Source organism: Mesorhizobium sp. M0663, assembly GCF_040320585.1.
Taxonomy (GTDB): Bacteria; Pseudomonadota; Alphaproteobacteria; order Rhizobiales; family Rhizobiaceae; genus Mesorhizobium.
In genome coordinates this window covers 509,533-615,160 of the sequence record NZ_JAMYPX010000002.1, presented here as the reverse complement: position 1 = coordinate 615,160, position 105,628 = coordinate 509,533, and the positions used below count along the sequence as shown (strand labels likewise).

At 62.8% G+C, this 105,628-nt stretch carries 143 protein-coding genes (2 of these 143 running past the window's edge); 83 read left to right on the top strand and 60 right to left on the bottom strand.

What is annotated here, in order from left to right; translation table 11 throughout:
- The 7 genes from NKI54_RS06455 to NKI54_RS06425 form a co-directional block, all read left to right on the top strand.
- A protein-coding gene (locus NKI54_RS06455) for an FAD binding domain-containing protein (protein ID WP_352638164.1) crosses the window boundary here: on the top strand, positions 1-640 show its 3' portion. Its footprint begins 155 nt before the window's first position; only the last 640 of its 795 coding nucleotides appear in the window; its start codon lies off the left edge, out of view; its stop codon occupies positions 638-640.
- 49 nt (positions 641-689) lie between these two features.
- Positions 690-1,172 (top strand): (2Fe-2S)-binding protein, encoded by a 483-nt coding sequence (locus NKI54_RS06450; protein WP_352622417.1) that lies wholly within the window; start codon positions 690-692, stop codon positions 1,170-1,172.
- A 13-nt stretch (positions 1,173-1,185) separates the two neighbouring features.
- A complete protein-coding gene (locus NKI54_RS06445) occupies positions 1,186-2,550 on the top strand; it encodes a xanthine dehydrogenase family protein molybdopterin-binding subunit (protein WP_352638166.1) in 1,365 nt (454 codons plus the stop codon).
- Between the two features lies 1 nt (position 2,551).
- Positions 2,552-3,556: a xanthine dehydrogenase family protein molybdopterin-binding subunit gene (locus tag NKI54_RS06440; protein ID WP_352638168.1), complete on the top strand. Its 1,005-nt coding sequence runs from the start codon at positions 2,552-2,554 to the stop codon at positions 3,554-3,556.
- A 9-nt stretch (positions 3,557-3,565) separates the two neighbouring features.
- On the top strand, positions 3,566-4,447 hold the full coding sequence (locus NKI54_RS06435) for an AAA family ATPase (protein WP_352638169.1): 882 nt from the start codon (positions 3,566-3,568) through the stop codon (positions 4,445-4,447).
- Between the two features lie 235 nt (positions 4,448-4,682).
- On the top strand, positions 4,683-5,819 hold the full coding sequence (locus tag NKI54_RS06430) for a vWA domain-containing protein (protein WP_352638170.1): 1,137 nt from the start codon (positions 4,683-4,685) through the stop codon (positions 5,817-5,819).
- Positions 5,819-6,706, top strand: coding sequence for an amidohydrolase family protein (locus NKI54_RS06425; RefSeq protein WP_352638182.1), 888 nt, complete (start codon positions 5,819-5,821; stop codon positions 6,704-6,706). The genes NKI54_RS06430 and NKI54_RS06425 overlap by 1 nt, the downstream gene beginning before the upstream one ends.
- Before the next feature lie 220 nt (positions 6,707-6,926).
- Here the strand turns inward: NKI54_RS06425 and NKI54_RS06420 are convergent, their stop codons facing one another.
- The 21 genes from NKI54_RS06420 to NKI54_RS06320 all read right to left on the bottom strand — a co-directional run bounded on the left by NKI54_RS06420 (position 6,927) and on the right by NKI54_RS06320 (position 30,650).
- Positions 6,927-7,334: a carboxymuconolactone decarboxylase family protein gene (locus tag NKI54_RS06420; RefSeq protein ID WP_352638172.1), complete on the bottom strand. Its 408-nt coding sequence runs from the start codon at positions 7,332-7,334 to the stop codon at positions 6,927-6,929.
- A 355-nt stretch (positions 7,335-7,689) separates the two neighbouring features.
- A complete protein-coding gene (locus NKI54_RS06415; RefSeq protein ID WP_352638173.1) occupies positions 7,690-9,186 on the bottom strand; it encodes a sugar ABC transporter ATP-binding protein in 1,497 nt (498 codons plus the stop codon).
- A complete protein-coding gene (locus tag NKI54_RS06410; protein ID WP_352690967.1) occupies positions 9,186-10,244 on the bottom strand; it encodes an SMP-30/gluconolactonase/LRE family protein in 1,059 nt (352 codons plus the stop codon). The genes NKI54_RS06415 and NKI54_RS06410 overlap by 1 nt, the downstream gene beginning before the upstream one ends.
- Positions 10,241-12,364: an ABC transporter permease gene (locus NKI54_RS06405; protein WP_352638175.1), complete on the bottom strand. Its 2,124-nt coding sequence runs from the start codon at positions 12,362-12,364 to the stop codon at positions 10,241-10,243. The genes NKI54_RS06410 and NKI54_RS06405 overlap by 4 nt, the downstream gene beginning before the upstream one ends.
- A gap of 83 nt (positions 12,365-12,447) precedes the next feature.
- Positions 12,448-13,473, bottom strand: a complete 1,026-nt coding sequence (locus NKI54_RS06400; RefSeq protein WP_352638177.1) for a sugar ABC transporter substrate-binding protein — start codon at positions 13,471-13,473, stop codon at positions 12,448-12,450.
- A gap of 57 nt (positions 13,474-13,530) precedes the next feature.
- Positions 13,531-14,517, bottom strand: a complete 987-nt coding sequence (locus NKI54_RS06395) for an ABC transporter permease (protein WP_023675789.1) — start codon at positions 14,515-14,517, stop codon at positions 13,531-13,533.
- Between the two features lie 280 nt (positions 14,518-14,797).
- The gene (locus NKI54_RS06390) at positions 14,798-16,240 is read right to left on the bottom strand and encodes a DHA2 family efflux MFS transporter permease subunit (protein WP_023675788.1); all 1,443 of its coding nucleotides are present in this window, start codon (positions 16,238-16,240) and stop codon (positions 14,798-14,800) included.
- 225 nt (positions 16,241-16,465) lie between these two features.
- Positions 16,466-17,266, bottom strand: coding sequence for a 3-methyl-2-oxobutanoate hydroxymethyltransferase (locus NKI54_RS06385; RefSeq protein WP_023675787.1), 801 nt, complete (start codon positions 17,264-17,266; stop codon positions 16,466-16,468).
- 37 nt (positions 17,267-17,303) lie between these two features.
- The gene (locus NKI54_RS06380; protein WP_023675786.1) at positions 17,304-17,618 is read right to left on the bottom strand and encodes a MocE family 2Fe-2S type ferredoxin; all 315 of its coding nucleotides are present in this window, start codon (positions 17,616-17,618) and stop codon (positions 17,304-17,306) included.
- Between the two features lie 44 nt (positions 17,619-17,662).
- Positions 17,663-18,751: a fatty acid desaturase family protein gene (locus NKI54_RS06375; protein ID WP_023675785.1), complete on the bottom strand. Its 1,089-nt coding sequence runs from the start codon at positions 18,749-18,751 to the stop codon at positions 17,663-17,665.
- Between the two features lie 91 nt (positions 18,752-18,842).
- Positions 18,843-20,024 carry an aldose 1-epimerase family protein gene (locus tag NKI54_RS06370; RefSeq protein WP_023675784.1) on the bottom strand — a complete coding sequence of 394 codons (1,182 nt, stop codon included), beginning with the start codon at positions 20,022-20,024 and terminating at the stop codon, positions 18,843-18,845.
- Between the two features lie 34 nt (positions 20,025-20,058).
- A complete protein-coding gene (locus tag NKI54_RS06365; RefSeq protein WP_023675783.1) occupies positions 20,059-20,841 on the bottom strand; it encodes an ATP-binding cassette domain-containing protein in 783 nt (260 codons plus the stop codon).
- Complete coding sequence (locus NKI54_RS06360) at positions 20,838-21,842, bottom strand: ABC transporter permease (RefSeq protein WP_245274659.1); 1,005 nt, start codon at positions 21,840-21,842, stop codon at positions 20,838-20,840. The genes NKI54_RS06365 and NKI54_RS06360 overlap by 4 nt, the downstream gene beginning before the upstream one ends.
- Before the next feature lie 61 nt (positions 21,843-21,903).
- The gene (locus tag NKI54_RS06355) at positions 21,904-22,845 is read right to left on the bottom strand and encodes a sugar ABC transporter substrate-binding protein (RefSeq protein WP_023675781.1); all 942 of its coding nucleotides are present in this window, start codon (positions 22,843-22,845) and stop codon (positions 21,904-21,906) included.
- A 37-nt stretch (positions 22,846-22,882) separates the two neighbouring features.
- Positions 22,883-23,797, bottom strand: a complete 915-nt coding sequence (locus NKI54_RS06350; RefSeq protein ID WP_023675780.1) for a sugar phosphate isomerase/epimerase family protein — start codon at positions 23,795-23,797, stop codon at positions 22,883-22,885.
- A gap of 42 nt (positions 23,798-23,839) precedes the next feature.
- Entirely contained in the window at positions 23,840-24,928 is a 1,089-nt protein-coding gene (locus tag NKI54_RS06345) for a Gfo/Idh/MocA family protein (protein WP_023675779.1), read from the bottom strand.
- 50 nt (positions 24,929-24,978) lie between these two features.
- Positions 24,979-26,052: an ABC transporter ATP-binding protein gene (locus NKI54_RS06340; protein ID WP_352458307.1), complete on the bottom strand. Its 1,074-nt coding sequence runs from the start codon at positions 26,050-26,052 to the stop codon at positions 24,979-24,981.
- 1 nt (position 26,053) lies between these two features.
- A complete protein-coding gene (locus NKI54_RS06335) occupies positions 26,054-27,145 on the bottom strand; it encodes an ABC transporter ATP-binding protein (RefSeq protein WP_352638179.1) in 1,092 nt (363 codons plus the stop codon).
- Positions 27,142-28,101, bottom strand: a complete 960-nt coding sequence (locus NKI54_RS06330; RefSeq protein ID WP_352458309.1) for a carbohydrate ABC transporter permease — start codon at positions 28,099-28,101, stop codon at positions 27,142-27,144. Before NKI54_RS06330 ends, NKI54_RS06335 begins: the two co-directional genes overlap by 4 nt.
- On the bottom strand, positions 28,098-28,958 hold the full coding sequence (locus NKI54_RS06325; protein WP_254820511.1) for a carbohydrate ABC transporter permease: 861 nt from the start codon (positions 28,956-28,958) through the stop codon (positions 28,098-28,100). Before NKI54_RS06325 ends, NKI54_RS06330 begins: the two co-directional genes overlap by 4 nt.
- Before the next feature lie 78 nt (positions 28,959-29,036).
- Positions 29,037-30,650: an extracellular solute-binding protein gene (locus NKI54_RS06320; protein ID WP_352458310.1), complete on the bottom strand. Its 1,614-nt coding sequence runs from the start codon at positions 30,648-30,650 to the stop codon at positions 29,037-29,039.
- A gap of 372 nt (positions 30,651-31,022) precedes the next feature.
- Between NKI54_RS06320 and NKI54_RS06315 the strand changes: the two genes are divergently transcribed.
- Positions 31,023-32,054, top strand: coding sequence for a LacI family DNA-binding transcriptional regulator (locus NKI54_RS06315; RefSeq protein ID WP_352571254.1), 1,032 nt, complete (start codon positions 31,023-31,025; stop codon positions 32,052-32,054).
- Positions 32,055-32,226: 172 nt separating this feature from the next.
- Entirely contained in the window at positions 32,227-32,445 is a 219-nt protein-coding gene (locus tag NKI54_RS06310; protein ID WP_352458312.1) for an SIP domain-containing protein, read from the top strand.
- On the opposite strand, the gene NKI54_RS06305 is transcribed toward NKI54_RS06310, so the two are convergent.
- The 3 genes from NKI54_RS06305 to NKI54_RS06295 all read right to left on the bottom strand — a co-directional run bounded on the left by NKI54_RS06305 (position 32,442) and on the right by NKI54_RS06295 (position 34,549).
- Complete coding sequence (locus NKI54_RS06305; protein ID WP_023675772.1) at positions 32,442-32,864, bottom strand: aconitase X swivel domain-containing protein; 423 nt, start codon at positions 32,862-32,864, stop codon at positions 32,442-32,444. The genes NKI54_RS06310 and NKI54_RS06305 overlap by 4 nt on opposite strands.
- The gene (locus NKI54_RS06300) at positions 32,861-34,111 is read right to left on the bottom strand and encodes an aconitase X (RefSeq protein WP_352690965.1); all 1,251 of its coding nucleotides are present in this window, start codon (positions 34,109-34,111) and stop codon (positions 32,861-32,863) included. The genes NKI54_RS06305 and NKI54_RS06300 overlap by 4 nt, the downstream gene beginning before the upstream one ends.
- Positions 34,112-34,297: 186 nt before the next feature.
- Positions 34,298-34,549: a hypothetical protein gene (locus NKI54_RS06295; RefSeq protein WP_352579118.1), complete on the bottom strand. Its 252-nt coding sequence runs from the start codon at positions 34,547-34,549 to the stop codon at positions 34,298-34,300.
- Positions 34,550-34,824: 275 nt separating this feature from the next.
- Here NKI54_RS06295 and NKI54_RS06290 point away from each other — a divergent pair, with 275 nt between their 5' ends.
- Positions 34,825-35,157 (top strand): hypothetical protein, encoded by a 333-nt coding sequence (locus NKI54_RS06290; protein WP_352690963.1) that lies wholly within the window; start codon positions 34,825-34,827, stop codon positions 35,155-35,157.
- A 213-nt stretch (positions 35,158-35,370) separates the two neighbouring features.
- Here the strand turns inward: NKI54_RS06290 and NKI54_RS06285 are convergent, their stop codons facing one another.
- From NKI54_RS06285 to NKI54_RS06245, 9 genes are all read right to left on the bottom strand, one after another.
- Positions 35,371-35,697 (bottom strand): hypothetical protein, encoded by a 327-nt coding sequence (locus NKI54_RS06285; protein ID WP_352614491.1) that lies wholly within the window; start codon positions 35,695-35,697, stop codon positions 35,371-35,373.
- Positions 35,694-35,873, bottom strand: coding sequence for a hypothetical protein (locus tag NKI54_RS06280; RefSeq protein ID WP_352614490.1), 180 nt, complete (start codon positions 35,871-35,873; stop codon positions 35,694-35,696). Before NKI54_RS06280 ends, NKI54_RS06285 begins: the two co-directional genes overlap by 4 nt.
- Complete coding sequence (locus NKI54_RS06275) at positions 35,870-36,364, bottom strand: type II toxin-antitoxin system VapC family toxin (RefSeq protein ID WP_352690961.1); 495 nt, start codon at positions 36,362-36,364, stop codon at positions 35,870-35,872. The genes NKI54_RS06280 and NKI54_RS06275 overlap by 4 nt, the downstream gene beginning before the upstream one ends.
- Before the next feature lie 4 nt (positions 36,365-36,368).
- Positions 36,369-37,223 (bottom strand): hypothetical protein, encoded by an 855-nt coding sequence (locus NKI54_RS06270; RefSeq protein WP_352614488.1) that lies wholly within the window; start codon positions 37,221-37,223, stop codon positions 36,369-36,371.
- A gap of 8 nt (positions 37,224-37,231) precedes the next feature.
- Positions 37,232-38,161 (bottom strand): IS1595 family transposase, encoded by a 930-nt coding sequence (locus tag NKI54_RS06265; protein WP_352614486.1) that lies wholly within the window; start codon positions 38,159-38,161, stop codon positions 37,232-37,234.
- A gap of 164 nt (positions 38,162-38,325) precedes the next feature.
- Positions 38,326-38,559 (bottom strand): DUF2934 domain-containing protein, encoded by a 234-nt coding sequence (locus tag NKI54_RS06260; RefSeq protein ID WP_352571257.1) that lies wholly within the window; start codon positions 38,557-38,559, stop codon positions 38,326-38,328.
- Between the two features lie 86 nt (positions 38,560-38,645).
- On the bottom strand, positions 38,646-38,858 hold the full coding sequence (locus tag NKI54_RS06255; protein WP_023675767.1) for a hypothetical protein: 213 nt from the start codon (positions 38,856-38,858) through the stop codon (positions 38,646-38,648).
- 124 nt (positions 38,859-38,982) lie between these two features.
- Entirely contained in the window at positions 38,983-39,288 is a 306-nt protein-coding gene (locus tag NKI54_RS06250) for a DUF1236 domain-containing protein (RefSeq protein WP_023675766.1), read from the bottom strand.
- A gap of 342 nt (positions 39,289-39,630) precedes the next feature.
- A complete protein-coding gene (locus NKI54_RS06245; RefSeq protein WP_352571258.1) occupies positions 39,631-39,927 on the bottom strand; it encodes a hypothetical protein in 297 nt (98 codons plus the stop codon).
- 167 nt (positions 39,928-40,094) lie between these two features.
- Here NKI54_RS06245 and NKI54_RS06240 point away from each other — a divergent pair, with 167 nt between their 5' ends.
- On the top strand, positions 40,095-40,367 hold the full coding sequence (locus NKI54_RS06240) for a hypothetical protein (protein ID WP_352690957.1): 273 nt from the start codon (positions 40,095-40,097) through the stop codon (positions 40,365-40,367).
- A gap of 54 nt (positions 40,368-40,421) precedes the next feature.
- Here the strand turns inward: NKI54_RS06240 and NKI54_RS06235 are convergent, their stop codons facing one another.
- The 6 genes from NKI54_RS06235 to NKI54_RS06210 form a co-directional block, all read right to left on the bottom strand.
- Complete coding sequence (locus NKI54_RS06235; protein ID WP_023675763.1) at positions 40,422-40,721, bottom strand: hypothetical protein; 300 nt, start codon at positions 40,719-40,721, stop codon at positions 40,422-40,424.
- A 171-nt stretch (positions 40,722-40,892) separates the two neighbouring features.
- Positions 40,893-41,216 carry a hypothetical protein gene (locus NKI54_RS06230; RefSeq protein ID WP_023675762.1) on the bottom strand — a complete coding sequence of 108 codons (324 nt, stop codon included), beginning with the start codon at positions 41,214-41,216 and terminating at the stop codon, positions 40,893-40,895.
- Positions 41,216-41,419, bottom strand: a complete 204-nt coding sequence (locus tag NKI54_RS06225) for a hypothetical protein (protein ID WP_023675761.1) — start codon at positions 41,417-41,419, stop codon at positions 41,216-41,218. Before NKI54_RS06225 ends, NKI54_RS06230 begins: the two co-directional genes overlap by 1 nt.
- Complete coding sequence (locus NKI54_RS06220) at positions 41,404-41,673, bottom strand: hypothetical protein (RefSeq protein ID WP_023675760.1); 270 nt, start codon at positions 41,671-41,673, stop codon at positions 41,404-41,406. The genes NKI54_RS06225 and NKI54_RS06220 overlap by 16 nt, the downstream gene beginning before the upstream one ends.
- Positions 41,673-41,885 carry a hypothetical protein gene (locus tag NKI54_RS06215; protein WP_023675759.1) on the bottom strand — a complete coding sequence of 71 codons (213 nt, stop codon included), beginning with the start codon at positions 41,883-41,885 and terminating at the stop codon, positions 41,673-41,675. The genes NKI54_RS06220 and NKI54_RS06215 overlap by 1 nt, the downstream gene beginning before the upstream one ends.
- 1 nt (position 41,886) lies before the next feature.
- On the bottom strand, positions 41,887-42,690 hold the full coding sequence (locus NKI54_RS06210) for an N-acetylmuramidase family protein (RefSeq protein ID WP_352690955.1): 804 nt from the start codon (positions 42,688-42,690) through the stop codon (positions 41,887-41,889).
- A gap of 152 nt (positions 42,691-42,842) precedes the next feature.
- Here NKI54_RS06210 and NKI54_RS06205 point away from each other — a divergent pair, with 152 nt between their 5' ends.
- The 6 genes from NKI54_RS06205 (at position 42,843) to NKI54_RS06180 (ending at position 45,041) form a co-directional block, all read left to right on the top strand.
- Positions 42,843-43,028, top strand: a complete 186-nt coding sequence (locus NKI54_RS06205; RefSeq protein WP_031211530.1) for a hypothetical protein — start codon at positions 42,843-42,845, stop codon at positions 43,026-43,028.
- A gap of 140 nt (positions 43,029-43,168) precedes the next feature.
- On the top strand, positions 43,169-43,351 hold the full coding sequence (locus tag NKI54_RS06200) for a hypothetical protein (RefSeq protein ID WP_031211529.1): 183 nt from the start codon (positions 43,169-43,171) through the stop codon (positions 43,349-43,351).
- A gap of 177 nt (positions 43,352-43,528) precedes the next feature.
- Positions 43,529-43,696 carry a hypothetical protein gene (locus NKI54_RS06195; protein ID WP_023675755.1) on the top strand — a complete coding sequence of 56 codons (168 nt, stop codon included), beginning with the start codon at positions 43,529-43,531 and terminating at the stop codon, positions 43,694-43,696.
- Positions 43,697-43,863: 167 nt separating this feature from the next.
- The gene (locus tag NKI54_RS06190) at positions 43,864-44,037 is read left to right on the top strand and encodes a hypothetical protein (protein WP_023675754.1); all 174 of its coding nucleotides are present in this window, start codon (positions 43,864-43,866) and stop codon (positions 44,035-44,037) included.
- A 229-nt stretch (positions 44,038-44,266) separates the two neighbouring features.
- A complete protein-coding gene (locus tag NKI54_RS06185) occupies positions 44,267-44,488 on the top strand; it encodes a hypothetical protein (protein WP_352579388.1) in 222 nt (73 codons plus the stop codon).
- Between the two features lies 1 nt (position 44,489).
- The gene (locus tag NKI54_RS06180) at positions 44,490-45,041 is read left to right on the top strand and encodes an acyltransferase (RefSeq protein WP_352579389.1); all 552 of its coding nucleotides are present in this window, start codon (positions 44,490-44,492) and stop codon (positions 45,039-45,041) included.
- Here NKI54_RS06180 and NKI54_RS06175 read toward each other — a convergent pair.
- From NKI54_RS06175 to NKI54_RS06160, 4 genes are all read right to left on the bottom strand, one after another.
- A complete protein-coding gene (locus NKI54_RS06175) occupies positions 45,030-45,743 on the bottom strand; it encodes a class I SAM-dependent methyltransferase (RefSeq protein WP_352452700.1) in 714 nt (237 codons plus the stop codon). The two genes, NKI54_RS06180 and NKI54_RS06175, sit on opposite strands and share 12 nt — an antisense overlap.
- Positions 45,744-45,776: 33 nt before the next feature.
- Positions 45,777-45,998 (bottom strand): hypothetical protein, encoded by a 222-nt coding sequence (locus tag NKI54_RS06170; protein WP_352579390.1) that lies wholly within the window; start codon positions 45,996-45,998, stop codon positions 45,777-45,779.
- Between the two features lie 3 nt (positions 45,999-46,001).
- Positions 46,002-49,205: an SGNH/GDSL hydrolase family protein gene (locus NKI54_RS06165; RefSeq protein WP_352690952.1), complete on the bottom strand. Its 3,204-nt coding sequence runs from the start codon at positions 49,203-49,205 to the stop codon at positions 46,002-46,004.
- Between the two features lie 155 nt (positions 49,206-49,360).
- Positions 49,361-49,735, bottom strand: a complete 375-nt coding sequence (locus tag NKI54_RS06160) for a hypothetical protein (protein WP_352690950.1) — start codon at positions 49,733-49,735, stop codon at positions 49,361-49,363.
- 284 nt (positions 49,736-50,019) lie between these two features.
- On the opposite strand from NKI54_RS06160, the gene NKI54_RS06155 reads away from it, so the two are divergent.
- From NKI54_RS06155 to NKI54_RS06145, 3 genes are all read left to right on the top strand, one after another.
- On the top strand, positions 50,020-50,232 hold the full coding sequence (locus NKI54_RS06155; protein WP_352690949.1) for a KTSC domain-containing protein: 213 nt from the start codon (positions 50,020-50,022) through the stop codon (positions 50,230-50,232).
- A 111-nt stretch (positions 50,233-50,343) separates the two neighbouring features.
- Complete coding sequence (locus NKI54_RS06150; protein WP_502898199.1) at positions 50,344-51,180, top strand: ATP-dependent DNA ligase; 837 nt, start codon at positions 50,344-50,346, stop codon at positions 51,178-51,180.
- A gap of 112 nt (positions 51,181-51,292) precedes the next feature.
- Positions 51,293-52,474, top strand: a complete 1,182-nt coding sequence (locus NKI54_RS06145; RefSeq protein WP_352690948.1) for a hypothetical protein — start codon at positions 51,293-51,295, stop codon at positions 52,472-52,474.
- A 74-nt stretch (positions 52,475-52,548) separates the two neighbouring features.
- Here the strand turns inward: NKI54_RS06145 and NKI54_RS06140 are convergent, their stop codons facing one another.
- Together NKI54_RS06140 and NKI54_RS06135 are read right to left on the bottom strand one after the other, a co-directional pair.
- Positions 52,549-52,749 carry a hypothetical protein gene (locus tag NKI54_RS06140; RefSeq protein WP_352690947.1) on the bottom strand — a complete coding sequence of 67 codons (201 nt, stop codon included), beginning with the start codon at positions 52,747-52,749 and terminating at the stop codon, positions 52,549-52,551.
- Positions 52,750-52,832: 83 nt separating this feature from the next.
- Positions 52,833-53,546: a hypothetical protein gene (locus NKI54_RS06135; RefSeq protein ID WP_352690946.1), complete on the bottom strand. Its 714-nt coding sequence runs from the start codon at positions 53,544-53,546 to the stop codon at positions 52,833-52,835.
- Positions 53,547-53,744: 198 nt separating this feature from the next.
- Between NKI54_RS06135 and NKI54_RS06130 the strand changes: the two genes are divergently transcribed.
- Positions 53,745-54,014 carry a hypothetical protein gene (locus NKI54_RS06130; protein WP_352690944.1) on the top strand — a complete coding sequence of 90 codons (270 nt, stop codon included), beginning with the start codon at positions 53,745-53,747 and terminating at the stop codon, positions 54,012-54,014.
- A 132-nt stretch (positions 54,015-54,146) separates the two neighbouring features.
- Here the strand turns inward: NKI54_RS06130 and NKI54_RS06125 are convergent, their stop codons facing one another.
- The 9 genes from NKI54_RS06125 to NKI54_RS06085 form a co-directional block, all read right to left on the bottom strand.
- Positions 54,147-55,205: a hypothetical protein gene (locus NKI54_RS06125; RefSeq protein WP_352690942.1), complete on the bottom strand. Its 1,059-nt coding sequence runs from the start codon at positions 55,203-55,205 to the stop codon at positions 54,147-54,149.
- Between the two features lie 176 nt (positions 55,206-55,381).
- A complete protein-coding gene (locus tag NKI54_RS06120) occupies positions 55,382-56,170 on the bottom strand; it encodes a hypothetical protein (protein ID WP_352690940.1) in 789 nt (262 codons plus the stop codon).
- A complete protein-coding gene (locus NKI54_RS06115; RefSeq protein WP_352571271.1) occupies positions 56,170-56,661 on the bottom strand; it encodes a hypothetical protein in 492 nt (163 codons plus the stop codon). The genes NKI54_RS06120 and NKI54_RS06115 overlap by 1 nt, the downstream gene beginning before the upstream one ends.
- 2 nt (positions 56,662-56,663) lie before the next feature.
- On the bottom strand, positions 56,664-57,332 hold the full coding sequence (locus NKI54_RS06110) for a hypothetical protein (protein WP_352571272.1): 669 nt from the start codon (positions 57,330-57,332) through the stop codon (positions 56,664-56,666).
- A gap of 215 nt (positions 57,333-57,547) precedes the next feature.
- Positions 57,548-60,001, bottom strand: a complete 2,454-nt coding sequence (locus tag NKI54_RS06105) for a phage tail protein (protein ID WP_352690937.1) — start codon at positions 59,999-60,001, stop codon at positions 57,548-57,550.
- Entirely contained in the window at positions 59,998-60,600 is a 603-nt protein-coding gene (locus NKI54_RS06100) for a phage connector family protein (protein ID WP_352690935.1), read from the bottom strand. The genes NKI54_RS06105 and NKI54_RS06100 overlap by 4 nt, the downstream gene beginning before the upstream one ends.
- 286 nt (positions 60,601-60,886) lie before the next feature.
- A complete protein-coding gene (locus NKI54_RS06095) occupies positions 60,887-61,132 on the bottom strand; it encodes a hypothetical protein (protein WP_352579398.1) in 246 nt (81 codons plus the stop codon).
- 210 nt (positions 61,133-61,342) lie between these two features.
- Positions 61,343-61,516, bottom strand: coding sequence for a hypothetical protein (locus NKI54_RS06090; RefSeq protein WP_352516715.1), 174 nt, complete (start codon positions 61,514-61,516; stop codon positions 61,343-61,345).
- Positions 61,517-61,931: 415 nt separating this feature from the next.
- On the bottom strand, positions 61,932-62,144 hold the full coding sequence (locus NKI54_RS06085; protein ID WP_352690933.1) for an Arc family DNA-binding protein: 213 nt from the start codon (positions 62,142-62,144) through the stop codon (positions 61,932-61,934).
- Between the two features lie 259 nt (positions 62,145-62,403).
- Between NKI54_RS06085 and NKI54_RS06080 the strand changes: the two genes are divergently transcribed.
- The gene (locus NKI54_RS06080; RefSeq protein ID WP_352690930.1) at positions 62,404-62,676 is read left to right on the top strand and encodes a hypothetical protein; all 273 of its coding nucleotides are present in this window, start codon (positions 62,404-62,406) and stop codon (positions 62,674-62,676) included.
- On the opposite strand, the gene NKI54_RS06075 is transcribed toward NKI54_RS06080, so the two are convergent.
- Entirely contained in the window at positions 62,628-63,026 is a 399-nt protein-coding gene (locus NKI54_RS06075; protein ID WP_352690984.1) for a helix-turn-helix domain-containing protein, read from the bottom strand. The genes NKI54_RS06080 and NKI54_RS06075 overlap by 49 nt on opposite strands.
- An 87-nt stretch (positions 63,027-63,113) precedes the next feature.
- Between NKI54_RS06075 and NKI54_RS06070 the strand changes: the two genes are divergently transcribed.
- From NKI54_RS06070 to NKI54_RS05770, 61 genes are all read left to right on the top strand, one after another.
- Complete coding sequence (locus NKI54_RS06070) at positions 63,114-63,311, top strand: hypothetical protein (RefSeq protein WP_352690928.1); 198 nt, start codon at positions 63,114-63,116, stop codon at positions 63,309-63,311.
- Positions 63,308-63,511: a hypothetical protein gene (locus NKI54_RS06065; protein WP_352690926.1), complete on the top strand. Its 204-nt coding sequence runs from the start codon at positions 63,308-63,310 to the stop codon at positions 63,509-63,511. The genes NKI54_RS06070 and NKI54_RS06065 overlap by 4 nt, the downstream gene beginning before the upstream one ends.
- Positions 63,511-64,347 (top strand): ParB/RepB/Spo0J family partition protein, encoded by an 837-nt coding sequence (locus NKI54_RS06060; RefSeq protein WP_352690924.1) that lies wholly within the window; start codon positions 63,511-63,513, stop codon positions 64,345-64,347. The genes NKI54_RS06065 and NKI54_RS06060 overlap by 1 nt, the downstream gene beginning before the upstream one ends.
- Positions 64,348-64,409: 62 nt before the next feature.
- A complete protein-coding gene (locus NKI54_RS06055) occupies positions 64,410-64,805 on the top strand; it encodes a hypothetical protein (RefSeq protein ID WP_352690922.1) in 396 nt (131 codons plus the stop codon).
- Between the two features lie 11 nt (positions 64,806-64,816).
- Positions 64,817-64,948: a hypothetical protein gene (locus tag NKI54_RS06050; protein ID WP_352452373.1), complete on the top strand. Its 132-nt coding sequence runs from the start codon at positions 64,817-64,819 to the stop codon at positions 64,946-64,948.
- Entirely contained in the window at positions 64,945-65,109 is a 165-nt protein-coding gene (locus tag NKI54_RS06045) for a hypothetical protein (RefSeq protein WP_352690920.1), read from the top strand. The genes NKI54_RS06050 and NKI54_RS06045 overlap by 4 nt, the downstream gene beginning before the upstream one ends.
- Positions 65,106-65,399 carry a hypothetical protein gene (locus NKI54_RS06040; protein WP_352690919.1) on the top strand — a complete coding sequence of 98 codons (294 nt, stop codon included), beginning with the start codon at positions 65,106-65,108 and terminating at the stop codon, positions 65,397-65,399. Before NKI54_RS06045 ends, NKI54_RS06040 begins: the two co-directional genes overlap by 4 nt.
- On the top strand, positions 65,396-65,608 hold the full coding sequence (locus NKI54_RS06035) for a hypothetical protein (protein ID WP_352690918.1): 213 nt from the start codon (positions 65,396-65,398) through the stop codon (positions 65,606-65,608). The genes NKI54_RS06040 and NKI54_RS06035 overlap by 4 nt, the downstream gene beginning before the upstream one ends.
- Positions 65,601-65,891 carry a hypothetical protein gene (locus NKI54_RS06030; RefSeq protein WP_352690917.1) on the top strand — a complete coding sequence of 97 codons (291 nt, stop codon included), beginning with the start codon at positions 65,601-65,603 and terminating at the stop codon, positions 65,889-65,891. The genes NKI54_RS06035 and NKI54_RS06030 overlap by 8 nt, the downstream gene beginning before the upstream one ends.
- Positions 65,892-65,897: 6 nt before the next feature.
- The gene (locus tag NKI54_RS06025; RefSeq protein ID WP_352546959.1) at positions 65,898-66,179 is read left to right on the top strand and encodes a hypothetical protein; all 282 of its coding nucleotides are present in this window, start codon (positions 65,898-65,900) and stop codon (positions 66,177-66,179) included.
- Positions 66,176-68,425 (top strand): DDE-type integrase/transposase/recombinase, encoded by a 2,250-nt coding sequence (locus NKI54_RS06020; protein ID WP_352690915.1) that lies wholly within the window; start codon positions 66,176-66,178, stop codon positions 68,423-68,425. The genes NKI54_RS06025 and NKI54_RS06020 overlap by 4 nt, the downstream gene beginning before the upstream one ends.
- A gap of 78 nt (positions 68,426-68,503) precedes the next feature.
- Positions 68,504-69,250, top strand: a complete 747-nt coding sequence (locus tag NKI54_RS06015; RefSeq protein WP_352453377.1) for an AAA family ATPase — start codon at positions 68,504-68,506, stop codon at positions 69,248-69,250.
- Positions 69,247-69,846: a hypothetical protein gene (locus tag NKI54_RS06010; RefSeq protein ID WP_352690913.1), complete on the top strand. Its 600-nt coding sequence runs from the start codon at positions 69,247-69,249 to the stop codon at positions 69,844-69,846. The genes NKI54_RS06015 and NKI54_RS06010 overlap by 4 nt, the downstream gene beginning before the upstream one ends.
- A complete protein-coding gene (locus tag NKI54_RS06005; RefSeq protein ID WP_352690912.1) occupies positions 69,843-70,232 on the top strand; it encodes a transcriptional regulator in 390 nt (129 codons plus the stop codon). Before NKI54_RS06010 ends, NKI54_RS06005 begins: the two co-directional genes overlap by 4 nt.
- Positions 70,233-70,234: 2 nt before the next feature.
- Positions 70,235-70,555, top strand: a complete 321-nt coding sequence (locus tag NKI54_RS06000) for a hypothetical protein (RefSeq protein WP_352690910.1) — start codon at positions 70,235-70,237, stop codon at positions 70,553-70,555.
- The gene (locus NKI54_RS05995) at positions 70,552-70,833 is read left to right on the top strand and encodes a hypothetical protein (protein ID WP_352690908.1); all 282 of its coding nucleotides are present in this window, start codon (positions 70,552-70,554) and stop codon (positions 70,831-70,833) included. Before NKI54_RS06000 ends, NKI54_RS05995 begins: the two co-directional genes overlap by 4 nt.
- Positions 70,820-71,152, top strand: coding sequence for a hypothetical protein (locus NKI54_RS05990; RefSeq protein ID WP_352690906.1), 333 nt, complete (start codon positions 70,820-70,822; stop codon positions 71,150-71,152). Before NKI54_RS05995 ends, NKI54_RS05990 begins: the two co-directional genes overlap by 14 nt.
- Positions 71,136-71,783, top strand: coding sequence for a DUF3164 family protein (locus tag NKI54_RS05985; protein WP_352516694.1), 648 nt, complete (start codon positions 71,136-71,138; stop codon positions 71,781-71,783). Before NKI54_RS05990 ends, NKI54_RS05985 begins: the two co-directional genes overlap by 17 nt.
- A complete protein-coding gene (locus NKI54_RS05980; RefSeq protein ID WP_352690904.1) occupies positions 71,783-72,154 on the top strand; it encodes a hypothetical protein in 372 nt (123 codons plus the stop codon). The genes NKI54_RS05985 and NKI54_RS05980 overlap by 1 nt, the downstream gene beginning before the upstream one ends.
- Entirely contained in the window at positions 72,151-72,498 is a 348-nt protein-coding gene (locus NKI54_RS05975; RefSeq protein ID WP_352546940.1) for a hypothetical protein, read from the top strand. Before NKI54_RS05980 ends, NKI54_RS05975 begins: the two co-directional genes overlap by 4 nt.
- Positions 72,495-73,100: a regulatory protein GemA gene (locus NKI54_RS05970; RefSeq protein ID WP_352690902.1), complete on the top strand. Its 606-nt coding sequence runs from the start codon at positions 72,495-72,497 to the stop codon at positions 73,098-73,100. The genes NKI54_RS05975 and NKI54_RS05970 overlap by 4 nt, the downstream gene beginning before the upstream one ends.
- The gene (locus NKI54_RS05965) at positions 73,100-73,342 is read left to right on the top strand and encodes a hypothetical protein (RefSeq protein ID WP_352690901.1); all 243 of its coding nucleotides are present in this window, start codon (positions 73,100-73,102) and stop codon (positions 73,340-73,342) included. Before NKI54_RS05970 ends, NKI54_RS05965 begins: the two co-directional genes overlap by 1 nt.
- Positions 73,342-73,782 carry an ASCH domain-containing protein gene (locus NKI54_RS05960; protein WP_352690900.1) on the top strand — a complete coding sequence of 147 codons (441 nt, stop codon included), beginning with the start codon at positions 73,342-73,344 and terminating at the stop codon, positions 73,780-73,782. The genes NKI54_RS05965 and NKI54_RS05960 overlap by 1 nt, the downstream gene beginning before the upstream one ends.
- Entirely contained in the window at positions 73,779-74,024 is a 246-nt protein-coding gene (locus tag NKI54_RS05955; RefSeq protein ID WP_352690898.1) for a hypothetical protein, read from the top strand. Before NKI54_RS05960 ends, NKI54_RS05955 begins: the two co-directional genes overlap by 4 nt.
- Positions 74,021-74,395, top strand: coding sequence for a hypothetical protein (locus NKI54_RS05950; RefSeq protein ID WP_352690896.1), 375 nt, complete (start codon positions 74,021-74,023; stop codon positions 74,393-74,395). The genes NKI54_RS05955 and NKI54_RS05950 overlap by 4 nt, the downstream gene beginning before the upstream one ends.
- Positions 74,396-74,497: 102 nt before the next feature.
- The gene (locus tag NKI54_RS05945) at positions 74,498-75,019 is read left to right on the top strand and encodes a peptidoglycan recognition protein family protein (protein ID WP_352690894.1); all 522 of its coding nucleotides are present in this window, start codon (positions 74,498-74,500) and stop codon (positions 75,017-75,019) included.
- The gene (locus tag NKI54_RS05940; protein ID WP_352516685.1) at positions 75,019-75,306 is read left to right on the top strand and encodes a hypothetical protein; all 288 of its coding nucleotides are present in this window, start codon (positions 75,019-75,021) and stop codon (positions 75,304-75,306) included. Before NKI54_RS05945 ends, NKI54_RS05940 begins: the two co-directional genes overlap by 1 nt.
- A 103-nt stretch (positions 75,307-75,409) precedes the next feature.
- Positions 75,410-75,829, top strand: coding sequence for a hypothetical protein (locus NKI54_RS05935; RefSeq protein WP_352516684.1), 420 nt, complete (start codon positions 75,410-75,412; stop codon positions 75,827-75,829).
- A complete protein-coding gene (locus NKI54_RS05930) occupies positions 75,807-76,100 on the top strand; it encodes a hypothetical protein (RefSeq protein ID WP_352690891.1) in 294 nt (97 codons plus the stop codon). The genes NKI54_RS05935 and NKI54_RS05930 overlap by 23 nt, the downstream gene beginning before the upstream one ends.
- Positions 76,097-76,339: a TraR/DksA C4-type zinc finger protein gene (locus NKI54_RS05925; protein WP_352516682.1), complete on the top strand. Its 243-nt coding sequence runs from the start codon at positions 76,097-76,099 to the stop codon at positions 76,337-76,339. The genes NKI54_RS05930 and NKI54_RS05925 overlap by 4 nt, the downstream gene beginning before the upstream one ends.
- Positions 76,339-76,704, top strand: a complete 366-nt coding sequence (locus NKI54_RS05920) for a DUF2730 family protein (protein WP_352690888.1) — start codon at positions 76,339-76,341, stop codon at positions 76,702-76,704. The genes NKI54_RS05925 and NKI54_RS05920 overlap by 1 nt, the downstream gene beginning before the upstream one ends.
- On the top strand, positions 76,701-77,015 hold the full coding sequence (locus NKI54_RS05915; RefSeq protein WP_352516680.1) for a VpaChn25_0724 family phage protein: 315 nt from the start codon (positions 76,701-76,703) through the stop codon (positions 77,013-77,015). The genes NKI54_RS05920 and NKI54_RS05915 overlap by 4 nt, the downstream gene beginning before the upstream one ends.
- A 9-nt stretch (positions 77,016-77,024) precedes the next feature.
- Positions 77,025-77,618, top strand: a complete 594-nt coding sequence (locus NKI54_RS05910) for a DUF3486 family protein (protein ID WP_352690886.1) — start codon at positions 77,025-77,027, stop codon at positions 77,616-77,618.
- A complete protein-coding gene (locus NKI54_RS05905; protein WP_352690884.1) occupies positions 77,615-77,836 on the top strand; it encodes a hypothetical protein in 222 nt (73 codons plus the stop codon). The genes NKI54_RS05910 and NKI54_RS05905 overlap by 4 nt, the downstream gene beginning before the upstream one ends.
- Positions 77,833-78,042: a hypothetical protein gene (locus tag NKI54_RS05900; protein WP_352690882.1), complete on the top strand. Its 210-nt coding sequence runs from the start codon at positions 77,833-77,835 to the stop codon at positions 78,040-78,042. The genes NKI54_RS05905 and NKI54_RS05900 overlap by 4 nt, the downstream gene beginning before the upstream one ends.
- Positions 78,039-78,233 carry a hypothetical protein gene (locus NKI54_RS05895; RefSeq protein WP_352690880.1) on the top strand — a complete coding sequence of 65 codons (195 nt, stop codon included), beginning with the start codon at positions 78,039-78,041 and terminating at the stop codon, positions 78,231-78,233. Before NKI54_RS05900 ends, NKI54_RS05895 begins: the two co-directional genes overlap by 4 nt.
- Complete coding sequence (locus NKI54_RS05890; RefSeq protein ID WP_352690879.1) at positions 78,230-78,544, top strand: hypothetical protein; 315 nt, start codon at positions 78,230-78,232, stop codon at positions 78,542-78,544. The genes NKI54_RS05895 and NKI54_RS05890 overlap by 4 nt, the downstream gene beginning before the upstream one ends.
- Positions 78,545-78,835: 291 nt before the next feature.
- Positions 78,836-80,518, top strand: coding sequence for a terminase large subunit domain-containing protein (locus NKI54_RS05885; RefSeq protein WP_352690877.1), 1,683 nt, complete (start codon positions 78,836-78,838; stop codon positions 80,516-80,518).
- The gene (locus NKI54_RS05880) at positions 80,518-82,095 is read left to right on the top strand and encodes a DUF935 domain-containing protein (protein ID WP_352690875.1); all 1,578 of its coding nucleotides are present in this window, start codon (positions 80,518-80,520) and stop codon (positions 82,093-82,095) included. The genes NKI54_RS05885 and NKI54_RS05880 overlap by 1 nt, the downstream gene beginning before the upstream one ends.
- 11 nt (positions 82,096-82,106) lie before the next feature.
- Positions 82,107-82,259: a hypothetical protein gene (locus NKI54_RS05875; protein ID WP_352453352.1), complete on the top strand. Its 153-nt coding sequence runs from the start codon at positions 82,107-82,109 to the stop codon at positions 82,257-82,259.
- Between the two features lie 4 nt (positions 82,260-82,263).
- A complete protein-coding gene (locus NKI54_RS05870; protein WP_352690873.1) occupies positions 82,264-83,064 on the top strand; it encodes a phage head morphogenesis protein in 801 nt (266 codons plus the stop codon).
- A 297-nt stretch (positions 83,065-83,361) separates the two neighbouring features.
- The gene (locus NKI54_RS05865; protein WP_352690871.1) at positions 83,362-84,522 is read left to right on the top strand and encodes a phage protease; all 1,161 of its coding nucleotides are present in this window, start codon (positions 83,362-83,364) and stop codon (positions 84,520-84,522) included.
- Positions 84,522-85,256, top strand: a complete 735-nt coding sequence (locus NKI54_RS05860; protein ID WP_352690870.1) for a hypothetical protein — start codon at positions 84,522-84,524, stop codon at positions 85,254-85,256. The genes NKI54_RS05865 and NKI54_RS05860 overlap by 1 nt, the downstream gene beginning before the upstream one ends.
- Positions 85,257-85,269: 13 nt before the next feature.
- Positions 85,270-86,163, top strand: a complete 894-nt coding sequence (locus tag NKI54_RS05855) for a Mu-like prophage major head subunit gpT family protein (protein ID WP_352690869.1) — start codon at positions 85,270-85,272, stop codon at positions 86,161-86,163.
- 104 nt (positions 86,164-86,267) lie between these two features.
- Complete coding sequence (locus NKI54_RS05850) at positions 86,268-86,441, top strand: hypothetical protein (protein ID WP_352690867.1); 174 nt, start codon at positions 86,268-86,270, stop codon at positions 86,439-86,441.
- Between the two features lie 97 nt (positions 86,442-86,538).
- Entirely contained in the window at positions 86,539-87,093 is a 555-nt protein-coding gene (locus NKI54_RS05845) for an HI1506-related protein (protein WP_352690865.1), read from the top strand.
- Between the two features lie 2 nt (positions 87,094-87,095).
- Positions 87,096-87,305 (top strand): hypothetical protein, encoded by a 210-nt coding sequence (locus NKI54_RS05840; RefSeq protein WP_352690864.1) that lies wholly within the window; start codon positions 87,096-87,098, stop codon positions 87,303-87,305.
- Positions 87,305-87,733 (top strand): gp436 family protein, encoded by a 429-nt coding sequence (locus NKI54_RS05835; RefSeq protein ID WP_352690863.1) that lies wholly within the window; start codon positions 87,305-87,307, stop codon positions 87,731-87,733. The genes NKI54_RS05840 and NKI54_RS05835 overlap by 1 nt, the downstream gene beginning before the upstream one ends.
- Positions 87,733-88,317, top strand: a complete 585-nt coding sequence (locus NKI54_RS05830) for a phage virion morphogenesis protein (RefSeq protein ID WP_352690862.1) — start codon at positions 87,733-87,735, stop codon at positions 88,315-88,317. The genes NKI54_RS05835 and NKI54_RS05830 overlap by 1 nt, the downstream gene beginning before the upstream one ends.
- Complete coding sequence (locus NKI54_RS05825; RefSeq protein ID WP_352690859.1) at positions 88,314-88,751, top strand: phage tail terminator protein; 438 nt, start codon at positions 88,314-88,316, stop codon at positions 88,749-88,751. The genes NKI54_RS05830 and NKI54_RS05825 overlap by 4 nt, the downstream gene beginning before the upstream one ends.
- A gap of 1 nt (position 88,752) precedes the next feature.
- On the top strand, positions 88,753-88,932 hold the full coding sequence (locus tag NKI54_RS05820) for a hypothetical protein (protein ID WP_352690858.1): 180 nt from the start codon (positions 88,753-88,755) through the stop codon (positions 88,930-88,932).
- Between the two features lie 3 nt (positions 88,933-88,935).
- Positions 88,936-89,859, top strand: a complete 924-nt coding sequence (locus tag NKI54_RS05815; RefSeq protein WP_352571317.1) for a phage tail tube protein — start codon at positions 88,936-88,938, stop codon at positions 89,857-89,859.
- A gap of 52 nt (positions 89,860-89,911) precedes the next feature.
- On the top strand, positions 89,912-90,286 hold the full coding sequence (locus tag NKI54_RS05810; protein ID WP_352690857.1) for a hypothetical protein: 375 nt from the start codon (positions 89,912-89,914) through the stop codon (positions 90,284-90,286).
- Positions 90,287-90,324: 38 nt separating this feature from the next.
- Complete coding sequence (locus tag NKI54_RS05805; RefSeq protein WP_352690854.1) at positions 90,325-90,690, top strand: DUF1799 domain-containing protein; 366 nt, start codon at positions 90,325-90,327, stop codon at positions 90,688-90,690.
- Positions 90,687-94,652: a phage tail tip lysozyme gene (locus tag NKI54_RS05800; protein ID WP_352690853.1), complete on the top strand. Its 3,966-nt coding sequence runs from the start codon at positions 90,687-90,689 to the stop codon at positions 94,650-94,652. The genes NKI54_RS05805 and NKI54_RS05800 overlap by 4 nt, the downstream gene beginning before the upstream one ends.
- Positions 94,649-95,080 (top strand): hypothetical protein, encoded by a 432-nt coding sequence (locus tag NKI54_RS05795; RefSeq protein ID WP_352690851.1) that lies wholly within the window; start codon positions 94,649-94,651, stop codon positions 95,078-95,080. Before NKI54_RS05800 ends, NKI54_RS05795 begins: the two co-directional genes overlap by 4 nt.
- Entirely contained in the window at positions 95,077-95,595 is a 519-nt protein-coding gene (locus NKI54_RS05790) for a DUF1833 family protein (protein ID WP_352690850.1), read from the top strand. The genes NKI54_RS05795 and NKI54_RS05790 overlap by 4 nt, the downstream gene beginning before the upstream one ends.
- Positions 95,592-96,023: a C40 family peptidase gene (locus NKI54_RS05785; RefSeq protein ID WP_352690849.1), complete on the top strand. Its 432-nt coding sequence runs from the start codon at positions 95,592-95,594 to the stop codon at positions 96,021-96,023. The genes NKI54_RS05790 and NKI54_RS05785 overlap by 4 nt, the downstream gene beginning before the upstream one ends.
- Complete coding sequence (gene gpJ, locus NKI54_RS05780; RefSeq protein WP_352690848.1) at positions 96,020-98,731, top strand: TipJ family phage tail tip protein; 2,712 nt, start codon at positions 96,020-96,022, stop codon at positions 98,729-98,731. Before NKI54_RS05785 ends, gpJ begins: the two co-directional genes overlap by 4 nt.
- 9 nt (positions 98,732-98,740) lie before the next feature.
- On the top strand, positions 98,741-99,451 hold the full coding sequence (locus tag NKI54_RS05775; protein WP_352690846.1) for a hypothetical protein: 711 nt from the start codon (positions 98,741-98,743) through the stop codon (positions 99,449-99,451).
- Between the two features lie 19 nt (positions 99,452-99,470).
- Positions 99,471-101,978: an SGNH/GDSL hydrolase family protein gene (locus tag NKI54_RS05770; RefSeq protein WP_352690845.1), complete on the top strand. Its 2,508-nt coding sequence runs from the start codon at positions 99,471-99,473 to the stop codon at positions 101,976-101,978.
- Positions 101,979-101,988: 10 nt separating this feature from the next.
- Here NKI54_RS05770 and NKI54_RS05765 read toward each other — a convergent pair whose 3' ends face one another.
- The 5 genes from NKI54_RS05765 to NKI54_RS05745 all read right to left on the bottom strand — a co-directional run.
- Complete coding sequence (locus tag NKI54_RS05765; RefSeq protein WP_352571326.1) at positions 101,989-102,669, bottom strand: SGNH/GDSL hydrolase family protein; 681 nt, start codon at positions 102,667-102,669, stop codon at positions 101,989-101,991.
- A gap of 357 nt (positions 102,670-103,026) precedes the next feature.
- Entirely contained in the window at positions 103,027-103,287 is a 261-nt protein-coding gene (locus tag NKI54_RS05760) for a hypothetical protein (RefSeq protein WP_502898202.1), read from the bottom strand.
- Between the two features lie 189 nt (positions 103,288-103,476).
- Entirely contained in the window at positions 103,477-104,292 is an 816-nt protein-coding gene (locus NKI54_RS05755; RefSeq protein ID WP_352690843.1) for a Coat protein, read from the bottom strand.
- Positions 104,293-104,315: 23 nt separating this feature from the next.
- A complete protein-coding gene (locus tag NKI54_RS05750; RefSeq protein WP_352690842.1) occupies positions 104,316-105,224 on the bottom strand; it encodes a hypothetical protein in 909 nt (302 codons plus the stop codon).
- 218 nt (positions 105,225-105,442) lie between these two features.
- Positions 105,443-105,628 carry the 3' end of a hypothetical protein gene (locus NKI54_RS05745; RefSeq protein ID WP_352690841.1) on the bottom strand. Its footprint extends 387 nt past the window's final position, so only the last 186 of its 573 coding nucleotides appear in the window; its start codon lies off the right edge, out of view; it ends in the stop codon at positions 105,443-105,445.

Genomic DNA, 105,628 nt, shown 5'->3' with positions numbered 1-105,628 from the left:
GGCGTTGTCGGCCATCAGCGTCTCCGGCGGCACGGTCCGCATCGGCGCGTCGGTGACCATGGCGGCGATCGCCCGCCATCCGGATCTCGCCCCGCTGGCCCACGCCGCGCGCGCCGTCGGCGGCCCGGCGATCCGCAACATGGCGAGCGTCGGCGGCAATCTCTTCGCGCCAGCGCCTTACGGCGATTTCACCGTTGCACTGCTGGCCTTGGACGCAACCGTCAACACCGGCGACGGCGAACTGCCGATCGAAACCTTCCTGGCGAAACGCGAAAGCAACCACGCCATCGTCACTGCGGTCGGCTTCACGCTTCCGAAGGAAGGCGGCTTTCGCTTCCTGAAAGTGTCGAGGGTCAAGCCAAAGGGCATTTCGGTGCTGAGCATCGCGACCGTGCTGGAGCACGCACCGGACGGCACTGTGTCGTCCGCGCGGATCGCGCTCGGCTGCATGGCCGACCGGCCGATCCGTGCCAGGGCGGCGGAGAAGGCCCTGATTGGCCGGGAACTCACGAGCGAGGGCATCGCACCGGCACTGGCTGTTGCCCGCGACGGCACTTCGCCGCGAACCGATCCGATCGCCAGTGCCTGGTATCGCAACGAAGTCCTGCCGGTCCATCTCGGCCGGCTGCTGCTCGCCTGAAAGACCGTGGCGCGTATGTCCGCCTGGCTGCGGCGCAAGGAGTAAAAAGATGGCAAAGGTCCCGGTTCAGTTCACGCTCAATGGTGCCGAAAAGGCCGAATTCATCGACAGCGGCACAACGCTGCTTCATGCGCTGCGCGACAAGATCGGCGACACCTCGCCAAAAGGCGGCTGCCACCAGGGCACTTGCGGCGCGTGCTCGGTCATCATCGATGGCGAGCTCAGGCTCTCCTGCCTGACGCTGGCCGAGACCTGCAACGGTGCGGCCATTACCACGACCACGGGGCTGGCGGAAGGCGGCGTGCTGCATCCGCTGCAACGCGCTTTCCTCGATGCTTTCGCGACCCAATGCGGTTTCTGCACGCCGGGCATGATCATGGCCGCCAAGGTGCTGCTCGACCAAACCCCGAACCCCAGCCGCGAGGACGTGGTCGAGGCGTTGTCGGGCAATATCTGCCGCTGCACCGGCTACGAACCGATCATCCAGGCGGTGCTGAGCGCTGCGCGCTCCAATTCGCAGAACGCGGCTTGAGGGAGTCAAAAAGATGGAACTCCGCAAGAACTACTTCGCCGACCAGCGCAAGGACGATCTGCACGAGATCGGCCAGCCGCGGCCGCGTTCGGATTCGCCCGGCCATGTCACCGGCAAGACCGCCTATTTCGCCGACCGCAATTTTGCCGGCATGCTGCACCTGAAGATGGTGCGCAGCCCGCATCATCACGCCCGCATCCGCAGCATCGATACGTCGGAGGCCGAGAGGCATCCGGGCGTGGTGAGAATCCTGACCGCCAAGGATGTGCCGCACAATGTCTACACCATCCTGATCCTGATCCAGATCGGGCCGGAGGACGAGACGGTGCTGGCCGACGGCAAGGTGCGCTGGAAGGGCGAGGCAGTTGTGGCGGTGCTGGCCGAGACCGAGCGCGCCGCCCAGGAAGCCGCCGCCAAGGTCAAGGTCGACTACGAAGTGCTGCCGGCCGTCTTCGACATGGAGGAAGCGCTGAAGCCCGGCGCGCCGATCGTCAATGAGTACCATGGCCGGAACTACTATCTCTACGATAGCGGCGAATGCCGCAAGGTGCGCTTCGGCGATGTCGAAGTCGGCTTCGCCGAGGCCGACCACGTGCTCGAACAGACCTACCAGTCTTCACCGATCGAGCATGCGCCGACCGAGACGACCGGCTGCATCGTCGCACCCGAGGGTAACGACCGCTTCACCTGCTACACCAACACGCAGGCGATGTTCTTCACCCTCGATAACGCCTCGATCATCCTGCAGATGCCTGGCAACAAGCTGCATTTCGTCGGCGGCACTGTCGGCGGCGGCTTTGGCGGCAAGGTCGACGTCATCGTCGAGCCGATCGCCATCCTTGGCGCCAAAATAACAGGACGACCGGTCTGTTTTATCTACAGCCGCGAGGAAGAGATGCAGATTTCCTCGCCGCGCGCCGCCGAGAAAGTCATCATCAAGGACGGCGTCATGAACGACGGCCGCATCGTCGCGCGTAAAGTCACGGGCTACACCGATGCCGGCGCCTATTCGCGCCATTCGCCCTACGGCGCGCAGAAGGGCGCCGGCCATTATCCCGGCCCCTATACGATCCCGAACGTCTGGATCGACACCTACTGCGTCTACACCAACCGCACCCCGTCCTCGGCGATGCGCGGCTTCGGCGTCACCATCGGCGATTTCGCGCTGGAGGTACAGATGGACAAGCTCGCCCGGCTGATCGGCATGGACCCGCTCGAATTCCGTTTCATCAACGCCTATCGCGATGGCGACATGAAAGCACATCGGCAGCCGACCGAGGGTGCTGCGCTGATCGAGTGCATGCAGGAAGCCTCGCGCGCCAACTGGCCCGTGGCAGAAAAATTCATGGCGATGTCGTCCTACGCGAAGGGAGCTTGAGATGGCGATCAGGCGCGGACGCGGCGTCGCCGCGATCAACTACCCGACCGGCATGAATCTCGGCGGCGACCCGACCCAGGCGCTGGTGCATTCGACGCCGACCGGCAATTTCATGGTCACGCTGTCGAGCGTCGATCTCGGCCAGGGCATGAAGCAGATCATGGCGCAGATCTGCGCCGAGACGATCGGCGTGCCGACCGACCGTGTCGTCGTAGACACCGCCGACACCGATACCGGTCCGCACTGCATGGGCACCTTCGCCTCGCGCGGCACGCATCGCGCCGGCAACGCCGTCATCCAGGCGGCCAGGGAAGCCCGCCAGGTGATGCTGGAAGTGGCGGCCGAGGAGCTTGAAGTCAATGCGTCCGACCTCGAGACCGATGGCCAGGGCAACATCCTGGTCAAGGGCGCGCCGCAGAAATCGATCTCGATCTTCGATGTCGCGCTGTCGGCGCATTTCAAGCGCGGTCGTTCGATTTCCGGCCGAGGCATGTTTTTGATCCCGCGCTCCTATCCCGAAAAGGAAACCGGCGCGATGAAGCCGTCGACCTGCTACGCGCACGCCTGCACGGTTGCCGAGGTCGAAGTCGACGACGAGACCGGCGAGGTCACCGTGCTGACGGTGAAGAACGTGTTCGAGATCGGTCGCGCGCTGAACCCGAAAATGGTCGAGCAGCAACTCGTCGGCGGCTCGTGGATGGGCATCAGCCATGCGCTCTACGAGACGACCGAACCCTATTACCCCGACCGCGATCACGGCGGCACCGACTTCAACCAATATCTGATGCCGGGTCCTGGCGATCTCGCGCAAACCGAGATCATCGTGCTGGAGAGGCCCTCGGCCGACGGGCCGTACGGCGCCAAGGGGCCGGGCGAAATGTGCGCCAACCCGCAGATCCCGGCGGTCGCCAATGCCGTCTTCGACGCCGTCGGCGTGCGCATCGACACGCTGCCGATCACGCCGGAGCGCATCCTGCGGGCGCTGAAGGCGCAAGCATCGAACTGAGTGTTGGAAATGCCCAAGAGAAGTGCCGAGACAGTCGCGACATCGCCGGAGGCGGTGGCGTCGCGGCTCGCCGCCTCGCGCTATCTCGCCGATGAAAGCCTGGCCACCGCAATCTTCCTGGCGATCAGGCTGGGTAAGCCGCTGCTGCTCGAAGGCGCGCCCGGCGTCGGCAAGACCGAAGCGGCGAAGGCGATAGCCGAACTGCTCGGGCGTGAGCTGGTGCGACTGCAATGCTATGAGGGCATCGACGCCGCGCATGCGCTCTACGAATGGAACTACCAGCGCCAGTTGCTCGCCATCCGCCATGCCGGCGAGCATGAGATCGACATCTACGACGACCGCTTCCTAATCGCGCGGCCGCTGCTGCAGGTGCTGAAGGCGCCGGAAAAGCGCGTGCTGCTGGTCGACGAGATCGACCGTTCCGACCATGAATTCGAAGCGCTGCTGCTGGAATTCCTGTCCGATTTCCAAATCAGTATTCCCGAGCGCGGCACCATTCGCGCGACGGCGCAGTCGATCGTCATCCTGACCTCGAACCGCACCCGAGAACTGGCCGAAGCGCTGCGGCGGCGCTGCGTCTACCACTGGATCACCTATCCCGACGCCGGGCGCGAGGCCGAGATCATCATGCTGCGCGCCGGCGATGTCGCCGAGGCCACAGCGCGCGCGGTGGCTGCCGCCGTGCGCGATATTCGCGCGCGTCCGCTGGCGAAGCCGCCCGGCATCGCCGAGGCGGTCGAATGGGCCAATGCCGCGACCATCCTCGAAAAGGGCGGCAGCCCGTGGCCGGAAGCGTTTCGCCGCGCCATTGGCGTGCTGATCAAGGACGAGGAGGATCTATCCTGCATCGCGCCGGAGCTCGGCAAGATTGTCGAGGAGGCGCTGGCGTGAGCCGGGAAGTCGGCAATCCCCTCCTCCCGTCCATTCCGCAACGTTGGCGGGACAGCACCCCCCTCTGTCCTGCCCTCTTTGCCACCACTTGGCATCTCCCCCTCAAGGGGGGAGATCAGATGTCATCCCGGCTTTCGCTAAACTCCAACATTGCAGGGCTGAGCGGAGCGTCGAAGCTGCCAATCTCCCCCTTTGAGGGGGAGATGTCCGGTAGGACAGAGGGGGGCGCGAAGGAATGATGCGGGGAGAAAGCTTGCCCTGCGCCGCAGCACCCTTCCTCGGCTTCGGCCGGCTGCTGCGCCGCTACGGCTTCCCGGTAGCGCCCGAGCAGGTCTCCGGCTTCATGCAGGCCGTAACCCTGCTCGGGCCGCGCTCGATGGCCGACATCCACGAGGCGGCCCTTGCCACGCTGGCGCCGCCGCCCGACCGCCGCGACGAATTCGAGGCGCATTTCCGGAGCCATTTCTATGGGGACGCCGCGGCGCTGGTCGAAGGCGAGGCCGACGAGGAAACCCGCATCAAGGACGATGGTGCAACGGGCGAAGAAGAAATCGAGGTGGTCCGCCAGGAGGAAGGCGGCGAACTGTCTTCGGCCAGCGAACAGTTGAGCGTCCGCGAGTTCCATCGCGATAGCGACGGGCTTGCCGCCTTCCGCCGCAAGCTCGCCACCGCGTTGCCCGCCCGCCGCTCCTTCCGCACCGTGCGCACGAATGCCCGCGGCAAGCTCGACCTGCGCCGCTCGCTGCGCGAAATCGTCAGTGCCGACGGCGATATCCCCTCGCCGCTGCTGCGCCGGCGGCAGACAGTGCCGCGCAAGCTTCTCATGCTGATCGACGTGTCGGGCTCGATGAAGCTCTACACATCGGACTATCTCAAGCTGGCACACGCGGCGGTGCAAGGCGCCGACCGGGCGGAGGTCTTCACTTTCGGCACACGGCTGACCCGTATCACCTCGGCGCTGCGCATTCGCGACCGCAATCAGGCGCTGGCCCACGCCGCTGCCCAGGTCGACGACTGGGACGGCGGCACCCGTATGGGACCGACGCTGCTCGCGTTTCTATCGGTGCCGCGCTTCTCCGCCTTTGCACGCGGGGCGGCAATCGTCATCCTGTCCGATGCGCTGGAGCGCGGCGATCATGCCGAGCTGGAGACCGCGATGCGCCGGCTGAGCGCCCGCGCCTTTCGGCTTTCGCTGGCGACGCCACTGGCCGGCGATCCGCGCTTCCGGCCGGCCACGGCAGCACTTAGCGCCATCCTGCCGGTGCTCGACGATCTGGTCGACGGCTCGTCGATCGCCGGTCTCGCCGATTTCATCCTGTCGCTCGCCCGCCCAGCTCCGGCGGCCGCGGCAATCTGGACGAGGGTTTCATGATGCAGAAGGCGATCGACGCGCATTTCCACATCTGGCGCCGAGAGGACCAACCCTGGCTGCGCGGGCCGATGGTGCCGCGCATCTTTGGCCCCTACGAGCCGATCCGCCGCGATTATCCGATCGAGGAATTCCTCGCCGACCAGCAAGGTTCGGGCGTCGAGAAGGCGGTCTATGTCCAGACCAACTGGGCGAAGGAGGATTTCGAGAACGAGGTGGCGTTCCTGCAGAAGACCGCGGAAGAAACCGGCTGGCCGCACGCCATCGTCGGCTATGCCGACATGACGGTGGACGACGTGCGTCACCAGATCGACCGGCTGAAAAAATATCCGCTGCTGCGCGGCGTGCGCATGCAGCTGCACTGGCACGGAACGCCGGCCTTCCGCTTCGCCGCCTCGGCCGATCAGGTCATCGACCCGAAGGTGCGGGCCAATGTCGCGCGGCTCAAGGATTACGGCCTGTCCTTCGACCTGCAGCTTTTCCCCGCCCAGATGAGAGACGGGTTGACGCTGGTCGGCGACAATCCGGAGACCAATTTCATTCTCACCCACGCCGGCATGCTGACCGACATGGAGCCGGAGACCACCGAGGCCTGGAAGTCCGGCCTGCGCACGCTGTCAGCGGCGCCCAACCTCTATGCAAAGCTGTCCGGCCTCGGCACCTTCGTCCACCGCAACGACCCGGCGCTGATCGGCTATATCGTCGACAACGCCATCGACATTCTCGGCAGCGACCACCTGATGTTCGGCTCGAACTTCCCGATCGAGAAACTGTGGACCAGCCATGCCGAGCTGATCAAGGCGCACCGCGAGGCGGTGGGCAAGCACGGCACGGCGGCAGAGGCTGATATTTTCTGGAACACGGCGGAGCGGGTCTACCGGCCGGTGTGAGGCGCGCACGCCTCCCCTTCTCCCCCTGTGGGAGAAGGTGGATCGGCGCGAAGCGCCGAGACGGATGAGGGGTGTTGGAAGGAACGCGACGGAGGAAATGTAAAGCAATTTAAGCACTTACGTCTCCAAGGCAGCGATCCGTCCAGCACCCCTCATCCGACCGAGCTTCGCTCGGCCACCTTCTCCCACAAGCGGAGAAGGGAAGGCGCCGCGCCTCACCTCACCGCACCTCGAACTCCGGATCGACCGGGATCTGCAGCGCTGTCACCATCTGGTTGGTTTGCCCGGCCAGCCCGATGATCGACACCAACTCGCCATGCTGCGCGTCGGTCATGCCTTTGGCCCGCGCTGCGGCGGTGTGCGAGTGGACGCAATAGGAGCAGCCATTGGCGGTCGAGACGGCGATGTAGATCATCTCCTTGGTAAGCGGATCGATGGCGCTGTCAGCGACCATCACCGCCTTGAGCTGCTCCCACACCCGCCTCAGCGAGACCGGATCATTGGCCAGCCCGCGCCAGAAATTGTTGACGAAATCGGATTTGCGCGTCGCACGGATGTCGTCGAATACCGCCTTCACGGCGGGAATCGCCTGGACCTCGGCATCGGTCAGAAGTCTTGTGGTGGCCATGGCAGGCTCCTTTCGTTTGAATCATTATGCGAGGTCGTTGAATCAGGTCTGGAGAAAAAGCGGCTAACCTGCCCGGGTGATTCAGTTTTGCAGGCCGGCCCAGAACCCTGGAATGCACAGCCCCTCACCTTCGTCATCCCTGGGCGAAGCAGGAGCGAAGCTCCGTTGCGGAGACCCTGGGATCCATGCCGTGACCTCCGCCGATGGGTGCAGCGGAGCAGGATGCTGCACCGCAGCAGCGCTCTGATGTAGCGGCATGGATCCTGGGGTCTGCGCCGCGTCGCTTCGCTCCTTGCTTCGCCCCGGGATGACGAAACGACGGGCGACTCGGCCAATTGTCGAAGTTCGCATCGCCCTAATGCACCGCTGCGTACATGATCTTCTCCTCCGTGGCCTCCGCAGGCGAGAACTCCTCGACGATGCGGCCCTGCCGGCAGACCAGGATGCGGTCGGACAGGTTCATAATCTCCGGCAGGTAGGACGAGATGACGACGACTGCGAGGCCTTCATCGGCCAGCCGGTTGATGATCTGGTGGATCTCGGCGATCGCACCGACATCGACGCCGCGCGTCGGCTCGTCGAAGATGACGATGCTCGGCTTTTGCACCAGCCCCTTGCCGATCACCACCTTCTGCTGGTTGCCGCCGGAAAGCTCGACCACGCGCGCATTGTCGTTGATCGCCTTGACGTTCAGCGTCTTGGTCCATTCGGCCGACAGCGCCCGCATCTCCTGCGCATTGATCACCCAGCCCTTTTCCCGCCCTGCCGCCAAAAAGCCGCCGAACAGGTTCTCGGCGACGTCCATCGTCTCGAATATCCCCTCGCTCTTGCGGTCTTCGGTGACATAGACGATACCGTCCGCCACCGCCTCGCTCGGCACGAGATAGCGCACCGGCCGGTCGTCCAGTTCGATGGTGCCGCCGCGCAGGAAGTCGCGCTTGTAGATGCCGGAGACGATCTTGAACGTCTCGGTGCGGCCTGAGCCGATCAGCCCGAAGACGCCGGTGATCTGGCCCTCGAAGATCGAGAAGGAATTGTTGCGCACGACGTTGCTCATCGAGATGTCCTGCACCGACAGCACCTTCTTGCCGGGCTTGCGCAGCTTGGTCTCGTCGCGCTGGCTGTAGAGCTGCCCCGACAGCGTCCGCCCGACCATCGCCGCGACGATCCTGTCGCGATCGAAAGCGGCGGTGTCGTCGGTGATCACCAGCTCGCCGTCGCGCAGGATGGTGATGCGGTCGGCGATATCAAGCGCCTCTTCGAGCGCATGGCTGATGAAGACGATCGATACGCCCCTTGCCTTGAGCCGGCGGATCAGCGCGAAGAAGTGCCGCTTTTCCTCTGGCGTCAGCGTCGCCGTCGGCTCGTCGAAGATGATGATCTCGGCATTGTGGTGGACGGCGCGTGCAATTTCGACCATCTGCCGCTTGGCGGCGCCCAGCGTCGCCACCATGGCATTGGGGTCGACAGGAAAATTCAGCGACTGCAGGAACTGCTGCGCCGAGATGTAGGTGCCGCGCAGCCGGTTGAGAAAGCTCTCGGTGCCGAGATAGAGGTTCTGCGCCACGGTCATCGACGGCACCAGGCTGGTCTCCTGGAACACCATGGCGATGCCGGCTTGAAGCGCCGCATGCGGCGAGGCGTAGGCGATCTCCTGGCCCTTGTGGAACATCTTTCCCGATGTCGCGTCGACAACGCCGGCGATGATCTTGGTCAGCGTCGATTTTCCCGCACCGTTCTCGCCGAGCAGCGCGTGGATCTCACCCTTGCGCAGCCCGAAGCTGACATTCCTCACCGCGGGCACGCCCCGGTAAGTCTTGGTCACGTTCTCCAGGCGGACGATCGGTTCCATCAGCGATGCCCTCCTGAAGCCAGATCGATGGCCAGCAGACAATCGCCGCCTTTCGAGGCAATGAACAGGCGACCGTCTTTCTCCGCCACGCTGCAGATGCCGTGGCGCGTGCCGTTGGCGCGGCTGTGCAGGCTGTACTGCGGCCGCATGTCCCGATCGAGCCTGACCACCAGCCCGTAGGAGCGGCTCGGCGACCATGGCTTGTGGATGCCCATGGTGCGGATGCCGCCGCATTGCAGCGGCTCGAGGAAGCTGCGGTTGGAGGCGAGCGCCGGCGCGATCCAGTGTTGCGGCGGCACTTGCGCGAGCATGTCGTTTCGGTAGTGCGTTTCCTGCAGTACGAATTCGATCAGCCGGTTGCGCGGCGCAAACAGCGCCAGCCAGGCGCCACCGTCGGCGGCAGGCGACAGCCGTGCGGGATAGCCGGGGAGATGCGCCAGCACCGTCGAGCGGCTGCCCGTCGCGCCATCGAAGCGGACAACTTGATGGCGCCAGCTCTCGCTGACCAGCACATCCTTGCCGGCAGGATGCAGCCCATAGGGAAAGGCGATGTCACCGGCGAGCTTGCGGAATTCGCTGCCTGCCGGATCGCGTTTCCACAGCGAACCCGACGCACCCTTCTTCATCAGATCGGCGGCCCATTGCGACGGCGCGTGGTCGGCCGAGCCATTGGCCAGCCAAAGCGTGCCATTTTCCGCATAAGCGAGTGCTGTTATGCAGCGGATCTCGGCCGGCAGGGCGGCCTCCTTGCCTGCAATCAGCAGCCTGCCGCTTTCGAGCCCGACCGTCAGTTCGCCGGCGGGCGAGCGCGCGAGCGCTGTGACCGCGGCCGGAAATGTCTCGACCAGAACAGGCGCGCCACCGGCGGCGAGCGCGTAGACGGCATTGGCACTGGAAACCAGCAGCCGGCCGTCGGCGGCCAGCAGATTGTCGGGCTCGGTCAGATCGGCAAAAGCCGGCGCATCGTCCAGCAGCGTGTTCGGCCTGAAGGCACCGTCGAGCGGCGGGATGGTCACCGCCTTGCCGCGGAAGATGTCGAGGATCGGATCCAGCATCATGCCTTCGCCCCCCAGTAAGAAGCGGGGCTGGTCCAGTTCGGGTCGGCGCCGGCAATCCGGTAGCGGCCGATCCGGTTGTTGAGGATGCCGCCCACGAACAGAAAACCCTTGTGCTCGCGCATCGAAGTCACCATCGGATGCGCGGCGCCCGACAGGTCGCCCATCGCCTCGACGATGCCGCCCTTCTCGTTGAATTTCACCACACCGCCGGTGTTGATGTTGGGGAACAGCCATTCGTCCTGCGGCAGCCGGCGCGTCATGCGCTTGCGCATGTCGGGATGGCGCAGCGACAGGTCGAAGCTCGGCGTGCGCATGCCGAGCCAGGCCATCCAGTAATTGCCGTCGGAGGCACGGTTGATGTTGTCGGGGTAGCCCGGCATGTCGCGGATGACGCATTCGGCGCTGCCTGCCTTCGGCCCTTCCAGCCAGTAGCGGTGCACGCGGCAGGCCCAGCTTTCGGCGAAGAACAGCGACTTGCCGTCATGCGCCATGCAGACGCCGTTGGTATAGCGGTAGCCGTCGAGTAGCGTTTTCGTCGAGCCGTCCCTCGGGTCATAGACAAGCAGCCGCCCCGTGGCGCGGTTCTCGATCGAGTCGAGCGCCCAGTCATGCGCATCATAGCGCTTGGTGGAATCGGTGAAGTAGATGCGGCCGGCCGGCGCGATGTCGCAATCATTGGGATCGCGCAGCCGTGCATCGTCGACGATCGAGGTCCAGGAGCGCGACGTTTCCGCCGAAAGCCGCTTCACCTCGCGCTGCGGCGAGACCGAATAAAGGCCCATGGCGCCGACGCAGCTGATCAGATTGCCTGTTTTGTCGAAGGCCAGGCCGAGCGGAAAGCCGCCAATATGGGCAAAGACCTCCGAGCGTTTGTAGTCCGGCGCGAAGAAGCGGACGATCTCGCCATGCCTGGTGCCGCAATAGAGATGGTCGTCGCGGTCGAGGATGACGTCTTCCGGCCCTTCCAGCTCGCCGAGCCCGATATGGTCGGCCTCCGACAATCGGTTGTCGAGTTCGTAAGGGGTGCCCGAGCCCGGTGCAGCCGACTGCGTTGCCCCCATCTTCAGGTAGACCGGTGCGACATAGACCTCGTCCAGAACCTTGTGGCGGTTCTTCAGCCAGCGAATGTCGATGGTGACGGCGACGGCCAGCATGATGCCCAGTACCATCTGGTTGGTGCCGGTGCCATAGCCCAGCCGGATCAGCCCGTTGGTCATCGTCAGCACGATGATCGCGCCCATCAGCCCCTTGATCACCGAACCGCGACCGCCGCCCAGGCTGACGCCGCCGACGACTGCTGCTGTCAGTGCCATGACCTCGAGGTTGAGGCCTGTGCCCGGCCCTGCCCCGCTCAGCCGGCAGGCGATGAGGAAGCCGCCGAGCGAGGCGCAGAAGCCGGAAAACACATAGGTCATGAATACGGTGCGGCGCACGCGGATGCCGGCATTGTGGGCCGATCGCCGCGACCCGCCCACCGCCTGCACATGCCAGCCGGGCCGCGAGCGCGTCAGCGCGACATGCGTAATAATCGCCAGGATAATCGCCGCCCACACCGCAACCGACAGGCCCCAAAAGGTATCGTCGCCGATGAAGTCCAGCACATCCGATGTGGCATCGGAAAGCTGCACGTCGGCGGCATAGGTGGTGACCAAAATGTCGAACAGCGCCCGCCCGAAGATGAAGGTGACCAGTGTCGTCAGGAAAGCGCGCAGGCGGAAATAGCCGATCAGGTAACCGTTGATCGCGCCGAACAGCAGGCCGGTGGCGATCGAGGCGGCCAGCGCCAGCCACACCGATTGTTCGAGGATGAAGAAGACGAACACGGCGGAAAAGCAGGACAGCGCGAAGATCGAGCCGACCGAAAGGTCGATGCCGCCGCCAAGCATGACCACCGTCATGCCGGTGACGACCAGCGAGAACTCGCCGAGCTGGCGGGTCGATTCCTGCAGCGCCATCGGCTTGAAGAAGCCGGGGATGATCGAACCGAACACACCGAGCGTCGCCACCAGCGCCAGGAACGGAATGGCGTTGTCGGTCCAGCGCTTGCTCAGGATCTCGCCGACGAGGTGGTCGGGCACGAGATTGTAGCGCCAGGATTGAAGGCGTTCGCGAAAGGACATCGGTTGCTGCTGCCACTCAAGAGAGAAAGAGGCGGCCGAACCCGGTCCGGCCACCTCGTCGATGCTTGCAACGGACCCGCGGTTTACTTGGCCGCAGCTTGGGCTTGCAGTGCCTTCAAGTCCCAGCAGCTGTCTGGCTTGAGGTCGGGCTTGGTTGTCGCCTTCTCCAGCGTATAGATGTAGGTGTGCGAGGTGCCGGCCGGCTGGCCACTCTGCAACAGGAACTTGATGACGGCGTTCATGTCGCCCGACTGGCGGGCAAGGTCGGTCATCACCACCGCGCCATAGGTGCCGTCCTGCAGCTTGTCGCAGTCGGCGGTCTTTTCGCCACCGCCGGTGGTGACCAGAAAGACTTTGCCTTCGAGCTTGGCATCGCGGATCGCAGCCGATGCGCCGGTCGCGTCGCCGTCCCAGAAATCGATGATGGCGCAGATGTCGGGGTTCTGCTGCAGCATCGTCGTCGTCACGTTGCGCGAGGTCGTCGCATCCCAGTTGGAGTCCGGCTTGGCCACGACCTTGAAGTCGGGGTTCTTGTCCAGCACCTTCATGATGCCGGCATACTGGTAGAGGCTCGACGAGTTGGCCTGGTCGCCCTGCACCAGCCCGATCTTCTTGGACGAGTTCGGCCCACAACCCTTGATCGCCGCTTCGGCTTCCAGCTGGCCGAGGCGATCCCAGTCGCTGCCGACAAAGGCATCGGCCGGGAAGTTCGCCGGATTGTCGACCAAAAGCACATAGGTGCCGGCCGCCTGCGCCTTCTTCATCAGCTTGGCATAGGAGTTGAGGTCGGGCGAGTGGATGATCAGCACGTCCGGCCTGGCGTCCGACGAGATCGCGTCGGTTATCGCCTGCGCGCCGGCATCGACCACCCAGTTCGGGTCACGCGTCTCGAACACGCCACCCCAGGCCTCGATCTCCGTCTTCAGGTAATGCGCCCAGCCCTGTGCCAGGTCGAAGCCCATCGCCATCGGGACCAGCATCACGCGCTTGCCCTTGAGCGCTTGCGAATAGGCGGCCGGACCCGGATCTTCTGCAGCGAAGCCCGGCGCCACGAAGGCGGAGACGGCAAGCGCTGCCGCGGCAGCCATAAATGTCCTGATGATTTTCATGTCACATCCTCTGGTTTGGTATGTCGTTCGCGGCCGGCCCCAACCGTTCGCGTCAGTCTAAATGTCGCCTTGCTGCGCGGTCTGCTCGTCGCGCGGATTGATGAACCCGTCGACGATGATTGCCGCCAGAAGGATCGCGGCCTTGATCAGGTTCTGATAGAGCAGCGGAATATCGATGATGGTCATGGCGTTGAGCAGGATGCCAATCAGCGCGGCACCCACCAGCACGTTGCGCACCCCGCCCCGCCCGCCAGACAGACCGATGCCGCCGATCACCGCCACCAGCACGATGTCGTAGAGCAGCGTGGAATTGACGATGCGGGTGTTGATCGAATGCAGGCTGGCGGCGGTGAGCAGGCCGGCCACCAGCGAGACCAGGGCCGACAGCACGTAGCGCAGCACCAGCATCGGGCGCACTGGAATGCCGATGTTGCGCGCGGCGACCGGGTTGTCACCGGCGAAATAGACGTAGCGGCCCCATTTGGTGTAGCGCAGGAACAGGAAGAAGGCGAAAGCCAGCCCGGCGAAGACAAACACCTCGACCGGGATGTCGAGGAAACGCAGCCCGCCCAGAAGCTCGACCCAATGGCCGGGCGGCACCGGCACGGCGTCCTGCGTGATCAGTTGTGAACGCACATAGCCGAAGACGAAGGATGCGGTCGCCAGCGTCACGAAGATCGCCGGAACCTCGGCGTAGGCGACCAGGATTCCGTTCAACAGCCCGATGGCGAGAACGCCAGCGAGCACATAGGCGAAGGCCAGCCCGTCGGATGTTCCCGAATTCAGCAGTTGCAGATACCACGCGACCGACATCGCCATGATCGCCACCGCCGACAGGTCGATGCCCCTGCCGATAATGACGACCGCCATGCCAAGCGCCAATATGCCCAGCACCGAGACCGAGCGTACGATGGCAACGAGATTGTTCGAGTTGATAAACCCGGGCAGTCCGATGGCGGCGGCAATGAACAGCACAACCGCGATGGCAAAGACAATGCCCTCCTGGTTCAGGCTTCTCCAGTTTAGCCAGCCGGTCGCGTTCATTGCCCGCTTTCACCCGCGATGGCTACGCCCTGCTCCCTCTGCGGCCATCGGAACGAAAGCTAATCGGCTCAAGACCAATTCGTCAAATGAATCCGCGCATTGCAGGCCGGCTTGCGAGGAAATTCTGCGGTTGGACGCGCCGATTGGCGAGGCTGGCGCAATGCCAGGAACTCAAGCACTTTTGCAATTAACCGTGCCGATCGGAGCGCTCGCAAAAGTTTGTTCCACAACGAGCGAAGCAGGCAGAATTTATGTCCGCGATCGCCGCTGGATTCCCGCGTCAAATCCGCGAAACATGGCCCGAGACCTCGGCGCCGGCAGCGTTCGACAATGCGAGAAAGCGGAACGAGGCGACGAGACCGATTGCGCCGATCACCAGGAAGGCAAGGCGGAAGTCGACGAGATCGAGCGCTGCCGCGCCCCTGGCGATCTGTGACAGGTTGAGCAGCGCCGCCGCCACCGCCACGCCGAACAGCATCGCCACCTGCTGCAGCATGCTGGACAATGTCGCCGCCGAGCTGCGCTGCTGTGAGGCCACATCGGCGAAGGCCAGCGTGTTGAGCGCGGTGAACTGCATCGAGCGCGAAAGGCCGGCGATCAGCATCAGCACCACCACCAACGCTTGCGGCGTCTGCGGCGAAAGCGCCGCGCAGGCCATGATCGACAAGGAAGCGATCACCCCGTTGACGATCAGCACCGAACGGAAGCCGAAGCGCCTCAGCGTCGGCGTCGTCACCGCCTTCATGCCGAGATTGCCGAGGAAATAGGTCAGGATCATCATGCCCGCATCGACCGGGCTCAGGCCGAAGCCGACCTGGAACAAAAGCGGCAGCAGGAATGGCGTGGCGTTGATGGCGATCCGGAAGATCGTGCCGGCCGACAGCGTCGAGATGGCGAAGGTCTGCACCTTGAAAGCTGTGAGATCGAGCAGCGGATGGTTGGCGCGTCGCAGATGCCGCACCGCCAGCCAGCCGACCAAAATGCCCGTGCCGAGCAGTGCCACGGTCGGCAACACACCCTCCTGCGGATGCGCGATGCGCTCGAGGCCATAGAGCATCGCGGCGAGCCCCACCGAGGTCAGCAGGAAGCCCGGCCAGTCGAGCGGCTTGGCCCCAGCTTCGCGGTCCCCAGGAATGAAGCGGGCAACCAGCGCCAAACCGGCAACCCCAAGCGGAATGTTGATGAAGAAATTCCAGTGCCAGGAGAGATAAGTGGTGATGAAGCCGCCAAGCACCGGCCCGACCACCGGCGCAAACAGCGCCGGCCAGGTGATCAGCGCCGTGGCGTTGAGAAGCTCGGATTTCGGCGCGTTGCGCAGCACCAGGATGCGGCCGACCGGCGTCATCAGCGCGCTGCCCAGGCCCTGAACCGCGCGTGCGACGACGAACTCGGCCAGGTTCTGTGAGATGCCGCAAACGAGCGAGGCCAGCGTGAACAGGGCGATCGCCACGAGGAAGATGTTGCGCGCGCCAAAACGGTCGGCAAGCCAGCCGGACAGCGGCACGAACACCGCCATGGTCAGCATATAGACGGTGATGCCGATGCTCATCGCCACCGCCGGCACGCCGAAGGATTCTCCCATCTGCGGCAGCGAGGTCGAGATGATGGTCGAATCCAGAAGCTGCATGAAGAAGGCGACGGCGACGATCAGCGCCACCCGCCGGGCTTGCCGCGCCGCCGGCGCGGTTTCGGGCAAGGCTTTGTTTTCGGGAATGGCGGTCATGCGCAGAACTGTCCGAAGGGGAATCTTCTCCCGCTCCATCGGCAACCGCCCAATTGTCCGGCAAACCGATGACGCACCGGTTTCAACAGCATCTGGCCGGTGCCGTCCAGACCTAGTCCAACAAACTTTCGTGTGGCATCGCAGCCGGTTATGCGATGACTTGGCCCTGCCGCGAACCGGCCTTTTACGATCCGCGATGACGCTTCGTGCCGCTGCCGGGGCGTCTTATGCGGCTTCGATCTTCTCCAGGAACAGGCTGAGCTGGTCCGGGTCCATGTGCACGACGTGCCTGTCTTCGGGATAGGCCAGGCTGTTCACATCGGCGACATATTCGGAAAAGGCGGCGATGCGTTCGGCCTGCAGGCGATCGTATTCGGCGGCGAAATTGCGATAGACCTTGGAATGCCGAGGCATGTGGCCGCGGTTCTGGCCGAGGATGTCGTCGGCGAACAGATACTGCGCGTCACAGCCGGTGCCCGCTCCCATCGACAGCATGATCAGCGACGTGCGTTCCGAAATCGCCTTGGCCACCTCGACCGGCACCACTTCGATCTCGGCGCCGATCGCGCCGGCGGCCTCCAGTTGCTTCACCGCTTCGAACACCTGCATGGCGGTGTCGGCGGTCTTGCCGACGGCCTTGAAGCCGCCGGTCCAGGTGGCGCGTGACGGGATGAGGCCGACATGGCCGATTACCGGAATGGCATCGTCGGCCATCCGCTTGATGGTGGCGTACCCGGCGCTGCAGTAGACCGCATCGGCGCTGGCCTTGTAGAGCCGGAACGCCCAGCGGACGAAATCGTCGGCGGTGCCGATCTCGAAGAAATTCTCGCCCGGCATGGTGAACAGGCTGGGTGCCGCATCGCGGTATTGCGGATTGAGCACCAGCTCCGGCGGCACCGAGACGATATCGACGCCGGCGCGTTCGGCGGCCTCGGCCTCGTCCATCGTCAGCACGCGCAGCATGGTCAACTGCCGCTTGCCCTTCATGGCCCGCAGGTCTGCGACGGTCGGTCTTTTCCGGCTCATGGATTTTGGTCCCCTTTGCTACGTGACAGAAGGCCGGTCAGGCGATCTGGATCATCACCTTGCCAGCTTCGACCTTGACTGGATAGGTCGCGAGATTGACGCAAACGGGAGCGCCCTTCGCCTGGCCGGTCTTATAATTGAAGCGGCCATTGTGCTTGGGGCATTCGATGATGTCGTCCATGACAAGCCCGTCGGCCAGATGCGCCTTCTCATGCGTACAAAACCCGTCGGTGGCGAAGAATTCATCGTCCGGCGAACGGTAAATCGCGAAGGTGCGGCCGCCATGGTCGAAGCGGATGACATCTTCCTCTTCGACATCGTCCACGGCGCACGCTTCGACCCAATCGGCCATTCTATATCTCTCCTGAAATTTTCTGCATGGCGCCGGTGCGGTGCCTATTCAGCCGCCGCCGACATGTTCACTTCGTGGAACTCGCCACGATAGGGCCTGGCCGTTGGCGGCAGTTCGCGCTTGAGGAAATGATCCTCGTATTTGAGCTGCCTGAGCAGGACAGGCCAGACCTCGCGATAGGCATGCCATATCGACGGGTTCGGCTCCGGCAGATCGTGCTTGATCAATTCATGCAGCTTGGGCAGCGCGTGATAGGGCACCATCGGAAACATGTGGTGCTCGACGTGGTAGTTCATGTTCCAGTAGATGAACCGGCTGATCGGGTTCATGTACACGGTACGGGTGTTGAGCCGGTGGTCGACGACGTTGTCGGCCAGACCGATGTGTTGCAGCAGGCCGGTCATCACCATGTGCCAGGTGCCGTAGAGGCGCGGCACGCCGATGAGCACCACCGGCACCCACGACTGCATGTAGAGGGCGAGTGCTATCGTGGCGATGTAGATGGCAATATGCCAGCGCGCCGCGATGACGGCCTTGTGCTGTTCCATCTCGGGAACGTAGCTTTTCTCGTCGGGCGTCAGCTTGCCGAGCGCCTGGCGTACCAGCGCCGGAAGCGAATAGCGAAAATCAAGGATGCCGGTGAAAGCCAGCGCCGCACGCAAAAGGTCCGGCGGGCGCATCACGGCGATCTCGGCGTCGCGGCCGACGATGATCGTGTCTGTATGGTGCCGGGCATGGCTCCAGCGCCAAGTCACCGGGTTGCGCATCAGCATGAAGCTGGCGATCTGGTAGACGACATCGTTCATCCAGCGCGTGCGGAAGGCAGTGCCATGGCCGCATTCGTGCCAGCGCGAGTCGCTGGAGGAGCCGTAGAGCACGCCGTAGACGAAGAAGAACGGCACGCACCACCAGGTGCCCCAGAAATAGATGGCGCCGGCGGCGGAGCCGAGGATGGCGACGATCCAGATGATCGTGTCGCGGATCGCCGGGCCGTCTGAGCGCTGCATCAGCTCCTTGATCGCCTTGCGAGGGACATCCGTGTGGTACCACTCCGCCGAGGCCAGTCCCGTCTCGATCGCCCTGCGCGTGCTTTCGCCGACCAGGCTGTAATCGCGCTTTACCGTGCCAGCCATTGTGACCTCCGATTCCCGATCTGCCGCGAGCCCTCCCCGCTCCGGCCGGAGCCAGCCTCCCAACTGGTGTCCCGTATCTTGTTCGCCATTATCACGACCTGCCTCCAAGAACAGGAAAACGGCCCGACGGCTGCGGGTAGTCCTCTCGCGGCTGCCTGGCGATTGCCGCGATCCGGCTCTCCGCATCGGCGATCTCGCCGGCGCCGTCGAGAACCCGGAACACGGCATCGTAGGAGCGGCTCTCGCCGTGCTCCAGCCAGATCATCTCGCCGCGTTCGCGCGCGGCCAGATTTCCCAGCACATGATGCGTCGAGGGCTCGATGCCAAGCGCGTACTGCCCGGCCTGGAAATTCTGCCATTGATAGGCGCAAGGCAACTGGTCCTTGCGCGTGACCACCTGCAAGCCGAGGCCGAGCCTGTCGTTGACCACCGCGACCGGCACTTCGCCGGCGCTGTCGGCGCCGAGCTCGTGCTGCCAGACCTGTTCCTTGAATCCCGGTTGCGGCGCCGGCACCGTGCGGTAGCCGACCTTCTGCACTTCATAGCGCTCGCCGGCATGGCCCGCCCAGACGACGTCGCGGATCGGCGCCAGGTAGCGCGATCCTTCGTCGAGCACCGGATGGCTGATATTGATGTGGTAGAAATACATATGCGGCGTACGGTTGAAACCGTGATTGACGACACGGTCCGAAAGCCGGATCTCGTTGCCGCCGACATCGGCCTCGATCCGCCGCAGCAGGTGCAGATCCTCGCCGAATACAGTCGATTGCTGAACGATGCCTTCGGCCCACAACACGCAGCGGTCGCCGTCCCAGGTCTCGCCATAGCCGGTCAGCCGCGCCGGGATGGTGCTGATGCGGCCGTGCAGCGAATGGCGCACCATCGTCTTCGGCGGGTAGTTGTAGGTATCGGCCGGTACTTCGTTCATGAACAATATATGGTCGAGGCCGCAGGTCAGCAGAAGGCCGGAAAACGACCGCGCCCACGCCAATCCCTCCTCGCCTTCATATTCGTGCAGGCCGGGATGGCGAAAACCGCTCGGCGAGTGCCAGCCGATCGCCTGGCCCCTGAAATCGCAATCGGCGATATCGAGCGCCCGGTCGACCAGCGCGGTGAAGCGCAGGCCGGAGCCGGTGCGGAATTCGAGCATGCGGATGCCGCGCTCGACGCCGTCGCCAAGCGTCATCAGCCGCACGCCGGCGAACTGCGACAGCATGCCCGAGCGTTCCGAGACCTGCCGGCGCGACAGCGTCTTGCCGTAAAGCTCTACCATGTGACGGCCAGTTCTTTCACTTTGCTCCCGTCCTTCACTTCGCTCTCGTCTCCTTGAGCAGGGCCGACATGTCGGCGCCGGTGATGATGCTTTCCACGGTCAGCAGATCGGTGCCGGCGACCGTCTGCTCGGCGACGATCTCGCCGCGGCGCATAACGATGATGCGGTCGGCGACCTGGAAGACGTGATGGATGTTGTGGGTGATCAAAAGCACCGAGTGGCCGGCGTCGCGCACTTCCTTGACGAAGCGCAGCACGCCGTGCGTTTCCTCGACGCCGAGATTGTTGGTCGGCTCGTCGAGGATGATGACCTTGGCGGCGAACTGCATGGCGCGGGAGATGGCGATCGACTGACGCTCGCCGCCTGACAGCGTGCTAACCAGCGCATCGGCGTCGAGTTTCTTCGAGATGCCGACGCGCTTCAATAGAGCCGACGCAGCATCGCGCAATCGAGCGAGATCGAGCGGCGCGAACACGCCAAGCCATTTGAGATTGACCGGCTCGCGGCCAAGGAAAAGATTGCGCGCGATGCTGAGATCGGGAGCCAGCGAGGTGTCCTGGTGGATGGTCTCGATGCCGAGATCCATCGCGTCGCGCGTCGAGCGGATGGAGACCTTCTGGCCGCGCACATAGATGTCGCCGCGATCGACGGGAAAGACCCCGGAGATCGCCTTGATTAATGTCGATTTGCCGGCGCCGTTGTCGCCGAGCAAGGCCACCACTTCGCCCTCGTTGAGCGTGAAGGAGGCGCTCTTCAGGGCGCGGACGCTGCCGAAGGATTTTTGCAAATTCTGCAGCCGAAGCACTTCCATGATCAGCTCCTGGCGGCGTTCTTCTGCAGCAAAGCGTGCAGGATGAGCATGGCAAGGATGATGACGCCGACGAAGATGTTATAGGCGAGCCCGGGCACGCCGATCAGCACGATGCCGTTGCGGATGCTGCGCAGCATCAGCGCGCCGACGATGGTGCCTAGGATGGTGCCGCGCCCACCGGTCAGCGCAGTGCCGCCGACCACCACCATGGCGATCACTTCGAGCTCGTAGCCGGTGCCGGCCACCGGCGAGGCGGCAGAGATGCGGAAGGCGCTGATCATGCCGGCGAGACCGGCCAGCACCGAGGTCAGGATGAACAGCCAGATCTTGACCGCATCGGCCGGCACGCCGCGCGCCACGGCAGCGTTACGGTTCGAGCCGATAGCGCTGATCCAGTTGCCGAGCTTGGCGTAGTGCAGCACATAGATCGCCAGTAGCGACAGGCCGATGAACCACCAAAGCGAGGTATAGAAACGGAACGTTCCGATATTGAAGCTGCCGGCCAGCAGCGTCACGAAGAAGCCTGGCTGGTTCCAGGATTTCAGCGGAAAGCCTTGGGTGATGTAAAGCGCTGCCCCACGCACGACGAGCAACATCGACAGTGTCACCAGGAAGGACGAGATCCCGATCTTGGTGACGATCAGGCCGTTGATCGCACCGATCGCTATGCAGAGCAGCAGGCCGGCCAACAGCGCGACGCCAATATCAAACCCGCCGTTCTGCACCAGCAGCATGACGACGACCGGCGCCAGCCCGAACACGGCACCGACCGAAAGGTCGAACTCGCCCGCCGTCAGAAGCAGCGTCATGCCGAGCGCGATGATGCCGAGCTCGGGCAGGAACGCCATCATGTTGGAGATGTTGAGCGGCGACAGGAAATTCGCGTCGGCGATCGCGAACACCGCCAGCAGGACGATCAGGATGACGAGCGAAGAGAACTGCGGCGAGCGCATCAGGCTCGACCTGCGTTTGGCACGCGGCATTTCCTCTTCTGCGGCAATTGTCATGACAGTTCGAACCATACGCCAGGGTGACGCTCGCCGCCTGCGCGGCGAGCGTCAGTTTCAATCATTTGTTGTAGAGTTTCAGGATCGGTTCGACGCTCGAGGCGTCGTAGAGGCTGAACGTGTGAATGTCGTAGCCGATCGGTTCGCCCGCGGCGGCGAGACCGAGCAGCGCCACCGGCATGAAGCCCTGCGCCGATGGGAACTGCCAGGCAGCCGCGTTGATGAAGCCGGACTTGACTGACTCGGCGGTTTCCTTCGAATTGCCCCAGCCGACGACCGGAATCTTGCCGGCCGGCACGCCGGCGCCGTCGAACACCCGCTTGACGCTGGCCGCGACGGAATCGCCGAGCGCGATGATTGCCGGCGGATTGTTGGCAACCATGTAGTCGGTCATCTTGGCGATGATGCCGGCCGGATCGGTGCCGCAATCGACCACGTCATATTTGATGCCGAGCGGATCGAAGACGCTGGCAATGCCTTCGGTCTCGAGCTGCTGGTAGCTGGCGCCCGGCACTTCGACCGGCAGGAACACTTTGTCGCCCTGCTTCACCATCTTGTGGTCGACCAGATATTTCGCCCAGATGACACCGGCTTCCTTAAGGTCGGCGCCGACATAGGCCTGCCGGCCGGTTGCCGGATCGTCGGTATTGAAGAACACGATCGGGATGCCGGCCGCCTTGGCTGCCTTGACCTCCTCGGTCCACAGGCCGGGCTGCGCCGAGGTCGTGGCGATGCCGTCCGGTTTGGCGGCGAGTGCCGAGTTGAAGGCTTCCTTCTGCGCCGCCATGTCGCCGCCGCTGAACGAGATCTTGCAGGTCACCTTGAGCTGGTCGCAGGCCTTGGTGGCGCCGGCATTCCAGTCGATCCAGAAGGCATCCGACGGGCCGCCATGCGACAGCAGGTAGAACGTCTTCTGGGCGTCCTGCGCCAGCGCCGGCGTACCCAGCGCAACACCGGCGAGAACCGTCGCCGCGGCAGCGATTTTCAACGCGAATTTCAACATTTCTCTTCCTCCCTTGTTTCGTAGCCGAACCGCGCCATCACAGTCCGTTGGCGCGGAATTTTCCGTCGAGGAATTTCTTGGCACGGGGCACGTCGTCTTCCGAAAGATGCTCGATGATGACCGGGATGTTCGGATGCTTTTCGGCCAGCCGCTTGAGATAGAGGTCGTAATTCAGCGAACCGAGGCCGGGCGCCGGCAGCTCGATCTCGCCGACGCCGCGGAAGGTGTGGCTCTCCAGCGCGTCCTCGTCGCCGATGTCTGCGTGCTTTTCCGACTTGTCGCCGCCGGAACGCTTGACGTCCTTGGCGTGGGCAATCTTGATCTTGTCGGTCAATGTGTCGAACACCTGGTTCAGGATCTGGTCCATCCTGTCGATGTTGTGCGTTTCGAAATAGTTGGTCGGGTCCATCAGCAGGCCGAGGCCTGGGTGGTCGATCTGCGCGAACATCCTCACCGTCTCTTCGACCGAACCGACGACATTGTTGACATAGGTTTCGAGCAGGAAGACTGCGCCGTGGTCATAGGCGGTCTGGGCAAGGTCGGCGATGACCTTGCGGCATTCCTCAAAACCTTCCTCGGTCTTGTTCTTCGGGTGATGCACCCAGTCGGACTCGGTGTTGTAGGTACCGGTTTCCGAGATCACGTAAGGGGTGCCGAAATGGCGTGCGTTGCGGATGATCTCCTTCAAATAGCCGACGCGCCGCTCGCGCTCGCCCAGGTCCGGATGGATGATGTTGGTGTAGCCCGACACACAGCAGATCGGCAGATTGTGGTCGCGGAACGTATCGCGGACAGTCTTGGCCTTGTCCTTGGTGATCTGTCCGGCGGAAAGGTCGATATCCCTGAAATGCAGGTCGAGCTGCACGGTGTTGAAATCGAGCGCACGGATCTTCTGCGCGGTTTCCTTGAGGCCATACGGGAAATAACCCGTGAAAATACCTGCCTGCATCATGGTGTGAAGTCCTCCCTGTAAGTGATTCAGTCGTCCGGTGTTTCAGTTGATCGAGATTTCGGAAAGCTTGACGGTCCGGCCCTTGTCGATGGAGCGGTAGCCGGCTTCGACCAGCGCCATGGTCTTGACGTTGTCGGCGACGGACAGCGCCGGCGGCTCGCCCGTCTTGACCGCGTGCTGGAGCTGCTCCATGACGCCGATGAAGGCATGCGGGAACCACATCGTGTCCCAGCTGGGCGTCACCCATTCACCACCGGTGGTCTCGGTCGAGGCATAGGTCAGCGTCGAGGCAGAACCTGTCGGCCAGCCGATGGTGCCCTTGGCGACGCCCTTGGTGCCGTCGACGCGCCAGTTGATGTGCTGGTCGTCCTTGTAGCCCTCCTGGCGCGGACCGGACCAGACATCCTCAAGCGATACGGCGAGCACGCCCGACGGGAACTTTATCGTCGACACGGTGATGCCGTCCGAATGATCGAAGCGGGTGCGCGGATCCTTGCGGGTCAGGGTGGTGATCTCCAAGGGATCGCCGAACAGGAAGCGCAATACGTCGAGATGGTGGACGCTCATATTGGCGAGCGTCAGCCGGTCATAGTCCTCGAGGAAGCTCTGCCAGTGCGGGATCGCATGCATGTCGATCTGGGCGAAAACGATGTCGCCGAGCGCGCCGCTGTCGATGATCTGCTTCAAGACGCGCATCGACTGGTCGTAACGCATGTTCTGGTTGACCGAGAGGATCTTGCCTGCCTTGGCCGCCTCGTCGCGAAGTTTGACGGCCTCTTCAAGGGACAGCGCCAATGGCTTCTGCGCCAGGATCGCCTTGATATGTGCCTGCTTCAGAGCATGACGGATCAGTGCCGGCTGCTTGTCCGGCGGAAAGGCAAGGTCGATGATCTCGACGTTCTTGTCCTCGATGAGCTGTTCCGGCGTGTCGTGGACGGTTGGGATATCCCAGCGTTTGGCGACTTTCTCGGCGCTGGCCTTGGTCCGCGAGGCAATCGCCACCACCGGGAAACCGGCTTCCTTGTAGGCGGCAAGGTGACATTCGGCCATGATCATGCCGGCGCCGACGCAGCCGATCCTGTATTCCCTGGTGCGGACTTTAACGTCCGGCTCGAAGCCGTTGCCCACCATTTCTTGGCTTGCCATATGTTCCTCCCGAAGCTCGTTCCTTGCAGCCGCCGTCATCGTGCCAAGGCTCCCCCGCTCTGTCCGAAATAATGCACCCTGCCCGGCTCGCAGGATATCACTACCATCGCGTCCGGCCTGATGTCCGGCTGGCCGCGTAACAGCGCCCGCAGACGCGTCTTTCCGGCGGCGAGCGTCACAACGGTGTAGCCGCCGAGCGGCTCGACCTCGAACACTCGCGCCGGGCGGCCCGCGCCCCCCTCCGGCATTCCACCCGACCAAGACCTGACCTTGATGTCTTCCGGCCTGAGCCCGATCTCGACGGCATCGGCCGGCGCAGCCTTGTCCGCGACGCGGATCGTGCCTTCCGCCGCCTCCACGCCTTCCGCGCCGTGCACCGACTTCAATATATTCATCATCGGCGACCCGAGCAGCCGCGCCACATAGGTGCTGGCCGGCCGGTCATAGATCTCGGCCGGCGCGCCGATCTGCCTGATCTTGCCGTTCTCCAGAATGGCCATTCGGTCGGCGACCGACATCGCTTCTTCCTGGTCGTGCGTGACATAGATCAGCGTCTTGCCGAGCTCGCGCTGGATGCGCTTGAGCTCGACCCGCGTCTCCTCGCGCAGCCGGGCGTCGAGCGCCGAAATCGGGTCGTCCATCAGATAGGCGGCGGGATCCCGCACCAGCGCGCGGGCAATCGCCACGCGCTGCCGCTCACCTCCGGAAAGCTGTGCCGGCGGCTTGTGCAGGATATGGCCGATATGCAGCTTGGCCGCGACATCGGCGACGCGCTTTTCGATCTCGGCTTCGGCGACCCGGCGTTCGACCAGCGGAAAGCGGATGTTGTCGCGCGCGCTCATATGCGGAAACAGCGCCAAATTCTGGAACACCATGGCGACGTTGCGCTCGGCCGGCGACACCGTGTTGACCGGCTTTCCGCCGATCAGGATCTCGCCCGCGTCCGGGGTTTCCAGCCCGAGCACCAGGCGCAGTATCGTCGACTTGCCCGACAGCGGCGGCCCGAAGAAGCAGAAGAACTCGTTGTCGTTCACCGCGAACGACGCATCGTCGACGGCCAGCGTGCCGCCATAGCGTTTTGTCACATTACGGAAAACGATGTCGGCCATCTCAACCTGCTCTCAATGCAAGACCGGAGGCGGCGTCGAAGACGCGCACCGCCTCCGCCGCAGGCGCGACGACGGCTGTCTGCCCGATCGCCAGCCCGACATCATTGTCGAACACCGCCTTCACCGCAGTCTCGCCGTCGCCAAGGTGGATGATGGTGCGCGCACCGATCCGCTCGACGAAACTCACCGGCATGGACAGGCCACGGCCACCTTCAGCCAGCGTCACCTGCTCCGGTCGAAAGCCATAAAACACCTCGCCGCGCATCCTGCGTACGGCATCTGCGATCTCGACCGGCAGCGGCGGTGTCACGCCGAGCGGGCCGAGATCGATGACCAGACCACGGTCGCTTTCCGCCGGCCTGCCCTTGAGCAGGTTCATGCCCGGCGCGCCGATAAAGCGGGCGACGAAGACATTGGCCGGATTGTTATAGACCTCGAGCGGCGTGCCGACCTGCTGCAGCACGCCGTGGTCCATCACCGCGATGCGGTCGGCCATGGTCATTGCTTCAAGCTGATCGTGGGTGACGTAGACCATGGTCTGCCGGAACTGCCGCTGCAACTGCTTCAGTTCGGTCCGCATCACTGCCCGGAAGGCGGCGTCGACATTGGAAAGCGGCTCGTCGAGCAGGAAGATCGCCGGCTCCATGATCGCCGAACGGCCGATCGCCACCCGCTGCAATATGTTGACCGACAGTCTGTCCGCCTTGCGGTCGAGCAGCGGCGTCAGTTGCAGCATCTCGGCAATGGCGCCGACACGGCGGCCGATCTCGGCCTTTGGTGCGCCGCGCATTTTCGGCCCGTAGGCGAGGTTCTGCCGCACGCTCATATGAGTGAAGATCGCATAGTTCTGGAAGACGAAGCCGACGCCGCGCCGCCCCATCGGCACGCCGGCCATGTCGCGCTCGCCAAACAGGATCTTGCCGCTGGTCGGCCCTTCCATGCCGGCGATCATATTCATCGTCGTCGACTTGCCGCAGCCAGACGGCCCGAGCAGCGCCATGAACTCGCCGTCGGCAATGGCCAGGTCCATCGTCTTCAGCGCGGTGAAGTCGCCGAATTTCTTGACCAGGTTCTGCAGGTGGATGGTGCTCATGCCGCCACCTCGCGTACCCGGGCCATGCGTTTCATTGCAAACACCGCAGCGATGGACAGCACGATCAGTATGGCCAGCGCGATTGCCGCCACATAGCCCCAGATCAGGTCCTGGGTGGTGAGCTTGTAGATGTAGACGGAGATGGTTTCGGTAGCGACGCCGGGACCGCCCCCGGTCATGATGTAAAGCGTGTCGAATATCTTGAAGTTCTCGATCACCCTGATCGCCAGCGCGATGATGATGATCGTCTTCATCTTCGGCAGCACGATGGTTACGAAGCGCTGCCACGGGTTGGCGCCGAGCAGCGTCGCCGCCTTGATCTGGTCGTCGGGCACGCCGACCAGGCCGGCAAGCAGGATCAGGAACATCAGCGGCGTCCACTGCCAGATGTCGGCGACCATGACGGCGATGAGCGCCAGCGTCGGGTCCGACAGCCAGGCGATGGTGACGGGAAAGCCTGAGATCGCCGACAGGATGTCGTTGACCGGGCCGCCTGACTGAAACAGCATGAAGAACATGTAGCCGGCTACCGCCGGCACCACCATCATCGGCATCAAGAGGATCGAGTAGAAGATCCGCTTGCCGGGGAACTCGTCGGCAAACAGTGTCGCGAGCGCCAAGCCGAGCAGGAACTCCGCCGGCACGCAGACGATCATGACGATGGCCGTGCGCTTCAGCGCACTCCAGAAGCGCGCATCGGCGGCAAGGTCGGTGTAGTTGGCGAAACTGTTCCACATCGACCAGGCGTTCCACCAGCCGGTGCCCGACAGCGGCGACCAGTCGGTCAGGCTGATGTAGAGCTGCATCAGGAGCGGGAAGACGGCGATGAACAGCACCAGGATCTGCGCCGGCAGCGTCAGCCGGAAGCCGAGCTTTGCGCCCTCGTCCGGCAGCACCGACGCCGCTTTGGAGGCTTGCATGTCGCCCTCCGAAATCGTCGCAGTCACCGCGCTCATTGCTTGAGCGCCCCGAAGGTCAGTCCGCGCACCAGATGGCGCTGGATGGCGATGCCCATGATGACAGGCGGCACTGCCGCTATCAGGCCGAGGGCTGCCTTGGCGCCGTAGAGCTGTCCGGTCATCGATGAGGACAGCGAGGCCATGTAGACGGGGACCGTCACCCATTCGCGCGTCGTCAGAAGCAATGCAATCAGATAGTCCGACCAGTTGAGGATGAAGACGAACAGCGCAGCACTGGCCAGCGGCGCGCGCATCATCGGCAGCGTGATGCGGGTGAAGACGCGCCACCGCGAGCAGCCCTCGACCAGCGCCGCTTCCTCGATCTCGCGCGGCATGTCGTCGAAGAAGGTCTTCATCAGCCAGAAGGCGAAAGGCAGCGTGACGATGCCGTAGATCAACGACAGCCCCCACCAGCTGTCGGTGAAATTGAGGAAGGCCCACATGATCATCACCGGGGTCATGACCGCCATTGGCGGAAACAGGCGAAGCTGAATCAGCGCCAGCGGCAGGTTCTGGCCCGAGCCGAAGCGCGACAGACCGTAGGCCGCCGCGGTGCCCGCCGACATGGCGATTGCCGTGCCGAATGTGGCCGACAGCAGCGATGACAGGATCGGCTTCAAAGCTGTGCGGTCGAGCGCGACGATCAGATTGTTGGTCGATTCACCGAAGACGAAGCGGAAATTGCTGAGTGTCGGGTTCTTCGGCCACCAGGTCAGGTCGGCGCCGGTCGCCGACCATTCGGCGATCGGCTTGAACGCCATCGACACCATCCACAGGATCGGCACCAGCGTCACCGCCATCGCCGCAAGGATCGCGGCATAGCGGAATATCTCGAAAGGAACTGAACGCTTCATCTTGCGGCTTTGCTGGGTCCTTCGTTGCCGAGGGGAAGAGCGACCGCTCCTCCCCTTCTTGGTAAGATCCTGCGACGATCAGGCGATCGGATCGAGGACGGTCGGCCAGGCCTCCTTGTTGGTCTTGATGGCTTCGAGAAGCTTCTCCTCGCCGGTGCGGCGGGCAATCTTCTTCCACTCGGCCTCGGTGTCGGCCATCGCCTGCTCGGCTGTCTTGGCCTTGGTCAGCGCGGCGACGAGGTTCTCGTCCAGCGCGTTGTGGAAGGCGGTGGCGCCGGGATAGTTGATGGTGGGCACGGTGCGGGCGACCGTCTCTCGCACCACGTCCATGTGGTAGGCGTGATAGGTCTGGCGAACCAGCGGATCCGAGAAATCCGATAGCCGGAACGGATCGAAGTAGCCGCCCGGATTGGCAGTCATCCAGGCGTAGATGCGGCTTGAGCCCAGCCACTGCAGGAACAGGTAGCAGGCCTCCGGATTCTTGGCTTGCGAGGACACCGACGCCGACAGATTGAGCCACAGCACCGACCGGCTGACCAGCTTGCCGTCGATTTCGCGGCCGGGCGGCAGCATCGAGCCGATCTTGCCGGTGACAGCTGAATCCTTGTTGCCGGCATTGTCGAGGAATTTCGGCAGATTGGAGAAGGCGCAGGTCATGGCCGCACCGCCCTTGGCGAAATTGCCGTACTGCTCCGGCCAGCCCCAGGAGATCGCGTCCGGCGAATGGTGCGAAAGCGAAGCGATGTACTCGCTGGTCGCCGCGATACCTTGCTCAGAATTGATCAGCGGCTTGCCGGTATCGTCGAACAAGAACTGATTGGGCGAAGCCATTGAGACATAACGCTGATACCAGTTGGTGTAGCCCCAGCCCTGGTTGCGCAGATCGGTCGAGCCGAACAGGCCCTTGTCCGGGCGCTGGAAGAAGGCCGCGATCTCGTCATGCTGCTTCCAGGTCTTCGGCGCCGCCAGTTCATAGCCGTATTTGTCGGAGAAGGCCTTCTTCTCGTTTGCGTCGCCGAACAGATCGGTACGGTAGACCCATGTCTGGAAGTCGCCATCCAGCGACACGCCGTAGGTCGAGCCGCGATACTGGTTGAGCAGCGAGACGCCCTTGGCGCCGTCGACATAGCCGCGCTCGGGATCGTCCCATTCCGGCTTGTATTGCGCGACGAAGTCGTCGAGCTTGAGGATGCCGCCGGTTTCGGCGAGGTCGCCAAGGCGGTTCCATTCGACCGCGTAGATGTCATATGCCCCACCCTTGGTGGAGATGTCCTGCATCGTCTTGGTGAATTCCTGGCCGTTTGGCACACCGACGATTTCCAACGGAATGCCGGTTTCCTTCTCCCAGAGATCCTTGATCGACGGCGCGCCGGCCGGAAACGGCTGGGTCAACTGGCCGATCGAGCCGTCGGACAGGCCAAGTACGATCTTGGCCGGCGCCTTGCCGGCGCCCTTCATCGCCTTGGCCGCCTCGATGGCGCGGCCCTCGGGCGTGTCGGCGCCATACTGGTAGCGCTCCGAGCCGTCGAAGCCCGTCGGGCCACCGATCATGCCGGGCGCCAGGGCATCGGCCGCATAGGCACGGCTTGGGCGAATGAATTTCGGTGCAATACCTGCGGCGGCAACAAGGACTGCCGCCTTTCCACCGGACGCCAGCAAACGGCGCCGCGACACGCGGATCAAATTCGACATTGGAACTCCTCCCTCAGGGCCTTGTTCCTCCACGGCCCTTATGATGGATATTGACGGCACTATACGAAGGCTGTCAACATCATAAATAATCAATACACCTCATAACATCTCATGGGAGGGGAAGAATGGCGTTTGTAAAGGCTCTCATACTGAAGCCGGTGCTTGAATTTGAGGGAGCCCGGCTGCCCACCTCCCCGCTTTGGTCTGCTTGGGCATTTTGGTGTAGCGCGGCGGCTTGCGCATCGGCCAAGGCCGGTTACATCATTTCCCATCAGAATCGCGGACGGCGATGAAGCCGCTCTCCGACGGTGGACCCATGAAATGCGTGATCTCGATGCGCCCCTGGCGCGTTTTGGAATGAGGTGATCGACAGTGCGGTCCACCCTGACAGACATAGCCCGGGAGGCCGGCGTTTCGGCCGCCACGGTCGACCGTGTGCTCAACAACCGCGCCGGGGTTCGGGCGCGCACCCGCGAGGTCGTGCTCGAAACGGCACAGCGGCTTGGCTATATCGCTGAAAATTCGAACAATCCGAACCAGCGCAACGCGGTTACTGGCGAGGTCATACGGCTGGATTTCGCCCTGCCCGCCGGCACCAATTCCTTCATCAAGATGCTGCACCGCCAGATCGAGGCGCAGGCGCAGGCGCGGCCGGACCTCGACGTCCGCGTCGCTACCATCGAAGGCTTCAATCCGGACCGGCTTGCGCGTCTGCTGCAGGAACTGCACGGGCAGACGCAAGGCGTCGGTGTGATCGCGCTCGACCATCCGACGGTCCGCGAGGCGATCCGCTCGCTTTCGGCCAGCGGCGTCAGGGTCGTCACCATCGCTTCCGACATCCTGCATGTGCCGCGGGTTGCCTATATCGGCATCGACAACCGCGCCGCCGGCCGGCTCGCCGGCTACCTTCTCAACCGCTTCATGGGTGCCGGGCGTCCGGGCAAGGTCGCGCTGTTCGCCGGTTCGCTCTCCTACCGCGGCCACGAGGAGCGCGAGATGGGCTTCCGCCACATACTGGCGGAAGAATCGCCCAATCTGCAGATCGTCGAGATGCGCGAGATGCTCGACGACCGGGAGAAGGCCTATTCGGAGGCCTCCGCCCTGCTGGACCGGCACCCGGACCTAGCCGCCATCTACAATGTCGGCGCCGGCAACACCGGCATCGCCCGCGCGCTAAGGGAACGCGGGCGTGCACTGTCAACGGTCTTTCTCGGCCATGAGGTAACGGAGGGCACCAAGGAGCTCTTGCTCGACGGCACGCTCGACGCGGTCATCGACCAGAACCCGCGCGTCGAAGCCCGCGAAGCGCTCAACACCTTGACCCATGCGGTCAGGGGCTTGCCTTACGAACTGCACCAGCCACGGCTGCAAGTGATCTTCAGGGAAAGCATCCCGGAGATCTGAAAGAAGGGCCGAAGCCGATCATAGATGCGCCGCCCAATACGAACAGCGCCTTCGTCTCCGCCGCCGGCGACGACCGTCTCGGCGGCCAGTGCCTTGAACCCGCAAGACGGCGCAAGGACAGACACGCCATCGGCAGCATAACCGTCATGCTGCCCGATCGAAACCAGCGCATGTGCCCGCGCCCGCTATCACTGCCGACCATGCCATTTCGCTCCTGTGGGTAAGGTTGCTCGCATGGCCGACCGGTTCGGCATTCGGCTGGTTCGCGGCCGAAGCGGCAGCCGCCACGACGGTGCGCGAACACTGGCGCGGCACGCTGGCGCTCGGCCGCAACGAAACACTGGCGGCAGCCTACTGGCGGCGGGGCGCGGCGGGACTGATGGCCGGCTAGAGCTTGCTCACCATCGCTTGCGCATCTTCGCCCAGACCGATTGCGATCCGGTCGCCGGAGACAATGCCTGACATGTCGCAGACAACCAGCGGCATGCTGATTTCGTAGAGGAATTCGGCAACGATGGCGCCGACGGCAAGGATCGGGTCCGGCCGCTCCAGGATAATGCCGGCCGGCGCCGTGCCTCTGCGGATCGCTTCGGCCAGAACCGAAGACGAGGACGACGACCCTCGCCCGCTCGGCATCACCAGGATCTTGCCGGCGATATTGCCGCCCAGGTCCGGATGCGAATGGTCGATGATGTCGCCTGTTTCGACGTCGATCCCGCCCCAGAAGCTGAGCGCCTGCGAAAGCACCAGCGCTGGGCCTTGTGCCGAGCCGGAAAGGTGGAATGTACCGGTTCTGGCCGGCGTCTTCATGGCGCGCCTCGCACGACGCGGCCGGCCGCAGCCGAGCGGACGCAGTCTTCCATGTCACCGAAGGCCACCGAGACACCGATATTGCCAGGTGCGTAATGCGCCCATTTGCCCGAATTGGTCATCACCACGCCATCGAGACGCTCGAGGATCGACGTGACATAGGTGCAGGTGTCGGTGACCGGAACGAGGCCGAAGGCTTCCATGCCGGCCAGTGCGCCTTCGTCCTGCAGCCGCGTCAGCGTCGCGCGCCCTGTGTTGACATAGATTGGGACACCCTTGCCTGGACCGACTTCGCGCAGCAGCGGCAACAGGCGCATCCACTCGTCATAGGAGAAATGCGGCGTGCCTAACGACACGGCTGCAAGCTGCACGCCGTCGGGGACGCTCGACAGCCTGGCCAGCGCATGGTGGATGTCAGCGCGAGAGATTCGGATTTTTTCCTCCGGCGCCAGGCCGTGCAACGCCTCATCCGGCGTCTTCGCCTCCGGCGTGATGCCGACGGCATGAAACAGCGCCACGGCACCCGTCGTTGCCGCCGCCGCCCCCAGCGCCTTCAATTGGTCCTCGTCGCGCGGCTGCGGCAGGCCCGATATGACAGGGATGCGGTCGCGAGCCCTTTGCCCGATGATCAGCCCGACGCCGACAAACAGAGCGTCGCTTGGCTCGAAAGCAGCGTCAGTCAGCTCGAACAGGACCTGGCCTCGTCGATTTTCACTCAGGTGCAGCCCCCATGCTGGCGCGCGCCCGGTCATTGCGCAGCACAAATCGATAAAATCGCCATAGCGGTTGGTCCGCGCGCCGATCACCGAATTGGCAAAGACGATGGCGTTGGATTCACCCCAGGCGACCTGCTCGTCGAACCTTGGCCGGAACCGGGTCTGATAGGGTGCGCAGGTGAAGGTCGCCTGGCAGCCGAGTTCCAGATGCGCCTTCATCAGGCGTCGCGCTGGCGTTTCTTGCGACACCGGCATCTTCACCAATCCGGGATGGATGAGGTCGAACGAACCGACATTCAGCGTCGTCGGCACCCGAACGCGGCCGCCGCCCTCGATCAGCCTTTCGACGAAATCGAGGCTGGCCTGGCCGTGATAGAGGCAGCCGTCGATATGGGCACCGGCAATGTCCAGCAACTTGCGCGCGCCGACCGCCTTCGAAAAGGCAACCAGGATCTTCATGGCGGCAGCCGCTGCCGAGCCTTGCTCGCCATGCAGCATCGACTGGTCGCCGCCCGTCAATTCCAGCGTCATCGGCAAAATTCCCGAGCCCACACCATGCCGATCAAGCACTCCCTGATTGCGGAGCGTCTGGCAAGACAGAGCTTTGGATCTCTTCTACTTCGCAGCGATCAGCAGACCAGACGTTCACAGCTCATCGCGAAGCCAGAGAGACGCGAAGCACGGTCGGAGAGCGGGCGATCCGCGACGGAAACGGCGCTATTCCTTCTGGGGCACCCCGTCGACTGCCCCATCGCCATCTGCAGAATGCGGCAGGATGCCGAAGTCGCGCGACTTGGTCCCGTGCGCCGCCGTCAGGAAACCATCGGCTGTGAGGCCTCGCCTCAAAAGTTCCCGTATCGCGGCCGACCGGCTCGGCATGCGCTTGTCGAAGCGCCAGTTCTCCAACGCCGCCAGTTCATCGACGGTCAGCATGATCTGCAATCGTTCCGGGCGTTCCAGTTCGGACATCTCGGCCTCCAGTCATACCAGCCTAAATGCAGCTGAGTTAGTATGTTCCTAATTTTCTGTAGAGTTAGGTACGTGAACAGAATGCGTCAAGGCCTTCAGATCAGCGAGTCATGCAGAAGTCCGATGAAGCGGATCAAGCATCAAATGGACAATCAACAAAATACGATAACTATTTGACATAAAACGAGTTTTTAAGGAATTTCGCTTGCCAATCGCGAATCCTGGGCGCATCGTAGAACACAAGGGACAAACCGCTCCTGAAGGGAAGGTTTTCCATGCGCTACGGATTTTCGGTTCGCCTGCACGAAGACGTCAGTTCCCGAGTTCGGGCTACATTGCGGTCCGGGATTTCCATCAATCTGACTGCTGTCGCCGAAGCCGCGCGACTGCAGAACCTCGCCGAGAATGTTGCGCGCGAAGACATCGAATGGCTCGTCATGCAAGCAGCCCAGCTCTACGGGGCGGCTATCGAGTTCGATGGCTTCGCGGAAACCGATCTGGCGGAGTTTGCGTGCCCTCAGCTGATGCAAAGCAGCCCCGCCGTGGGCTGGGATTCCCTGGAAGACGGAGCTTCCGCTTCGCCGGATCCTGGCCGTCAGACACACTGAGCGCGTGCTCTTGTGAGCCCCGCGCCATGCTGCCGCCACGTGCAAGGCGGTAAGTAGCCCGCCATTGGGATGGCGGGCTTGGCGCCGACGAATCTCGCGCCTGAATATGAGCTCTGCACTGGCAGGCACGAGGAATGGCTGTTGCCATTGCCTTGGGCAGGGCAGTTCCGCCGTGACCGGACCGATCCGGACAAGGCGGGGCGATTATGTACTTTACAAACAGGGAGGTCTGAAGACGCGGGTAGCCCCCTCTTCGGGGTCGATCACCAACACAACGTTTTCTGGGTTTTGCCAAGGCAGCGACATCACGTAGGCCGCAAAGTCGTCTTCGGAGAAATGGTTGAAGCCGCCGCCAGCTACAAACATTTGCGGATGCTTGCTGCCGCCAAAGCTAGCCTCGACGCTGTTAAGTTGTTGGAAGGGGCCGGCGCGCTCCGCTAGCCACTCCTGTATGCGCTCGAAAAGAACGGGCTGACCGTTCGGGCTCGAACAATCTTCAGCAATAGATGTACAAAGCACCACACCGCTGACGACGCTCATCGTGCCTTCTTGCCCTTCGGCTTTTGCTTGTGGTCAGCCGGGGTACGCGCCAGCTTGCCCATTAGGGCATCGGCATCGGATTTCCCTTCGTCCGCTTCAATCTCGCGCGCCTTCTCTATGAACGCGCGCGACTGTGTTGCGTCATCCCGCTTTGCGGACTTGTGCTTCGCGGTCATTGGGCGCCCTCAAATATATCGTGCTGCGGCTTAGGTGGCTTAGGCGTTGGTTTTGGAGGGCAGATTTTCAGCGGCTTGCCATCAGCGCGGTTCACCTTACCGTCCAGCTTGAGCAAATCGGCGCCATCGAACGTGTGCATCTCATCGACGTTCAAGGCCAGCTCCGTTGCCAAATGGATGCCATCGGAGGGCTTCTTGCATTCGGTGTGATGTCTCATAAGCCTTCGACAGGCGACACCAATCTTTTCGTCAACGACGACCGCGCGAATCCATTTTTGCCGCAGCAACAATTCGATTTGCTTATCGCCATCCTCAGAAAGCGGCTTGCCGGCGTCCTCGCACTTCGCCTTGAAGACCTCCGCAAAGGTGAAGAATGACGTGTAGATCAGTACGTCGCCGGCTTCGGCTTCCTTCCACACTGCGGCACAATTATTCAGCTTGCCCGGCTCCTGGTTTATGAGGCCGAGAAACGTACAGGAATCCCAATACACTCTTTTAGCCAAGCCGCCCTTCGTGCAATTGCTCTAAATATTCGTGAGGGTCCATCCCCGCCGTAAAATCAGGATCAAGTATCGCTTCCAAATTCACAAGAGGGGCAAACTCAATTTCCCGCACTTCGACCGCGTCTATGGTCTGCAATTTTCCGCCGGCGATGTAGTTGAGCCGCCCATGTACCCCAAGGGTTTTTCCCTTCCAAATATCGCTCATGGAATGCTCGTCACCGAACCTTTCGATTAGGTCTCTGGAAAGAGTGCACCAGATGAAGCCATACATTTCGTTTTTGATCTGGATAGCCTCTCTATTGCGATAGCGACCAGCCGCAAGCATCACGCCTTCAATCTCGCCGAACGACTGTCGCGGCACTAGATCTTGCTCGAAATCCATCACGTTGAAAGCATCAAGCGTGTTGATACCGGCTTTCGCCTGATCGGGCGTGATCGAGATCACGTCACCGTCTTCAAAATCAATATAAGTCTCACCGATGCCGTTTAGATTTCTGGCGAAGATGCCTTTGGCAACAGCGAAGGTATCGTGCGTCATCCATTCCGGAGGAGTGCCGCGCGTCATGAGGCTCCGAAGACCTTGCGAGACTTCGGCTTTGACGCGCTTAGCCATGGCCGACACATTGACCGAAGGATTGGACGCTTGCGCAACGGCAACGACAGTAAACGGGCTATTGGTGCTGGCTTTCTCCAGCCTCCACTCAAAACGCGAGTGCGGGTCGCCCATCGACTGCTGAGCGGCCTCAAATAGCTTCATGTGGTCGAGAACCTGCTGCATGGCGTCGGTGACGCTCAGCAACTTTTCGTCGGAGACGGTGGGGTGCACCGTTATGACGACACGGTCCATTTTCTCGCCTATTCCGCCCCGACGCCCGATGAGTCCCGGTACTTCAGTCGTTTTCCAACGATGCCAGCCATAGCCCTTACCGTCCGGTTGTTGTCATCGACGCCAAGCGCGATGCGGTTGCTGTAGCGAAAGTCGAATTCAGCAAGATAGCGGTGCAAGTGCTGCTCACCGCAATGCTGATAGATGCCCTTCATGCCACGCTTGAAGATCGAATAGTAGCCTTCCACGGTATTCGTATGCACGTCACCGCGAACATACTCGTCTTTGGAGTGCGTGACAAAATCGTGAGAGGCGAAATCCTGACCGGCGCGGCGATAGATGCCGGACTCGTCAGTCATGAGCGCGCTTTCCCGCGCGATGTTGGCGCGAACGATCGGCATGACATTGCCCATGCGAGCGGTATCGACATGGAAGGAACGAGCGCGACCGCCACGTTCGACCAGCGTAACGACAGAATTCTTGTGAGCGCCGCCGCCACGCTTCACCGGAGCGCCTTTCAGGCGGCCGATGTAGGTTTCGTCAACTTCGACCTGTTTGCCATCGCCGCCCATTGGGGACAGCACCCCGTCACGCATAGCCTCACGCAAGCGATGGAACATGAACCACGCGGTCTTGTACTGGACCTGCAAAGTCCGATGCAGTTGGTGAGCGCTGATACCCTTCTTGCTGGACGCAAGAAGGTGCGCCGCTTGCCACCACTTGTGCAGCGGCACATGGCTTGATTCGAACACCGTTCCGACCTTCACGGTGAATTGCTTCTTGCACTCCAAGCAGCGGCGAAGGCCGGTGCGAGCGGTTGGGCCAGAGACTCGGGTAATGCGCGCCTGTTCGCAGTTGCCGCACTTCGGGCAAATCGGACCTTCGGGCCAAACAATCGCTTCCAGCCGCTCAAAAGCAGCTTCTTCGTTGTGGAAATGTGGCTCGGAAAGGACGCTCATAACCCGGATTCCTACTGTGGATTCAAGGTATCAGGCATCGCCGTGTTTGTAAAGTACATAATCGCCCAAGGCGGCCGGGCCTATACCATGAACGTAGCCTATGATGGATCTGAATTCTGCCGTTTGGACGCGTTCAATCCAAGTCTGCCTAAATCCGCTTGAGTTCACGCTTTGCGTGGTCGCGCCTTGGGTTTGCTTCCGTCCTTGGTGGCGGGCGCCGTCTTAGGCTGACGTGGTGTCGGCTTCGGCCGGCTGGCGGTCTTCTCTTTCGCGGCGATTTCCGTGTCGATTTCTGTGGTAGCCTGATCCCAATGCTGCTGATGGGCCCCGTCGGGCCTGCCTGCCTGTTCCCAGATCGCGTGTGCTCGCTGGCGAATCCGTTCCTGCCTGTCCGTCACTGTTGCCTCCGTCGGCTCGGTTCATGCGTAAGCAACGCTGTTCTAGCTGAAATTTCGACCCGCGTCTTGAGGCGCAGGCAACACCGTCATTGAGCCTCTCTGTCACACAGGACAGCGACGCCGAGGAGCGCCGCCTTCTTGATGATCAGCCCTTCAAGGTCGGCGTCCGAGCGCTCCGTTCCGGTGCGTTTGCGCAACAGTGCGATCGCCGCCTTCATCGACAGCAGGCCATCGCCTCGTTCAGCAAGCAGTTTGTCGACGGCGGCGGCCACGTTGACCGGCTCGACATGCGGCAGCATGGGAATGGCTCCTTTCCTTGTTTCGAGACGACAGCGGCTCCATCCCGATCGCTCGGGATGGAGCTCTGATTTGGTTATTAGACCGTGACCTTTCCAAACCCGGTTCGCGGTTTGGCAACGCCGATCACTCGATGACCTGCACGATCTTGCGGGTGCCTGGGTCGACGAGCACGGTGCGATTGCCGACGACGACGTATCTGTACCGCACGTCTGGAACATCGATCGGTTGCAGCTCGACCGTATCGGGCAACGTGGAACCGATATTGAGCTCCACCCCCAGAAGACTGATCGACGCAAGCGGGTGCTTGTGGACGTATTCGCGGATGACCGTCTGCTGTTCGGGCGTGACAATCACCTGGTCCGCGGTGGCCACGCCGACGCCGGCAAGCAACGCCAATCCCGCCGCAGCAGGAACAAGGTGGATTTTCATCGTCTACTCCTGTTGTTACGGGCCTCGCCCTTACAATTGCGACGCGGCATTCCGGTCGAAGCGGCGAACCCTCTAGGCAAACGCCCACGCCACCTTGTTGTTCCGTAAGTGGCGGCTAATCGAACAGCGGTGAAGTGCCCGCGCGATGCGGCGAATGGACTGCGAATGAACTGCGGTGGCCCGCGTCGCAAAACGCGGGCCGATCGGTTTCCCGATCAGCAGCGATACCGGAGGGGGGTGATATCTACTGCGTCTGAAATAACATTTAGGACAAGCTAATGTTCCTAAGCGAGTGCAACAAACCTGCCGGCGCAAGCGGCGCGAAGTTGCCGCTCGTCGCTGCTACTGCTTTGGCGGCTGTGGCGGCACCTCGCCGGGCTTGATCACCGGGGTCCTGCCCTCGTCCGGCGGTGGCGCCGCCATGCCCTGATCGCCCGTTGGCGGGGGCTTCAGGACCCCACCGCATGGCTCGAGCGTATCGGACAAATTGTTGCCGGCCGGCTTCTGCTGCTCGCTGTTCTGGTCCGGCAGCTCGACTTTGCAGCGGTCGGATTGCGCCTGTTCGCCCGGCTGCGCGGCCGCCGGCACCGCCAGCAGCAGCGCACCTAGCATATACGGCAAGAAAATGAGCGGTCTCATATCGAGCTCCTTTCGCGCCAGTATCTTCTGAATGTGAAGGCGGGCAGGCGCGATTGGTTCCGTCGTGCGGCAATGCGCCCGGACCGCAGCGGCCCGGAACCGGCCGCCAGACTTATGAGTTCAACCACTGAGCCAATTCAGGGCCCCTGACATTATGGAGAACCGCGATGAAACCGCGCAGGAAAGAACGAACCGACGACGAGACGGAGAGCCCGACGATCCAGCAGCAGGACTGGGACGCCATCCGGAGCGGGAGAATCCTCCCTGACGGCGTGCCGCAAAACGGCGATATTCGCTATGACGTCGAGAAAAGCGGCGAACTGCCGGAGGAGGACGACGATAACGCTTACCAGGAAAGCGACGAGGCCTTGCCGGACGACACCGATGAACGCGTCATTTCGCGCGATCTCCAACGGGAAGGTGGTGCTTTCGACGAGTAATGAGCCACCGCCTTCCGCATTCTGCATCGGCGGTCGGATGAAAAACCCTTGCTTTCAGTCCGGGAGGTCGAAGACCGGATCCTGGCAGCGATAGACCGGACATTGACCGTCACGCGTCTTGATATAAGCGGCGCGCGGCACCTGCGGCCAGTCGCATTCATTGCCGAATTGGCGGACGTATCGATCGTAGGTGTTCTGGCCGGTGGTCAGCACCACCGAGCGATGCCTCTGGATCAGAAGCTGTGTCTGTTCGCACGTCATCGCGCGGCTGTCCGGCCGGGCGTGGGCCGTCGCGGCAAACAGAAGCGCCCCGGCTGTCAGGACTGCCGCTTGTGTCAGGACCTTGGCAAGCATGACACCATCTCCCATGCCTAACGCGCATCTTGGTCGGGCAGCGCCGGATCGAGCCGCCCTGTCGCGAAAGAAAGATCGTACAGAATGCGAGGGAAAATGCAAAAAGCCCGCCGCACCTTTCGGTGTGGCGGGCTCCAACTGAACGTCACTATTTCGTCGGGCTTGGGCGGCTTACTCCTCCTTCACCGGCCCGAACCGGCGCACGATCATTTCGAAGACGATGTCCGAAATCCACATGGCCGAGACGCCGATTAGGAACGCCGCGGCCAGCGTCGTGGTGTCGTCGTCCGGAGAAGGAATGGGCAGGCCGGCGGCGCGGAAATAATGCACGACCGGCAGCGTCAGATAGGCCGCCGCCAGCGCGCCGCAGATCGGCGAGGCCACCATTTCGCGGACCTTGTAGCGATGGCGCGACAAGGCCCGCAAAATGCCGCCGGACAGGCCGGCGACCAACACCGGCGCCTTGATGCCCAGGACGTCGAGCAACTCGTGCATCATGGCGTCCACCCGCACCATCTGGCGCCCTGCCCGTTGAAGGCATTCATCTCGTCGAGCTCGGGCCGGGTCATGGCGGCGACCACGGCCGCCGATGGCCGGCGCGGCTGGTTATGGTCGCACCAGACCTGGCGCGGATTACCGGCCGGCGCGGTTGTCGTGCAGCCGGCGAGCACCAGGCAGAGGATCAGCGCCTTGCCCATTTCCCAGCCTCCGCTCTGGCTGCCGCATCGGTCATGCCGGCGGCCTTGCGCTCTTCGGCGGCGGCCTCGCGGCTCATTTCCAGGCGGTCTTCGGCGGCCGCGACTTTTGCCTCGGCCTGTTTGACCGCCTCCTTCTTCGCCCGGTTGATGCCGCCGGCAACATAAAGGCCGATGCCGCCGGCCGCAGCGGCCAATACCGTCATGACGACCTTGTTGCCGAGGATGGCGCTGAGAATGGCGAGGAGTGCGGCCATCACAAATCCTCCGCGCGGCGGCGGCGCAGGAACTCGGTCAAAACGCCGTTGATCACAAGAAACCAGGGGAACCATTCCCCTGGGATAATCGGCGAAAGAACCTGCGGGTCGACATAGGTAACGACGGTCGCGATAACGCCGATGGCCGCCTGAAGCCGCGCCCAGAATATTGTTTCGCTGCCGCGGAAGAAGCTCTTGATCCGGGTCCACATGTCATTTCCTTCCAAACAGTTTCAGGATGGTTGATAGTTTCAGGATGGCTGCGATCAGCGCTGCCCAGAGGCCGGGCCTGGCGGCAGGCACGGGAGGTGCAGAGGACGCGGGCGCAGCGGTCGCTTGCGGAACGGCAATTGGCTTAGCGGGCTCTGGCGGGACTGCGGGGACGACCGCCGATGACACCGGACCGGCAGACGGCCAGGGCGTGTCCTTGATGCGCGACCATTTGCGATAGGCCTCGGCAAGCCTGGTATCGTAGGCGTTCTTGCGGTAGCCGGCGCCGTTGTAGCCCTTGGCAAAAGCAGCCCAGTCATGATTGCGCAGATTGCCGTCGAGCCGGTTCGCGACGATGAAATCGATCGCCGCACCGAGCTGCAGCGCCTCGTCCGCCATCATTGCCTCGGCCATCGCCTGCACGGTAAGGAAGCCCGCGGCCTTGAAATTCTCGCCGAGGACCTGACCCAGCCCCCACGAAGCGGATTTGAGCGCCGCGGTTTCGTCGATCGCACAAGCTGCCCTGAGCCGTGGGTAGCTGTCCCTGGGATAGGGCTTTGCGCCCCACTTCGGATAGGCGAGGCCGGCGGCTACCGCCTTTGCCCGCTTGGCACCCGACAGGTTGCGGTAGAAGACGTGCGGTTCGAACAGGATGACCGGCCGGCCAACGGCGTCGAAGCCGCGCCCGCTGGTTTCAACATCGAGGAACGCGTGCATCTCGTCCTCGCCGACGCCGATCCGGGCACCGAGTTTCGGCAAGTCTATATCATCGAGGCGCCTGGCGGCGCCCCTGAACGTCATGTCCATGGGCAGTCCTTTCCGCCCTCGCGGGCAAGGTTTTGAGGTTGAAAAAGCAGATGCGTGGCGGCAAATCAGAATTGGGCGGCAGCCCGTGCCGATGTTGCAAGGAAGGTTGATGTTTTCGACCTGCCGTGTGAAATGGCCGCGGGATGGTGCACATGTCTGATGATGAACAAACCGCTGCGGCGCGCTGGACGGTGAAGTCCGAGCTCCGCACCGTCGGTCGCGACAAGCCGCTGCTGCTGGTGCTGTCGGCGATCCTCTGCCTCTATTGTGCGTTTATCGCCGGACCGATCGTCTATGCGGTGCTGGCCATCAACGGCATTGCGGATTTCTTCAAATGAAGCCAGTTCCGGCGATCTCGCTCAGGTCCCGGTTCCTGCGTCTACCGCGCCCGAAATTGCTCGACCTGGATGAAATTGCTTAGCCGGGATGAAACTGTTCCCGTCTATCGTTCGTACCTGTAGCGGGTACGGGAGGACACGTGACGATAAGAATCAGGCTTCCAGGCGGCACCTTGAAGATCAAGAAAAGGGACGAGCTGCGGCGCCGCGAGCAGAAACGCGAGGTGCCGGTTTGGCAGTTCGGCAATTACTTCGTCATCTGGTGGCCGAGCGGCATGTCCGGTCGCCCATCCTCGCCCAATAAATCCTCGCCCAGGAAATAGCCCCCGCACCCGACGATCCCAACTGGCACTGGCGCCCCGTGCGGGATCGGGAACCGCCGCGCGCGCCCGAACCTCAAGACCGCTCGACTAGTCCCAGAAATAGTCAGCGGGCAGGCATTGACTCTTCCGCAGCGGAAGGTCTCTGATGCTGCATTGCACAATGGGGTGGCGGAATCGATGGCGGTGCGTATCAGGATGCCTGGCGGCACACTGAAGGTGAAGGTGTACCGCGAATTGCGCGACCGCGAACGCGCCCGCCGCATACCCGTCGTCAAGATCGGCCGGATCTATTTCACCTGGTGGTCGAACCGCCAGCGCCTGATTGATGATCAGTCGCCAGGGTGACGCATGAATTTTTTCGGCTGCCATGCGCCTGGGAAAGCCCGCCCCGACCTCCGCCGGCCAGCTTGCAAAATAAGTTGATGAGGCCGCTGTTGACTCTTCCGTAACGGAAGGTCTCTACTTACCGCATTGCACGAAAATTGCTGCGTTGCACAACGGGAGTTGGACCGATGGCAGTGCGTATCAGGTTGCCTGGCGGCACTCTGAAGATGAAGACCTATCGTGAGTTGCGGGCCAGGGAACGCGACCGCCGCGTGCCTGTGATGAAGATGGGCTCGCTGTATTTTGTCTGGTGGTCGAAAAGCCAGGAACCTCACCAGAAGCCGCAGGACAGCAGACGGTAGCGGCTCCGCCGCGGTGGGTCTGCGTCGGCGATGAACCCTAGCCGAAACCTCTCCCCCCAGGATTTCTGGTCGAGTTGCAGTGCCGTGTTGGTGTGACCTCGCGCGGCTCCCGATTGTTCTGACGTCTTTCGGCGATTTTCACGGCGTCTAGACTGGCGGACGCGGTCGTTCGCAAGCTTGCAAACCGCCGCCGCTTGTCGCAATAGCTAGGCCGTAAAGAGACGCATGGATGATGGAGGCTGACCTGTCTATTGCGAACAGCCGATTTCGGTTGTCGGCTCAGTTAGCCGACGAGCCACCGATCCCACGTGCAATTATTGATTCGGACCTCGAAGACGCGGCGCGGGCATTCTTCGAAGGGGTATCTGAACACCAACATTGGAAGCATTTCTTCGAGCGATCGCAGCTTTTCGCTGAGAGGGTGCGAAAGTCGCGCTTCGGCCGCAACTGATATGCCATTCGTTCCACCATTCCTCTACCGCCTAGCCGGCATCAACTCCGGCCCCGCAACGAAGCTAAGTTTGCGGAGCGTCCGCAGTTTGCGGCGAGGCAAGCATGCGATCGGCGAAGAATGCATCATCAACAGCGTCTTTTCCTTCGATCGCGCCGATGCAAAGATCACCGTTGGAAAAAGATCCTATATCGGCAAGAGCCACCTCGTGGCGGCTGAGAAGATCGAAATCGGGGATGACGTGATCATTAGTTGGGGTACCACAGTCGTCGATCACAACTCACACGCGACGGGTTGGCAAGACCGCAAGGAAGATGTCGCCGACTGGCATCAGGGAAAAAAGGACTGGTCAAAGATCACCATTGCGCCAGTGAAGATTGAAGACAGTGTTTTTATCGGCTTCAACGTCATTATTCTCAAGGGCGTAACGATCGGCAAGGGATCGGTCGTTGGTGCGGGCTCTGTCGTCACGAAAGACGTGCCGCCCTTTAGTATGGTCGGCGGTAATCCTGCAAAGCAAATCGGCGGCGCTGCTGCTAGATCAGCGACTTGAGCACAGAGCTCCGGCCATGTAGGCCATGCTGCGCATCGCCGTCTTGGGTGCAAACCTTAGAAATTCGGTCCGCAGTCTGTGTTTTACCCATCCTTTTTTTTCGCCAGCCAGGTGCTGTTCATAAGCGAGGTCGTGCGCAAAAACCTTTAGCCGTTCGACCTTTAGCCCAGACGTTTTGAGAAGGTTTTCAAACGTTTGGGTCGTGTAGAAGTTGATATGCCCATACGGCCCTGACATCCGAATGGCCTTGCTGAGATCTCGCGTATGCTCCAAAGGCACTTCAATATAGAGCTTCTCGCAGACCCGAGCCGCCTCCCTCAGAAACATCCGTTCGTGCTCGACGTGTTCGACGACGTGAATGGCAAGCCCAAGATCGAACGACTTGTCGGGATGAGGGATGTGATAGCCGTCGAATACGTCGATGCTGTCCAGTTTGGCGATTTTTCTTGCCTTGATGGCCTCGACGCCGCTCTTCGAAATCTCGACGGCGCCAAGCTTCTTACCGAGCCCCTTCCTGTTCAGCTTATCCAGCACCGCACCTTCGCCCGCCCCGATGTCAAGAATCCTGTCGAAGAATTGGCCTTGAATGACCGCTTCGATGTGCCCGACCGACTGGTTTGAAGCTATGTCCCGTTTTGCGGCTACTTTTCCATCGGCGTAATAGTCGTCATAGATGTCGATGATGCTGCCGGCATGCGCCATGGGACAATCCTCCAAGGATAGCCCCCGCCGACCTCATCCTGCCATTGCCTGCGAATGGCGTCCAGCGTCGACTACGGCGCCGCCTACCCAGACCTCGACGAGACCCTCAATGTCGCCGTCAGGAACCGGGATTTCGCGGCTGTGTGCCGGATCCTTCGGCTTTGCGACCATGATCATTGCGCCCACCACCAGCCATTCCTCGCCCTCCTCGAGCTCGGTGATGATTTCGCCCTTATGCTGAATAGCGAATGCCATTGCTTATCCCCTTTCCGCGACTTGTTCGATGAAGCGCAGCGCATTGCCGTCATGGCCGGCATCGTTGAAATGCAAGCCCTCTTGATAGTTTCCCGAATTGATGTAGTCGAAGCCGTCGATCGGGATGGTCAGCATATTGCGCGATCGATAGGTCTGACGGATTGCGCCAAGGGCGGCATCATAGGTCCGACCGCCCGTGTAGCTTGCATCCCATGCGGCTGACGGCCGCGTCGGCGGCATCACAAGGATACGCGGTGCAGCGGCCGCTTCCAACGTGTTGATGATTGTTGCGATGTTTGCCGATATCGTGGCCGGCGGCGTGCCAAAGCTGTCATTGATGCCGAGCGCCAGGATGGGCACGATCTTGCCGCCGGCGTAGCCGCATTGAGCGGCGGCCGATGTAAGACGCGCGGTGTTGAATGACGAGAAGGCATAGCTGCCGTGTGCCGCGCGCAAGGTGCGCAGGCGCGGACGCGAGCCGGCCGCCTTGACGCCAAGCCTGATGAGCCCGGTAATCTCGACAGGACCGCCGACAGCCGTAAGAGTGTAATTGCCGCTTGCCGCCTGCCCGGTGAGCGAAGGCCCCGAATACTGATCAAGCGCCAGGGCGCCCGCGCAGTTGACGGTTTTGTACGCCGCGCCGCCGTTGAAGACAAAGGCAAGCGACCCCTGGCCGGCGTCCTGAGTGTAGTGGACGTCGACCTGTTCATAGGTGCCGGTAAACGCCAAGGACGCGCCGGCGGCGAGGATGATGCTCTCGCCGATCGGCCCGCGCGACCCTGTCAACACGCTCCCGGCGACGGTGACGCCATAGAAAGTCGGAAGATAGGTAGAGCTTGGCCGCAAAGCAGTCATGCCCGGTTCATCGTCGGCAATGCCGATATTGGCAAAACGCGTAACCAGGTTGAACCAGTGTTTCGGCCCGTCGCTGGCAAGCGCCCAATGGCCGATGCTATCGGCGATCAGGCAGAGCACATCGTTGTTGGCGATGTGTTCGGCCATCGTCGCGCGAAAGCCGTCATAGAGATTTTGCAGCGACGGCCGGCGCGGAATGAAGAAGCGCTTACTGTTGACGGCCGGCTTGCCAGGTCCCCAAAAACCGTCGCCAGATGCGGGAATGGCCGTCAAGGCGAAATTTCCAGGCGGCACATAGGGATTGGGATGAGCGCTCGCCGCGGACGCAAACAGCGCGGTCGCATCGACGACGCCGTTCGGATCGGCGTCAGCCAGCAGGTTCATGCCGGTATTGCTGGCGCCGCCGGTCAAGGCCCGGTCGGCATCGGCGAGCAGACCGGTCTTGATCGTAAAGCGGACCTCGTACCGATGCTGGGCGGACGATGCTACGGTCGCGCCATTCGACAGCGCGCCTGATTTGATCCATGCCGGGATGCCTTGCGGGTTGACGTTGTTTTGAAATTTGTAGGCGCCACCGCTGATCGCCGGATATTTGCCGGCTGGGATTGGGATACCCAGCGGGATATGAGCGACCCCGTTGACCAGCGTCACCGTATATGTGCTTAGGACATTGACCACCAACCCGCCGAGATAGTCCACTACATGAATGAGCGCAGCGCCGGCGCCAGCGCCAGCGCCAACGTCGACCGCTGTAATATGGCCGTCGGCCGGCGCTGGCGTCTGCATGATGACGCTGTAGCTGCCCGGAACGTCCGACCCCGTGTTGACCAGCGTCGGCCAGCCGATTTCCTGGCTAACGCCGACAGCGGAAACGAGACCGTTTGCTGTGGTATAGGCAGCACGCGCCTTGACGGCGACTTCGCCGGTGAAGGTCGCCTTCCACTGCGGACCATTTACAGCGCCTATAGTCTTGGCAGTGTGCGAGGCCGGAACCGCCGCCGTGAACCACTCGACTTCGCCGTTCGGAATTGCCCCGGCAGTGTAGTACCAGCTACCAGCGCCAGTGCGCTGGAGGCCCATGACGCTGCCGGCAGGCTTCAGGATCGAAAGCCCTGAAACAACAGACGACGGGCCGGCTGGAACGGACATTGTCTGGTCGGAAACCAGGCTAAGCGTCCCGTCGCCCTCGACGTGGGCAATAACGATGTGGGCTGTCCCCGGCACGATGCCAAATCCAAGCTCCAAGGTCGACAGATATTCATCGACCGTCGACAGCGATCCAGGCCAAAAATAGACGCTGTCGTTCGTAATCACCGTGCCGCCGACGGAACCCGTGATCGGAACGGGTCCGACGATCCTTGAGCTGATCAGGGCAATTTCCGCCGTTGCCGCCCGGACGCCCGTATCGGCTGCGACCGGTCCGGCCGTGACATTGTACAATCCCAACGAACCAGTCGAAACTTCGGTCCAGAAATACTCGCCGACATCGACATTCCTGCCCAGCACCGCCGCTGCGGCGGCGCCGGCGAGCCCTGCCGACGCCGCAAAACTGAACGTCGGCGCCACTGTGTAGGAGCCCGGCGCCGTGATCAGTATCTGCGTCAGCGCCCCGCCCGCCACGACGAAGCGGCCGGCAGCGCCCGAGCCAGTTCCGCCGGTAAACGCCAGGTCGAACGTGCCATTGGCGCCGCCCGAGCCTGGCGTGATCGCACCGTTGCCGGCGACGCCGAAGCCGATTGCCGCCGCCGTCGTCGGGAAAATGCCCTTGCCGTAGAGCGAAGCGTCGCGTGCGGCCTGGGCGCTGATGACGGCGGCCGCGGCGGCTACGGCATCGGAATTGGTCGCAGCCCGGTCGGCTGTGGTTTGTCCGGCATTCGCGGCGGAAGCGGCGGCACTGGCGGTTGCCTGGCCGGCGCTGGCTGCGGCAGCATCCTTCAGCGCCTGGGTTTCATCGCGCAGCGCTTCGACCTCATCGACCACGTCGGCGATGTCGGGCGGAACGGATGCGGCGACGGTGATGGCATCGGCGCCGACGGCCGGCTCGTCGGCCGTGAACTCGAACACACGGTCGGCATTGACCGATCCGATCTGGGTGTGGACCGTCGTGCCCTTCTGCAGGGTGCGCGTAGAACGGGCGTCGGCGGCGCGGAACCAGTCGCCTTCGCTCGCCGTGTAGATGCCGTTCTGCGTCGGGTCGGCCTGGTCCTTGACCAGCACGCGGTCGCCGATTTCGGTCGGCACGCCATCGATGGCCTGCAGGCCGTGCAGGAGGATGTCGGCCGTGGTTGCGAGGCGCACGGGTTCGCGTTCGCCGGTCAGGAGACGAACGGCGGCAGTTGCAGGTCGGGACATGAGGACTTGCTCCATAAAAAAAGCCCCGCATAAGCGAGGCTGGAAGGGGTTCGGTGCTGGTGTGGGAAAGCTAAGCTACGCGGCCGGACACCGCGCTATCTGGCGCAGCCGGCGATTTACATTTTTCAGACAGCGAGCGGCAACGCGGTCCAGGGCTACAGCAATCCGCCAATCAGCCTTCTTGTGCCGCCCATGGCCGCCAGCCCGCAGGCCATGCCGGCGCAGTCGGCGACCCAGTCGAGGACATCCATATCGCGCGCGATCAGCTGCACGCCCTGAAGCAGCTCGATCGCCGCGCCGGTGATGGCGAGGAGCACGACCAGCCTCGTCTTGTGTTCCGGCCAGCCGAGGCTTCCGAGCGCCGCCAGCACAGCGAACGCCGCGGCGTGGTTGAGCTTGTCATGGTGGAAGGTAAAGCCCATGTCCAACTCCTGCAGGAAGCGCACCGGCGAAAGCGCGAGCAGGAGGACGCCGGCCAAGGTGAGCAGAAAAACGATCCTTGCCATGGTCGGAAAAGTGTCTGTGCGCAACAGGTCAATCCTTCATCTGGAGCAGGGGGCGATCCAGAAGGCACCGCCAACTGACCGCCCGGCGGTTGGCAGGCCATAAGCCAGCATCGTGACCACAATCAGACCGCTGTCCCGATGGCGGCACCAAACCCCGGAGTGGCGTACTCACCGGTGATAGCAGCGCTGATCCGGTCGAGCCGGCTGCCGGGCCAAAGGTCGCTGTGGCGCCGAAGACTTAGAAAGCAGCTTTTAGGGAACGCGACCGTCTCCTTGATCATTGATAGCTTTTTAGTCGGGCCGCCTTGATGCCATCGACGTCGATACGCAAGACGGAATACGATCCGGAGAACAGAACCCTTTCGGTGTGGTTCGTGGCCAGCGGCAAACAGTATAAGTTTGAGGACGTGCCGCCCGAGACGTATGCTGGGTTCAAAGCGGCCTTCGCCAAAGGCCGGTACTTTAACGATCACATTCGCAATCACTTCCGCTACCGGCTTGTCGCTATCGACGACGGGTGACGACCTTTGACGATCATCCCCCGTTCGAGGGATGCGTTCCGACATACCAAGACCTAGACCCTAGTCGTGACTAAGGGATCGACTGCCGGAGGTCTAGAGTTCATCCCTCCGATGATGCCTACTCTGGTAGCAAAGCCGCCCCAGGGCGGCGGATGGAGTCACGAGGTCAAGTTCGACGGCTACCGCTCCCAGATCATCATCGATGCCGGCCGCGCGCGAATCTTCACCCGGCGTGGCCTAGACTGGACACCGAAATACCGCGACCTGGCTGCGGCAGCCAAAGAGATGGACGTCCAGAACGCGATCATCGACGGCGAAATCATCGTCCTTAATGAGAATGGCCTCTCCGATTTTGCCGAACTGCGGAAAGCAATCACGCGTCGCCAGCATGATCTCTACTTCGTCGCCTTCGATCTCCTGCACCTCAACGGCCATGATCTTCGAGAGATGGCCTTGGAGGAGCGACGCGAAATGCTCGACGGGGTGATAGAGGCCGGTGGCCGTATTCAATTCAGCGAGGCGCTGCCAGGCGAGGCAAACGCGATCTATCATTTGGTAGACAAGGCCGGCCTAGAGGGCATGGTGTCGAAGCGAATAGACAGCAAGTATGTGAGCGGCCCGACCACCAACTGGCTGAAAACCAAGTGCTACACCATTGACGAATACGAATTGCTCGGCGTCGAACGCGAGCGCGGGAAACCGGCCTTTGCCCTGATGGCCGAGCCCGGCACGCGCAAATACGTCGGCAGCGCTTTCGTCAGCGTCAATCGCGAAATGCGCGAGCGGCTGTGGAAGCGGGTCCAGGAACATACCGGCCCACCGCCAAAGAACATGCCAAAGCGGCCGGCAACGCAATGGGTGAAGCCGGGGATCAAAGCTCGCGTCAAACATCTCAGGGGCGAGGAAGACCTTCGCCACGCTTCGCTGCAAGACTTCTGGGACGAATAGTAGGATGATGCTCCCTAACAGTCTGGATGCTCCCAACAAAAGCAGCAAAACGCCGACTCGCCACGGGCTCCTGCTATGATAGGCTTCCCCACGCGGAATGTTGGAGCCCCCCATGACCCTGGTTGTTCTTTTTGGAACCGGCGGCGGCATTATGTGTGCTGCCGACACTAGACTGACATCATCCGAATCCAGAGAAACCATTACGGAGCACGGCGTTAAGTTGGCGGTGGTACCGGTCCGGTGGACGATCAACGAACCTGGACTCGAGGAGGCCAAGAGCACTTCCTTCTACTCGCTCGGATTCGCTTTCGCTGGATCAACGCTGCTTGCAGGCAATACACACGCAATCGCTTCCACGTGTGCGCAAGTTCTTTTTACGGGAAATCCAAATGTGGCACCCAGCTCTGATCTCATTGCTCAGATCTACGCGCGCTCAGGTGAGCACGTAACGAAAGACGTTAACTCCCGACTTCACCCAGGCAGTCGCACTCTTTTTGAAGGCTTTTTATTCGGCTACTGTCCCGTCAAGCAGGCATTCCGGAATCACAGGATAACACCGGTTGAGGAGAACGGGGCTTTCTCGATGAAGGTGGAAAGTTTCGATGTGCTAGACGGCACTCTATTTGCCATCGGCAGCGGGACAAATGAGTTCACTCGTCTCTATGAAGAGCGCCAAGCAGCGGGCGACAGGGTGATCAACGTATTATACATACTGCAGCACATCATGAATTCTGGGAGCGTTCGCGATGTCGGTGGTTACCCGCAGATTGCGATTGCGGACAAGTCTGGCGTTCAACTTAAGCCGGTTCTTACACAGGATCCCGAAAACCTTGATCAGGCGATTCTGACTATAAACGGTTTCGATATTTCCAAGATTAGCAGCGACGAAGGCTTCTCATTTGGTTTGACAGCCCAGGGATTTGGTGTTGAGCGCATTCTCGCCAGGAACGCACTGAGGGCGAAAGGCATTGACCCGGACACAGGCCCAATCCCGCAATTCCTTCAGAATCTGGCCAGCTTCGAAGCGTATCTAGAGGAAGTCCATTTTAAAAAGCTGCCCGCCCGCCTTGATGACTCTTATACTTTGGCACCGCAGTTGCCCGAAAGGGGGGCATGGTACTTTGTCGGCCCATGCCGATGCGGTCGAAAAGTCCCTTATCTGCTGGACCCATCCAAAGGAAAAATGGGCAACCCATTTATCGGAAACGGATGCATCAAAACAATTTGCCTGGGATGCCGGCAACCGGTCGGCGCAGGAGCAAATGAGCTCTCCCCAGCCCAATGGATAGGATAACGCCCAGTGATTTTACGCGATACAGCGAGAGAGACCTGCGCCACGCCTCGCTGCAGGATTTCTGGTGCGAATAGCTACTGCTCAACCGGCAGCAGCGGCTGGTGCACTGGCTCGGCATGGTGAAACACCTGCCCGAGATCGCGCGCATCGAAATTCTGGCCGCAGACCGGGCAATAGATGAAATGCTTGGACTCGTCGTCGACCGGCCCGTCATGCGGCTTGCCCTTGTACCCGGTCGCTATGTTGTTGGTCCTGATGCGCTGCATTTGGCGCATCTGGCGCCCGCCTTGCAATCGTCAAGGCCTCTCTTGAGAGCGACACGGTATCCGTGAGTATGAAAGATGACAGGCGCTGATCGTCATGCGGAGGTAGTATCTGCTACCGGTGCGATACCAGCTTCTGGAGTGCCGGTTAGGGTTACGAAATTAGCCCCCATTTGCTGGAAGATAGCCACTTCCCCTCTAGAAATATAGATTGTCATACTATAAATGGCGCCCCCAAGCATAGTCAGATCTTCCAGAACAATTACATTATTTATTGCAGCAATATCTTTAAGAACGATTACATCACAGTTAAAAAAGCTTACGTGATTGATGGATGATCCACGCCCAGGCGTCGATTGTATCACCATAACCCCAGGACCCATTAGCTCGCAATCTATCAGACGCTTTCGTTTCACCCTGTTGGTTATAGGATTAGCCAGATCGCTCAACCTAATGCGCTTTTTTGTAAACTGATCCTCCAGCGGGTTGATGTTGTCCGCGTGTTCGATCCAGTCCTTCGTGCTTGTCGCGATGGCGTTCCGTTCCCTCGCCTTTGCTCGCTGCGCTTGAGCCAACGCAAGAACTAGATTTGTTCCCAAGGCTGCCGAAAGACCTATTGCACCAATACCCACGGGTCCGAGCTTGGCGGTCCAATCAGTGATTGCAGATAGGTACGTCATGCCCCCACCTGCGATGAAGAGGGCGGCAAGTCTCGGCCCAACCGCAGCGGCTGTATCATAGGCCCACTGCGCCAGCGCAACACCCGGCTCGATCCGAAGTAAACGCTGCAACGCGTTTCGTTTTGACATGGTATCACCCCCTAGAGGGTGACTCATATCAGAGCGGTCCTATCCTGTCGCAGGGATTGCCAAAATGTATAGTCACCTTTGGCGAGAGCGAACCAAATGAGAACAAATTTCGAGGGGTGCCGGAGAGGAAAATGTTCCTCATTTCTAAGCATGCCCGAACGACCTGAAAAGTGGCCGAGAGGCGCGCCATGGACGTTAATGCATGCCCACAATGCCGGGCAGGTCGCCCGCATTAGCTGCGGCCATTGCAACATCAAGCGTTTCTATAAGCCGCTGGAACTCCGGCAAGTGATCGGCAACGTCACCATTGATCAGGTACGGGCAAAGGTTCGTTGCGAAAAATGCGGCCGCAAAGAATATATGAGAGCGGAGTTGTTCCACCCTGTCGGGCAGGAATTGGAGACCATCCGCTTTCGGCGCTTGCTCGAGATCAGATGGGAGTGGCGCCTCGTATGGAGAGACGAATGATGGCTAGACGAGCCAGTCGACATGGCTGCTCGCTTAGGACAATGGCCAAGGAAACGAGCGCCGAATGGGCTGCAGCCAATCGGTGCCATCAGTGCCCGCGCAAGCGAGCGGCCAAACTCCTATTCAGGAATGCTACTTAGCACCCTCGAAAACGCAGGCGGCAGCATAGTAGTCGTGGTCTCCGTCATGTCCGTACCGAATGATGTCCGACTTTGTCGCGTTAGTGCAAAGCGCTTGCTTTATAGCGTCTGGAGACGCACTGGCACCAAATTCTGGCCCGCGTTGGCCCGGATTGTTCTTTCCGCTAAATCCGACCACTGGGACAACGCGAAGTGAATCGAATCGAGCCTTCCAACTTTCAACGTCATTCTGCAACGCTGTGGTCTTTTCTGTTTGAGCCTTTAGATTCTCCTCAAGGCTCGAAATGCGCGAGGTGGCATCGCTCGCAAGGTGAGCGGAATAAACCGTATCCTGCGTCATGTTGACCGAGAAGCTCGGCACGCTACTCACAATTAAAATGGATGCCGGGGAGTAGGTTAGGTTTCCAGACGGTTCTGCCAGTGGGTGGCGCTTACACACAATATTGACGTCTTCTTCGAAATGTATCCGGCCGTTGTCGCCCGTCAATGTGATCACAGGTGGAGCGCCAGCGCTTTCGTCAGGATTATTGGTCGTGCAGACTACACCCGGGGTTGCCACCACATCGTCCAGGTAGAATTTTATGCCCTTGGGAAATTCAACGTGAATAGACATACCATTCTGAGTCGACGAGTAAGTAAATTGCACCTTTGTCTTATTTAATATCTCCTCACATTCGTTCAGGCTTTTGAGTGCATCCGTTACAACAATCGATTTTCTCGAAGACATCGTTTCATTAGAATATCTGATATTAACATACTTTTCGCAAAACTTCGTTAGTGATTGTTCCTTTTCACCGCGTTGCGTGTTCCCGTCGATCGCCGCGTCACCACCCATTGAAAACTTTGTATTGAAATACTGATCCCTGACGTGGCCGTCACTTTTGCAAAATTGGTCGAAAAGGGAGTTGGAGGCTTCGTAATTTGAATCATCAAAACTTATATTCCTGACGTTGTCATGGTAAGCCAACACGCAGGCATCTGGTTCGGCGAAACTTGGCGAGCCGGTCCAAATCAATATGCACGTAGCTACAACGACAATATTTTTTCTCATAGTACTCCCTCCCGTTTGCTGTACTTTCTCGTTCGCCTGCGGTTCCAATTGGTAAGCGCCAGCTTCCACTACTTCGGTCCCGCTGTCCGTAGTATATCAGGAGAATCTAATGGACGATAGGCAGAACAGCGTTTTGAAGGCTCGTTGGCTTCTTGCTGTACTCCTCTCGGTTGTCCTCACGGTCGTTGTGGCCGGCCTCCGTGAGCCTGTCGGACCAACACGTGTCTATCGTCAGGCGTGAGATCAGCGAGACGGGCGTCAGCCGCCCCAGCCCCCAGCACCTCCGCAGCACCTTTCGGGTCCTTGGCGATCATCGCCTGGACGAGTGCCTTTGCCGTGTTGCTGCGCCAGGCAGCCTCTGCCGCTTGCCGGGCCACCGGGTTGCCCATCTTGCCGATCAGGTCGAGCCCGCTCTGCCTGATCGCCTCGAACGTGCCGCTGTCGTCCGGGTCGCCCTGCGCGATGGCGCTTGTGTAACCGTCCTCGACCTTGCTCCACTCGGCCTGCTCATAGTTCTGGCGCCGCGCGTGCTGCTGCGCGGCCATGCGCGCCGAGCCGGCGAGCCGCAGAGCCTGCTTTTGGGCGAGGAAATTGGCGCGTTCGCCCTCCGGCACTTTCGCCACGGTGTCGTCGAAGATCTGGTCGAACAGGCCGGGCTTGACGACGCCGTCGCTGCGCGGATCGAGCTGGCCATACATGAAGTCGTGCAGGCCGCCGCCGTCGGCCGGCGCGGTCTGCACCGCCACGGCCTCGGCGTGCGCTATGCGTGCGTTCAGTTCGCGGCCGATAATATCGGCGTCGAACGCATCCTGCTGCTGCTTCTGTTGCTTGAAGCGCTCGGCAATCGCCGACAGCTCGTCGCCAAAGCCTTGCATAGCGGCGTCCACCGGCGAGCCGTTGGGATAGGAGGCCACACTGCCGGTATCGAGCCGGCGCTGGGCAAGCTGGAGCGGGATGGTGGCCATCAGTAGAGGCCTCCACCCGGCGCCGGCGGGAAGGCGCTTCTGCCGAACGTCACCGCCTTGGCCGGGTCGTAGAGGCCGGAAAGGCCCGACACGAGACTGCCGCCCGCCTTGAAGATCGAGGCGCCCACTGCCTGCCTGCCGGAAAAGCGCGAAATCGCAGCCTGCGTGGCGAGACCGTTCTGGCGCAGCTGCGAGCCGTACTGGATCGCCTTGAGGTCGAGCTGGCCCTGCCTGGCATTGGCCGCCAGCACCTCGGTCGGCGAGCCTGCTATGGCGACGCCCGAAGCGCCGGCCTGGGCACGCGCCTGCGCCTGCCGCAGGTCCTGCTTATGGCGCTCCTGGCCCTGCTCGAAGGCCGAGCTTTGGGCGTCGGCCCGCGCCTGCTGTTCATAGGCTTTGGCCTGGTAGTCGGCCATTTGCTTCGACCGCTGGCCTTCCGCCAGCGCGCCGCCGACCGAAAGCGCCGTACCGATAAGAGCTAGTGTGCACATGGTCAGCCTCGTTCGCCGGCGGGAATGAATTTGCTTTTGATGCCGCCGACCGGCCCGCCGATCGCAGGGCGCCGGTCGAGCACGCCGCCGGGGCTGAGGAAGGACAAAAGCAGTCGGTCGGCCTGGATCGCCGGGCGGCTGAGACGCGATGGCGCGGCGGCGCTCGGGCCGGCCATGGCAGTGCGCCGGATGGTGGTCAGGTTGACCTTCAGCCCGACGGCGCCGTCGGCATCGAAAAGGCCGTTGGCGGCGATGACGGCGCGGCTCAAGGCATCGGCCGCGAACAGCTCCTGGCGCAGTTGCTCGATCAGCCAGTGGACCGTGCGCCAGCGCTCGCCGAGCGCCTCGGCCTTTGTCCTGACTTCGTCGCCGGGCGCAGGCGTGGCGACGGCAGCTTCGGCGGGGGGTTCGTCCAGGGGGGCGCCAACGCGGCGCTCGTCCGCGTCCTCGATGGTTTTCTCGATCAGCGCGATTTCAGCGTTGCAGTCGTCCAATGCGGCACGCGCCGCCGTCAAATTGCCGGCGCCGAAGATCGCGTGAAACTTTTCCGTTTCCAGTTCGGCCTTGCGGGCGATCGCATTGTTGAGGTCGGTGTCGAGCAAGGCGCGGATGGCAGCGAAATCGGCAGCCGTCCGCGCCCTGCCGAGGTCTTCGGGATGGGTTGGGGTCACGGGTGGGTTCCTTGGTTGGGGAAGCGATGGAAGACGGAGCGGGTGATCTCCCCCCTCGAGGGGGAGATGGCCGGTAGGCCAGAGGGGGTCGTCTCGCGTGGAGCGCCGGCGTTCTTCCCCCGCGATGGAGGCGATAGGAGGCCGCGTCAGGACGAACCGACCCCCTCTGTCGCCTTCGGCGACATCTCCCCCTCGAGGGGGGAGATCAGCAGTTTCTAAGGCTCGGCGTCGAACACCGGTGTCATCGCCCTGATCGTGCAGGGCGTTGGATTGACGTGGCGGATCTTCACCCGCCCCTGCCCTTCCCAGCTATCGTCGATCGGCACCTCGACATTGCCGGTGAACAATTTCGCCACGCCGTCGGGTGCAACCACGGACGGGATGCGAACCTGCTCCCAGCGGCCGCGGATGAACGACTGGACCTGAAGCCCGGTTGTGTCGGTTTCCAGCAGCGAAAGAATGAGCTTGGCCACCTTCTTGCGCCGCCCGACGATCGATCCGTCGCGGCCGCCGACATCGAGCTCCAGCGTGTTGGCTTCGGACTGGTAGCCGAGCCCGACCTGCCATTTGGCTGCCGTAGCCCCACCGGGCAGCGAGACCGCGCCAGCGGCCACAGCAAGGCCCTTGTAGACCTTGCCATCGGCCAGGACGTCGGCTGTTTCGCCGTTGAGATGATCAAGCCCTGAGACCGTGCCCACAGCGACGCCACCATAGGTCAGGCCGCAGTCGACTTCGAATGCATCGCCGATCCCGCCATACTCGAACGGCGCGGTCTTTATTTCGATATAGCGCCTGGTCACGCCGCCGATCGTGCGCTTGACGATCAGCCAGAGATCGTCGTTGCCGTCCTGGCCGGGCGTCACCACGGCGCTTTCGACAACGGCCCAGTTCGATCCTGCGAAGCTTCCGGCGATCTGGTGGATGTGCATGCCGCGAACGTCCTGCGACGGCTGGTGCGTGTAGCCGCCGAGCTCGCCATCCCCGAGCGGGAACCAGAGCAGCGGATCGGGGTCGGTCTGGAAGGCGAGTTCGACGACGCCTTTCTTGGGAATGTGCTCCGATATTTGACCGACATCGTCGGAGGTGAAGCGGCCGGTGGCGTTTTGCGTCAGCTCGGCGATGGATTTGCGGGAGCGGGTGACATAGAGGAACGACTGCCCCGCATCGACGGGACGCAGCGGGGCACAACCGAAAGTCCGCGACCGGCGGTTCTTGAACGAGGACGGCGTCAGCGCCTCGTCGATGCCGGAACCCGACAGCGCCCTCACCCCGCCAAGCGTTCCGATGATCAGCGCGCCGTCCGATTCCGCCACCCACGTAATGTCGTTGGCCTGACCGCCACCTGCCTGCACGAATTCCAGCGCGTCGGTGTCTTTCTCACCGGTGGCGAAGTTGTCGAAATCGCCGGTTTGCGAGGCATAGACCGAGAATTTTCGGCTGAACGCCAGGCGCTCCTCGTAAAGCGAACCGCTCTGCACATACTTGCCGGGCACGAACGTGCCGAGACGCCAGCGAATGATCGGGCTGAGATCGGGCAGAGCATGCCCGTACAACTGGACCGTGACCACCGTCGTGCTGGTCCGGCCAACGACCTTGGCCCAGCGCCAGAAGCCATCCGCGCCAAGCAGACGAATGGCACGGCCGACATCGCTGGTCTGGAAGCCGATGCCGTCGTTGATGCCGACGATCGAGGAGGCCGAAAGATCGAACGGCGTTTGCGACGGCGCGTATTCGTGCAGGGCAAGTTCGGCGATAGCGGTTCCGTCGCTGCCGCCACCTGAAAACAGCAGCTGATAATATTCGTAGGCAACCGTGTTGTTGAAGCCGTCGAAGAAACGGGTTTCCGACTTGGACCAGCCGGTCTCTCCGTCGCGGCTGTCGAGCGTCGTCCAGTCGGTGCCGTTGTGCGAGGCCTGGAATTGCCACTGGGTTGGCGATGCAGTGTCTGAGTGATCATTCGTCGCGGTAATCCAGTAGGCGTCGACTGTCTTGGCCCCGCCGCCGAACTGGTAGCGCAGATACCCGCTCGGAAAGCCCGCTATGTTCTCCCCCTTCTGCTTGTCGCCATCGAACACCTGCCACACGTCGGATGAGCCGTTGCTGTTGCTGACCGTGCCGCTTGGCAGCGTATTCGCGGCCATGACCGGCATGGCGTTGCCGGTTGCGGCCGGTGTCAACGTCGTGGCGGTGGTGTTGATCTTGTCGTAAGGGCCGTCGAGAAAGACGAAATCGGCCAGCGTCCAAGTCGTGTGCGCGGTGCGCGTCAGCACTTTGACCGGATGATCCTTGTGGGTGATCCACATCTGGTCTGCCGACTGGACGAATTGCAGGTCGAACAGATCGGCCTCGGGATAAGGCGAAACGACTTCGACCGTGCCGACACGCGCGCCATAGGCATAGACGCGGATGTAGAGATCGCCGAATTCGAGCGCATAGGCCTGATCGGCCGAGAAGATGAACGGTATCAGCCGTGTCGCCTTTGACGGAACCTTCACCTGCGCGCAAAAATACGTGCCGCCGCGTTTCCTGATGCCGCCATGCGGCAGCGTGACGAAATTCATGCATTTGGACAGCGCCGCCCGGTAAAGATCGAGCGAGGCGCGAGCATGCAAGCGGGGAGAAATCTCGCCGCGGATGAAAGCGTCCTGGATCGGATAGAGCGTGGTCATCGGCCGACGAACCGGCTGTCGCCGCGCTGGAAAGCCCAGGACGTCGTGGAAAATCTGCCGCCGCGCTGGATGGCATTGGCTGAATAGGCGGCGTCCAGCGCCCTGTCATAGGCGCTACGGGCGACGTCGATCATGCTGGCCTTGTGGGTCAAGGGATGGGCGATCTTGATGGCGAGCGCCGCCACCAGCACTTCGCTGAACAGCGCGTCCCAGTCGTTGGGGTCGGTCAGATTGGCGACATAGCGGATGACGCGCGGTCCGGCCTGATCCGAATAGATCAGCCCGGCCTCCTGCCGCCATGAGAGCGGAACGCCATCCGGCTCGCCATTCCCTGTCAGCGGCAAGGGCCGCAGGCAATCGGCGGGAAGCTCATAGGCGAAGTTCAGCGTGCCAGCGCCGCTGCCGGTGTCGAAGCCGGCGACCGAGGCCGCCAGGATGGCGAAGACAAAGGCGTGCTTGGTCAATTCGGCCTCGCGGGTCAGGTCGAAATGCAGATTGAGCAGGCGTGCCGCCTTGGCGTCCTGGTCGAAGCTTTCGATCGGCGCCTCGTCGAGCACGGCGAGCGCCATGTTGGCGATGTCGAGCGGGGTGATGGCCATGGCTCAGGCCTCCGGCTGTGTGGTTGGTCGGGGAAAACGGGGCATGGTGCCTCCACGGCAAAAAGCCGCTTCAAGGCGGCTGGGATTTCTTGTGATTTTGGCTTGGGCGGAACGTTGCACGTCTCGTGCATCGAACGTCACGACTCCAACCGCCCGTCAGGAAACGGGTGGCAGGCGCTGCGTGATCCGCCTCTTTTCCGTTCGAAGTAAGGAAGACGGCAATGCTTCGGTTGTTGCAGTTTCACGACACCGCCGCGCAACGCGGCGATGTCTTGCATGAATTGTGTCAGCCGACGCGTGCGCCGGTCGAGATCCCTGTTTCAGCTGACTTGGCAAAGACGCTTGCTTTCACCCTTCCGGCACCTCCCGCCAAAGCCAAGCCCCTGTCCAGGGCATCCTGAAGACTTGGCGTGTAGTAGGCGGTGTCTTCCAGGCCACTGAAGAAGTTTATGCGATGAACTTCCCCCTTCTTACTCATGACAATGCCCGCTTTTCGGAGCACTTCCTGAACTGTTTTGTACTTCATGTTCATGGTGACCTCCCTTACCAAGACAAGGCAGCATCGCCCTTTCTTGTAACTGTTTGGTGCCGTCGATTGGCCAAAGGGCAACATGAATGTTGTAGCGAACGCCAAAATTCACATCACTCTGGCGCAGCGCAGCGGGTGAACTTGGGATTCGCCACAGCGGCCGACCTGGTGTCCCGAAGGGGCGGGACGTCTGACGCCCGCCCCTTCGCCCGATCAGGCCTCGGTCGTCTTCAACGCGATGAACGTCATGTGCTTGACGCTCGACGCCGTCCGGTCCCAGTTTGCCGCCAGTGCCAGCTCGGCATCGGTGGCGAATTCGCCGGCCGAGGACGCGTCGAGAAAGCGGGTGCCCGGCACATGCGGCACGAAATGCCGGCGGCCGACCATTTCGGTGACATGTAACGCGCAAGATCAGATGGCATCAGCCGCCTAATGCTGGGAAAAGGTGATAATCGCCGGGAAGAGCCGCCAGAAGCCCGGAAAACAAGGCGTTCGGCGGTAACAGGCGGGGCCAGAAAGCCCGATAGCCAGAAAGCGGCCGCGCAACTTCACTTGGCACCGAAACGACCGCCGGCGAGGCGTCGCGCAACTTCACTTGGCACCGCCGAGCCTGCCGCAAAACGGCGCAGCGCAAGGCGTAGAGCTTCAAAAACAGCCAAAACCGGCGAGCGGCGAACTCTGACCACGCGTCAGAGTTCGGGCGATGATGAGCAAAAAATCGAAAAACACATATTTATCAAGCTGCTAAAGTCATTTTCCGGCCTTGGCTGGCTCGGTCGAACTCTGACGCGGCTGTTCGCCCTTATCGGCCCCCTTTGTCGATGATGGCGAGCGCCTCTGTCAGCAGTTGGGCTACGCGCTGCCGATCTTCCCCGTCATCTGCGAACGACTGCTCCAGCCTAGCGGCGATCTCGGCATTCAAAGACCGATCATTCGCGGCGGCGGCAATCCTGATCTGCTTCTGAAGCTGAGCCCGCAAGCGCAAGTGAAAATCGTAGGATCGATCGGCTGCCATAGGGCCGCTTATGGCTGAAAGAACTTTGCTCGAAAATGGCCCCACTGATGGGGTATATACCCCACGCTTGGGGTTTATCCACAGGCGAATCACGGAAGATTACGCGGATGTAATATGTGATTAGACAATCCCGGGTAATTGCCTAAATAACGATCACGAGGCCACTAATGTAAGCAATAAGACTAAAACTTTAATGTCTTGAGTAAGTCTTGCCGGTTGACGCCGGATTGGGCGAGCAACAGGGAAATTAGACCGAAAAATGCGGGCGGCAGAAGCAGGCTCCAGCGGAGCAGTCAACGAGGATGCGCGGGCTAACCTAGTGGTCAGCCGGCGGGCATTGATGGCCGGCTTGGTCGCCGTAGCGGCGACCGGCAAGATCGAACCAGCCCCGAACCTGCGGCAAAAGATCGATGAGGCGGCGGCGAATCTGGCCGCGCTGATGAACCAGCTGCACGGCGGCGGCTCGTGGTACGCGGAAGTCGATCACGAGGATCCGTTCGTCCTGATCGGCCGCGATCTGGCGGCTCCATAAACGGTCCGGCGCAGCATTTTCAGGGCAACCCGCTGCACTTCCTCGTCAGCCTTCACCAGGTCGGAGAAAACCTCGGCGAGCTCGGCGCGGATATTTGCCCCATCGTTGGGTGCCCCGTTCTTATCGACGGCGGCCGTGGCGGGTTGCTGCCCACCGTCGAGCAGATCAGCGACGGAAACCCTTAGAACCCGGCTCAGCGCTTCGAGGTTGGCAGTGCTGGGTGTGCGTCCGCGTTTGAGAATGTCGCGGACAAACGTCTCCCCCTTCCCGGCGAGGAGGGAGGCTTCCTTCATTGTCAAATCCCGCTCAGCGAGCCGCCTGACGATTCGATCTCTCCAGCCTTCGTTCATCGATGGGAAAATACCCATTGTGATAACGGTTGTCTCGTGGTCAATTGCCCATTGACGCAATGGGATTTTGCCCATTATTGTTTGGAAATGACCCAAATCGACGATCTCCTGATTCGCATCGAGGCGTATTGCCAAACGGAAGGCATCGCCCTGACCACCTTCGGTTTCCGAGCGGTAAACGACGGCAAGCTCGTGAAAAAGCTGCGGGCCGGCCACACGATCACGCTGCGGACATTCGACCGGATCGAGGCATTCCTCGCGGCCGAGGAGCGTGAAGCCGCATGACGTTCACGATTCCAAAGGGCATCCCGCCGATAGGCGGCATGCGGTGGGATTTTCCCATTTCTGACCATGGCAGCATCCAACACATACGCAACAACGCGCGGCCGGCACAGGTGAACCGCAGCCTCAACGCTAGCAACGGCAGCGAACTGGTGGCTAGGTCAAATCCGCAGCAACTTTTGGACAGTGGAGAGACCCTCTGATGGCTCTTTCGTCCAATTCCGCGTCTATTCTAGACATTGACGTTGCTTCGATCACAATCCTCTCAGGCCGCCGGCGTCTCGATCCTTCATGGGTCGAGACGCTTTCCGATCTTTTCGCCGGCCAAGGCCAGCTCCAGCCGATCGAGGTGATCGCCGAGGGTGATCGCTTCCGGCTCGTCTATGGCGCTCACAGGCTGGCCGCGGCAAGGCTGATCGGCTGGAAGACCGTCCGCGCAATCGTCAAGCAGGCAAAGGATTTCGCCGACGAGGCCGAGATCACGCTGCGCGAGATCACCGAGAACCTCGCCAGACGCGACCTTTCCGCTCTCGACAGGGCCGTCGACATCGCCCGGTGGCGAGAGGTTTATGAGGCGACGCACCTAGTGGCAAAGCCCGGTCGGAAGGCGAAGCCACTACTGGCCGAGGAATTAACTGCAAAGTTTGCAGTTAATTTCTCTGTCGCTGCCACAACGGCTTTCGGCCTTTCCGAGCGCAGCATTTTCAATGCCGTCAAGATCGCCTCGATCCCCGCGTCCGTCCGCGATTTGATCGCGCTCCATCCGGTCGCCGGTAACCAGTCCGAGCTCCTGGCGCTCGCTGCCGAACCGGTCGTCCGGCAGGAACAGATCGCCGCGCTGCTCACCGCCGAGCCGCCACAGGCCGGCTCAATCGCCGATGCCATCGCGATCATCGACCGCATGCCGAAACCGGCGACCGAGCCGCGCTGGCAAAAGCTCGCAACCGACTTCTCGAAGATGAAGGAGAGCGAGCAGGACCGGTTCTTCGAGCTGCACCAGGCCGCCATCCAAAGGTGGATGAAAGGCCGGCAAGACTGATGGCCAAGCCTCCCCGCAACAACTCGACCCTGGACCTATTCCGCGACTATCAGCCGGCCCCGGTGGTCGATCGTTTCGACGCGGAAAAGGTCCAGGCCTGGTCGATGGCGGGACGACTGTCCAAGGCCGTCAGCCTGACCCTGACGGAAGCGGACAAGAGCCGGGCCGATATCGCCCAGGCAATGTCCGACTACCTGAAGGACGAAGTCTCGAAGCCGATGCTGGATGCCTACGCCAGCCAGGCCAAGGAGCATTCGATTTCGGCCCTTCGCCTGCTCGCTCTGATCGCGGTCACAGGCGACGTACGCGCGCTCAACACCCTTTTGGAAGAGGCCGGGATGATCGTCGTCCCCAAAAAATACGAGGCGCTGATCATGCGGGAAATGGCCGACGAGGCCATCCAGCGGGCGACCCTCGATAGGCAGGCGTTCGATGCACAGTGGAAAGCAAAACGATGAAAGGCTTTCACATGAGACGCGATCTTCTCGACCTTGCACAAGACTGTTTATCGCTGCTGGCGGTGGCCGGCTTTGTCGCCTTCGCCACCTTCGGCAGCGCCGGCATTTCGGCGGCTGTCATCGCCTGGAGGCTCGGCCAATGAGCTTCCTCGCAATCGCCCTCGCCGGCGCTGCGCTCTACGCCGCCTTTCTCTACGGCCTGCACGTGTTGTTCACGCGCCAGCAGGGTGCCCGTCTGGCGGCCGGCGCGGCATTCCGGCGCCGTGTCCAGAAGCATGTCCATGGCGGAGGCCTTTGGTCATGAGCCACTGCGCCATGCCGGCATGCTCGAACGCTGCGACAGGCATCTTCTGCCCCGATCACTATTTCAGGCTTCCGGCCTCGCAGGCGCACTGGCTGATCCGTTGGCAGTTCAAGATGCTGCGCTGCGAGGATGCCGACACCAAGCAGCACATGCGCGAGCAGCTGCACGGCTACACGCAAGAAGCCATCCGCACCCTCCAATCCGCCGAGGCGATCTCCCAAGCCGCCTCCGCCAGCAGCGCCCCCCCCACCCCCGCCGGGGGCGCCAACACCCCACAGGCACGAGCATGACAGGCATCGTCATCGACGGCGTCCACCTTGGCACGGTCGCCAAATTCGCCGGCCACCGGCGCGCGACACGATGGGTCGCGTATTCGATCCACCGGGTTTCCGTGAACGAAGCCAACAGCGCCAAATTCTCGACCATGCACGCGGCGATCGACTGGCTGACCAGCGAGCACGACCGCGTGAAGGCAAGCGAGGCTGCATCCAATGGCTGACGGCAAAATCCCGATCATCGGGCAGATCGCAGAGGTGAACCGCGAGCTGGCCTTGCGCCGCAACGTGTTCCCGATCCGCGTCCGCGACAAGAAGATGAAACAGGCGGAAGCCGACCTCTGCATGCGCCGCATGGAGGCCGTGCTGGCGACCCTGATGTTCTGCCAGGCGCACGAGGCCGAGATACGGGCCTTCATAGCCGCCAAATCCGAAAAGTCGGGGGGGGGGCATCATGAGCAGCGATCCTCGGCAAGTGACGATTTTCGATCTGTTGGCGGGCGGTAACCAGCCATGATCGAAGCCCGCCTCGACCTCCTCGAAAAGTTCCGCCCCGACCTCATCAACAACCTAGTGTGGTTGTGGTGGAAGGATGATCTCTGCCAGCCGACCGACTTCTACCTTGCCGTGGCGCACGCGCCCTCCGTCACGAAGGACGCGCTCAAAGCCGGATTGCTGAGCGGTCGCCTGAAATACCGTGGCGGCGGCTTGACCGGCCGGCTGGAGCTGACCGCTGAGGGCCGCTACCTCGTCCGCCGGATGCTGCGGCGCATGGGTGCCGAGGTGGCCGCGTGAAAGACTGCCTGACCGCCCGCGAGATCGCCGCCGAGGCCTTGCCGGATATGCCGCGCACCGAGAGTGCCGTCATCCGTATGGCGACGCGTGAAGGCTGGGACGAGCGCGCCACACAGACCCGGCAGCGCGCTGGGCGAGGCGGCGCTACCGAATATCACGTCTCGCTGTTACCGGTGCTTGCCCAGGTCGCCTATCAGCAGAAGCACCTCGTCATCGAACGGCCGGTCACGCCAGCGAGTGCCGCGCCGGACACCAGCCTGACCGCCCGCGCGCAAAAGGAGCGTGACGCCCGGCTGGCGATCGTCGCCGCTTTCGAGAAGTTTTCGCGCGGCATGCAGCTCGGCTATGCCACCCGCGTCCAGGTCTTCACCGATCGATACAATGTCGGCTCGCTCACCATCGACGAATGGGTGCGAGAGATCGTGCCTTCCCTGTCGAAGCGATCGCTTGCCCGCTGGCAGTCGCAGAAGCGCGACGGCAAGGTCAACGCGCTCGCGCATGATCCCGCCCAGGCGCGCAAGGGCACCGGCATCCTCGAAACCGCAAATGGCGGTGCGGTCAGCGCCTTCATGCTGGCCCTGATCGCGCAGCAGCCACATCTGTCCGGCCACCATGTCCGTACCCTCTGCCGGTCGGAGTTCGGCGACACTTTGAAAACGGTTTCAAAGGGCGTTGAAACCATCATACCGATGCCGCCCGTCCGAACCTTCCAGCATGCGCTGAAGGGCCTGAGGGAAAGCCGTAAGGTCGAGCTGATCAAGCTTACCAACCCCGACCGCTATCGCTCGCACATGGCGCCCGCCGGCGTAGGCATGCTGCGCCACATCACCGAGCCGAACCAACTCTGGCAGATCGACGCCTCGCCGGTCGATGCGCTGTGCACCGACGGCCGGCATTCAGTCTATGCGTGCATCGACATCGCCACCCGCCGTAGCATCTGGCTGCTGTCGCGGACGGCACGCGCCTCGGCCGTCGCACTGCTCATCCGAAAGGCGATCATCGCGTGGGGCGTGCCCGACGTCGTCAAGACCGACAACGGCTCCGACTTCGTCGCCCAGGACACGCAAAGGCTGTTCGTCTCGCTCGGCATCGAGGCCGAGACGTCGGACGCCTACTCGCCCGAGCAGAAGGGCCATGTCGAGCGCGTCATCAAGACGTTTCAGCACGACGTCGGGCCGCTGCTGCCGGGCTTTGTCGGCCATTCGGTCACCGACCGCAAGGCGATCGAAAGCCGCAAGAGCTTTGCGCAACGTCTAGGCGAGAGCGACGCGGAAGTCTTTGGCGTCACGCTCACAGGCCCGCAGCTGCAGAAGCACGTCGATGATTGGGCAACCACCGTCTATCAGCACAGGCCGCATGCTGGCCTGAAGAACGCCACGCCCTTCGCCACAGCGCTCGCCTCGACAAAGCAACCGCGCAAGGTCGACGAGCGCGCCCTGGACCTGCTGCTGATGCCTGTCGCCGGCTCGGATGGCCAGCGCATCGTGACCAAGCTCGGCATCCGCATCGACGGCTATCACTACATGACGCCGACCATTTTGCCCGGCACCGCCGTGTTCGTGCGGCAGGACCCGAACGATGCCGGCCGCGCCTATGCCTTCGCCCAGGACGGCGCTGAGTTCCTCGGCGACGCGATCTGCCCCGAGCTTTCCGGCATCCACCCCGAGACTTTGGTGCGCGCCGCGAAGGAGATCCGCAGCGAGCTGGTCAATGAACTGACCCGCGACTTGAAGGCGGACATGAAGAAGATTGCCAAGGGCGCGCCGCTGATCGAGCGCGCCTTGGAAGTCGCGCGCCGCGACGCGCCGAACGTCATACCGCTGCCAAAGCGCGACCAGGCGCATTCGACACCGCAGATCGCTGCGGCGATCGAGGCGCTCGGCGAGCGGCTCAATCCCAGCCAGCCGCTCGACACTGCCGCCGCTGCCGCCCATCGCCGGCTGATCGACGAAATGCAGGCCGAGGACGAGCAACGCCTCTTTGCCGAGACCGATGCAATGATGAAGCGCCGGCAGGCCGAGATCGAGGCGGCGCGCACGGCCCATCTGCCGAAAGACGAGAACGTCGTCGCGCTGCCGGAGACCCCGAAGGAGCGCTATCGGCGCGCGGTCGGCTTTCGCAAGCAACTCGACACCAACACGCTGCCGGCGGCCGACGCGGTCTGGCTCGGCGGCTACGAGCTGTCGGCCGAGTTCAAGGCCCATCAGTCGATGCATGAGGATTTCGGTGAAGCGTACCTGTCCTGAGTAACGGAAAGCCCGGTCTGCAAACCGGGCTCTCCGCAAGAACAGCCGCCGAAGCGGCACAGCACAACGAGGAAAATGATGACAGAAATGCTCAAAGTCAACCGGCCGGCACCGCTGAAGAACGTTGCCGCCTTTTCGACCCTGCTCGCAAAGATGGTCGATCGCAATCCCGACGATCCCGGTCTCGCCGTCTTCTCCGGCCCATCCGGCTGGGGCAAGACGAAATCCGGCATCTATGGCGCCAACAAATATCGGGCGGCCTATGTCGAATGTGGCCAGTTCACCTCGGCGCGCTCGCTGCTCATGCAGATTCTGATCGAGCTGGGCGAAACGCGCCCGCGCGGCTCGATCGAGGATCTGAAAACCAACGCCATTATGCTGCTGGTGGCCGACCCGCGCCGGCCGCTCATCATCGACGAGGCGCATTTCATCGCCAAAAAGCGCTTTGTCGACCTGCTGCGTGAGCTCTCGGACAAGTCCGGCGCCCCGGTTGTCATGATCGGCGAGGAGATGCTGCCAAAGCATCTGGAAGAGTTCGAGCGGGTGCATAACCGCGTGCTCGAGTGGCTGTCGGCCGTGCCCTGTGACGCCGAGGATTTTGGCCTGCTGGCTGCCAATCGCTGCCCCGGCATCGAGATCACAGACGACCTGGCAGCCGCCATTCTCGACAAGACCAGGGGCAACACGCGTCGCATCGCCGTCAACCTCACCAAGGTGGTCGAAGCCGGCCAACTCCTCGGCATCAAGAGAGTCGACCTCGCCGCGTTTGGCGGCGCCAACGCGATCTTCAGCGCCCCTAAATTCACCCCTAGGAAGTTCGCATGAGCGGGCGATCCATCCTCGACATCGTGCAGATCAGCATCGCAGTGCCGCGCGGCGAGGCTGGCTACTGGTCGATCATCCGCGATCTCGATCTCGGCGGCCCCTGGACGGTGCGGCAGATCTGCCATCGGACGAACGTCAAGACGCAGGCGGTCGGCAGGTTCGTCCGGAAGCTTCGGCTCGCGGGCATTGCTGAGGTCGTCGAGCAGAAGACCGCCAGCCATGGCGGCGGTGCCAATCTCCCGGCCACCGTCGTCTATCGCCTGGTCAAACGGCCTCTCGTAGCACCGCGGCTGACGCCGGACGGCAAGACCCCGCCCGAGACAGCCATCGAGCAGATCTGGCGCGCGATCAAGATGGCCAAGGTGTTCAGCCTTGCCGACATGGCAGAAGATTGCCCTGACGTGCCTCGGCGGACCGTGGAAGCCTATCTCTACGCGCTGTCTACCGCTGGCATCGTGGCCGGCAGCCCAGGGCGCTATCGGCTTGTGCACAATCTCGGCCTGCAGGCACCGAAGATCCTCGCCACAAAAATGGTGTTCGATCCGAACAGCAAAACGGTCATCGGCCGTCCCGTCGCAAGCGAGGCGAAGCCATGAACCGGGGGCCCGTCAAGCACAGCCGGCCGGACGGCAAGTCGTTTGTCGAAAAGGCGATCGATGCGCACGGCTCGCCGCTGCCCGACTGGCTGGACGAGCTGGCCCGGCTTGCCGACGCCGGTGACCTCGGCGTCGCCGGCCAGCGTATCGGCTACAGCCGCTCCGCCGTCTCGACCATCATCAGCGGCAAGTATCTGGGCGATGTCGCCCGCGTCGAGCAGATGGTGCGCGGCGCCCTGATGGCCGCAACCGTCGAATGCCCGGTGCTCGGCGAGATCGGCCGCGACCGCTGCCTGACCGAACAGAAGGAGCCGTTCCGCGCTACGTCGCGGCACCGCGCCCAGCTCTTCCACGCCTGCAAAACCTGCCCCCAAAGGAGAAAATAGCCATGGGCGAAAGAATGTCGTTGGCGCTCTCAGACGGCCTGTCCGAACTGCGCGACCTGATTTCCGACTATCAGCACGAGCCCCGCATCCTCGATCCCGAAGACGCCCGTGTTCTCTGCGAGTGCATCAAGGAACTTCGCGGGAAAGCCCGCGACATCGAGAATCGGTTGAGCTGCAAGGTCTGGAATGACCAGGCGCGGGCAGAGCGCGAGGCCGAGGCCGACCGCATCGCCGAGGCGGCGTGCCGGCCAGGGTCGAACGTGCGGCTGTTCCCGGTTATCCCGCGGCCGTTTTCGGACGGAAGGCCGGGAGGTGCGGCATGACGATGGCGGTCCCGCCCAAGGAGGCCAAGTCGCGCGCACAGCGGCTCGCTGACCTGATCATCCCGTTGATCGATGCCGAGATTGAAGCGTCCAAGCCTGCGAAACGGTCGACACGCGACCAACTCATCATGCGGGCCTGCCGGGACGTTGGCGCGTCGGTCGACCAGCTTGAGCAGGCGAAATTCGGACCGGGCGAGATACCGGCCCGCAAGGCGCTGGAGCGCTCGGCCAAGCGCCTGAGGACCATTCTGGAAAGGCACTCGAATGGCCGCAAGTGAAGCGCTGCTGGCCTCCATCGCCAAGCTCGACATGATCGACCTCTGCGGCCGCATCGTTGCCGATCCGGAGCGCAACGCGGTCCGGGCCACCACCGCCGAGGTGCTGGCTTTGGCGATGGCCACGGAAGGGCTGTGGGCAATCGCCCTTGAAGCCAGCCTGCTGGTCTCGGCCCTTGAAAGAACGCTGCCTTGGAACGTCGAGGCCGACGCCGAACACCTGGAGCATGTTGTCCTGCAGATGGCCGCCGTGCGCGACCTGCTGGCCTTCATGCGCCCGATCCCGATCCAACAGGAGAATGACCATGCAAGCAGCAACTGAAGCCCGCCCCACCGGAAAGGTCCTGGTCGGCGACAAGCAATACATGCCCGATGCCAAGGGCAATCTCGTGCCGGTCGAAATGATCAAGCCGTCCGAGATGCTCGAAGACGAAACGGTCCGCACCATCCTCGGCTACGCCACCGATCTTTCCGCGCAGATCGGCCGTTTCAAGGAACACACGTTCAACGATCTCGGCGCCTTCGAGGCGCTGCTCGCCCAGGAGTACGGAGCGAGCAAGGGCGGCGCGAAGGGCAACAAGACGTTCATGACCTTCGACGGCATGAAGATGGTCAAGGTGCAGGTCGCCGACACGATCGACTTCGGCGCCCAGCTGCAGATCGCCAAGAGCCTGATCGACGAGTGCCTGACGGAATGGTCGGCCGACAGCCGGCCGGAGATCCGCGCCATCGTGACGCGCGCCTTCAACACCGACAAGGAAGGCCAGATCAACCGCGCCGCGATATTCATGCTGCTGCGGCTCGATATCGGCGACGAGCGCTGGCAACGCGCCATGGCGGCCATCCGCGACGCCATGCGCGTGGTCGGCTCGAAGATCTATGTCCGCTGCTACGAGCGCGACCGTCTCGACGCCGACTGGCGGGCGGTCACAATCGACCTGGCGAAGGCGTGATGGCAATGACGCTCTGGATCGAAACTCTTGAGCGCCTCGTCGCGCTACTCGACGAGAAGCTGGCGGTCGCCAAGGCCGAAACCGGCGAATTCAGGCACGCCGACTATTCGGCATGGCGCGCCCGCCACGACATGGCAGAGGCCAAGCTGGTCGAGTTCTTCACGAACGAGGAAGGCGCAAGGTTCAACCCGCGCCCGGCCGCCAGTGAACATTCGGTCATAATGGCTGGCCTGCGTGCCAGCTCGACCAGCGGGACAACCGGCGCCCTGACGAACTGGCGCACGGCCGCCCGCAAGAAAATCGCGGTCGATGACGGTTTCAATGCACACGGAAGCGGCCCGGTCCCGATCGAGCGGAGGGACGAGCCATGAGCAGCGCCAAGCCGACCCTTGGCTATCCGAGCCGCACCGCTGCCGTGGCGGCGTTCCGCGCCCAGGGCATGGAGATCAACGCCATCGCCGAGCGCATCGGCATATCTCCGTCGACTGTCTCAGCGCTCGAATGCTCGGTTCGCCGATACACGCCGAAGTCCCAGCGCGGCGATAGCACCTGCCGGACCGTTCACCTGCCGGTCGGCCTCTTGCAGCGCCTCGCGCCCCACGCCAGGAGGCGAGGCCTCACCCGCGAGACGCTCGCCTGGATGATCGTCGACGCGGTTGCCGAAAGCGACCTGGTGGACGCCGTCCTGGACGATGCGGAGGAATTGGCATCATGAGCACTCTGTCCGCCATCCACGTCGCCAACAAGCAGCTCGGTCTGGACGAAGACACCGCGCGCGATCTCTACCAGCGTGTCACTGGCAAGCGCAGCCTGCGCGAGATGAACGAGCGCGAGCAGCTGCGCATTGTCGAAGAGCAGCGCCGGCAGGGTTTCAAGCCGGCTGAAAAGGGCCTTCAAGGGCCATTCGCCAAGAAGCTCCAGGCGCTCTGGATCGCCGCCTGGAACCTCGGCATCGTCCGCGATCGGCGCGATGCCGCCATGCTGGTGTTCGTCAAGCGCCAAACCGGCATCGAGCACACCCGGTTCCTGCTCGACGGCGATGACGCCGCAAAGGCCGTCGACGCGCTCAAGGCGTGGATGACGCGAGAGTCCGGTCTCGACTGGAGCCTGTCCGTCAACACGCCGGAATGGCTGCGGCCTTCCGGTGCAAAGATTGCACTCGCACAGTGGCAGATCCTTTCCGTCGCGAAGACCGTCGACCCCAAGGGCTTCCGCCAGTTCGTCTGGGACACCGCAAAGCCGCTCGACCAGATGACCGACCGCGACTGGCCGGTTGTGATGAACGCGCTTGGCGACATGATCAGGAAGGTACGCTGATGGCCGAGAAACACTCCACTTTGGTTGTCGAAATGGCCCGCGTCGTTCTCTCGGAGATCCCGCAAAACATTGATGCCGATATGGGGAGAATGAGTGCTGTCGCCCGGCTTCTGACGGAGCGATTTCGAGGCGCCACAAAGCCGGACTTCGACGCCGCAATCGAGCTGATCGAATTGCACAGGCAATCCATGATCCTGGATGCGTTGGCTGACGCTGGCTTCTTCGATCCGAGGGTCGCGTGATGGTTGCCTACAGCTTCAAGGCCATGTTCGGCCCTCAGGTCTCGGGTCTCACCAAGCGGCATACCGTGCGCGCCGATCGCAAGCGCCATGCTCGGCCGGGCGAGCCGGTGCAGCTCTACCGGGGCATGCGGACCCGCAATTGCGTCAAGCTGGTCGACCCCGATCCCATTTGCATCCGCGTCCGGCCGATCGCGATCGTCACCACGCCGCTCCTGGATGAATTCATCGGCTCGATCGTCATCGATGGCCGCTCGCTGCATCGCGACGAGATCGAGGCCTTCGCCGCGGCTGATGGCTTCGGCATCGAGCATGTCGGCGACTGGCGGCTCAAGCGCATTGGCGAGCAAGGATCGGCCCGCTGGAACATGGGCGCCTTCTGGCAGGCCGAGCATGGCGCCGGCCTGTTCGAAGGCAAGCTGATCGAGTGGGAGCCAGCATGAGCACGCGCAGACGTTTCACCGGCCGGGTCAAGATCGACTTCTCCAAGATCGAGGCGTTCGCGGCCTCGGAGCTGGCCAGCAATGCCCTTGCGGCCGCCAAGGGCTGCGACTGGACGCTGACCAAGCATTCGGCCCTCTACCGCTGCCGCAACGGCCTCTACACGCTCTGCCTGATCTGGCACGGGCCGAACCGCGAGACGCTCACCACGACCATGCGCAATCTGCGGCTGGAGGTGGCGTGAGCGACGAACTGCGATCCGCTGAGCTGCTCAGCCTGATAGGCCTGGCGGACTTCGTGCGCCTCGCGGAAACCTATGGCGGACGCCGTCTCTACGTGCCGGCATCCGGCGACGACACAGCCCTTGTCAGGAGCCTGGGCGCTGCGGCCGCCCAGAAGCTTGCCCGCCGCTATTCCGGGTCATACATCCGTGTGCCTCTTGCCCGCGAGCTTCGCGCACGGCAGTATCGCGCCAACGGCGCCTCGAACGGCGAGATCGCCGGGCGGCTCGGGATAACCGAAACCGGCGTGGACAAGCTCTTCCGGCGCATGCCGGACAAGCCCGTCAAGGGCAGCCACGATCCGCGCCAGGCCGACCTCTTTTCCAGCAACTGATTTGCCGCCCGCCTAAGCGGGCATGATTGCCGCCTGCCGCCGAAGGCATGGTGTTGCGAAATGGCCGGGGCTCTCCCGGCCGATTTCACAGGCGGACACTCAATGACCATCCCTAGCGGCTGGCTGCCCAATGCGACCATCCAGCGCGTCATCCTCCACTGGACGGCCGGTAGCCACAAGGCGACGGATTTCGACCGGCAGCACTATCACCTGCTGATCGAGGATGACGGCAAGCTGATCCGTGGCGTCCCGTCGATCGACCTCAATTCGCTACCCAAGGCCACGGCCGGCTATGCCGCGCACACGCTGAACTGCAACACCGGCTCGATCGGCGTTTCGATGTGCGCGATGGCCGGCGCGATCGAGCGGCCGTTCAACGCTGGCTCGCAGCCGCTCACGAAGGCGCAGTGGGACGCCGCCTCGACTGTCGTCGCTGAGCTTTGCCGGCGCTACACGATCCCCGTAGGACCACACACCGTGCTGTCGCATGCCGAGGTGCAAGCCAATCTCGGCATCCAGCAGCGCGGCAAATGGGACATCGCCAAGCTGCCGTTCGATCCCGCTTTCGATACGGCGCGCGAATGCGGCGACCGCTTCCGGGCCGAGGTGAAGGCGAAGCTCTGATGCCGCTTGTTCAGAAGAGCCGCCGTTTCTCGAAGGGGCTGGTCATCATCAATTGCGCCTTGGCCTGGGCGGCGGTGTTTGCCTCGATCGTCTATGCCCAGGCGGCTTACGTTGCCGCGACGGCGATCGGCCTGATCCTGGCGGTGAGCGGAGCCTACATGGGCATCGGCCACTTGGACCTGAGGCAGATCGTCCGCGCTATCGTGTCCGGGCAGTCCACCACACCTTTGTCAGTGACAGACGGCGGCGAGCCGGCCGAACCGTTCAGCGAGGGGAACGTACAATGATCGATCCGCGCATCTTCTGGTCCAGCTTCGTGGGCTCGGCATCGGGGACCGCGACGGTGTTCGTCCTGGTGGGCGTGGCGCTGCTGTGGTGGTGGTTGGCGCAATGACCGGCGCAGCTATTGGCCTCTTCTTGAAAAGATGGGTGCTACCGGTGCTGACGTTCGGCATCACGCTACCGGTGTGGTTCTTTCTCGCCGCGGGTATCTGGCTTTGGTTCGACAAAGCCTCGGCCGTGCGCCAGGCGGTCGACAAGGCCGTGACGGAACTCGTGGCTAGTGCCAGGCTCGACGCGCTCAATGCCGAGCTGGTCGAACAGCGCCGACTGCGCGCCTGGAGCGACGGCAAGGCCGACGAGGCCAGTAAGATTGCGACTGATGAGCGGGCCGCGCGCGTCCACCTCGAAACCACGCTCACACTGACCGACGCCGAAAAAAGGAAAGCGGAAGATGACCTCGCCGTGCTTCAGGCCCGCGTTGATGGCCTTGTTGATCAGCAACTGCTTGACAGCTTGCACAACCGATAAGGCTGCCCTCGGCAAAGCCTATGCCGACAAGGCGGCGGCCCGCGTCGTCACCGACGCGTTGACGCAAGCCGATCGCGCGGTCGCCGAAGCGCGTCGCATGCCCGACTATCCCCCGGAATGCCGCCGCCATCACCGGAGCGGCGTGAAGCTCGGCGACAAGCTCGGCGTTGCGAACAAGAAGGCCGATATCGCCTTGGGCAATGCGAACACCCAGACCGACGCGTGCGCCGGCTGGTATGACGAGCGCAAGGCTGCGAGGGAACCGAAATGACGGCCGGCAACGCAGCCATCGACTTGGCCGAGCGGCGCGTCGAGCAGGAATGCGCGGCCGGCGTCGCGCGCATCCAGGCGGCGCTCCGGGGGCAATACGCTGCCGTCGAGGTGACTAGCTCGCCGTTCTGCGAATGCGGAGAGCGCATACCCGATGCCCGGCGTGACGCGGTCCCGAACTGCACCAGGTGCATCGACTGCGAGACCTTCATTGAACGACAGAACAGGAAGCGTGCCTGATGGATCTCACTGCGTTGATGCCCTGGCTTCTCGCCGCCTCCACTCTCCTCAATCTGGGCACGACCGTTTTCACGCTCATGACCAGCGGAGCAAAGAAAACGGCAAGCGATCTCGAAGCTCACAAAACGGCCGTAGAGGATCGCTGTTCGGGACTGGACACAAAGCTGGATGACTACGGTTCGCGCATCCAGTCGATCGAGAGCGAAATGAAGCACCTGCCAGACAAGGACATGGTGCACCAGCTGCAGATGACCATGAAGGACATCCAGATAGAGATGGCCAACGTCAAGGCGGAAACCCAGGCCGCCGCGCGGACGAGCCGTCGAGTGGAAGAATTCTTGCTGGATAGGGCGAAGGCGGCATGACTTTGAACATTGACGATTACGACGACTACGTTGAGCAGGACATCCGGCTGATCATTCTCCGCGCCCTGGCTGCCGAAGATAACGGCACCATGCATGAGGGCCGCCTGGAGCTCGAGCTGAAGCGGTTCGGATACACCAAGACGCGCGCGTACATCCGCAACCAGCTGACGTTTCTCGAAAAGACCGCCGGCGCCGTCCGCAACATCGTCGGCGGATCGGTGATGGTCGCTACCATTCGCAAGGCAGGGCGCGCCCACATTGAACGGGCGCAGTTCCTGGAAGGCGTCAAGCGTCCCAGCGATCCGGACTGAGGCAGCGAGATGGCACGCAAAGGCCGTGGTCAGCTTTCAGCGATCGAGCGTCTGCCCGACGAGTGCGGCCCGATCATCACCTGGGCGGCTACCGCGCTGCAGGATCGCGATCGCACCCAAACCGAGATCTACGAAGAGTTTTTCCTGAAGATGCAGGCCCTGCAGGCCGAGCATAAAGGCGAGCTCGAATTCGTTATCCCGTCCTTCTCGGCGTTCAACCGCTATTCGATCAGGCTGGCGATGCTGACCCGCCGGCTGGAGGATACCCGCGAGATCGCCGCCACCATTTCCAAACGCTTCGACGCACAGAGTTCCGACGATCTGACGCTGATCGCGGCTGAGACGATTAAGTCCCTTGTGTTCGAGCTGCTGACCGACGCCCAGGAGAGCGGCATGGCGCCGATCGGCGCCATGCAGCTCGCCACGGCGCTGAAGATGGCGACGCAGGCGCAGAGCGTGTCCAGCGATCGCCGCGCCAAGGTGGCGAAGGAATTCAAGGCCGATGTCGAGAAGGCCGTCGATACGGTGGCCAAGGCCAAGGGCATGTCGGCTGATACGGCCGAGGCGATCAAGGCGCAGATCCTTGGTGTGAGGGCATCATGACCACCGATCCAACCATCTCGCTCACGTTCTCAGCTTTCGACTTCGGCTGCCTGCGTGGCCTGCTCACCCATGAGATCGCCAACGTCGAGCGCCGCATGACCGTTGTCGGCTATCCCGTCGCGCCGGCCGACAGGGAAATGACCGACGCTTACCTCCGCCAGCTCCGTTCGGCGCTGGCGACGGTTGAAGAGGTCTATGACGGGATCGGCTCGACATGAACGACCGTGCCCGGCAGAAAGTGGCCAAAATCGCCTTGCCGCTATCGACCGCGCCGGGCGACAGCGGCACGACCACGGTCATTTTCGACGGCAACGGCATCCCGATCGGCGGCACGACCGGAGACAATCACCCTGCGAACGCCGAGCTGCTGGTGCACACCTTCAACTTCGCCTGGTCGGACAAGTCTGCAGGAGGCCTGCATTGAGCACCACGATCCGCCTGGAGCTATCGACCGACGAGGCGGCATGTCTCAACAACGCCTTGCGGCGTGAGATGGAGGCCGCCGAAAAGCAGCGCGGTAAACCGGCCTGGATCGGCGTCGACGAATACATCCGCCGGCTCGATGCCTGCATTCAGAAGGTGACCAAGGCCTTCGCGAAAGCGACTGGCGAATGATCACCGTCAAACTTCCAGCGCGGCGCGCCACGAGGATTTCCGGCAATCGCAACGATGTCGATTTCTGGCGCAACCGATCGAAGACGCTGCCGATCGTCATCCTTGATGGCAAGGTCTGCGATCGGAACATCTGCGAGGCGTTTTCCGGCACCGATGGGTATGGATACGTCCGGGTGGAAGTGCTGGGCGAAAACGGGCTGCCGCTCCTGGCGAACGTCGTGTTGCCTGATGGGGAAATACTCGACCAGGTCATAGCGCGCCGAACAATCCATGGAACGGTGACCATCATTTGGCCGGAGCCCGTGGTGTGAGGGCGAACTGATGTCAGTCCGATTGCATTGCCTGGTTCCCTTCTGCCGGCGAACGCGCAAAGCCGATTGCAGGGAGTGGATCTGCGGGCCTCACTGGCTCGCGATTTCCGTTCACCTGCGGCGGCGCAAGTCCAAGCTCTATCGACGCTATCGTCGCTTGTTCGGGGATAATGGGTTCTGGACCTATCCGCCTGGTTCGCCAGCTCGGCTTCAAGCGGTCAAGCTCGATCGGCTTTGCGACCGCGCCTGGGATCGGTGCAAGCGGGCGGCGATCGAAAGGGCCGCAGGAATATGACTGGCCCGATCTCAAAGGAGGAATGGGAAAAGGTCCGCCGCGAAAGCATGGCGAACCTAGACCATGTTATCGAAAGCGTCGGCTTGCCGAAGGTGCTCCTTGGCTATCAGGGGCGCACCGTCTCGCTTCTCGAAAGCACGGCCGTCCGCGTGCTGTTCATCGAGAAGAGCCGGCGCATTGGCGAGACATGGGCATTGGCCTCCTATGCCGTGCTGCGCGCCGGCCGCGCCAAGGATGCCGGCGGCATGGACGCCATGTACATTTCCTATTCGCAGGAGATGACGCGCGAGTTCATCGACGCCTGCGCCATGTGGGCGCGGGCATTCGCGCAGGCGGCTATCGCCCAGGAAGAATTCCTGTTTGACGACACGGACCCAACCCATCCGGACGAGACCCGGCAAATCAAGGCCTTCCGCATCCAGTTCGCGTCCGGCTTCGAGATCCTCGCACTGTCGTCGGCGCCGCGCACCCTTCGCGGCAAGCAGGGCCTAGTCATCATCGACGAGGCGGCGTTCGTTGACAGTCTCAAGGAACTGCTGAAGGCGGCGCTGGCCAACCTGATGTGGGGCGGCCAGGTCGTGGTCTGCTCGACCCATAACGGCGCTGACAACGAATTCAACGTCCAGGTCCAGGACATCCTCGGCGGCCGATCGAAGTACAGCCATCTGAAGATCGATTTCGACCAGGCGCTGCTGGAAGGCCTTTACGAGCGCATCTGCCTGGTCACCAGCCGCGAGTGGTCGCCGGAGGCCGAGGCCCAGTGGCGCCAGGACATCATCGATTTCTATGGCGACGGCGCCGACGAGGAGCTGTTCTGCGTTCCGTCCATGGGCTCCGGTGCGTGGCTGACCAGTCCGCTGATCGAAGCACGCATGACGCTGACGCCCGAAGAGGCGCCGGTCATCCGCATCGATCTGCCGCTCGACTTCCTGCATCGTCCGGAGCTGGAGCGCCGGCATTTGATGGCGCCGCACCTGGACGCGATCAAGAAAGCGGTCGACGGCCTTGAAGAAAACCGCCAGCACGCCTTCGGCTACGATCCGGCCCGAAAGGCCGACCCGGCGATCATGTCTCTGCTGTCGATCGACAAGGTGCTGCGCCGCCAGGCGGCGCTCACCGTCGAGTTGCGCAACGTGCCCTTCCAGGAACAGAAGGAAATCGCCACGCTGATGCTGAAGCGGGCGCCGCGCCTCTGCGGGGCAGCAGTGGACGCGACCGGCGTCGGCATGAACCTTGCCGAGGATCTCGGCCGGGCTTTCGGCCTGCACACCGAGGAGACACCCGGCGGCCTGGTCTGGTCGGTGACGCTTAGCCAGAACTGGTACAACGAGAATTTTCCGCCGCTTAAAACCGCCTTTGAAGACGCCAACATCGCGTTGACCAGGGACGCCGAGCACGCGGTGGATCTTCGCCTGGTCAAGATCATCCGGGGCATACCGTCCATTCCGCCCGAGCGCGTCGGCGTGGCCGGCGCCAAGCGGCACGGTGATTTCGCGGTCGCGCTCGTCCTGGCCTACTTCGCCAGCCGCATGCAGTGGCACGAATACGACTATGTGCCGGCAGCGATCGCCAAGAGCCGCTTCGAAGAAAGCTCGGAGGGCGCATGGCGCAATCGGGCCGACGACATCGAGGGCGGCTTCCGCATGGCATCCGCCCGCCGCAACCGTGGGATTTTCTGATGGCTGAAGAATTCAAAGGGATCGTCGACCGCTACGGCCGCCCGATCGCCAAAGCCGCCCTGAAGGTCGAGCAGGCGGCGCCGACTGGCAGCGGCGTTCGGCGCCACGATGCTCTTCACCCGGCGGCTGGCCTCACCCCCGGCCGGCTGGCCGGTATCTTGCGGGGGTCGATCGACAACGATCCCGAGAGCTACCTCGCCCTGGCTGAAGACATGGAGGAGCGCGATCCGCACTATGCCGGCGTGCTTGGCGTGCGCAAGCGGCAGGTTTCCGGCCTAGAGATCACCGTTGAAGCGGCCGGCGAGGATGCCGCCAGTGTCGAGCATGCCGACCTGGTGCGTGAAGTCATCGAGCGAGACGGCTTCGAGGACGAGCTGTTCGATATTCTCGACGCGGTCGGAAAGGGCTTCTCCTGCACGGAGATCATTTGGGACACGTCCGAAGGACAATGGCGGCCGAAGCGACTGGCGTGGCGCGACCCGCGCTGGTTCGTCTTTGACCAGATTGATGGGGAAACGCCATTGCTGCGCGACGGCGGCCAGAATGTGCCGCTGAATCCCTACCAGTGGATCTATCACTCGGCGAAGGTTAAATCCGGCCTGCCGATCCGGGGCGGCATTGCCCGCGCCGTCGCCTGGACCTTCCTGTTCAAGAGCTTCACAATCAAGGATTGGGCAATCTTCTGCGAAGCCTATGGCCAGCCGCTCCGCCTGGGAAAATATGACGCCGGCGCGTCCGAGAAGGACAAGCAAATCCTGCTTGATGCGGTGAGCAACATCGGCGTCGACTATGCCGCCATAGTCCCCGCGTCGATGGCAGTCGAGTTCATCAAGGCCGACATTTCGGCGTCGCATGGGCTCTATAAGGAGCGCGCCGACTGGCTCGACCAGCAGACGTCCAAGGTGGTGCTCGGACAAACGGGAACAACGGATGCAATCGCTGGCGGCTATGCAGTCGGCAAAACCCATGACGGCGTGCGTGAGGATATCGAGAAAGCCGACGGCCGCCAGATCGCAGCCACGCTGAACCGTGACCTCACCCGGCCGACGGTCGATCTGAATTTCGGGCCGCAAAAAAAGTACCCAAGGATCTTGATCGGCCGGCCGGAGCAGGTCGACATCAAATCGTTGGTCGACAATGTGACCAAACTTGTTCCCTTGGGCTTGAAGGTCGGGATGTCGACGATGCGCGACCGTATCGGCCTTCCAGACCCCGCCAAGGGCGAAGAACTGCTCGTGCCACCGAAAGGTCCGGCCCCAACTGACCCGCCTGATGACAACCCGCCCCCACCACTGAAACCCGGCGAGACCGAACAGACGGTCCACTCCACCGCGGGCACCGGCACGCGCGATGCGATCGAGCGCTCGACGGACGCCATGCTGGCCGATTGGGAGCCGCTGGTCTCGCCGATCGTCGCCGGCCTCGACGCCGAGATCGCGGCCGCCAGCTCCGTCGCCGATGTGAAGGCGCTGCTTTCGAAGCGCTTTGCCGGGCTCGATGCCGGCGCGTTGACCGAGCTGCTCGCCCGATCGGCCTTTGCAGCCCAGCTCGCAGGCCAAGTTGACGACACGCTCTGAAGGGAACTCCGATGGTCTATTTTTTCGCGCTCTGTTCGTTCCTGGCCTTGCTCGGCTTTTTCATCAACTCCAAACGCCGAAATGGGCACGGCATGGCATACAGCGCCGCCATGATCGTGATCTGGATGCTCGCGGCGCTATGGTGGTCGGGCAGGATCGGTTGAGCCTGTGGCCGCAGATCTGAAGCCACTGCCGCCGGTCGACGCGATCGCGGCGCTGTTTGCGCGCGGCCAACGCCTCGATCCCGAATTCTCCTGGCTCGACACATGGCAAGACGTGCATGCCCGCAGCTTCACGGTGGCTAAGTCGGCCGGCTTCGACATCCTGGACGAGATCTACAAGGCGCTGCTGGCGGCACTGTCCGAGGGCAAGACCTTCGCCCAGTTCGCCACCGAGCTGACGCCGCTGCTGCAGACGAAGGGTTGGTGGCGTCAGCAGCCTGCGTTCGATCCACTCTCCGGCGAAACCCGCTGGTCGCAGCTCGGCAGCGTCAGGCGCCTCAAAACCATCTTCGATGTGAACATGCGGGTGAGCTATGCCGCCGGCCACTGGTCATCGTTCGAGCGCAACAAGGCCACCCGGCCGTTCATCCGCTATGTTCACCTGGAAGGCCAGGAGAACCCGAGGCCGCTTCATGCGCTCTGGCACAACACGGTGTTGCCGGTCGACCATCCCTGGTGGAACACCCATGCCTGCCCGAACGGCTGGAACTGCCATTGCACGCTGCAGAGCCTCTCGCAGCGTGACATCGACCGGCTGCAGCGAGAGGGCGAGATCCTGAAGTTCGAGCCGCTGTCCGGCACGATGCGCAAGTTCGTCAACAACCGCACCGGCGAGGTCACGACCGTTCCGGATGGCATCGATCCGGGCTGGGCTTACAATCCCGGAAAGGCGAGCTACCTCTCTGTCGTAGAGCAGGATCTGGCGCGAAAGTCCGGGGCGTCCGACTGGCTCCCACCTCCATCCTGACCGTCCCCACAGGATCGCCGCACAGCCGCACAGGAGGCCCGTGGGGCGTGGCACTGGTGCGCGAAGCGCCGTTTGCCGCTGTAGACCCGTTCAAAACCGATTTTAGGGGCTATCTGACCCCTGAACGAGGTGATCGTAACGCAGCCTTGCCGGTTGCCCCTCGCTCGGCTACCGTTGCCTTGCGAATTCGGCGGCGGACCTGTCACCTCAGTCCCGCCAGTTCGATCCCCTGAGAAAGAACTGCCGCCCGCTATGGCGGGCATTATTTGACGGCGTTGGCCGGGCCAATGTCCGGCGATGCAAAACGCACTTGCCGCACTCCTTTCGGCCGCCTTGGTCGCCTCCCACTCGACCGCGCTCACAGCAGCCGACGCGGACAGTGGCGACAAATGGGTGCAGTTGACGCCAGCCGGCACGTTCTCCGGCCGCAACGGCCAAGGCCCCTGGGTTACAGGCGACAAAGCGTCGATGGAACAGATCGTCGCCAATAGCCGCCAGTATGCCGGCTCCACCGACCTCGCCATCGACTATGACCACCAGGCGGTTTTCGGGGCTATCCCCGGCGTCGGTGGCAAAGCGCCGGCCGCCGGCTGGATCAAGGAACTGAAAGTCCAGAACGACGGCATCTATGGCCGCGTTGAATGGACCAAAGGGGCAGCGATCGCAATCAAACGGAAAGAGTACCGCTACCTATCGCCCGTCTTCTTCCACGAAAAGACCACCGGCCGGGTGCTCGCCATCCGCATGGCCGGCCTGACCAACACGCCGAACCTCGACCTCGTCGCGGTCGCGGCGAGTGCCCTCTTCCCTCTCGACAACCCCACCGGAGACAGCATGGACAAGATCCTGACTGCGCTTGGCCTCGCCAAGGGCACGACCGAAGACGGCATTGTCGCCGCCATCAACGCCCACCTGATCAGCAGCACGGCAATCGCCAAGGCTGCTGGCCTGACCGAAACCGCCAAGCCGGCGGAGATCCTGACGGCGATCAATTCGATCGTCGCCGATCGCACGCGCCTCGCCACCGCCGCCGGCCTCACTGCCGACGCCAAGGCCGACGAGATCGTCACTGCCGTCCAGTCGGCGATCGCCGGCAAGGTCGATCCGACGAAGTTCGTGCCGATCGCGATGGTCACCGAGCTCCAGGGCGATCTGAAGAAGCTGCGCGAGGATCTGACCGCCGACAAGGCGACCGAGGCGGTCAACAGCGCGATTGAGGCCGGCAAGATCGCGCCGGCCCAGAAGGATTGGGCGCTCGGCTACGCCAAGGCCGATCTCAAGGCCTTCGACACCTTCGTCGGCAATGCGCCGGTGATGACGGCCTCGCAGATCCGCACGGCCAAGAAGCCGGACGGCGACGCCGGCCTGTCGGATACCGACATCGCCGTCTGCAATGCCATGGGCCTCGACCAGAAGAAATTCGCCGAGACCCTCAAGCTCAACAAGGAAACCGTCTGATGGTCGCGTCCAAGGATCTCGAAATCCCGGCTCGCTCCGGCGACCGCTTCGGCTACCCGGTCAAGGCCGGCATCCGCATTTATCGCAAGACGCTAGTCGCGCTGCTTGCGACCGGCATGGCCGTGCCGGCCGGGACCGCCAACGCGGTTTCCATCGTGGGTCTGGCTGAAGGCAACGTTGACAACCGCGACGGCGCCGACGGCGACCTGAACGTCGAGGCGCTTCGTGGCTGCTTCGGCTTAATCTTCGTCGCCGACGAGGTCGACATCGGCCGGCCGGTCTACGCCGTCGACGATGAGACTCTGAGCTTTGACGGCTCCGGCGGTCGGCTCCTGGTCGGCACGGTTGCCGGCATCAGCGACGGCCGCACCTGGATCGATATCCCGGCAGCGGAAAAGGTCATGATCCCGCTGGCCACCCGCATCGCCACGCTGGTCGGCGCCGGCGTCACCAGGACGATCGCTTCCGTCAAGGGACGCATCACCCGGCTTCGCAGCGTCACCGACGGCATCCTGACCACCGGCGATGCCACCATCACCTGCGCCATCAACGGCGTTCCGGTGACCACCGGCGTCATCACCATCACCCAGGCCGGCTCGGCCGCGGGCGACGTGGACACGGTGGTGCCGACCGCCCTCAACGAGGTCAACCCCGGCGACGTGATCAGCTTCACGGTCGGCGGAACCAACGCAACCGCAACTCCGGCGACCGTCGTCGCCGAGATCGCGCAGTAGGAGAAAGCTTCAGATGGACATTAATGCTTCCACGCTGCGCAGCGTCTACACGGGGCTCAGCACCGCGTTCAACGCGCGGCTCGCAACCACCCCGACACAATACCGGACGGTCGCCATGGACGTGCCTTCGAGCACCGCCATGAACGAATATCCGCGCATGGACGATCTGCCCGGCATCCGCGAATGGGTCGGCGACCGCCTCATTCATGATCTGTCGGCCTCGACCTACATCATCCGCAACAAGGAGTTCGAGGGCACCGTCGGCGTCAAGCGCGCCTCGATCGAGGACGATCAGTTCGGTTTTTACACGACGATCTCTGCCCAAATGGGTCAGGATGCGGCCGAGTTTCCCGACCAGCTCGTCTGGCCGCTCTGGAAGAAGGGCGACGCGACACTTTGCTATGACGGCCAGAATTTCTTCGACACCGACCACCCCGGCTTCGACGAAAACGGCGGCGAGACCTCTGTTTCGAACTTCACCGCTGGCGCCGGCCCGGCCTGGTACCTAGTCGACGACACCAGGGTTATCCAGCCGATGGTGTTCCAGAAGCGCAAGCCCTTCAAGCTTGTGCCGATGGACAAGGAGACCGATACGAACGTCTTCATGAAGGGCCAGTATCTCTACGGCGTCGACGGCCGCTGCAACGCCGGCTTCGGCCTCTGGCAACTCGCCCATATGTCTAAGGCCACACTTACGCCGGCCAACTTCAAGGCGGCCCGCGATGCGTTGGGTGCGATCCGCAAGAAAAACGGCCAGATCATCAACATCCGTCCGGCCAAGCTCATCGTTCCTCAGGCCTTGGAGGCCGATGCAAAGCAGGTGGTTGAGGCGCAGCTGATCAACGGAGGCGACAGCAACATTTGGTTCAAGGCCTCCGAAGTGGTCGTGGTTCCGCAGCTCGGCTAACCCAGCGCCGATCTGCACCCTTAGCCTGCCGGCACTCCGGTGCCGGCGGGTTTTTCGGAAGCAGCCGCGCCTGGCTCCTTCCGCAAGACCCAAGAGGAACCCCTATGACCACGACAGTTAAAGTCCACGTGAACGGCAACTTCCGCGCCACCGTCAAGCAGGACGACCGCGAACCGGTCGAAATCAACCCTGGCGAGGAGCGGTCGTTCTATCTGCCCCACCCGGCAAGCAGCACCTTTTCTATTACGGAAGTCCCAGTCGATTCCAACGCCGGATAGGACGCTGCCGAATTCGCCCTGCCGGCTTCGGCCGGCGGGTTTTCGAAAAGCAGCCCGCGAAGGCTCCTTTTCAAAGACCGCAAACGAGGATTGAACGATGGCGAAAGCTCCGAAAATCATAGCCAAACGTGAAACGGTTTTCTCCGCAGTGCCGCCGATCTCGAGCAGCGCTGACACCATCAATTCCGAAGCAGCGAAGCCAGTAATCGCGGATCAGAATGTCGCGGTGAATGCTTCGCCTGCTGCCGGTGCCGCGCCCGCAGCGGCGCCACCGGCTGCCCCGTCGCTGGGGGCAGCGACGGGGACCAATTCCACTGATGACACCCCGCCAAGCAACGACCAGGGCGGAGCCGGCAATACGGCCGACTCCGCAGGGTCGCTCACGGTGAACGCGTCCGCGATTTGGCTTGATGGTGGTGAAGCTGAGTTCCGCGCCCGCTTCCCCTGCCTGTCCACCGCGATCGACGCATGGGAGGCCAGCGGAGCGACGGCGCCGACCGCAGTGCGCATCCGATCGAAAACCGATGGCTTCCGGCGCGCTGGCATCGCCCATTCCAAAACACCGGTTGAACACCAACTCGATGGTTTCCGTAGCCCGGAGCCGCTGGAGGCGCTCTTCGCAGAGCCGAACCTAGTTGTGGAGTTCATCTGACCGTGAACATCTACCTATCCATCTGGTGGATACCGATCGCGCTTACGGTCGCGATCTGGGCGGCCGCATTGATGTGGCCGACCGAACAAAGCCATGGCGATTACGACTTCAGCGCAGCCTTCTTTGCGCTCGTGAGGTTCGCCTTCGCCAGCGCCGGCTCCCTGCTTGTCTGGCTCGCCTTCTTCATCTGGCTTTTCGTGGTGGGTGCCTGATGTACGCCGTCCAACAGGATCTGGTCGACCGCTTTGGCGCCACTGAACTGATCCAGCTCACGGATCGGACGAACATACCGCCGAGCACGATCGACGGCGTCGTGGTCGGCCGCGCCCTGGCGGACGCCGACGGCGTCATCGACGGCTATATCGGCAAGCAGTTCAAGCTGCCACTTAACGTCGTGCCTCCGGTCCTGGTGAAGGTCGCCGCGGATCTCGCGCGCTACTATCTGCATGGCGAGGCGGCCGAAAAGGACAGCATCGTTTCGCGCAACTTCGCCGCCGCGATCTCCTGGCTGAAGGACGTCTCGAAGGGTCTCGTCCTGATCGAGGAGGAAGGCGAGACGCCCGAACAGGCCGGCGGCGGCGCCATCAAGACCAGTGCGCCGAACCGCGTGTTCACCCGCGACAAGCTGCGGGGCTTCTGATGGCGACCGAAGGCATCCAGATCCGCCTCGTCGACCAGGCCGTGCTGGCGACACTCGATCGCATCGAGCGCCTGGCCGAACATCCCAGGACGATCATGTCGGCGATCGCCGCATACCTGGTCACCTCGACTCAGCGGCATTTCGAGCGCGAGACCGGCCCGGCTGGTAAGTGGCAGCGGCTCAGCCCGCGCACGGCCGCCAAGCGCATCGGACGCGGCCAGCGCGGCTATGGCCACATGCTGCGCGTCACCAACCGGCTCTACAGCTCCATCACAGGCGAGGCGACGGAAACCGAAGCGGCGGTCGGAACGAACCTGCTCTATGCCGCTATCCAGCAGCTCGGCGGCGAGGTGAAGATCCCGGCGCGCGAGCAGGATCTGCATTTCGGCAAGACCAATCGCGGCCGGCGCTTCGTCAAGGCCTCGCGCAAGCGCAAGGAAACGGTCCGCGTCTCGATCGGCGCGCACTCGATCACCATCCCGGCGCGGCCCTATCTCTATGTCGATGAGGAGGACCAGGCCGAGATCCTGCGCATTGCCGAGGACGCCTTCCGCGCCGAGGCCGGCGGCGGAGCGCAGCCATGACGCTGTCCGCAGAATTCCAGCAGCGCCTGCGCGATATCGCCCCGCCGGTGTTCCGCGTCGTCGCAGGCGCCGCCGCCTGGGCCTCGCTCAGTGGCGAACCGAAGACGACGCCCGCGGCCTTCGTCCTGGTCGAGGAAGAGCACAGCGGTGAAAACGAGCGCATGACGGGCAACGTGCTGCAGCGCACCGAGGCTGATGTCGCTGTCATCATCGTCACCCGCAACGTCTCCGATGGCACCGGCGGGGCCGCTGCCGACGACATCGAAATCCTCAAGGACGCGGTACGCGGCGCCTTGATCGGTTTCGAGCCGACCAGCGTCAACAATGCCGACGTTGTCGAGCACATCTCGTCGAATCTTCTCAAAGCCAAGAACGGCCACGTCTGGCAGCGCGAGCTGTTCGGCGCCGGCTATTACCTCGTGGAGAAAAGCTGACATGGCAAAGATCGAAACGCCGATCGCCGGCGGTGCGTACAACCGGCACAAGGATGGAACGCTGGAGCGGATCGAGGGCACCGAGCCCGCGCCGCCGCCCGGCACGGAGGCCGAGCCGGCACCGGCGGGCACGGACGAACCATTGGCGGCCGAAACCGGCGCGCCCAGGAAGGGGAAATAGACCATGATCCGTCGCTGGAAGAAGCTGTCCGCCCTCATCAAGATGGATGCCACCTATGGAGTTGATGCGGTACCGACCGGTGCTGCCAACTACATCCAGCTCTCCGACGCGGCCTTCACGCCGCTCGCCGGCGACGAGGAGGCGCGCAATCTGATGCAGCCGTTCCTTGGCCACCAGGGCGTCTTGCTGACCGGCGACTATGGCCAGTTCAATTTCTCGGTCGAGATCGCCGGCGCCGGCGCCCTCGGCACGGCACCGGCCTATGGCCCGCTGCTGCGCTCCTGTGGCTTTGCCCAGGTGATCTCGGCCGGCGTCGACGTCCAGTATGATCTGATCCACGACGCCTTCGAGAGCAGCGGGCTCTATTACAACTCCGACGGCGTCAAGCATGTGCTGCTCGGCATGCGCGGCAGCGTCTCGCTCGGCTTCACACCCAAGCGCATCCCGCGCTTCCAATTCTCGATGAAAGGCCTGGTCGGGACCATCACCGACGAAGCCTTGCCCGTCGTCACCAAGACGATGTGGATCGACCCGGTGGTGGTCTCCAAGGCCAACACGGTGATGGCGCTGCATGGCTGGACCGCGATCGCCGAGAGCCTCAACATCGACACCGGCTCGCAGGTCGTGCCGCGCCACCTGATTGGCGAGGAGAGCATCGAGATCACCGACCGTTCGGTGACTGGTACCGCCGTCGTCAAGGCGACATCGCTTGCCACCAAGGATTGGTTCTCGATCGCGCGCGCCCACACCAAGGCCGCGCTGGCGCTTACCCACGGCACGGTGGGCGGCAACACGGTGGCGATCGACAGCGACAAGGTGCAGATCGGCCGGCCAGCAGAGGGCCAGAGCGACAACATCCGCAACTATTCGCTGCCGCTGATGCTGACCAGCCTCGGCTCCACCGAGCTGAAGATCACCGTCAAATAAAGGCGGCTTCGACGCCTCTAAAACCGCCGTTCAAACCTCAGGAAAGTGCCCCATGAAATTCGTTCTCACCAAGGAATATCGCTACCCCTGGCCGGTCAAGATCCACCGCCCGGACCCAGTGAACCCCGGCAAGTGGCAGATCCAGAGCTACACGCATGAGTTCGTCGGCATCGGCGAGGACGACGCGAAGGCACTCGAAAAGGAAATCGAGGATCTCAAGACACCGGAAGAAAGACGGGCACGCGAGCACGACTTGCTGATCAAGGCCAGTCGCGGCTGGCGCGATGTCGTCGACGAGGGCAAGAACCCGATCGAGTATTCCGAGGAGCTGCTGCGCCAGGCGCTGCAGGACACCTGGTACCGGGTCGGGCTCTACAATGCGTATGTCGGATCGCTCGCCAGCCCCGAGGCCCGAAAGGGAAACTGAAAGAGGCCGCGCGCGCCTGGGCGCTGGCACGGGAAGGCTTGACCGACCCGACCCGCCCTACGCGGCCCGACCACCAGGCGCGGCAGGATGCCGAAGCGTTGGGCGTTCCGTCCGAGAACCTGCCCGAACCGACAGACGACGAAGAAAGCGACGTGTTCGAAGTGTGGGACATCAACATGCCATCGGTGGTGCTGTTTCTCGGCTGCGAGACACAGTGGCGCGTCGTCGCGCGCGGCATGCAGGGCCTGCTCTACTGGATCGGCATCGACTATACGGCGGCCGACGTGCTGCTGCGGGCGCGGCCGAAGCGTGAGAAGAAGCGCTATCCGGACGGCCGGCTGCTCAATGATCTGCGCGACATGGAGATCGCCGCGCGCGAAATCATGAACGAGGTGCGCGAGTGAGCCTCAATCTCGCCCTCGTCATCAGCGGCGACGCGGCCGGTGCGACTGCGGCGGCCGGCGCCACGGCAGCGGCGGTCCGCACGGTCGGCGTCGAGGCGGCCCGCACCTCGGCGGCGCTCACCGCCGCCAACGACCAGGCGGCGGCATCGTCACGTCGGGTGACTGAAGCCTTGACAGGCCAGGAGGCGGTGCAGAAGCGCATCCAGGGGATCGTGGCGGCCTATGCCGGCATGAAGGGACCGACCGACGACGCAACCTATCGGCAACGCGCCACCGACATAGCGGCCTATGGCGCGGCGCTTGACCGGATCAAAGCCACTTACGATCCGTTATTTGCGGCGCAGACGCGGTATCGGACGGCAGTCGAGGCAATCAACCAGGCTGAGCGCACTGGTGCGATCAGCGGCTCCTTGGCGATCGACGCACGTTTGCGAGAGACGGTCGCCCTTAACAGCCAGATCAGCGCCTTGACTGGCTTGGCCGCAGCCCAGAAAAATGCTGCGCAATCCATGGTCAACCGGGTCACCATTGTGCCCGATCGCGGTTCCGACATCGCTGCCTATGGCGACGAACTGGACCGGCTGCGGGCCCGCTTCAACCCGCTCTATGCCGCCTCCAAGCAATACGAGGCCGAGCTGACAGAGCTGAACAACGCGCACAGGGTCGGCGCCTTCACCAGCGCCAAGGAATACGATCTGGCGCTCACGCATCTGAACGATCGTTATACGATGCTCGGCCGAGCATCGGGCCAGATAGTGACGGGGCTGGGCTCCGTTGCGGGCGCGGCACGCCTGACTTCCTCGCAGCTGCTCAACCTGTCGCGGCAGGGCAACGATGTCGTCACGATGTGGGCGCTGGGCGCCTCGCCAATGATGATTTTCGCATCGCAGGCCGGCCAGATCTATGACGCGCTGGAGAGCGGGCCGAAAGGTCTGCGCGGCTCGCTGGCGGCGATCAGGGCATCGCTGGCATCGACGGCGAGGTCCTTCATCGGCTTCGTCGGGCCGGTCGGGCTGATCGCGTCCGGTGTCGGCGTGGCCGGCGCTGCCTTTGCGGCCTATTCGCTCCTGTCGCGCGAAGCAACCAAATCGCTCGACGGGGCGTTGAAGGACCATGTAGATCTCATCAAGAAAGTCGGCGAGGGTTGGAAAGACACTGAAAATGCTGTGCGTGGCGTTGGCCGGGAGTCCCAGACCGTTCTGTCGTTCCAATCGATGCAGGCGGTCAACGAACTCCGAAAATCGGTGGACGCGGGCACCGGCCAAAACCTGCAAAATCAGTTCGGTGGCTCGGAAGCCTTCACTGGAATACCTGGCTCCGGCCTCCCGCAAGACCAGTTCCAGATCTTCGACCGTTACAAGATCGGCGGCCTTGAGCCGGTCGTCAATCAGTTCATCAAGTCCGCCCAGACCGGCTATCCCGATGTCGTCAAATTCAACGATGCCGTTGCGGCATTGGGCCAAGCCCCCGGAGCATCCGCCGAGCTCAAGAAACGCGTCGCGGAAATTCTAGGCTTCACCGCGACTCTCGCCGAGGCGCAGCGGGCCGTCCAAGAGTACGATCGCAATATCGGTCCAGGCGGCCTGATCAGGAGCGGCAGCGCATTCAACCAGCGCGACATGAAGGCCTATGACGAATGGAAGCTGGCGGACGACGCCGCTCACAACCAGCGCATAGGCGGCTTCCAGGCGCAATTGCAGGAGATGAACGCAAGATCGCCGGCGGACAAACAGGCCGCCGCCGAGGCCGCGGCGCGCGCCCAGATCAACGCCAGCGAGAGCGCGGCCGCTCGCGCCGACCGCATCGACATCGCCGGCAAGCTTGCACTGGCCAGTGCAACGAAAAGCCTTGTGGACGCGCAGAAGGAGCGGCTGCGCTCGCTCGACCAGACGGTTGCCGCGCAGCAGCTGGAGATCAGCCTAGTCGGCAGGACGGCCGCCGAGGCGGCGGGGCTGCGCATGGCCTTTCAGCTCGAACAGGCTGTCCGCGAGGAAGCCGCCCGCAACAACGTTCCTGCCGACGAGGCCGAGATCCGGCGCATCAGGGAAAAAGCCGCCGAATATGGCCGGCTCAGCGCCATTCAATCGGCTCGCGCCGCCATCTTCGAGCAGGGTCAGAATATCGAGACCCAGCGCGCCGAGCTTGCACTGGTCGGGGCGAGTACCGCCGCCCATGATCGCGTCATTGCCGCCCTGACGACAGAGCAGCAGATCCGCCAGCTCGGCATCGACCTTTACGGCAAGGAGGCCGAGGCGATGCGCGCCAACACGGCGGAATTGTCGGCAATGGCCGAGGCGGCGGCGCGCGCCAATCTGGCGCGAGACCTACAGTTCGAGCGCGACCAGCTCGGCCGCTCGCCGATCGAGGCGACCGTCGCCGACCGGCTGAAGGGCGCCGGGCTGGCGGTGGACCTCAATTCCGAGGCGGCGGCGATGATCCGCATGAACGAGCTGCTGAAGCAGCAGAAGCAGCTCTGGGAGGACGTGCGCGAGACCGGCGTCGACGCGATCGGCGGCATCGTCGACAGCGCTCTCGGCGGCTTTACCGATATCGATAGCGTGCTGAAGAGCGCGGCCGACGATGTGCTGAAGCAGCTGACCCAGCTCGGTATCAAGAACCCGATTGCCAATGCGGTCTACAACAAAGGCCTGCCGACGCTGGACAGCATCGGCGGGATCGACGGCTTCATCGGCACGCTGCTCGGCGGTCCGCAGCCGGCCGGCGGGCAGACGGTCGGCGCCATGGACGTGCAGGCTGGCGTCGTCAACATCAATGGCGCCCTGGGCATCGGCGGCGGTACTGGTGGCGGTCCGCTGGGCGCGATTACCCGTCTGCTCTCTGGCGCCAACGACAACAGCGCGACCGGCGGCGCGGCGGCGTCGACCACCTCGCAGAGCGGCGTCGGCGCCCAGATCTGGAACTACTTCGCCGGCAAGGGTCTCCAGTCGCACCAGATCGCCGGCATCATGGGCAATCTGAGCGCCGAGAGCGGCCTGAACCCCAATGCGGTCAACCCGAACGGCGGCGCCAGCGGCCTGCCGCAATGGCTGGGGGAAAGGCTGTCGGGACTGCTGTCGGCCAATGGCGGCAAGCTGCCAGGCGTCGGCGGCCAGCTCGACTATATCTGGAAAGAGCTGCAGGGGCCGGAGAGCGGCGTCCTGAAGCGGCTGCTGGGTTCGACCGACGTTCGCTCCGCGACCGGAGCATTCGCCGGCTTCGAGCGGGCCGAGGGCTGGTCCCAGGCCAATCCGGAAAATATCGCGCTCTGGCAGAAGCGGCTGACCGCCTCGCAGGATGCGCTGGCCAGGTTCCAGGGCACGGCAAACGTCGCCACCAAAGACCTCGGCACCTTCGGCGGCGGGCTCGGCCAGCTCGGCAATGCGCTCAGCCAGTTCCCGGCCGCACCCGCCGGCGGTGGTGGCGGCTGGATGAGTTGGCTCGCCGGGCTGTTCGGCGGCGCCGGCGCGTCTTTGTCGCCAGGCGCATGGGCGGCGATCCAGGCCGGCGGCGGCGGATTGTATGATGTTGGCGGCCCGACCGGCGGTAGCGACCCGAACAAGGTCGCCGGCCTCGTCCACGAACAGGAGTACGTCATGGACGCCCCCGTGGTGCGCGCGCTCGGCGTGCCGTTCCTGGACAATCTGCGGCGCTCGGCCAGGTCCGGCCGCCACGGCCGCCTCGAAGATGCCGGCGCCCAAATGGAAGGCGGCTACCCAGTGCATCGGTCAGGATCAGGCGCCGGCGGCGGTGGCGGGGCGGTCATCGAGTTCAGGCACGAGACCGTCGTGCACAATTACGGCAACAACAACGTCCGCACCGAAGAGAAAGACGACGGCAAGGGCGGGCGCCGCACCGAGGTGATCGTCGGCGAGCAGATGGCGGCCGAGATGAACAGGCCGGGCAGTGCGGCGAACCGCACCTTGAACGCGCGCGGCGCCAGACAGCCGGTGAAACGCCGATGAGCCTTGTCTGGTACCCGCCCGAGCTGCCCAGGCCGGAACGCGCGCCCTACCAGGTAACGCGCGGCGATGGCCGCACCCGCAGGGCCGAAGACGCCGGCCCGCCTAACGTGCGGCGCCGCTTCTCGGCGGTCGCGAACACCGTCAGCTTTTCGACAGTGCTGACCAGGGCTGAGCTTGCCCGCTTCGACCGCTGGTTCGACGAGGAGATCAAGCAAGGGACCCAGCCGTTCCTGATGCCGGCGTGGGACACGGACGGCCTGCCGCTGCTGACCGATGACGGCACGCCGCTCACCACCGAGGACGGCACGCCGATCCTGATCGCCGAGACGTGGCTCTGCCTGATCGGCCAGCAGATGCCGGCACGCGCGCCGAGCTCGCCCGGCAGCGTCCAGTGGCGGGTCTCCTTCGACATCGCGGTGATGCCATGAGGCGGGTCTCGCTCAACGCCCGTCTGGCTCTCGACCAGGTCGCGACCGACGAGCTGGAGGTTGTGCTGGTCATCATCGAGCACCCACTGCTCGACACGCCGGTGCGGCTTTCGTCTGACAATGCCGACCGGATCTCGGTCGAGCCGCTGATGTACGGCACCCGCTCGACCTGGCGCACCGAGGATGGCTCGCCCTTCCTGTTCGTCATGCTGGACGCTCTTGTGCCAGACGAAGAGGACGACGCGCCGGCGCAGGCCTCGCTGGTGCTCGATATCCTCGACAGCGACATTGCCGACATCCTGACGTCGACCACGGTGCAGGCGACCTGCCACATGGCGATCGTGCTGGCGTCGAGCCCCGAAATTGTCGAGGCCGAATGGATCGGCTTGCTGATGACCGGCGCGGACGGCGATAGCGGCCAAGTTTCTCTGAAGTTCTCGATGGAGCCGATCACCGAGGAGCCTTTTCCGGCCGACCGCATGACCAAGGAACGTTTTCCGGGGCTGCACAAATGACCTTGATGGTAGCCCAGGGCGATCTCCGCTGGACGCAAGGCTTTATCGGCCTGCCCTTCGCCGACAAGGGCCGCGACTGGACCGGTTGCGACTGTTGGGGCTTTGTCCGCCTCGTCCATGCCGAGCATGCCGGCAACGAGCTGCCGTCCTATGCCGGCCTTTATCCCAGCTCGGCCGAGCAGCGCGAAGTCGCCGCCATAGTCGCTCGCGAAGCGCAATCGCCGCTCTGGTTGAAGATTGAGACGCCGCAGCCGCTCGACATCCTCTGGTTCCGGCGCGGCCGGCTCGACGCCCATTGCGGGCTGTATCTAAGGCCCGGCTTGATGATGCACATGGTTGAACAGGACTGCTCGAAGATCGAGCGCTTCGACGACGGCTCGCCCTGGGCAGGCAAGCTCACCGGCATCTATCGCTGGAGGGGCGCATGAGCGTCCATGTCACGGCCGCACCTATCGCATTCCAGCCCGACCGCGCCCGCATCGAGCTGACGCTGCCGGCCGGCATGACGATTGCCGAAATGGTGGCGATGGCGCTGCCTGGCGCCACAAACCCGGTGCTGGAGCGCACCCGGATCGCGCTGGTCAAAGGCAATGGCATGCAGGTGGTGCCACGCGCCCGGTGGCACCGGGCGCGGCCGCATGCCGGCGTGCATGTGGTCATCCGAGTCGTTCCCGGCGGTGACTCGTTTCGGTCAGTGCTGCAGATCCTCGTCTCGGTGGCGGCGATCGCCGTCGCCGGGTTTTTCTTCCCCGCCGGCGCCACGCTGTTTGGCTCGGAATTGCTTGCCAACGTGGCAAAGACCGCCCTCACGGTGGGACTGACGGCGCTCGGCGGCTTGCTGATCAATGCGCTGCTGCCGCTGCCCAAACCTCCGGGAGAGGAAAAACCGACCTATGCGATCGCCGGATGGCAGAACCAGTTCACGCCCGACGCGCCGGTGCCGATGGTCATGGGCACGCACCGTTTTGCGCCGCCGTTCGGGGCGATGTCCTATATCGAGGTGGTCGGCGACTGGCTCTACGACCGCGCCGTCTTCCTGCACGGTTACGGGCCGCTGGAGATCTCCGAGGAGAAGCTCGGCGACACGCTGCTGACGAAATTCGACGAGGTCGAGATCGAGACGCGGCTCGGCTATGCCGACGACGAGCCGCTGACACTCTACACCAACCAGGTGCTCGAGGAGCGCATCGGCACCGATCTGGAACGGCCGTTGAAGCACAACGACTACGGCAAGATCATCAAGGGTGAGCCGTCCGAAGCCAAGCCGGTCAGCCGCTTCACCGCTCGCGATACCGCCTGGTCGATCTCGATCCTGTCGTTTCCCGCCGGCCTGATCAAGATCGATGAGGAGGGCGAGGAGTTTTCCGTGGAGGTCGTGTTCAAGCGGCGCTACCGGCCGGCCGGCACCGAAGCCTGGACCGACCTGCCCGATCTCTCCATCCGCAACACAAAAAAAGTCGGCTTCTATCGCGCCGACCGCATCGATTACCCCGTCCGCGGCGCCTACGAGATCGAATATGAGCGCCTGACGGACTCGGAGGTCGAACCGGGCAACGGTTCGCAATTCGTCCTGAACTGCACCTGGGTGGTGCTGCAGAGCTTCCGGCCGGAATACCCGTTCAATTTCAGAAAGCCCGTGGCCCTAAGCGCACTCCGGATCAAGGCGACGGCGCAGCTCAACGGCACGCTCGACACCTTCAACACGCTAGACAAGCGTCGCGCGCCGGACTGGGACGCCGACAGCGGCACATGGATAGACAGGGCCACGCAATGGCCAGCGTCCCTGGCCCTCTTTGCCTTGCGCGGTCCAGGGCTGTACCGGCCCACTCCGGACGAGGAGATCGATTTTCCTGCCTTCCAGGACTGGCACGTCTTCTGCGTGCTCAAGGGCCTAAAATACAACCGCATCCACGATTTCGAGAGCACGCTGGGCGAGACGCTGGCGGCGATCGGCGCCGCGGGGCGGGCCGCCGTCAAATGGGACGGCCGCAAATGGACCGTCGTCATTGATCGGCCGCGCGAGCTGGTAGTCGACCATGTGAACCCAAGGAATTCATCAGACTTCCGCTGGTCGCCCTCCTATTTCGAGCCGCCACATGCGCTGCGCGTGCCGTTCATCGACGAGACCAACGATTATCAACAGGGCGAGCGCCTGGTGCCGTGGCCCGGCTATGTCGGCCCGATCGACACCACCGAGGAGCTGAAACTGCCCGGCAAGACCAACCCGGACGAGATCTGGCGCGAGGCCCGCCGCCGGCAATACGAGATCATGAACCGCGCCGTCAGCTACTCGGCGGTGCAGCAAGGCACTGCACGCACCGCCACCACTGGCGACCTGGTGGTGGCCTCGCGCGACGTGCTGAAGCGCGCCATGCATTCGGCGCGCGTCAAGGCAGTACGCGGCGATCTTGTCGAGGCCGACGGCGTCTTCACGATGGTCGCCGGCGAGAGCTACGCCATTCGCTTCCGCCAGTTCGACGCCGACGACACGATCGGCACCAGCGTGGTACGGACCATCGCCACCGTCGCCGGCGAGAGCGCGGCCGTGCGGCTCACCGGCAGCGGCGAGAGGCCCAAGGCTGGCGATATCATTCACTTCGGCCCGGCCGCGCTCGACAGCATCCCGCTTATCGTTGCCGGCATCACGCGCGGCAAGAACAATTCGACGGTGCTGGCGATGCTGCCGGCGGCACCGATCATCGACGAGTTGACCGACGCCGAGGTGCCGCCGGCCTGGAGCGGCCGCGTCGGCGCCGAGATCGACCTATCCCTGATCCCCCCGGCGATACCGAAGTTCACGGGCATAGAAACCGGCACTGTCGAGACCGGCGACGCCAACGGACTGCGGGTTATGGTCAGCGGCGGCACGGCGAACGCGATCGCCGTCGCCGCCTTCAAGCTGCAGACGAGGCTCTCGGGTGCTTTGGTCTGGCAACCGCCACTGTCCTGCTCGCCGGCCGAGGGCGCTTTCGATGTGACCGGTTACCTGTTCGGCGACGAAGTCGAGCTGCAGGCCTGGGCCGTCAGCGTCGCCGGCGTCGAGAGCGATCTGACCGACATTGTTTCCGTGACCATCGGCTCCGACGACTTCGTGCCGCCACTCGCGGCGAACTCAACCCTTTTGCTCGTGCTTTAGAGGACACAAATGGCCGCCAGCCAGATCAACACAACTGACAGCGTCACCGGCGACCCGGTCGCGATCGACAGCGAGCTGGTCGCGGGCAAGCACCATCCCATGCATGGCGTGCGCGACGGCATGGACGAGGCGCTGGGCGGGACGGCCGATGCGGCGGCCACGTCCGATGCCGGCACGTTCTCCCTGATCGCGTTGGTCAAGCGGCTGCTGTCGGTCAAGCTGCCGTCGACGCTTGGCGCCAAGAGCGCCGCCAACAGCTTCAGCGTCACGCTGTCGACCGACGACGATGCGCTGCTAGGCTCGCTCACCGAGGCCGCGCCGGCCAACGATACGGCGTCAGCCGGCCTCAATGGCCGGCTGCAGCGCATCGCCCAGAACCTGACCGCGCTGAACCCGGCCGCCACCTGGCGCTACCCCGCGGCTGCCGGTGGCGAGACCGGGACCGCAGACGTCCAGGTGAAGGCAGCGGTGGCGGGCCAACGCAACCACATGACTTGGCTGACTGCCGTAAATGCCCACGCCACGGTCGACACCGAAATTCTGGTCAAGGATGGCGCCGCGACTGTCCTCTATCGCGGCTTCCTCAAAGCCGCCGGCGGGCGGCTGGATATCGAATTCCGATCGCCGCTGTCGTCGAGCGTCAACACGGCGCTGAACGTCGCCAACGTGACCACCGGCGCCCAAGTCTACTTCAACTGCGGCGGCTACGTCGCGCCTTAAAGAACAGGGAAATTTTGGAATGGCTGAAACAGGCATATACAGTACCGACCTCCCACTGGTCGCCGCTCTGGACGAGGTGACCGGTAATGCTACGATCGACGGCATACGGCGCTCGGCACGACAGTCGATGGCCGATCACGCCGAGCAGATCATGGCCGACGGGCCGATCGCGGATGCACTGGCAGCCGAGGCGGCAGCGCGGACCAGCGCGGATGCATCGTTGGATGAGCGCGTCAACACGTTGGAAACGGGGAACCTGCCGGCCCGCATGACGGCCGCCGAGGCCGAGCTCGCGGATCATGAGATCCGCATCGACAACACAGAATCCCTGATCGCGACCGGAGCGAAGACGCCGGTGGCGGTGTCGACGCTCTCGACCGTCAACATCCCCATAGCCACCGGCCTGATCAACGGCGCCAACATTGGCGGCTTCGTCGTCTCCACCGGCCAGTTGGTCGTGCTGGCCGGACAGACCGCTCCGGCCGAGAACGGCGCCTATCCTGTCGTCGCTGCCGGCGCGACGGCGCGAGCGTCCGCTTTTGACACCAGCGCCGAGCTGCTCGGCGCGACGTTCGGGGTGACCAACGGAACGGTCCAGGGCACGGTGTACGCGGTGCGCAACACCGGTGCCATCAACGTCGGCGTCGATGCCATCGTCATCACCCACGCCTATGGCACGCCCGGCAACCCGACACAGGCCGAAGTCACTGCGGCTCGGCAGGGCTATGTCGACGTCGCCGCCAACCTGACTGCAATGAAAGCCTCGACTTCGGCACTGGCCTTGACGGCAGATACGCTGGCCCAGATCGAGGGCCTCAGCATCGCCACGGCCAAGCTGACGGAGGCGGCCGGATCGATTACTCCGACCTGCTTCAGGTCTTACAATTTCGTGTCGGGAACCGTGGTTGAACAGGTCGTCATCGCCAGAGCAGGCGAACGATCCTTACTACAGTTGCTTAGCAATAATTACACAGTCAATTTCGATCTTGCGGCTGGCACGTTTTCCGGGTCTGGCGCATGGTTCACAAGTGCTTCGATGACGGCGCTAGGTGGAGGCTGGTACGAGTGTAAGGTCGTCATCACCCCAACCTCCAGCGGTTCGCTGAATGTTCAGACGCGCTTCTCAGCAGCCGGGGCCTATCCCTACGCCGGCGACAGCGTATCGGGCATGTACGTGCGCAGCATTGTGCTGCGGCTCCCGAATACAACCGCCAACCTCTTTCCGAGCAGCGATCCCACTAACGCCGCCTTCACCAAGACTAGCTTCACGGCGACAAGCACGGTGAGCCCGGAAGTTCGCTCACTACCGCCCCTGCAGGCGGCCGTCGATGCGTTCGATCTACAGATTAATGGGCGATTGACGGCCGACAAGATCATCGAGCCCAGCGGCTCGGGCAGCCCTACAGTCTATCAAGCCAGGTCATGGGTGATTGGTGACGTCGTTGTCATCGATGTCATTGCCAAAAAGGCAGAGCGGACGCGCTTCAATCTCTTCTCCAATAGCGGCTTCATCTTCGACTGTACGTTCGATCTGGTGAACGGAACATGCTCCGGCACGGGTGCCAGCATCTTGGCACTCGGCAATGGCTGGTACCGATGCAGAGTGGCGGGGACGGCGACCGCGACGGGTTCCGCGAACGTTCAACACCGCGTGTTTCCGGCCGCTGGCGGCCACCCATACGTGGGGGATGGCGTCTCTGGGCTCTATTTGCAGCAATCGAGCTTGAGCGTAAACGGAGGGATCAACGTTCTCGCATCGCCGAGTGACTATAGCTCTGCGTCTTGGTTAAAGACTGCGGGCACCACGGTTGCGGCGAACGTTGGCAACTACCTCGGCCTGCTTTCTGACCCGTCGACGTTTGGTGCTGGTGCTTATGACGATGGCCGGATCGCATTGGTTGGCAAGAAATGGACGGCTCTTGGCACGAGCATAACCGCCCAGGCGCAATACACGACGCCGCTGGCGAGTTCGTCGGGCATGGTGCTGACGAACGCAGGCGTTTCGGGCGCGGCTCTCGGGGTAAGCACCACGGGCTATCCGAGCACCGGAATATACGACGCCATCGCGACGATCCCCACAGACAGCGAGATCGTGACCTTGGAGGCAGGCGTCAATGATTTTTGGGCTCAGGAAGTATTGCTTGGCGCGCTCAACGACACGACGACGTCCACCTTTTACGGTGCTCTCTGGGCCGCGGTCGTAGCCATCCGAGCCCGTGCGCCCAACGCAAAGATCATCTTCATCACGCCATACTCTGGCGGCTCCGGCCACGCAACGGCGCGGATCATGCGGACCAACAGTCACGGCAATACCCTGGACCAGTTCCAGAAAGCCGTGCGCGACGTGGCGAACCTGACCGGCTATCCCTGCATCGACATTGCCGGCAAATCGGGCATCGGCTATTTCACCGGCCTTTTGTACATGAGCGACAATCTGCACATCAACGCGACGGGGGGAACTCGCTATGCCAACTGTGCGCTCGATGATCTTCGGAAGCTATCGCGCGCCGGGTTCTTCGGGACCTGATCGGTGACGGTCAAGCAGGCTGCAGTTTGCCTGCCGAGGCCAAGTCGATAGCTTTTTCCAGCAATGGGTTCCAGTGCTGGTATCCCTCAAGGGAAAAATGGACGCCATCTCGAAATGCGGAGTCGTATGCTAGACCGCCTCTTTCTATGGACAGCCGAAATAGCGTGGCGGCGTCGAAAACATTGGCGGCAGTCATCGCGGCAATCTCTTCATTCTCCATCTGGATCAAGGCGCGATTATAGCGCGAAACCCATTCTCCCTCCGACCCAATGTCTGTGATTGTTAGCAGTACGAGCGGTTTCCCTGCGAGCGAACGGGAAAGCGCGTCAAGAGCAGACCGGAAATAAAGCCGGCGGAACTCCAGATCGTCGCCCTCACTGGTCTGTGCGTCGTTAATCCCGATAGCGACCACAGCGCCGGCAACTTTGCCCCACAGATGTGCGCCCTTGACGCGGCTTACCACGGCTAAAACATCGGCGATTCGGGAACCTGAATAGGACCCTCGCGCGACACGCGGATTTGAAATGCCGGCGCTTGAACCTTCCATCAAGCTATCGCCCAAGAGTAATAGCTTTGGCGATGAAGCTCTTGTAAGGACGTCGAGAAGGTCGGCCTCTCGATCAGCCCGCGAAGTCCCCACAATTTTGCGCAGAATAACTCGAGATCTTGAGACAACGTGCTCAAGCGTCATGGTGAAGCCTCCCAAACCCTCTTCTACTTAGCTGGTTTCGTAGAGTGCGGCTAGATCACGCGGGCGTGAATGGATGGCACAGGGCGAGAGCGAATTTCGCTTCGTTTGCGGGTGCGTAAGAATATCGCTCAGTTGGCGGGTGCGTTAAAAAAACGCGTGACAGGTGCTCGGGTCAGTTCCCGAGAAGCGGGCCTTAGATTGGCGTCCGACCCGCTCGACAGCATCAAACAGATGACTGCCGCACCTGGCCCTTACGGGCACCGGGACGGTGACCGATTCTCGAAAGCCGTTAAATGACCCTTCAAGACCATTCAAAAGCATGGTCCGGCCTGAGAATGTCCGCCTCTTCGCGATGGGTCAGCTGGCAAACAATTCCTTGTAGCCAGTCGTTACCATCCAGTTCGCTCGGTCGATATGGCTGCGAAGAGTCTTGCGAGCGCGGACCGGTTCAAGGATGGGGTCGATGCCCAGAATGAGCTTGGCCATCTCCTCTTCGCTGGCATTGTCAGCGCAGGCGTCCAGGATCTGCAGGTAGATGGTGAAATGCTCCTTGTCGTAAACCGTGATGGAGTCCGACCACGGAACTTCTTCAAAGATTCCATGCTTCATAATGAACATGCCTTTCGGATTGCTCCATGCGCGCCGGCCTCCAGCCGGTGCGCTCGCTGGGGTTTCCATGCCCAGGAATTCTCGCGCTGCTTGCGGTCTCGTCAAGAGGCCGGCGCTGGAACCACGTTTAACGGCCGTTGAAAGCGCGCGATTTGGTGCCAACTGAAGTTGCGCGGAGGTGCCAAGTGATTTTGCGCGCTACATGACACCACCGCCATGGCCCTGCCGCGGCTTGCGGTCGAACTCGAGCGGCCCCCCTTCGGTGTTGACCGGCAGTTCGTTCCACAGGATTGCCTTGTCCTTGAACATGAACGCCGTGTAGACGCCGCCGGCAACCGGAATGTCGTCGTCGACGACGGCCCTGAGCCCCATGTAATAGGGGATCAGCGCCCCGCCCTGCTCGGACGACGGCACATAGTCGATGAGGTCGGCGAGTTTCAGTGCCTTCATCTGTTTCGAGTGCATCCAGATCGTCTTGAACTTGTCGGCGCGGTCGCCCATCAGATAAGCGGCCTCGATGATGTCGGTGTCGACGATGGAGGCACCGGTGATGCGCACCAGGTCGCCTGCGTCATTGGCAATGTTGTCGGCCAGCACGCCTTTCAGTATGCCCAGCAGCGTCAGCTTGTTGGCGCGCTGCCAGTAGTCGGTCTGGCGGCGCACGATAAGCTTCTGCGGATCGTCGCCGGCAAGGATCGAGGTCAGATCCGGGATGCCCCAGGCCTGCGCACGCACATTGCGGGCCGCGACTTCGCGGCGCGCGCCGATCTTCTTCATTTCGATCGAGTCGGCCGGGTCGTCGTTGACCGGCTCGGACGGATCGTTGCCGAGGTCCTTCCAGCCGGGCATGTCGACGGAACGTCCGCCCAGGCTGAGCTTCGAGGCGATCGACGGGTCGGAAAACAGGATCCCGGCCTGGTAAATCTCCAGCGACTGGACGTGCTCCTCGAACGAGTATTGCGCATAGACGGACGGAACGATCGCGTCAGCGATACGGGTATAGGCGTCTGCCATTTTTGTCTTCCTTCAGGTTTGGGTTAAAGAGGATTGTTGGGCATCCACAGGTCTGGATTTTCGCCGGCCTCGCGTGCCAGCCGCCGGGCGCGGGCGGGGTCGCTTTTGACCAGGGCTGAGATGCCAGTCAGGTTGCGCTCGCCGGCGGCATTGCGCTTGAAGGGATTGCCTCCGCTCAAGGCAGCATTGCCGTCGATCGTGTCTTCGCGGAACATCGCCTCGCCGATGGCGTGGAACGCCTTGGCGATCTGCGGGTCGGTCAAGGCACCGTCCGGCAGAAGGATGCCCTTCGCCTTGTAGGCATTGACCAGTCCGAGCTTTTTCATCGCCCGGTTGGCGACCTCGAGCTTCTGGCGAAAGCCATCGCTGCCGGTCGGTCCCCAATCCCTGACGAGGTCGTCATGCGCCGTCTCGACCGAACGGGCAACGGCGATTTGCTGTGCCTTGGCCTGCTCGGCCATGTAGCCGACGAAGCGGTCGTGATAGGCCTGTGCGACCTTCGGGGTAGCACCTGCCTCGACTGCCCAGGCCTTGGACGCACTGGCGAGCTCGTCCGAATAGGCGAAGTTTTCGGGGAGCCCGTCGGGGCGCCTGTACTCGACCTTGTCGGGCGAGGTCAGCGGACGCATCGCCTCGGGCAGCCGGGCATGGAACCTGTCCCAGTCTTCCGCGGCTGCATCGGCTGCCGGAAGGCGCAGGCTCTCGCCCTGCTGCCGCTCCAGCTCCGCATAGGAGGCGAAGACCCGATCGAGGCTTTCAGGCTTGGTCCAGCCCTTGGTTTCAGCAAGCTTGCGGTTGCCCTCGGAAAGACCGTCAAACCAACTTTTGGCCGCAGGCGGGGCGGACCCGTTGTCCCCGTTGGCCGGTGGCCGTGCAAGGTTGCCCGCCGGTGGCGCCGCCACCACGGACCCGGCGTCTGCCAGATCTGTCATGAAAAGATTCCTTTGCTGAGAGTTTGAAGGCCGGTGATGAGAGCACCGGCGGTGAAACTTGGTATCTCCCCCCTCGAGGGGGAGATGGCCGGCAGGCCAGAGGGGGTAGCCGCGCGTGGAGCGCCGACCTCATCTGTCGCCGGGCGTCGCGCCCGGTCGAACCGACCCCCTCTGTCGCCTTCGGCGACATCTCCCCCTCAAGGGGGGAGATTAGCGCCTCAGGCATTATCGCCCCAGTTCTCCCAGAGCAGCGTGATGGTGCCCGACACCGCCAGCGTGCCGTCGGCGTCGATATCGGTGCCGGTGGCAAACGCCAGGTTGAGATAGAGGTCGACCGGCGTCACGGTGCCGTCGAGCGTCAAGGCTGCGGCAACATCGGCAATCGATGCGCTCGACGGCGCGGC

Excerpts from the sequence above, each read along its gene's own strand:
- NKI54_RS06340 (WP_352458307.1), bottom strand. The coding sequence starts at position 26,052 with ATGGCCGACATCGTTTTCCGTAATGTGACAAAACGCTATGGCGGCACG.
- NKI54_RS05835 (WP_352690863.1), top strand. The coding sequence starts at position 87,305 with ATGTACGCCGTCCAACAGGATCTGGTCGACCGCTTTGGCGCCACTGAA.
- NKI54_RS06045 (WP_352690920.1), top strand. The coding sequence starts at position 64,945 with ATGAGCTTCCTCGCAATCGCCCTCGCCGGCGCTGCGCTCTACGCCGCC.
- NKI54_RS06280 (WP_352614490.1), bottom strand. The coding sequence starts at position 35,873 with ATGACCGCGAAGCACAAGTCCGCAAAGCGGGATGACGCAACACAGTCG.
- NKI54_RS06070 (WP_352690928.1), top strand. The coding sequence starts at position 63,114 with ATGACCCAAATCGACGATCTCCTGATTCGCATCGAGGCGTATTGCCAA.
- NKI54_RS05975 (WP_352546940.1), top strand. The coding sequence starts at position 72,151 with ATGAGCAGCGCCAAGCCGACCCTTGGCTATCCGAGCCGCACCGCTGCC.
- NKI54_RS06185 (WP_352579388.1), top strand. The coding sequence starts at position 44,267 with ATGATGGAGGCTGACCTGTCTATTGCGAACAGCCGATTTCGGTTGTCG.
- NKI54_RS05830 (WP_352690862.1), top strand. The coding sequence starts at position 87,733 with ATGGCGACCGAAGGCATCCAGATCCGCCTCGTCGACCAGGCCGTGCTG.
- NKI54_RS06420 (WP_352638172.1), bottom strand. The coding sequence starts at position 7,334 with ATGGCCACCACAAGACTTCTGACCGATGCCGAGGTCCAGGCGATTCCC.
- NKI54_RS06060 (WP_352690924.1), top strand. The coding sequence starts at position 63,511 with ATGGCTCTTTCGTCCAATTCCGCGTCTATTCTAGACATTGACGTTGCT.
- NKI54_RS05850 (WP_352690867.1), top strand. The coding sequence starts at position 86,268 with ATGACCACGACAGTTAAAGTCCACGTGAACGGCAACTTCCGCGCCACC.
- NKI54_RS06050 (WP_352452373.1), top strand. The coding sequence starts at position 64,817 with ATGAGACGCGATCTTCTCGACCTTGCACAAGACTGTTTATCGCTGCTG.
- NKI54_RS06165 (WP_352690952.1), bottom strand. The coding sequence starts at position 49,205 with ATGTCCCGACCTGCAACTGCCGCCGTTCGTCTCCTGACCGGCGAACGC.
- NKI54_RS06250 (WP_023675766.1), bottom strand. The coding sequence starts at position 39,288 with ATGAAAATCCACCTTGTTCCTGCTGCGGCGGGATTGGCGTTGCTTGCC.
- NKI54_RS06170 (WP_352579390.1), bottom strand. The coding sequence starts at position 45,998 with ATGGCATTCGCTATTCAGCATAAGGGCGAAATCATCACCGAGCTCGAG.
- NKI54_RS06425 (WP_352638182.1), top strand. The coding sequence starts at position 5,819 with ATGCAGAAGGCGATCGACGCGCATTTCCACATCTGGCGCCGAGAGGAC.
- NKI54_RS06240 (WP_352690957.1), top strand. The coding sequence starts at position 40,095 with ATGAAACCGCGCAGGAAAGAACGAACCGACGACGAGACGGAGAGCCCG.
- NKI54_RS06405 (WP_352638175.1), bottom strand. The coding sequence starts at position 12,364 with ATGTCCTTTCGCGAACGCCTTCAATCCTGGCGCTACAATCTCGTGCCC.
- NKI54_RS05960 (WP_352690900.1), top strand. The coding sequence starts at position 73,342 with ATGGTTGCCTACAGCTTCAAGGCCATGTTCGGCCCTCAGGTCTCGGGT.
- NKI54_RS06180 (WP_352579389.1), top strand. The coding sequence starts at position 44,490 with ATGCCATTCGTTCCACCATTCCTCTACCGCCTAGCCGGCATCAACTCC.
- NKI54_RS06225 (WP_023675761.1), bottom strand. The coding sequence starts at position 41,419 with ATGGGCAAGGCGCTGATCCTCTGCCTGGTGCTCGCCGGCTGCACGACA.
- NKI54_RS05965 (WP_352690901.1), top strand. The coding sequence starts at position 73,100 with ATGGCCGAGAAACACTCCACTTTGGTTGTCGAAATGGCCCGCGTCGTT.
- NKI54_RS06385 (WP_023675787.1), bottom strand. The coding sequence starts at position 17,266 with ATGAGCCGGAAAAGACCGACCGTCGCAGACCTGCGGGCCATGAAGGGC.
- NKI54_RS05785 (WP_352690849.1), top strand. The coding sequence starts at position 95,592 with ATGACCTTGATGGTAGCCCAGGGCGATCTCCGCTGGACGCAAGGCTTT.
- NKI54_RS06290 (WP_352690963.1), top strand. The coding sequence starts at position 34,825 with ATGCGCTACGGATTTTCGGTTCGCCTGCACGAAGACGTCAGTTCCCGA.
- NKI54_RS06010 (WP_352690913.1), top strand. The coding sequence starts at position 69,247 with ATGAGCGGGCGATCCATCCTCGACATCGTGCAGATCAGCATCGCAGTG.
- gpJ (WP_352690848.1), top strand. The coding sequence starts at position 96,020 with ATGAGCGTCCATGTCACGGCCGCACCTATCGCATTCCAGCCCGACCGC.
- NKI54_RS06155 (WP_352690949.1), top strand. The coding sequence starts at position 50,020 with ATGCCATCGACGTCGATACGCAAGACGGAATACGATCCGGAGAACAGA.
- NKI54_RS05905 (WP_352690884.1), top strand. The coding sequence starts at position 77,615 with ATGACCACCGATCCAACCATCTCGCTCACGTTCTCAGCTTTCGACTTC.
- NKI54_RS05985 (WP_352516694.1), top strand. The coding sequence starts at position 71,136 with ATGCAAGCAGCAACTGAAGCCCGCCCCACCGGAAAGGTCCTGGTCGGC.
- NKI54_RS05890 (WP_352690879.1), top strand. The coding sequence starts at position 78,230 with ATGATCACCGTCAAACTTCCAGCGCGGCGCGCCACGAGGATTTCCGGC.
- NKI54_RS05915 (WP_352516680.1), top strand. The coding sequence starts at position 76,701 with ATGACTTTGAACATTGACGATTACGACGACTACGTTGAGCAGGACATC.
- NKI54_RS06350 (WP_023675780.1), bottom strand. The coding sequence starts at position 23,797 with ATGATGCAGGCAGGTATTTTCACGGGTTATTTCCCGTATGGCCTCAAG.
- NKI54_RS06380 (WP_023675786.1), bottom strand. The coding sequence starts at position 17,618 with ATGGCCGATTGGGTCGAAGCGTGCGCCGTGGACGATGTCGAAGAGGAA.
- NKI54_RS05760 (WP_502898202.1), bottom strand. The coding sequence starts at position 103,287 with ATGTTCATTATGAAGCATGGAATCTTTGAAGAAGTTCCGTGGTCGGAC.
- NKI54_RS05795 (WP_352690851.1), top strand. The coding sequence starts at position 94,649 with ATGAGCCTTGTCTGGTACCCGCCCGAGCTGCCCAGGCCGGAACGCGCG.
- NKI54_RS05750 (WP_352690842.1), bottom strand. The coding sequence starts at position 105,224 with ATGACAGATCTGGCAGACGCCGGGTCCGTGGTGGCGGCGCCACCGGCG.
- NKI54_RS06335 (WP_352638179.1), bottom strand. The coding sequence starts at position 27,145 with ATGAGCACCATCCACCTGCAGAACCTGGTCAAGAAATTCGGCGACTTC.
- NKI54_RS05755 (WP_352690843.1), bottom strand. The coding sequence starts at position 104,292 with ATGGCAGACGCCTATACCCGTATCGCTGACGCGATCGTTCCGTCCGTC.
- NKI54_RS06205 (WP_031211530.1), top strand. The coding sequence starts at position 42,843 with ATGTCTGATGATGAACAAACCGCTGCGGCGCGCTGGACGGTGAAGTCC.
- NKI54_RS06270 (WP_352614488.1), bottom strand. The coding sequence starts at position 37,223 with ATGGACCGTGTCGTCATAACGGTGCACCCCACCGTCTCCGACGAAAAG.
- NKI54_RS06410 (WP_352690967.1), bottom strand. The coding sequence starts at position 10,244 with ATGATGCTGGATCCGATCCTCGACATCTTCCGCGGCAAGGCGGTGACC.
- NKI54_RS06305 (WP_023675772.1), bottom strand. The coding sequence starts at position 32,864 with ATGAAGACGCCGGCCAGAACCGGTACATTCCACCTTTCCGGCTCGGCA.
- NKI54_RS06415 (WP_352638173.1), bottom strand. The coding sequence starts at position 9,186 with ATGGAACCGATCGTCCGCCTGGAGAACGTGACCAAGACTTACCGGGGC.
- NKI54_RS05925 (WP_352516682.1), top strand. The coding sequence starts at position 76,097 with ATGACGGCCGGCAACGCAGCCATCGACTTGGCCGAGCGGCGCGTCGAG.
- NKI54_RS06015 (WP_352453377.1), top strand. The coding sequence starts at position 68,504 with ATGACAGAAATGCTCAAAGTCAACCGGCCGGCACCGCTGAAGAACGTT.
- NKI54_RS06375 (WP_023675785.1), bottom strand. The coding sequence starts at position 18,751 with ATGGCTGGCACGGTAAAGCGCGATTACAGCCTGGTCGGCGAAAGCACG.
- NKI54_RS06085 (WP_352690933.1), bottom strand. The coding sequence starts at position 62,144 with ATGGCAGCCGATCGATCCTACGATTTTCACTTGCGCTTGCGGGCTCAG.
- NKI54_RS06400 (WP_352638177.1), bottom strand. The coding sequence starts at position 13,473 with ATGAAAATCATCAGGACATTTATGGCTGCCGCGGCAGCGCTTGCCGTC.
- NKI54_RS06215 (WP_023675759.1), bottom strand. The coding sequence starts at position 41,885 with ATGTGGACCCGGATCAAGAGCTTCTTCCGCGGCAGCGAAACAATATTC.
- NKI54_RS06245 (WP_352571258.1), bottom strand. The coding sequence starts at position 39,927 with ATGAGACCGCTCATTTTCTTGCCGTATATGCTAGGTGCGCTGCTGCTG.
- NKI54_RS05880 (WP_352690875.1), top strand. The coding sequence starts at position 80,518 with ATGGCTGAAGAATTCAAAGGGATCGTCGACCGCTACGGCCGCCCGATC.
- NKI54_RS05935 (WP_352516684.1), top strand. The coding sequence starts at position 75,410 with ATGACCGGCGCAGCTATTGGCCTCTTCTTGAAAAGATGGGTGCTACCG.
- NKI54_RS06445 (WP_352638166.1), top strand. The coding sequence starts at position 1,186 with ATGGAACTCCGCAAGAACTACTTCGCCGACCAGCGCAAGGACGATCTG.
- NKI54_RS05860 (WP_352690870.1), top strand. The coding sequence starts at position 84,522 with ATGGTCGCGTCCAAGGATCTCGAAATCCCGGCTCGCTCCGGCGACCGC.
- NKI54_RS06220 (WP_023675760.1), bottom strand. The coding sequence starts at position 41,673 with ATGGCCGCACTCCTCGCCATTCTCAGCGCCATCCTCGGCAACAAGGTC.
- NKI54_RS05900 (WP_352690882.1), top strand. The coding sequence starts at position 77,833 with ATGAACGACCGTGCCCGGCAGAAAGTGGCCAAAATCGCCTTGCCGCTA.
- NKI54_RS06300 (WP_352690965.1), bottom strand. The coding sequence starts at position 34,111 with ATGACGCTGGAATTGACGGGCGGCGACCAGTCGATGCTGCATGGCGAG.
- NKI54_RS05815 (WP_352571317.1), top strand. The coding sequence starts at position 88,936 with ATGATCCGTCGCTGGAAGAAGCTGTCCGCCCTCATCAAGATGGATGCC.
- NKI54_RS05940 (WP_352516685.1), top strand. The coding sequence starts at position 75,019 with ATGCCGCTTGTTCAGAAGAGCCGCCGTTTCTCGAAGGGGCTGGTCATC.
- NKI54_RS06355 (WP_023675781.1), bottom strand. The coding sequence starts at position 22,845 with ATGTTGAAATTCGCGTTGAAAATCGCTGCCGCGGCGACGGTTCTCGCC.
- NKI54_RS06325 (WP_254820511.1), bottom strand. The coding sequence starts at position 28,958 with ATGAAGCGTTCAGTTCCTTTCGAGATATTCCGCTATGCCGCGATCCTT.
- NKI54_RS06105 (WP_352690937.1), bottom strand. The coding sequence starts at position 60,001 with ATGACCACGCTCTATCCGATCCAGGACGCTTTCATCCGCGGCGAGATT.
- NKI54_RS06140 (WP_352690947.1), bottom strand. The coding sequence starts at position 52,749 with ATGCGCCAAATGCAGCGCATCAGGACCAACAACATAGCGACCGGGTAC.
- NKI54_RS05855 (WP_352690869.1), top strand. The coding sequence starts at position 85,270 with ATGGACATTAATGCTTCCACGCTGCGCAGCGTCTACACGGGGCTCAGC.
- NKI54_RS05765 (WP_352571326.1), bottom strand. The coding sequence starts at position 102,669 with ATGACGCTTGAGCACGTTGTCTCAAGATCTCGAGTTATTCTGCGCAAA.
- NKI54_RS06125 (WP_352690942.1), bottom strand. The coding sequence starts at position 55,205 with ATGAGAAAAAATATTGTCGTTGTAGCTACGTGCATATTGATTTGGACC.
- NKI54_RS06005 (WP_352690912.1), top strand. The coding sequence starts at position 69,843 with ATGAACCGGGGGCCCGTCAAGCACAGCCGGCCGGACGGCAAGTCGTTT.
- NKI54_RS06255 (WP_023675767.1), bottom strand. The coding sequence starts at position 38,858 with ATGCTGCCGCATGTCGAGCCGGTCAACGTGGCCGCCGCCGTCGACAAA.
- NKI54_RS06285 (WP_352614491.1), bottom strand. The coding sequence starts at position 35,697 with ATGAGCGTCGTCAGCGGTGTGGTGCTTTGTACATCTATTGCTGAAGAT.
- NKI54_RS06095 (WP_352579398.1), bottom strand. The coding sequence starts at position 61,132 with ATGAACATGAAGTACAAAACAGTTCAGGAAGTGCTCCGAAAAGCGGGC.
- NKI54_RS06440 (WP_352638168.1), top strand. The coding sequence starts at position 2,552 with ATGGCGATCAGGCGCGGACGCGGCGTCGCCGCGATCAACTACCCGACC.
- NKI54_RS06190 (WP_023675754.1), top strand. The coding sequence starts at position 43,864 with ATGGCAGTGCGTATCAGGTTGCCTGGCGGCACTCTGAAGATGAAGACC.
- NKI54_RS05770 (WP_352690845.1), top strand. The coding sequence starts at position 99,471 with ATGGCTGAAACAGGCATATACAGTACCGACCTCCCACTGGTCGCCGCT.
- NKI54_RS06345 (WP_023675779.1), bottom strand. The coding sequence starts at position 24,928 with ATGGTGGGCAACGGCTTCGAGCCGGACGTTAAAGTCCGCACCAGGGAA.
- NKI54_RS05980 (WP_352690904.1), top strand. The coding sequence starts at position 71,783 with ATGGCAATGACGCTCTGGATCGAAACTCTTGAGCGCCTCGTCGCGCTA.
- NKI54_RS05955 (WP_352690898.1), top strand. The coding sequence starts at position 73,779 with ATGAGCACGCGCAGACGTTTCACCGGCCGGGTCAAGATCGACTTCTCC.
- NKI54_RS05810 (WP_352690857.1), top strand. The coding sequence starts at position 89,912 with ATGAAATTCGTTCTCACCAAGGAATATCGCTACCCCTGGCCGGTCAAG.
- NKI54_RS06175 (WP_352452700.1), bottom strand. The coding sequence starts at position 45,743 with ATGGCGCATGCCGGCAGCATCATCGACATCTATGACGACTATTACGCC.
- NKI54_RS05790 (WP_352690850.1), top strand. The coding sequence starts at position 95,077 with ATGAGGCGGGTCTCGCTCAACGCCCGTCTGGCTCTCGACCAGGTCGCG.
- NKI54_RS06115 (WP_352571271.1), bottom strand. The coding sequence starts at position 56,661 with ATGTGCACACTAGCTCTTATCGGTACGGCGCTTTCGGTCGGCGGCGCG.
- NKI54_RS06025 (WP_352546959.1), top strand. The coding sequence starts at position 65,898 with ATGATCGAAGCCCGCCTCGACCTCCTCGAAAAGTTCCGCCCCGACCTC.
- NKI54_RS06075 (WP_352690984.1), bottom strand. The coding sequence starts at position 63,026 with ATGAACGAAGGCTGGAGAGATCGAATCGTCAGGCGGCTCGCTGAGCGG.
- NKI54_RS06370 (WP_023675784.1), bottom strand. The coding sequence starts at position 20,024 with ATGGTAGAGCTTTACGGCAAGACGCTGTCGCGCCGGCAGGTCTCGGAA.
- NKI54_RS05775 (WP_352690846.1), top strand. The coding sequence starts at position 98,741 with ATGGCCGCCAGCCAGATCAACACAACTGACAGCGTCACCGGCGACCCG.
- NKI54_RS06080 (WP_352690930.1), top strand. The coding sequence starts at position 62,404 with ATGCGGGCGGCAGAAGCAGGCTCCAGCGGAGCAGTCAACGAGGATGCG.
- NKI54_RS05845 (WP_352690865.1), top strand. The coding sequence starts at position 86,539 with ATGGCGAAAGCTCCGAAAATCATAGCCAAACGTGAAACGGTTTTCTCC.
- NKI54_RS06395 (WP_023675789.1), bottom strand. The coding sequence starts at position 14,517 with ATGAACGCGACCGGCTGGCTAAACTGGAGAAGCCTGAACCAGGAGGGC.
- NKI54_RS06265 (WP_352614486.1), bottom strand. The coding sequence starts at position 38,161 with ATGAGCGTCCTTTCCGAGCCACATTTCCACAACGAAGAAGCTGCTTTT.
- NKI54_RS06065 (WP_352690926.1), top strand. The coding sequence starts at position 63,308 with ATGACGTTCACGATTCCAAAGGGCATCCCGCCGATAGGCGGCATGCGG.
- NKI54_RS06210 (WP_352690955.1), bottom strand. The coding sequence starts at position 42,690 with ATGGACATGACGTTCAGGGGCGCCGCCAGGCGCCTCGATGATATAGAC.
- NKI54_RS05885 (WP_352690877.1), top strand. The coding sequence starts at position 78,836 with ATGACTGGCCCGATCTCAAAGGAGGAATGGGAAAAGGTCCGCCGCGAA.
- NKI54_RS06435 (WP_352638169.1), top strand. The coding sequence starts at position 3,566 with ATGCCCAAGAGAAGTGCCGAGACAGTCGCGACATCGCCGGAGGCGGTG.
- NKI54_RS06135 (WP_352690946.1), bottom strand. The coding sequence starts at position 53,546 with ATGTCAAAACGAAACGCGTTGCAGCGTTTACTTCGGATCGAGCCGGGT.
- NKI54_RS06195 (WP_023675755.1), top strand. The coding sequence starts at position 43,529 with ATGGCGGTGCGTATCAGGATGCCTGGCGGCACACTGAAGGTGAAGGTG.
- NKI54_RS06150 (WP_502898199.1), top strand. The coding sequence starts at position 50,344 with ATGATGCCTACTCTGGTAGCAAAGCCGCCCCAGGGCGGCGGATGGAGT.
- NKI54_RS06035 (WP_352690918.1), top strand. The coding sequence starts at position 65,396 with ATGACAGGCATCGTCATCGACGGCGTCCACCTTGGCACGGTCGCCAAA.
- NKI54_RS06120 (WP_352690940.1), bottom strand. The coding sequence starts at position 56,170 with ATGGCCACCATCCCGCTCCAGCTTGCCCAGCGCCGGCTCGATACCGGC.
- NKI54_RS05820 (WP_352690858.1), top strand. The coding sequence starts at position 88,753 with ATGGCAAAGATCGAAACGCCGATCGCCGGCGGTGCGTACAACCGGCAC.
- NKI54_RS05995 (WP_352690908.1), top strand. The coding sequence starts at position 70,552 with ATGACGATGGCGGTCCCGCCCAAGGAGGCCAAGTCGCGCGCACAGCGG.
- NKI54_RS06090 (WP_352516715.1), bottom strand. The coding sequence starts at position 61,516 with ATGGTCGGCCGCCGGCATTTCGTGCCGCATGTGCCGGGCACCCGCTTT.
- NKI54_RS05875 (WP_352453352.1), top strand. The coding sequence starts at position 82,107 with ATGGTCTATTTTTTCGCGCTCTGTTCGTTCCTGGCCTTGCTCGGCTTT.
- NKI54_RS06030 (WP_352690917.1), top strand. The coding sequence starts at position 65,601 with ATGGCTGACGGCAAAATCCCGATCATCGGGCAGATCGCAGAGGTGAAC.
- NKI54_RS06130 (WP_352690944.1), top strand. The coding sequence starts at position 53,745 with ATGCATGCCCACAATGCCGGGCAGGTCGCCCGCATTAGCTGCGGCCAT.
- NKI54_RS06390 (WP_023675788.1), bottom strand. The coding sequence starts at position 16,240 with ATGACCGCCATTCCCGAAAACAAAGCCTTGCCCGAAACCGCGCCGGCG.
- NKI54_RS06040 (WP_352690919.1), top strand. The coding sequence starts at position 65,106 with ATGAGCCACTGCGCCATGCCGGCATGCTCGAACGCTGCGACAGGCATC.
- NKI54_RS06145 (WP_352690948.1), top strand. The coding sequence starts at position 51,293 with ATGACCCTGGTTGTTCTTTTTGGAACCGGCGGCGGCATTATGTGTGCT.
- NKI54_RS05825 (WP_352690859.1), top strand. The coding sequence starts at position 88,314 with ATGACGCTGTCCGCAGAATTCCAGCAGCGCCTGCGCGATATCGCCCCG.
- NKI54_RS06360 (WP_245274659.1), bottom strand. The coding sequence starts at position 21,842 with ATGACAATTGCCGCAGAAGAGGAAATGCCGCGTGCCAAACGCAGGTCG.
- NKI54_RS05865 (WP_352690871.1), top strand. The coding sequence starts at position 83,362 with ATGCAAAACGCACTTGCCGCACTCCTTTCGGCCGCCTTGGTCGCCTCC.
- NKI54_RS06100 (WP_352690935.1), bottom strand. The coding sequence starts at position 60,600 with ATGGCCATCACCCCGCTCGACATCGCCAACATGGCGCTCGCCGTGCTC.
- NKI54_RS06430 (WP_352638170.1), top strand. The coding sequence starts at position 4,683 with ATGATGCGGGGAGAAAGCTTGCCCTGCGCCGCAGCACCCTTCCTCGGC.
- NKI54_RS05920 (WP_352690888.1), top strand. The coding sequence starts at position 76,339 with ATGGATCTCACTGCGTTGATGCCCTGGCTTCTCGCCGCCTCCACTCTC.
- NKI54_RS05910 (WP_352690886.1), top strand. The coding sequence starts at position 77,025 with ATGGCACGCAAAGGCCGTGGTCAGCTTTCAGCGATCGAGCGTCTGCCC.
- NKI54_RS06235 (WP_023675763.1), bottom strand. The coding sequence starts at position 40,721 with ATGCTTGCCAAGGTCCTGACACAAGCGGCAGTCCTGACAGCCGGGGCG.
- NKI54_RS06295 (WP_352579118.1), bottom strand. The coding sequence starts at position 34,549 with ATGTCCGAACTGGAACGCCCGGAACGATTGCAGATCATGCTGACCGTC.
- NKI54_RS06230 (WP_023675762.1), bottom strand. The coding sequence starts at position 41,216 with ATGCACGAGTTGCTCGACGTCCTGGGCATCAAGGCGCCGGTGTTGGTC.
- NKI54_RS06450 (WP_352622417.1), top strand. The coding sequence starts at position 690 with ATGGCAAAGGTCCCGGTTCAGTTCACGCTCAATGGTGCCGAAAAGGCC.
- NKI54_RS05990 (WP_352690906.1), top strand. The coding sequence starts at position 70,820 with ATGGCCGCAAGTGAAGCGCTGCTGGCCTCCATCGCCAAGCTCGACATG.
- NKI54_RS05945 (WP_352690894.1), top strand. The coding sequence starts at position 74,498 with ATGACCATCCCTAGCGGCTGGCTGCCCAATGCGACCATCCAGCGCGTC.
- NKI54_RS05970 (WP_352690902.1), top strand. The coding sequence starts at position 72,495 with ATGAGCACTCTGTCCGCCATCCACGTCGCCAACAAGCAGCTCGGTCTG.
- NKI54_RS06320 (WP_352458310.1), bottom strand. The coding sequence starts at position 30,650 with ATGTCGAATTTGATCCGCGTGTCGCGGCGCCGTTTGCTGGCGTCCGGT.
- NKI54_RS06000 (WP_352690910.1), top strand. The coding sequence starts at position 70,235 with ATGGGCGAAAGAATGTCGTTGGCGCTCTCAGACGGCCTGTCCGAACTG.
- NKI54_RS06330 (WP_352458309.1), bottom strand. The coding sequence starts at position 28,101 with ATGAGCGCGGTGACTGCGACGATTTCGGAGGGCGACATGCAAGCCTCC.